Origin of the sequence: Paenibacillus allorhizoplanae (genome assembly GCF_927798215.1) — a bacterium.
In the GTDB taxonomy this organism is placed as follows: Bacteria; Bacillota; Bacilli; order Paenibacillales; family NBRC-103111; genus Paenibacillus_E; species Paenibacillus_E allorhizoplanae.
On sequence record NZ_CAKMMW010000004.1, the window covers coordinates 1 to 115,343 of the forward strand.

Here is a 115,343-nt window from a genome sequence, read left to right on the forward strand (position 1 = left end):
GGTTTGTGGGTTGGGGGTTGGGGGTTGGTTTGGGTTAGGGAAAGGTTTGCTATGCGTTAGTTTGATTTGGATGGTTTTGCTCGGAATGCTGTGTTGAAGATGTTTTGTATGGATGTTCGCATATAAGGTCGATTTACGGTTTGTGTTTCATGGTGACATTTATCATCTTTGGGTTATAATGTTGAATGGAGCTGAAGCAATGTTTGAAGGAGTTTATTCGATATGAGAATTGAGATATTTCAAGATTTAGTCTGTCCTTGGTGCCGCATCGGGAAGAAGAATTTGATGGATGCGCTAGAATAATTTACTGCAGAACCTGTTGAGTTGCATTATCGCGCGTATCAACTTGATCCTTCGACACCCGTCGAAGGTGCAGATTTCGCGACGCTTATGCGTACTAAATTTCGCGCTGATGAGAGCAAACTGCAAGCAATGCTCCAACAAGTGACTCAGGCTGGACAGGCATCGGGTTTACATTTTGATTTTGCGCAAATCACGAAAATGCCAAATACATTAAAAGCGCATCAGCTCATTGCGATCGCACCTGAAGAAGTCAAGCAGCAGCTTGTTGAGGTCTTGTTCAAATCTTATTTTGAGGATGGAAAAGATATTGGTCACATCGATTTTCTTCTTGAAGCCGCTAGTCTGCATGGCATGGATCTGCATCAAACTCGTATCCAACTTGCTGCTAAACAAGGTCTTGAGCAGGTTGAAGATGACATTGCTTTTGCCGTTCAAGCCGGCGTAACAGGGGTCCCCTTTTTCGTAATTAACCGTAAATATGCGTTAACAGGTGCTCAACCCGCAGCAACTTTTCTGCAAGCATTGGAGCAAATTAGTGCAGAGGGTACGTATGAAGCGTGATCTAAAGTTCAATATCACCCGGCATCTCCACGTGGAGAGTCGGGTTTTTATAAACTGATAAATAGGAGTTTTACGAATGACTACTTTACTTAAGACACTTAAGCAGCTGCCTACTCGCGCAATGATTGTGATACTTCCGTTTTTATTGATGTGTATGGTTGAATATTTGGAAAGGGGCACTTACAAGGAGTTCCATCATTGGATGACAACGTATCCTTTAGCCATGGTGCTTGCCTATTTCGTTGTTGGAGCCATGTATTTGTTTCTTATCGCTGTTACTGGTGGTTCTAAGCTGTCGTTTTGGCTCCTTTGTGCCTTTTTGTTGCCACTTGGGGCGATTAGCGGCAGTAAGTTAAAGGCGATTGGCGCACCTTATTATCCATGGGATCTTTATTTTAATAACCAACTTATGGCGTATAGGAAGTTTTTGAGCGAATATTTTACGAATCGTATTGTTGGATATACCTTGTTGTTTATAGTTATTGTGGCTTGTTTGTTTCATCTCATTTTACGCAATCGTAAAATGAAGCTTCACTGGATCGAACGCAGTGTTTACGGTGTAATCGCAGTTGTAATGGCAACTAGTTTGTATGCGGATAAGCCCCTTTCGTTTACAAAACTATATGGGATTTACACGGTCCCCTGGGATCAAACGATTACCTATGATGAAAATGGTTATTTGTTCTCAACTGTTCAAATGCTTAACTTTTTACATGTAGCGAAACCAGATGGATACAGTAAGAACGCAATTACGTCTCTTCTGGACGAAATCCCAGAAAAACCAGCTACAAATGACAAAAAACCAAATATTATTGTTTTGCTAGGAGAGTCCTTTTTTGATCCGACGACGATGAAAAATGTAACTTTTAGCCGCGATCCTATTCCACATTTGCATGAGTTGCAGAAAAAATTCACAAGCGGCAAGATGTTATCTCCTCAATTCGGGGGTAGTACAGCAAATGTTGAATTTGAGGTTTTATCGGGGAACTCCATGCGTTTTTTCGGAAAATCACCTGATAAAATCATTCCCTATATCGAATATATGAATCACGGTGTCGACTCTTTAGCAAGCATTACAACTAGACAAGGATATACGGCAACCGCGATCAATCCATTTTTCAGTTATTTCTTTGATAGCAGAAAAGTGTATAAGCATTTCGGATTTTCCCGATTTATCTCAAGTGAATATTTCCCGAATGATTTCTCAGGACCTAATTATGCGGATCATGCTGTTGTGAACAAAATTATTGAGGAAACAGAAAAAAGTGCTGGACCTGATTTCATTTTTGCTAATACGATGGAAAATCACCATCCTTACCCTCCCGATAAATTTAATAAAAATACGATTCAGGTTACTGGTGATATTTCGGCAGAGTCAAAAAGTATTCTAGAAACTTATGCACAAGGCATTACAGCTACGGATCAGGCTCTGCAATCTTTGGTTGATTATTATTCAAAAAAGTCAGATCCGACGATTATTTTGTTTTTCGGGGACCATTTCCCTTTCTTTGAGGAAGATTATAAAGTATATCGTGATGCCAAATATGTGTTGCCTAATGACCCCGATCTGTATACGAAGACACATTACACACCTTTTGTAATATGGAATAACTTCGTCCCTGCTGACCAAGAGAAACTGAATTTAACTTCTAGTCCTTCATTTTTGGGGCCTATGCTATTGCATTTGGCAGGTATAAAGGGAAGTTATTATACGGATTATTTATATGATTTATCAAAGAAAATACCAGTCATTCCTCCCCAAGACATGTGGTCGACATTTAACATTAAGGAGAGCGATCTCACTGGGTATGAGAAGCTGCAGTATGATAATCTGTTCGGGGGCAGATACGGCTATGAAGCGAAAGGATACAAAGATACGATTGTCCAACCCGCGTATACGTTAGGATATGGTGATCCTATCATTTCAAAAGTCACGGTAGAAGACAAAAAAGTTAAAGTAACAGGTTCGCCATTTTTCTCATCCTGTAATGTATATATTGATGGGCAGGAAGTTAAGTCTAATTTCGATGGAAAAGATACGCTTTATGTTGATATCGCATCTAATCCTGTAATTGAACTAGGTAAGTCGCAACAAGTTGAAGTACGTATATATGATGATAAAAAGATGAAAATCGGTCAATCCAATCTTTATACATTACCATCGTCATGACAAAAGCCCCCTACGAATAGGATGAAGCATATCCTACTCATAGGGGGCTTTTGTGTGATGAGGCGCATTCCACCAGCTCATGTACATTTCTTCACAACGTTAACTACGGAAGAACTAGGGCACCATCATCTTTTGCGACTGTACACGTTCAATGTGAACGGTACTTCTTATGACCAACATGTCCATCAATATCAAGGTATTTCAGGGATTAAATATGGTCATTATCACGCTTTTTATGGCGTTACTGGCCCGCCAATTGCTGTAGCGAACGGAGCTCATATTCATTTGCTCCAAGGTGTTGTGGATCTTAATCTATACAACACTGGAAGACGCGGTGCGCTTGCTAAATCTGCACAAATGGAAGGGATCATTGTAGAGCTCCATCAGCATGCTTATCAAGGTTATTCGTCAATCGGTTTTGGATATGAACCTTGGTAGCTTACTTCGTTTCAATACGAATTGCCCAGTTGAAGGCGAAGGTTGCACCTGGTTCCAAGCTTCGCGCACCTGTGATTTCAGCCGGATATGATTCATTGAACACATTCATGATGCTTGTGTAAGGTTCAAGGGAAACTGCGTTTGACCATGGCGCTGTGAATAGAACGTGAATTGGGAATTTGTCACCCATATCAAAGATAAGTTTCGTGTTACGAGCTTCGTATGCAATTTCGCATATTTGTGACCCAGATGCGATGCTCAGCATCTGTGATCCGCCAGGATATCCTGGCAGCGACGAGACCTTCGCGCCCTCCTGCAAGGCCGCTGAGAGCGCTGTCGGCACAGGCACCCCTGCCGCAAACCCACCAGCGGTAAGCGGCCATTCTGCTGCCGCTGGAATGGTTACCCGCACACGGTCGGCTTCGCCCTCCGCGAACGCGAAGTATGGGTGAAAGCCAAGTGAAAGCGGCATGGCATTGCCGCCTCGGTTGGCGATTTCACCGCTGAGCGACAGCGTACCGTCCTGCAGACGGTACGTAAAGCGGAAGCATGCGGCGTGTGGGAAATACGCCAGCATGTCCGGTGTCTCCGCGATGTCAAACTCCGCGGAGACATAAGCCCCGCCAGCTGCGTCCACGCCGCTGGCAACGACCTTCCACGGCCGCTCGCGCAGCTGGCCGTGGGCGTGATCTGGCTCCCGATTCGCCGGGAGCCGGTATTCGCGGCCACCGAAGGTGAAGGCCGCTTCTTTTACACGCCCCGGCGGGAACAGAATGGGCACGCCGTAGCGCGAGGAATTGACGCGAAGCTCCGACAAATCGTCGGGCTTCGCGATGTAACTGTGGTTCCGCACATCGAAGCGGAACAGGTGTAGACCGACGGCCGGAATAATTTCGGCCACGGCTTCATTCAAGTGGTCGACGAGTTGAAGCGTCGACTCCCCTTCCCATTCACTATGTATAATTTCATACTGGCTCAAAGATGAATCCCCCTTACTACATATTGTCTTTCATAATAGGTTGCGTTGTATGGTTAAAACGATTTCGCGTTTGATAATAGTTATAAATCATTATGATGCCAAGCACAAGAATTATGCTCGTAATTAAGCTTCCTTCTGCCCCAAAAGCTCCTCCAGACAAGTAAATAGTACCTTTCGTTTCTGTCGTAATGAGTGACGACATGGGAATCCCTGAAACATCAAAGCCAAATATACATCCCTGCATGAAATTCCATGCTAAATGCAGCCCTATGGGCATCCATAGACTACCTGTCAACTCACGACACAAACCCATCAAAAGTCCTGCCAAAAGGATATTGATAAAAGGCAGAGCCGTCGTCCACATCCCTGGATTAAAGCTATGCAGCAGGCCGAAAACAATCGTCGACACCCCTACAGCTATTGTCGGCCCTAAGCGATTTTTCACAAGACCTTGTAAATACCCGCGTGCAAACAGCTCTTCATTGATCGCTACGCCAATAAAGAGAAGAAAGCTCCCGCCTATTGCATAACCCTTTGATAAGCTCCATTCCACTTGAACAAAATGGATGCCTCCGAATAGCCATATCACTAAGCTGCTAAGGGTTATCAGCACGGCCCCCCATAGGAAACCTTCTCCAAACCGACGGCCGAACTGAACCGTGTGCAGTCCTAATTTCCAACCCTTTTTCCGCTCAAATAAATAGAAACCTAAACAAACACCACTTATAAAACCTACAATCTGTGCCCATAATGACGCTTTAATAAAAAAGGGATTACTCGTGACAGCCTCCATGCTTACGATAAGATCTGGGTTTAACCTCACGACAAAGACAGCTGCAGCAATAGATAAAATGACCGTAATAACGATGATAAAAATGAGGGTTAGCAGTACTTTCCCCACAATCTGAAGGATTGGAAATGATCTTCTCTTCTTCACTTCGATTTCGGTTCACTCCTTTCGTCTATGAACAATTCGAGAATTTATGCCCAAATCCTCCCATTTCTTAGAAAGGAAACTCTTGTGCAAACGATTACGTCATGCCACAATAAGACTATATATTGACTCGATTGAGGGGGAACACATGCTTTTTGTCCTATTTGCACTTTGGTTCATCGCATCAGGACTACTTATAGTAGATCCCGGTTCACGTACCATGCGCTGGATGAGCGCGGTGGCTTTTACCGGCGGTTCTGGAGCGTTAGCAGCTGTCATATCCGCGGATATCATTCCCTATTTTCAGGTAACATCACCAAATCCATCACTAAGTGCATTCTTTTATCGTGTGATGAGCATCTGCTCCTTACTTTCCTATTATGGCTTACCCTACGCTTTCGCAATGCTATCCTTAGCCTATCATTCCACTTGGCAGAAGCCTCTTCTGCGCACATGGTTACCGCTAGTATTGCTAGTACCGCCACTTGTCTGTTTGATCTTATTGCCAGGGTATACCGAAGAAATGCCCATAGAATTCAGCGTAGTCGCGATCTGGGCCTTCCCATACATCTTCATAGGTGCTTTACTGATTGTACTCAAAAAGGAACATCTCCCGGCCATGAGGCGAACCCATTTGTTCACCTGCCTAGCACTGATTCCACCCATACTTTGTGTTGGTGTGCTCAATTATGTCATGCCCAGCTTCGGTTTTTATCGATTGTGGATCTATCATGTATGGATTTTGGCCTTTGTGGTCCCTTTCTTTGTATTTACGTTTTTCAAATATGGGTTTCTCGGTATCAGGCTGCTCATTGAGCGCCGTAAGCTGGATTCTACGCTCCGCGCCATTACGTCTGGTACGGCCATTCTTAACCATGCCATCAAAAATGATGTAGGAAAAATGCGGTTATTTCTGGAAAAGATGAACCAACATGCAACAGACACAGGGCAAACCGAACTTATACAGGACATTCATGTGGTCATGAACGCCTCTAGACATATTCAGGAAATGATTAGCCGTGTTCATGAGCAAACACAAGAATTGCCCCTGCGCATTTCACAGGTTGACGTCGTTCAGTTGCTGCAAGATGTGCTAGAATCCCTAGAAGTCTATTTAGGAAAGATTCATGTAATTGTTGAGTTGCCTGATCAGCTCGAACTTAAACTTGATCAGATCCAGGTCACAGAAACATTAACAAACATTCTTATGAATGCCATCGAAGCGATGAGCAGCGGTGGAGATCTTTCTATAAAAGCTTTTTCAAACAAGAAAAATATGGTTCTTGAAATTAAAGATACAGGCATGGGCATGGAGAAATCCGTCCTCAAGCAAGCAGTAGAACCTTTTTACACGACAAAAAGTGGTAACCGGAATAACTTTGGTCTCGGCCTAGCTTATTGCTATAGCGTCATGAAAAAACATGGTGGTAGTTTGGAAATTAGCAGTGAACCCGGTAAAGGTACAAGTGTTTATTTGACATTTCCGGGACAGCGTTAGACTTGCGGAGGAGAGGGAATATCGGAATGGATGCAATTCGCATACTCATCGTGGAAGATGATTTAGACTGGCTGCGCGGTCTGACGGATTACTTGAATCGTCAAGGAGATATGACTGTCGTGGAGAGCCGATCTACAGCAGAAGATGCTCAAGCGTTATTTAGTCAGGCCACGCCTTCTGCTGATGTCGTACTTATGGATATTATGCTTCAAAATGAACCCGCGGGCATAAGTCTTGCGGAGCAAGCCTTCTTGTCTTGGGGAGCCAAAGTCATCATGTTAACCTCCATGGAGGAAAAGGATTTCATTTTCCGTTCCTTTCAAGCAGGTGCGATTGATTATCAAATTAAGTCTCGTTTCGAGGAGCTCCCAGGCATTATTCGGGCTGCACATGCGCGCAAGTCCGCTATTAATGCAGCTGTTTCTGAACAAATGCGCGAGGAGTTCCGCAGACTCAAACGGCTGGAGCAGCAATTCAAGATCAAAGAGGTCCGGGATCTCATAACCCCAACGGAGCTTCAAGTTCTTGATATGATCGATCAAGGCCATACGCAGACGGAAATTGCGAACCGTTTCTTCATTTCATTGCGAACAGTTAAAATTCATGTTGGGCATATTTTGAAAAAGCTCGGAAGCCCGAGCAGCAAGGATGCTGCTCAGCAGTTAAGAAATTTAGGGTTTTTCGAGCGAGGTTCTTCACAAAAGGATAATGAAATCAAGAAGGAGAAATCCGATTAGTGGATATCTTTCTTCTTGAATCTTCCGCCTTTGACATCATGGATATTGCCAACTGCAAGAAATGCTTTGGGGTCAAGTCCATCCACGATGGATTTCAACTTGGCTTCTTCCAAACGCGTAATCACACAAAAGATAACCTTCTTGTTATCACCAGAGAATCCGCCTTCACCTTCTAAATAGGTGACCCCGCGTCCTAAGCGGTCCATGATAGCCCCGCCTATCTCTCTAAAGTTGTCACTAATAATCCACACCGACTTCGACTCATCGAACCCTTCAATGGTGACATCAATCATTTTATAAGCAATAAAATAAGCGATTAACGAGTACATGGCACGGTCCCAGGTATAGACAAACCCTGCACTTCCAAGAATGAATAAGTTTAGAAACATAACGATCTCACCGACCGAGAAAGGAATTTTTTTCGAAACGAGAATCGCAACGATTTCTGTCCCATCCAGTGATCCCCCAAAACGAATAACCATCCCCACGCCTATGCCAAGAATAATCCCGCCGAATACCGCGGCTAACAACGGATCATTCGTAAGCTCCTTCACAGGATGAAGCAAGGCCGTACCTGTCGACATGACAAGAATAGCGAAAAGCGTAGATAAAGCAAAGGTTTTACCAATCAATTTATAACCAATGAATAAAAAAGGAATATTTAATAAGAACAGGAACACACCGATCGGCCCTTGTGTTAAATAAGATAAAATGATCGAAATTCCCGTAATGCCTCCATCAATAATTCGATTCGGCACTAAAAAAATTTCTAACCCAACAGACATTAAAACGGCACCAATGAATAAGAACAATCCACGACGAAAAAAAGCACTTTTTGTCATTTTTCGATGTTGAAGCTGCATGACTGCTTCTCTTTTTAGCTGCATTTGTTCTTTGGCCATACGCGAGTCCCCCCTAACTTATCTCCTCTTTTTAAGTATTCTCGATATAGCCACGATTTTCCTGCATTCTATCTATTTTTCATAGAGATACCATCGAATAATGTCGAAAGGCATGGTATAATATCAGGTGTTCAAAGGACTTTTAACTTATATTTGTACAGGAGAATCTATGAAACAACACATTGAACGATTGTTATCGGTAATTCGGCCAAGACTGCCACTTTTACTTCTTGCATTAATCCCAGTTCTGATCATGGAAATCTTGAGCCGCGGGAACTACACTGAAATGTTGTCATGGAGCTTCAAGCATTTTCTAGAGCTACTTTTCAACGAGTGGATCGTAATAAGCCTTCTGTTGTTATTCGTTGCCATCATTGGGCGAACTCGAATCGCATATTGGGTCATTGCCGGTTTCCTCGTTATCTTGGCCCTTATTAGCGGCGTAAAGCTCAAAATACTAGGCGTACCTTTGACGCCATGGGATTTAGTTGTAGCAGGCGAAGCCTCTGATATGGTGAAGTATTTATCCAACATTTTGACATTTAACGTCTTATCTGTCATTCTCCTGTTCCTTGTTGGCAGTTACTTCATCCTCTACCGTACAACCATGTTTATTAAAAAAGTAGCCTTAAAAGAACGAGCAATTCTTGCTGGAATTGGTTTAGTTATGTTTTTAGCTGTCTATACGGATCTGCCACTGCCTGTTCAGAAGTGGTTTGGTATCGAAGCAGCTGTCTGGAATCAAGTGCAGAACACCCAAACAAACGGATATGCGCTTGCTACAGTACTGAATACCAAAGAAATGTTCTCTAATTCCCAAGAAGGTTATGATGATAAAGCCATTGAAGCTATCGTGAATGCATCACCCAAGCCACCTATTAAAGTTGGGGATTCAACAACACCAATTAAACCGAACGTTATTGTCATTTTAAGCGAATCCTTCTGGGATCCCACCCTTATCTCAGGCGCTAAGTTCGACAAAGATCCGATTCCTTTCTTCCATAAGCTACAGAAGTCGGGAACAAGTGGAACGATGCTGTCACCTCAGTATGGCGGCGGAACAGCGAATGTGGAATTCGAGGTTCTTACGGGGAACTCAATGCGTTTCTTACCACAAGGCTCTATTGCCTATAATCAATATATTTCAAATGAAGTCGATTCATTAGCGAGTATTTATGCACGTCAGGGTTATACATCAACAGCTATTAGTCCTTTTTATAACTGGTATTTCAACAGTAATAAAATTTATCAAGACTTCGGATTTTCTAAATATATCCCGATTGAATATTTTAAACCGACGTATTCCGGTCCTTATATTGCAGATAGCGAAGTTGCTGCTAACATTATTCATGCAACTGAGCAAAGCTCAGGCTCGGATTTCGTGTTTGCGAACACGATGGAGAATCACTTTCATTACTTCCCAGGCAAGTTCCCGAAAAACACGTTTAACGTAACAGGCAACTTCTCCGCTTCTTCCGTTGGGATGCTTGAAACGCTTGCTCAAGGTATTAACGGGTCTGACAATATGTTGAAGGAATTAGTGGAATACTACGAGAAAAAAGGCGAGCCTACGATTATTGCATTCTGGGGCGACCACCTGCCAGCACTTGGTGATGATTACGCAACGTATATTGACACGAAATATATTAGCGGTAAAGACGATCCTGATTTCTTGAAAAAGATGTACAGTGTTCCATTGGTCGTATGGAATAATTTCGATACCGAACGTAAAGACAATTTGAATATTAGCCCTTCCTTCTTAGGTCCTTATTTAATCGAATTATCGAAGCAACAAGGCAATTATTATACGAATTTCTTAACGGAATTGGCTAAAAAGTATCCAGTTATCCCACCTAAAGATCATTTTGACGAAATGAATATCAAAGAAGATGATTTGAAGAATTACGAAACTTTGCAGTATGATATTCTATTCGGAGATCGACACGCATACAAAAACTATCAAACACCGATTATTGATCCTAAATATATGCTTGGTTTCGGCCCAATCAGTTTAGATAAGGTAGAAGCTGACTCCCAAGATATTTCAGGTAGGACGAATTTAACACTCACTGTATCTGGTAATAATCTTCCACCTCTAGGTTACGTAACTTTGAACGGAAAAGCGATACCTACGACTTGGAAAGATGAGCATACTTGTACCGCGTTAGTTGAAGGGGCTCTACTCAAAACAGGACTTTGGGACATCCAAGTACAGGTGAAGGACTCCAAAGAAACAATTGTAGGCAAATCGAATTCGGTTTCCATTGATATTGGCGGACGTTAATAAAGCTTGTTGGCAGTCCCTGATTCTCACTTTGAGGATCAGGGGCTTTTGCTTATTAACCTGCTGCTGAAAATAAGTAAGAGCCCATCCCGTGAAGGGATGAGCTCTCGTTACAAACTTTATATACTAAAGATTAATGATTTTGCCAGTCGCTTCGGATTCGAACGCTGCAAGAATTACTTTCAATGCTTGGTAGCCCTCTTCGCCAGAAATACGAGGAGGTTTATTATCTAGAATGCTAGTAACGAACTCGCTGATAACTCCGCTAGATGTTTGTTTCTCATTCGTTGCGACTTGACCTACTTTGTAACGCTCAACTGTACCATTACGAAGCTCAACGATCACTTGATCGTTAGGGTCTGTATCAATTTTGATAACACCATTCTCACACCATAGAACCGTGGAGTTGTCTTGGCCTTTGTAGTAAGTCCAGCTTGCTACTAAGGAACCTGTAGCTCCGCTCTTCATACGAAGCAAGCAAGTAGCATTATCATCGACGTCTGTACCCTCTTTGTGAAGCGTACCAACGAATGCAGCTACCTGAGCAACTTCATCATCAAGCAACCAACGGATAAGATCGGACTTGTGTACGCCTAGATCGCCCATAGCGCCCATAATAGCTTCTTCCTTACGGAAGAACCAGCTTTCACGACCATCAACGCTCCAGCCCTCAGGACCTGGATGACCGAATGATGTACGGAATGTAAGAACTTTTCCAAGTTTACCTGATTCCAAGATTTCTTTCGCTTTCACGTGTGGAGGCATTAGACGTTGGTTGTGACCAACCATCAAGAATACGCCATTTTTCTTCGCAGCTTCAATCATTGCTTCGGATTCAGCAGCCGAAGTAGCCATTGGCTTCTCAACTAGCACATGCGCGCCAGCGTTAGCCGCGGCGATGGAGATTTCGGCGTGAAGGTAATTCGGTGTACAAACGCTAACAGCGTCAACTTTCTCAGCTTTCAACATGTCAACATAGTTACTATAAGCTTTACCACCATGCAATTCAGCGTAGTGTTGTGCTCTTTCAATGATCGGATCAACAAATGCAACTAGCTCAACATTTGAATTGGATGCGTATTCTGGGATATGTCTATGTTTGGAAATGGAACCACAGCCAATGACGGCTACTTTAATTTTACTCATGTGATAAATGCTCCTTCAATTATAAGAATAAATTAGTTATGAACGTTTAAATAATGCTCTTTAACCCAGTTAAAGCTGTTTTCGATACTAGTTAAAGGTGCCTTCTGACAGTTATCTTGTTCCACGACTAGCCACTCTACGCCAGCTTGCTCGGCAGCAACGATAACTTTATCTAGCGGAACATCCCCTAAGCCTAGCTCCAAAGTAACTAGTTTACCATCAGCATCCTTTGTGAAATCTTTGAAATGAACCAAAGGAAGACGTCCAGCATATTTAGCAATGTAAGCTAATGGATCTTGTCCTGCAAATTGCACCCAACATACATCCATTTCGACTTTAATAGCATCGTTATTCGCATACATCGCATCGAAAACGAACTCATCTTCCACTTTGTAATGGAATTCGAAGTCATGATTGTGATAAAGGAATTGCAAGCCTTGTTTTTGCGTCTCAACCGCTAGTGCTTGGCACTCCGCGATTAGGGCTTTCCATTGGTCAACGGATTCGCGCTCTTCTGCACCAACATAAGGGCAAATGGCATATGTAGCACCGATTGTTTTCAAATAATCGATTTCACCTTGGAAATTTTCACGGAATCTTTGCAAGCTGATATGACTTCCGAAAGCTTTCAATCCTAGCTCATCGAGCAAACCTTTAAGCTTATCCGCAGGCATGTCATAATAACCAGCAAACTCAACACCCTCATATCCTAACTTCGCAACATGGCGAAGTGTACCTTCCATATCACGTGCCATATCATCTCTCAATGTGTACAATTGAAGTCCAATTCCTAAACGTCCCATTTGTTCTCCTCTTTTCTCATAGTGAAATCATGAATAGTAATCTTGGCATAAGTATAATCGAAATTAGCCTATTATGACCATTCACGATATAATTAAAACATCTCTTATTTGGCTACGAAAGGCGAAATCACATGAAAGCTGAACTATTAACTTGTGGGTATTCATTTCATATGGACCCGTTTTATAACAGTAATAAATCAGGACTACTTTATTATCTTTTTCGACTACAGACAGAAGGCAGTTGTGAAGCCCTTGTTGATGGCCGTATGGTCCCGATAGAAGCAGGTCATCTGCTTTTGTTTAAACCTGGTGATCCTTACGAGCTGCGAATCGAACAGGCGAAGACGCAACCTGATCAGAAAATCGCCAGCGGCGATTACTACTTATTTTGCAAAGGCGATTGGATTGATGCATGGTGGAAACGTAACAACAAACCTACTTGCATGCGCATTGACCTCGACCCCAGATTAATCTCACTATGGCGGCAATTAAGCCTCGAGAAACGCAGAATGGAAGAAGAGAATCCCGAGCTAAGCAGTTATTTGCTCCAAGCGCTCTGCCTTTATCTTGAACGAGCAGCAACAGAAACGGTGCAAGGTCGCCCTTTCACTGGCACTCGCATGAAACGATTTATTGAGGCACATGCTACGGCAGCGTTCAAAATTGAAGATGTCGCAGATCATGTAGGACTTAGTATCTCCCGAGCTGTCCATTTGTTCAAAGAATATTTTGGTAAAACAATGATCCAATATGCCACTGAAGTACGCCTATCCAGTGCAGTTGAGCGTATGCATGATAGCTCCATGTCCTTAGAACAAATTGCTCTTAGCTGTGGATTTGGTTCTTACCCTTACTTTCATCGTGCATTTAAACAACGTTTCGGTACGTCACCCAAAGCCTATCGACAGAACATGCAGCACACTTAGTTGATTAAATTCACACAATATTCAATTTTTCTAGCTATTGTATGAAACATTTTCAGCCGCTAAATCGTATTATCTATATACGAAAATACATAGCAATCTCTTATTTGTCTTAAAATTGTAAAACTATTTTAAGGTTCTATTAATAATAATCCGATATGCTAGTACTATATCCAATTCTTAGGATGGTGGAACTCATGAAAATGTTTATAACGATTCATAACAAACCTGTACCCGTATACTCCGATGAGAAAAATAAAAAGAAGTTCAATTTACTGAAGTCAGCACTTGAGGCCAAGGTCACCAAAGGTAGAGCAACACTCAAGAAATGTCTGGATTCAATCATTAGCATCGAGATTGTCGGGTGCGAAGCGATTCTTCATTCATTGAATGAACGAGATTCGTTGGCCTTATCACTTTACTAAAAAAAAGCCTGAAATCCACTGATGGATTTCAGGCTTTTTTGCTACAAGTACTTCTGTTCAACGATATTAAGATGATGCTGGGCATGACCTGCGATCACGTAAGCAATAGCACGGGCAGAAATTGCGAACGTATTCGCTGTACCAACACGTGTCCACGCTGTTTCGGTAATGGTAGGCAACAACGCCAATGTAGCTTGTCGCACGGCTTGGAAATCCTTCACCAAATCCGTTAAAGCCACATCGTCGAAAGATGTATTGGCAATAAAAATGTCTTGATCAAAGCCAGGTAAATCCGTCGTGTCTCCACGAGCAATGCGGAGTAGTCGATAGCTCATAATTCGCTCTGTATCCGTAATATGAGCCAGTACTTCCTTCAAACTCCACTTCCCTGGTGCATAGCGAGATAAAGCCTGTTCCTCTGTTAATTGTAAAAATAGGGATCCGAGTGCCTTTTCTTGACTATTCAAAATGGATACATAGTCGCCTTCGGGTACCAGCCCGATATACCCCGTATAGTAGGATGAATATTCGTCATGACTTGGTCGTTGCAGCATGTTAGAATTGTCTCCCTTCACTTAATATGATGGTATGAATCTATCTATCATATCGCAAAGTTCCCGAAAAATGAATCATCTTCCAATGTAAGTTGAGCAAAATCTAGTTCATGTCACCCTCGTCTATTTCGCTGAAACGATGTTCTGAGGTATCTACAAGAGCAGATGAACTCCCATCACACGACAACTCTTCAACCTCTCAACTTCTTCACTTTCATTACCTTCTCCAGTCTCTCCCCTATCTGACTAGGATATTTGAACGAAAATTGTTGTTGCAGATACTACAGAAATTGAATTTCGCCGCAGTGAAACCTCCGAAAAACCCCCATTTCCCAAAAAGGGAAATAGGGGTTTACATCTACTGCTGCTTAGCATTCAGCAGCCAGATTTTGCTCTGGAAGTCGTTATGCAATCCGACGACAGGAATACCGGCGTATAACAGATGATCGCCAGGGAAGAGCCCTTCCGAACCTTCGATTTCATAATCGAAGTCAGGGTTGAGTCCTTTTAAGCGTAACGTCTTCAACGGCGCATACGGTTCTGCAAGCACTCGGATGAACACAACCATGGCTTGTGTCTTGTCCTCGGAGACAATCATCCACGCGGTGTCGTTCCCCTCGAACGGGCTCAACAGGCGATACATATCGCCAAACTGAACAAGCGGTCGAAGTTGTTTGTAGTCGGCAACCTGACGTTTGACGAGCTCTTTCTCTTCTTCTGTGAACTTCGTCAGATCAAGCTCATAGCCGAAGTTACCGGACATGGCTACATGACCGCGGGTTTCCAAGGACGTCATGCGATGAACTTGATGATTAGGTACAGCAGATACATGCGACCCCATGGAACTAACAGGGTACACGATACTGGTGCCATATTGGATTTTCAAACGGCATACGGCATCCGTGTTATCGCTCGTCCATGTTTGCGGCATGTAATACAGAATACCTGGATCAAAACGCCCACCACCGCCGGAGCAGCTTTCAAATAAGATATGCGGGTATTCGGTAGTAATGGCTTCCATTACGCGATACAAGCCGAGCATATAGCGATGTGCTGTCTCCCTTTGACGTTCAGGTGGCAAGGCCGCGGAGCCAATTTCCGTCATATTCCGATTCATATCCCATTTGACATATGTGATAGGCGCACTGCTTAAAATTTTACGCAGCATGTCCATCACGCCATTACAAACCTCTTCGCGTGAAAAATCAAGAATCAGCTGTCCACGACCTTCTGTACGACGACGATCCGGTACATGTAAGCACCAATCTGGATGCTTCCGGTACAAATCACTCTCAGGTGATACCATCTCTGGTTCAAACCATAAACCGAATTCCAAGCCTAGCTTATTCACTCGCTCTACTAAATCTTCAAGTCCACCAGGTAGCTTCGCCTTATCGACAACCCAGTCCCCAAGTGAGGTCGTATCATCATTTCTTTTGCCGAACCAACCATCATCCAATACGAAAAGCTCAATACCAAGCTCTTTTCCGGCACGAGCAATACTTTCAATTTTATCTGCATTAAAATCGAAATACGTCGCTTCCCAGTTGTTGACTAGGACAGGTCGCACACGATCACGGAATTTTCCGCGGCACAGTCGCGTACGGTATAGGCGGTGATAGGCTCTGGACATCTCACCAATCCCCTGACCAGAGTACACCATAACAGCCTCAGGTGTTTGGAACTGTTGTCCTGGCTCTAGCAGCCAACTGAAATCAAAAGGATTGATTCCGATAGAGACTCGTGCTGTAGCAAAAGGATCGACTTCGGCATGCGCTGCGAAATTCCCGCTGTATACGAGGTTAAAACCATACACATCTCCGTAGTCTTCATTCGCATCTTTGGCAAGCAAAGCGATAAACGGGTTATGGGAGTGACTGCTTGATCCACGTCGGCTTTCAACGGTTAATTTACCTGGAGCCAAGGCTCTTCTTTCAATATGACGCTCACGCGCCCAACTACCTGAGAGATGCAACAGATCCCAGTCGGCATGCGGAAAGTCTACATTCAAGCTTAATGCTCGCAAAAGCTTAAGTTCAGCCGTTCCTTCATTAATGAAACGAACAGAACGTGTGATAGCCGCATGATCGGCGAAAATCGTGTACGAAAGAATGGCTCGAAAGCCGGCTACTTTATCAACAAGCTCAATTTCTAGCGTTTCAGCTTCATGATCTGCTTCTACATACGTAGATGGTAAGCCATCAAGTACTGGCTTTCCTTGCACGATACGATGCTTGTCATAGACAAGCTCAGTAATCGTCGAACCATTGGGTTGCGCAACTTGATACGCAGGCTCGCGGAAGTCGCTTGTCCCATAAGCAGGATACTCCTGTGGAAGCGTATCGAAGGAGATCTTTCTATTTTCCTTAACCGGATTCGGGCTAAAAGATGCTCGTTCCTTATATTGAATCACCGTGCCGAGTTGACCAGATCGTATAGAGCGGCCCCAGTACACGTGGGCTGGATAGGAACCATTAATAAGCTGAATCACATAGCTCATATGTTTATTTTGCAAATGAAATATACCTTGTACAGGTTCAAAAGAAATCGTCATTATAAATCCCTCCTATCCTCTATTATCGTGTCCAGAAGGAAACAAAACTATGGAGAAACTACACCTACATATGGAGGAATGTCGTTTTTTCGCAAAAAAAGAACCAAGACCTCTAAACGGTCTCGGCTCTATTTTATCAGCTTAGCTCAATTAACCGTACTTATACGTCATCCCATGGCCGCCCTTCGGATACACCCAATCGATGTTATAAGAAGGACACGCTATGCGACATGTACCACATTCAATACAGTTTTCAAATGCAACAGTTGTGATCTTAAGCTTTTTTTCCCACTCATACACATCGGAAGGACAGAAATAATTGCAGTCCTTCGTCACACAATTCAAGCAGGTTTGTTTGTCTTTAATTACAAGGTGGGATTTATCATCGCATTTGTAACGAATGGTGAACAGTTTATCTGAAATATCACTTTGGCTCATCCGTTCATCGCCCTCCATCCCTTATAGCCCAGCTTCATCAAGTTTACCGTACCGCCAGCGGCATTTTTGATGAGCTTCATGGCCATTCTTTGCTTTTCGGCTTTCGTAATCCCATCCACGAGGAACATATTGTAAGCGGCTTCGTTTACAGCACGTGGCAGTCGATCGAACAATAACTCAGGATCCTGCTCTTTCAAAAATTGATGCATTCCCTTGTACTTCTGCAGATCCTTGTGTACAAAAGATTCTTTGATTTTATTATCGTAGAGATGCATCGTTGGGGCTGTAAAATCCCCGCGTGCTTTCGCTTCAATAATGGCCTCCCCGGCCAATCGGCCCGAGGTCATAGCGAGATTCGTCCCCTCCCTATGGACAAAGTTAATCAACTGCGCGGCATCCCCACAGACACACCAGCCATCACCAGAAAGGGTTGGTATTGAATGGAAGCCCCCTTCTGGAATAAGATGACCGGAATATTCCTTGGTCTCCCCGCCTTGAATCAACTTCCGAATCATCGGATGCTGTTTAACTGCGTCAAGTACAGCGTATGGCTTCACCTTTTTATCCCGCAAATGGTTGACCATTACACCGACCCCTAACGAGATCGTTTCTTTATTCGTGTATAGAAAGCCCATACCCGCCATACCGAGCGAGGTTTCGCCCATAAATTCGATGGTGACACCTTCGTCCCCCTCAAGTCCAAAGCGGTCCTCTATCTTCTCTCGTGGCAGTGCAATAACCTCTTTGACCGCTAAAGACACCTCATCCGGCATCCATTCCTTATGAATCCCCATGGCTTTACCGAGCAAGGAGTTAACACCATCAGCAATGACGACAACGTCCGCATATAAATCGCCATCATCTCGGTCTGTTCGTACGCCAACAACCTTATTACCTTCCCGAATAACGTCCAATGCCACAGTTTCATAAATCGGAATGGCGCCTGCTGCTACAGCTTTTTCAGCGAACCACTGATCGAATTTGACCCGCAGACCCGTGAAGCAATTGTAAGGCTCTTTGTAGGCTTCATTGCGATGGCCGAACGTGACCATGGACTCTTTGCCCATCATCCAGATCCGCTGTTCCACAATATAGCGCTCCATCGGAAAATTCTTCTCTGTCCAAAACTCAGGAACAAGCTCCTCGATTTGCTTCCGATAGAGGACACCGCCAAAAATATTCTTAGCGCCTGGAAACTCGCCTCTTTCGAGCAGTACAACCGATAACCCAGCTCGGGCCATTGTTAACGCTGCAGCCGCTCCGGCGGGACCACCGCCAACGACGATGGCATCGAATTTTTCATTCATTTCGCTTCACTCCTTTCTCGGGCGAAGGTCGCCTCTGACTGCGTCTGTGTAGTGGATATTGAGGCATCAACCACCTGAGGGTGAATGCCGGAAAGCGTACGACGTTTCCTGAATTCCTCTGTAATCGCAGGAACAATTTTGAATAAATCCCCAACAAGACCGTAATGGGCGAATTGGAAAATAGGTGCTTTCTCGTCCTTATTGATCGCAACGACGACATCGGCATGACTCATCCCGACCGTGTGCTGAACAGCGCCGGAGATGCCGATGGCGAAATAGAGCTTCGGCCGTACCGTCGCGCCCGTCTGCCCCACTTGATGCTCATGGCTGATCCAGCCCGCATCAACAGCAGCGCGTGACGCGCCAACGACACCGCCGAGCGCGTCCGCTAGCTCGGCGAGCATCTTGAAAGCATCGGGTCCGCCAAGTCCACGGCCCCCAGCCACGATAATCTCGCAGTCCTCGAGATTGAGCTTCCCTGTTTCGCGCAGGAAGTCAAGCACCTGCGCGTCAATCTCTTCCTCCCGCATCGTGGCTTCCATACGGATGATCTCCCCTTGGCGCTCCGCGTCCTTCGGCAGCGCCTGGAACACGCCGGCGCGCGCTGTCGCCATCTGCGGCCGGTACTGCTTGCAGAGGATGGTGGCCATCATCTTCTCGGAGAAAGCCGGCCGGCTAGCCAGCAATAACCGCGACGGCGGCGGCTCCACGTCGAGCTGTGTCGTGTCGGCCGTCAGCCCCGTCGGCAGATGCGTTGCAATCGCACCTGCTAGGTCGCGACCTGTCGCTGTCGCGCCGAACAGCACGATCTCAGGCTTCGCTTCCTCGATCAGCTTCAGGCAGACCCGGCTGTAAGGCCGGGTCCTGTAGTTGCGAAGCTCCGCGGCTTCGCAAAGGTAAACCCGATCCGCGCCGTAGGCCACGGCTTCATCAGCGAGATGTGCGACATTCTCGCCGATGACGAGCGCCATAAGCGGCGCTTCCAGCTTTGCTGCTAGCTTTTTGCCTTCGCCTAGCAGCTGCCAGGACACCTTTTTCGCGATGCCCTCGCGCTGCTCAACGACGATTAGAACCCCACGATATGCCGACCAGTCCGGCATCGATGGATCAATCTGTTCGATTTCTCTTGCCATCGTGTCATCCTCCGTTCCTAACTTTTAAGCCCATTCTAATAGGCTCTGCATGTCCTTCGTCAATATCTTGTCGGCCAATTGAGCTGCGCCAGTTTCTGGACTATCGAAAGTGATCATTTGCGTATTGACCGCTTTGATCTCGGGTACCCACGTTTTGGCAACTATTGTTGGTGAGCCTTTGAGTCCAATCTTTGCCCGCTCCAAATCTGGAAAATCTGCCGTAGTCCATACTGTAGGCTTATATCTGGCCGCTCGAATCATGCCCGGCAATGATGCTCGTCGCACTTTATTCAGCTCTTTCAATGCGGTGATCAGTACTGGCATGCTTGTCTCAACCACTTCAATGCCATCCTCCAGCAAACGATGAACGCGTACTTTGCGTTTTTCTTCATCGACCTTAACCACTTTATTCACATAGGTAAGTTGTTCCAAATCCAATCGGCAGGCTACGCCTGGGCCAACTTGTCCTGTATCACCATCTAACGTTTGTTTTCCACAAAATACGATATCCACCGGCCCCCACGTTTCCGCAATTTTGCGAATTGTTCTAGCAACAACGTAGGAAGTCGCTAGCGTATCCGCTCCTGCGAACCCGCGATCCGTCACCAACACGGCATCATCAGCGCCTAAAGAAATACATTCTTTAAGTCCTTTTTCAGCGGGTGGCGGTCCCATCGTGACAACTGTAATGCGCGCACCTTGCTCATCTTTAATGCGCAATGCTTCTTCCAAACCATGCATATCATAGAAATTCACAATGCTGGGAACACCTTGACGAATGAGCGTATTATTCTTGGGATCAATGCGAATTTCTCTAGAATCCGGTACTTGTTTAATACAGACGACAATATGCAGCATCTCTGCACCCTCCTATTTCTGCGGGGAAGTGGCTTGCATGTTTTACCACAGGCCTTGGTGGGCCTGTCATCATTGTGAATTTTGTCACGTAAATGTCGATACGTAATCGCTTTCAGAGCAATTAATTGCCTTTCGAACAAACATAAAGATAAGAATCTAACACAGTATATGCGCGAAGGTACGGAACTTGACTAAAGTCTTGAAAAAATTGAGATACATGCTCATGTTCGACAGACTATTTCACTGAAAGGCATTTTCTGTGGTCTCTACAAGTGGCATGAAGGTAATTCAATAACTCGCTAAAGTAAACTTAATAATTATTCTATTTCCGAAAAATCCAGCTCCCCTTTTTACTCGAAAAGTCATAAATCGTTCTTCCAAAGGAAGCTTCTAGCTCCAATTATTTATTGTAGATACCTCAGAAAATGGTTTCTCTCGATAGATTAGTGGGGAACACCGTGGGGTGCGTCTATAGGTTCCCGTGAGATGGGCTAGGTTGAGTGGATTATGTGGGGTCCTTGGGGTCCGTAAGGTCCGTATCCTCCGTGGGGGCCATGGATTGGGTAATTCGGGTGAGTAATTAAGTTAGCTGCTATGTTTTGGATACGATTTTGGTACAGAGAAAAAACTGCCCACTGGCTTTTCAGCCATGTGGACAGTCTTACAGATACCTAGTGATTCAAATTTTAACTACACATTCACCTTCGTGTATCGATTCGCCGGTACAGGGATGCCGAGGTTTCCACGAAGCGTATCTGCTTCATACTCGGTTCTATACAATCCGCGCTCCTGTAGAATTGGCACAACGTGATCAACAAAGTCGTCCAATCCTTTTGGCAATGCAGCGGCGATGATAAAACCATCTGCGGCATTTTCTTCGAACCATGCTTGCACGCGATCTGCCACATATTCAGGAGTACCTGTGAATTCGTTACGAGGCGTAGCTACATTTAAAGCCACTTGGCGCAGCGTAAGGTTCTTCTCTTTGGCAGTTTGCTTAATTTTGTCAGTTCCGCTGCGGAAGCTATTGCTCCCGAAATCACCCAGCTCTGGGAATGGTTCATCTAACGGATATTGAGAGAAATCGTGATGCTCGAAGAATCGGCCTAGATAATCCAGCGCTTTGTCAATGGTGACGAGGTTCGCAACTTCTTGATACTTGCGCTCGGCTTCTTCTTCTGTGAGTCCGATTATCGGGGCAATGCCCGGTAGAATAACTACTTCATCCGGATTACGGCCTTCGGAGGCAGCTCTCTTTTTGATATCCGCATAATAGGCTTTCGCTTCGTCAATCGACTCATGTCCTGCAAAAATCGCATCTGCCACTTTCGCAGCAAACGCTCGGCCATCTTCTGAAGCGCCTGCTTGGAATATGACCGGCTGTCCTTGTCTTGAACGAGCAATATTCAACGGCCCCTGGACAGAGAAATATTCACCTTTGTGGTTCAATGTATGGAGCTTGCTGGGGTCAAAAAACACACCGCTCTCCTTATCACGTACAAAAGCGTCATCTTCCCACGAATCCCATAGCCCGCGTGTCACTTCCAAATATTCATTGGCGATCCGATAGCGCTCGGGATGAGATGGGTGCTCCGTTTTGCTATAGTTTTTAGCTGAACCTTCTAGTGGAGAGGTAACGACGTTCCAACCGGAACGACCGTCACTGATTAGATCAATGGAAGCAAATTGACGGGCCACTGTAAAAGGCTCACTGTATGACGTCGATAACGTCCCCACCAGTCCAATGTGCGAGGTGACCGAGGCTAACGCAGATAGAATGGTAATTGGTTCGAATCGATTTAGGAAATGTGGGATCGATTTCTCCGTAATATATAAGCCATCAGCGATAAATACAAGATCGAATTTACCGGACTCGGCTTTCTGTGCTTGTTGTTTATAAAAGCCAAAATTCACACTGGCATCTGTAATTGCCTCAGGATGTCTCCAGCCTGACACATGACCACCTACGCCATGAATGATGGCGCCTAGTTTGATTTGCTTTTGTTTCGTCATCGTTCTCTCCGTCCTTTCACAATATCGCTGCAGTCTGTATGTGTAACCGATAGCTTTTAACGAGTATTTCACCTTTTTGAATATCCTTGTCATAAGCGCGTTCGAAGCCTAAACGTTCATACAACTTCACAGCCGATTCCATCATATCCGACGTATGCAAATGAAGTGTAGCAGCACCTAACTCCGCAGCGCGTCTTACATTTGCTTTAATCAATGCGGTAGCGATTCCATTGCCTCTAGCACTTGGAGAAACCGCTAGTAAACGAAGAATAGGTGACTCAATCTCAAGCTCTGGCGCGCCGTAAGCGGCTTCGGAGGATTGGAACAACTGAGAGCTACCCACAACTTCATCGTCAATTAGTGCAATAATCCGTGCTATAGGCTTACTACTATCCACAGAAGCGATAATATTTTCCTTATATTGATCCCAGCCTTCTGGAGGCAGTACATCCCGATACTGACCATAGGCATCTTCAAGAACTCTTCGAATCGCGTCACGGTCACCATCATTGGCATCCCGAATGTGAACGACTTTTGCATCCGTCATACTGAATCCCTCCCTAAACGTGCGCTTCCAACGCATTCTTGATTCGTGCAATTTGTGCCAAATGAACCTGCACATGAGCAATAAAGGAGTCAACAACATCTTTGAGTGTGAGTGTTTGTCCTTTGAAATTAACGCCTGTTTTCTGCCAATCATCGGGAGATAATCGGCCAAAAAGCTCATGGTTATACACGAGTAAAGACTGAAATAAAACTAAAATATCGGAAGCTAAACCTTCATTGGCTTTGGCACTGCTGACCCATGGATCTTGATCAAATGCCGGCAATATAGCCGATGCACCCGAAATAATAGCACGGATTCGGAACGAAACGACAATGTTATGGTCGGCCAAATGAGATAGAACCTCCGTTACGCTCCATTTATCCAGCGCTGGCTTCCAAACCAATTGCTCTCCGCTCAGTCCCTGGATAGCTTCCTGAAGTTGTTGATGCGTGTGCAAATAGGCTGATAAATCGGGAATTGTTGTACTCATATGGATACCTCCAATGGGTTGTCGGATGATAGGTTTTTTAAGGCTTTTTGAGCTAAAATAGCAAAATATCGCGCACTAATCGGCAAAGCTCTTTCATCTATATCAAAACCAGGATGATGCCACTCTTGTGGACCTGATGTGCCCATAAATACGAAGACACCGGGAGTTTTCTTCTGATAAAAAGCAAAATCCTCGCCTGCTGGTGACGGCACAGGTGTAATGACATTCAGACCAGCTTGTTCTGCAGCTTCTTTTGCCAACAGCGCTAATTGCTTATCATTGAACACAGATGGTGGTCCTTTGATCCACCGAACAGCTGCCTTCGTCCCATAAGCAGCGGCAACACCATGCACAACCTGCTCCAATCGCTCGATAACAAGTGCGCGGACATTCTCATCAAATGTGCGCAATGTGCCATCCAGAATGGCTTTATCAGGAATCACATTCCAAGCAGTTCCACTATGAATGCGTGTCACACTAATGACCGCACTTTGCAATGAACTAACATTGCGGCTAACGATAGATTGAAGTGCCGTGATGATATGCGCTCCCGTTACAATGGGGTCGATCCCCGCTTCCGGGACAGCCGCATGTGTGCCACGTCCTTCAACTTCGATCACGAATCCGTCCGCCGCCGCCATTAGCGGCCCATCTTTGACCCCTATCGTGCCGACAGGAAGATCGGGTTTGTTATGCATGCCATATATTGCGCGAACTCCTTCAAGTGCGCCGCTGCTTATCACCAGCTCGGCGCCTTGCGCCTTCTCCTCCGCTGGTTGAAAAATGAATCGCACTGTTCCCTTTAGCTCACTCTCGTGTTTTTTGAGCAATATCGCAGCGCCTAGCACTGCAGCTGTATGAAAATCATGACCGCATGCATGCATCTTACCTGCAACCTGCGACGCATAAGGAAGCCCTGTAGCTTCTTGAATCGGAAGGGCATCAATATCAGCACGTATGGCAATAATTGGCCCTTCCTGCAAGCCGCCGACCTCTGCAATAAGCCCCGTTTTCAGCTGGAAATCTGCAATACGAATCCCCGCTTCCGTGAGCCAACCATGAATCGCAGCAGTTGTTTGAATTTCCTCATGCGACAATTCAGGATGCTGATGTAAATGTCGTCGAATATTCACCAACTTCTGTGCCAAATCCGATGACGTCTGCTGGAAAATTGTTGCACTCATTTCACATGCCTCCTTCGGGCCTACACTAACAATTCCGCGAATGCTTCACTCAGCAGTTCAAAGGAACGCAGGCGTTTGGTAAAATCTTTCACAGATGTCGTTACGATAAATTCATCAATATTATATTTCTGCTGTATCTCGATCAGTTTTTGACGTACGGTCTCTTTCGTACCCTTCGTAATTTCCGCTTGCTTCTCTTCAACGGTAAATTTGGCCTGCGTTTGGCGACCATATTCTTCCGCTTGCTCAAGCGTTCCGACAGTTAACGTCTTGCCGTTTTCCAAATGAATTTTGACATTCTTGTATTCGCCTGCAAGCTCAACAGCTTCTTCTTCCGTATCTGCTACGATAAGTGAGAGTGCCAAGAGAAGCTTAGGTTGTGTGCCTTTTTCCTTATTAAAATGTTGATGATAAGCTTCAAATGCCGCTTCTGCAATCGTATGATCACCATTAATGAATTGGGCAAAAACATATGGTAAACCAGCCTCAGCAGCCGATTGCGCGCTCGCTGCACTTGCTCCGAGGATATAAATCTCCACAGGCACACTTGGAATTGGCGAGACTTTCAATCCCTTCAAGGGATGCTCATCATGCAGTTGATTTTTCACAAATTGTTGTAAATCCTCTAACTTCTCCGTCAAGGTAGCTGCTTCTGTAATTCCCTGTTGCAACGCTTTTGTTGAACGAGGCAATCCGCCTGGAGCACGGCCAATGCCGAGATCTACTCTGCCTGGAGCTAGAGAAGCTAATACATTAAAGTTCTCAGCCACCTTATAGGGGCTGTAATGCTGCAGCATGATGCCGCCTGAGCCAATGCGAATGCGCTCTGTTTTGGCCAGTAAATGTGAAATTAAGACTTCGGGTGAAGAACCCGCTACTTGTTCGGAATCGTGATGCTCGGATACCCAGAATCGGTTATAAGAGAGCGACTCCGCCTTCTGTACAAGCTCAATCGTATGTTGAAAAGCGTCATAGGCTGTTTCGCCTGGAAATACGACACTTTGATCTAAAATACTCAATTTAATCCCCATGTTCATACACTCCGTTTCTATAACTGAGTTGATGCTAGATGTTGTAGCTCCATTCAGGCGTAATACGCTTCAGGAATTGTTTCGTCCGCTCTTCTTTGGCATTGCTGAAAATATCCCTCGGTTTGCCTTCCTCCACAATGACACCTTCATCCATAAAAACCACATGATTAGCCACTTCTCGGGCAAAGCCCATTTCATGGGTGACGATAATCATCGTGATACCTTCCTTCGCAATCTTCTGGATCACGTCCAGCACTTCACCAACAAGTTCAGGATCGAGTGCGGATGTCGGTTCATCAAATAAAATGACCTCAGGATTCAGAGCCAGTGCGCGGGCAATTCCTACACGTTGCTGCTGTCCACCAGATAGTTGACTTGGATAGGCATCTAACTTGCTTCCCAACCCCACTTTCTCCAGCACTTTTACGCTAGTCTCTCTTGCCGTGACTTTCGATTGCTTTTGAACAATCACAAGGCCTTCCATAACGTTTTCGAGGACCGTTTTATGCTTGAACAAATTGTAATGCTGGAACACCATCGCTGTTTTTTGCCTGAGTGCATGAATCTCACCTTTGCTGGGGCGCTTGCAATTCACGGTGAAATCACCGATCGTCACTTCACCGAGACTTGGCTTTTCCAAATAGTTCAAGCAACGGAGCAACGTTGTTTTACCTGAACCGCTGGGGCCAAGAATACAGACGACTTCTCCTTTTTGCACGGTAAGGTTGATTCCTTTCAGCACGTCGTTTTTACCAAACGATTTGGTGATATTCGTCAGTTGAATCATGACACGCCACCTCGGTTATACAGATTGATTCGTTTCTCTAGTAAGCCTGTCGCTCGTTCGATCAAAAAGGTGATCCCCCAAAACAGCAAGGCTGCTGCAATGTAAGCTTCGAAAAATTTCCAATTCGTCGTTGCGACAATTTGTGCTTTGGCGTTGATCTCCACTACAGATACGGTAAAGGCCAGTGTAGAACCGTGCAGCATACCAATCAACGTATTGGATAAGTTCGGTAAACTTACAGCTAATGCTTGTGGTAAAATAATGCGACGTAATGCCTGTGTCGTTGTCATCCCGATCGAATAAGCAGCTTCCATTTGCCCTCGATTAATCGACACGATGCCCGACCTGACGACCTCTGAAAGGTAAGCGCCAGCGGTGATCGAGAAGGAGAGAAAGGCAAAGCCGATCATGGGTATAGACACAGAACGGAAGCTCCAACCGAAAGCAACTGCAATCGAGTCAATGATCATCGGCAATCCGAAATAGATAAGCAGCAGATGCATAAGCATCGGTGTACCGCGAACAAACGTCACATAAGCTGTTGCAAAATAATGAATAAAAGGCACGCGGTATAGTCGGATTAACGCTACGGAAGCACCTATTAGAAATCCAAAAAAGACAGAAACTACGGTAATTATCAGTGTAGTAGGCAATGCAGAAAGCAATTGAACAAAAGCCGTCCATATGAATCCAGGGTCGATACTCATGCTTGGAAGCCCCCTTTATCTGGCTGCGAGGACCATACACCTTTGAACCATCGGCGTGATAATGGTTCACGCTCTTCTGTCACAAGCGGTTGCTCGTGTTGGAGCAAGCGTTTCTCGATGTACATAAATAGCTTTTCCAGTCCAAAGCAGATGACGAAATAGATGATGGATAAGGAAATGTACGTTTCCATAAAATGCTGTGTGGCCGCTCCGAGCGTCTGTGCTTTTCCCATCAATTCCATGGCACCAAGCGAGAATGCCAATGAGGTATCTTTCAAGTTGGCAATAAGCAGGTTGGTAAAGTTGGGCAGCGAAATCGCAAGTGCTTGCGGCATAATAATGCGGGTAAAAGCTTGATAGCCCGTCATGCCTACAGAATAGGCGGCTTCTACTTGCCCTTTGTCTACGGCTTTTACCGCTGCACGGATGACCTCAGAAATATAAGCGCCAGAGTGTAAAGCAAATGTGAGAATAACAAATGATAAGACTGGGGCTTTGCTGACATCCACATGGATCGCCTTCAGCAGTTCAGGTAATCCATAATAGATCAGAAATAACTGAATCAGAATCGGTGTTCCGCGAAAAAAGGAAACATAGATCTGTGATAACCTTTGCACAACCGGTATTTGATAAAGCCGGGGCAATGCAATGAGAAATCCAAAGAAGATCCCGAGCACCATCGAACAAACAACTATGAATAAACTGATATGGATATAGTTCAGTAATTTTGGCAGAAAATCAAATACATAGGTGATATCGAATTGGGTAGCCATGATGGTGATCTCACCTTTCATAAAGTCATGACATGCTTGTTTATTTACTATCTTCTTTTTTCGTAAAGTCTCCGCCTAACCACTGTGTACTCAACTTCGACAGCGTGCCATCTGCTTTGACAGCTTTTAAAGCGACGTCAATTTTGTCCGCAAGCTCTTGTCCGTCTTTATCATTTTTACGGAATAAGAATCGTACTTCAGCTTCTTCAATAATCGGTCCAACGACTTTTAATTTACTTTGCGGATCTACGAGTGGAAGCAAGAAATCCGCTCCAAGTGCTCCATCAGCACGTCCTGTTGTTAACTGGGTGACCAAGTCGTTGGCTGCGCCACTCTGATAGACAATTTTGATCGCATTGTCATTGGCTTTGTTATAGTTCTCCAGCAATGTGGCCTCTGCACTTGTAGCCGTCGTTAATGCTTTCTTGCCTTTCAAATCATCGATCGTTTTCACAGTTGTGTTTTCTTTGGCTACGATGACCTTGGTTTTCCAATACGCATAAGGCTCGTTATTGAACAAATATTTCTGCTCACGCTCTTTGTTCTTCTCAATTTCATGTGCAACAAAATCAATTTTGTTCGTTTCCAAGCTAAGCAGCAAGTTGGCGAAGTCCATTGTTTTAAACTCGAACTCATATTCGGGCAACCGCTTATCAATCTCTTTCACTAATTCAATATCGTATCCTGTTAGTTTTCCGTCCTTGTCTAGAAAGGCTACGTTCGGGAATTGTGTCCCTGTGCCAACGATGATTTTCTTTACTTTCACAGGTGCTGCCGTTGCAGCTGCAGCGGCTACTGGCGCTTTTGATGCATCAGCAGCAGCTTTAGTAGAAGCATTTGTTGTCTCGCTTTTCGCACCGCAGCCTGCTGCTACCAAAGCTAATGCTAATGTTGTTACCGTAAGTGTTGTGAAATTTCTCATTGTGAACCCCTCCGAATTTTCCATGTATTTAATTCTTATAATTCCTACTTGTTTTGTATGAATTATAGCTATGCCTTTAATTTATCATCAAGTTGTCGAACTGGATAATAGAGTTTTTCTATATGCATATCGAGAAGTTAAATCGTATCCCGAATCGACTGCGCGATTCCTTTACATAACTCTAAGGCAGAGTTGAAAAATAAGGTGTTCTCACCGTTCAACACAATCATGTTGGTTTGCAGGGAAATACCTGCTATTTCTGGAAACTGAATTGGAAACAGCTTCCCCTCCTTAACTTCCTGTTCAACACATAGACTTGGAAGAAATGCAATACCAACACGGCCAACCACTAATTTCTTCGCCGTCTCCAATGTATCCGTCTGAAATTCAATGTTCGGCGGTTGCTTCATACTCGCAAATAGACGGTGTATTCGCATCCAGTCGAGAGAACCGCATTCAAAGAAAACAAGTGGATATTCTCCTATATCTTCCATACAAATGGCTTCGTTCCCTATAAATGGATGCCCTTCGTAGACATATAGACGAATGGGATCTTCATATGCTTTGGCTGATAGGAGATTCGGGTGACTAATATTTCGTACAAAACCGAAATCAAGCTCTCGATTCAGCACCTTATTAATGATCTCCTCGGACGAAGCCGTAGTCAGCTTATAGTTCACATCTGGATATTTCGTTTTGAGCTTTGGAATAATGGTTGGGATGATATAGTTCGAAACGGATACGGTACAACCTACGCGCAACTCGTTTGGCAGTGTACGTTTCTGCTTCAATTGAATTTTACTTTTCTGAAAAGTTTGCAAGAGCTGCCCAGCATATGGCAGAAATTTCTTCCCATCATCGGTCAACGAAATCTGCTTCCCGATCCGCTCGAACAGTCGACAATCCAGCTCACGCTCTAAGGATTGTATGCGTGCTGTGACGGATGGCTGGGATAAAAAAAGCACTTCCGCCGCTTTGTTAAAACTGCCATAATGAATAACGTAGACGAAGGCTTCGATATTCTCAATGTTCAATGCGAGCACCCCTTTCGTCAATTATGTAATAAAACTTATTATTCCGATTAATTAACTTGGTTTTATATTGGTTTAACTATAGATCAACACCCTTATTGGTGTCAATAACAAAAAAAAGCTGATCTCCCTTTCCTAGCGGGAGCAGCTTTTTTCATGTTTTAAACCTATTTAACTGTTTACAGCAATCGCCCGATTAATTCGCTCGCGCACGTCAAGCATCCATTCCGTACTGCGCGGATAAACGGAGAACGTAAGCGGCTCTGACAATCCTTCTTCAATTAAGGCAATTGTTCTCTCCTTGCCGATCCTCGTCTCGAGCAATTGTAAGGCTCGCAAATCCTGCAGCGCTTCATGGAATACTTCCAACCGAATTGACTCAATTGGCCCCGCTTCACCTGGGTAAACGACAAAGCTGTCTCCTGAAGGGAACGTATGCAAGGCATCTGTCACTTTGAACGGATCCAATTGTTGAATGGAATACTGGGAGTAATAGAAGTTGTATCCCCAATGCAGAAACCCTTGGATGCCAAACTTGTACAACTGCAAGCCAATGATCCTATTCCGTGCGGACGGCATGTTAAAGAAACGGTTCGACACTTCTTTGTACTGTACACAGCAGTAATAGGTCCATAAATCAGGGACACCTGCCTTGAGGAATGGTTCAATATGATCGTTCGATGGGATCGGCTTCTGAACAATCCCTTGATTGTAGAAGGATATCTCCGTCAGCGCATCGATAATCGGGTAATTGGAAGGAAGGAGCTTCTGAACGAGATCGCTAGCTTTTTTGTACGTATCCAAGTTGTCTTGGGTAGGCTCATCCGACACATGAAAATAACTGCAGGACGCGATGCCAAGTCGATGGATGACGCGATCAAGTTCTGGTATGAGCTGCCCGAGGAAATGAGCATAAGACTCCCCGGCGGCATCTGTTTCCCAACCGAAAATCCGCTGCTCTACCCCGCCAATACTAGCCATAATTTTCGGCGTATGTTTAGCCCCCCATTGGGTGAATAGATGCGCGAATTCGAAGTACTCGACACCTTTGCTTTGGCACAGTGCCACCCAACGCTCTAGCTTTGTAAACTCAAACGCATACGTCGTGCTGCCATCGATCATACCTTCATCAACACTTACATCAATTAACTGCACGGTTGGGCGCTCCCCCCCTACTACGGTATCTAGCGGCGGGGTAAAGATCGGCGTCAGAATCATGTTGATTCCATGTTTAACCGCAGTTTCTAGAAACTGCCCTATGCGGGACCAATGCTCCTCACTGAATACAGGAATGTTGTAATGTGTCGCAAGGCAATCCGTATGAAACCATTCCGTATGGATAAGCTTCTGTTTCGGAAGTGTTGCTGCGAGCACGGTGAATTCAAGCACTTCTTCACTTAGCTTCTCCCCCTGTGGCGAAAGGAAGCTTACATGGACGCTATACGTGCCGGCACGAACAGATGAATCTAATTCAACATGGATCCAGACTGATCTCCATTGGCCAGGAAGTGCGGTTACGGTTGAATCCTCAAGTGGATACAAGGGGTCGGGATACAACCCCGGCGTCGTTCGCAGAACGTGCTGATCATGGTTCGCATAGCAAGGCATTTCAGAAGGAACGAGACCTACAGCACGAATTGTAAAAGGTAGCCCCAGTGTCGAATTGACCTCTACACCGATGTTTTTCAATAGTTGATTGGAGGTAAAGGCAATTTGGAAAGCATAGTGCTCTCCTCTCAGTGCCGATGCTTGTTTGTAAGGCGCCTCTTGTGGAGCTTCATCTGCAAATACTTTGGATAACGAGCTTAAGCAAATGGTTTGAAATGTATCTTTGGGGTCCATGTGCATATTCCTCCATCGTTAGAAAATTAATAAGGGGAAATTACTCCCAATTTAAAGTTTGGAATGTCCCGGTTTTTGCAGACTCTTGCGCTTTAATACACATCAGAGCACTCATCAGTCCATCATCAAGCGTCGAGATAGAGCTAGCGGTCTTCTTCATGATTTCTGTAAAATTACGTGCCAACTTCTCATCGCCGCCAAAATGATTACTTCCAGCCCCGATCTCATAAGTCTCCACCCGCGCAGTATGATGCATATGCACTTTGACTATGCCTGTGTAGAAATCAAAATCCACCGTACCTTTGTACCCCATAAAGCGCGCTCCACGTGCTGCAGCACCTTTTCGAATAAAGAAATTTTGCGAATAGGACATATGCATACCGCTTTCATATTGAAACAGTGCGCTTCCGGAATCTTCATTCCCCGTATCTTCGGCATAGCAGCAATACTGCCATGTTGGATCTAGCACTTCCTCTGAATGCACTGTACTCTCCAAGCAGGTGCGATTATCTTCACAATCAACACATTTGAGCCCCGCGGATTTATTTCCTTTGAAAATTTGCTTCGATGTCATCGCACAGACTGTAATCGGCCTTTGCCCAAGTATAGCTTGAATATAGTCAAGGTCGTGTGTTGCTTTTTGGAGAAACAGCCCCCCTGTTTCTACCTCGTTTCGGTACCAGCTTTGAAAATATACACGGCCATACGGCACGTTATTAATCGCTTGGACATGTTCTACCGTACCGATTTTACCTGATTGAATGATCTCCTTAACCAACTCCACAATGGAGGTTACGCGTAATGGGAAGGATACCACGGCAGGCGATTTGGATGCCTCGTAACCTTGTTTCAAACGAAGAAGATCTTCATAGTTAGTAGCTACTGGCTTTTCGATATAAAGAGGTAGATCATGTTGTAACACTTTCAACCCCATTGTTGTATGCAGATTACAGCGAGTGCCAATCATGGCCCCATCTAGCTGCTCCGTCTCCAGCATTTGTTCCGGTGTATCATAGTACTTAATGTGATCCCACCCTTGCTCAAGTAACTTAGCTTTAATCTGATCTTTACGTACATCAACAATCGCTTCAATTCGGCAGTCCGCATCTGCCTTCAATACTTCTTTAATTACATGACTAATTCTAAGTCCATATCCAATTACGCCTATCTTCATGCTAGCTCCCCCTCGAACTTTGCGATACCTTGATTATAAAAGATGAACTGGCGCTTTTCTTTGTCTTGAAAGCCGATTTTTTTGTTATTTCAACTGTGTTATGATAGACACATATACGCATTGCATCGAAAGATCAGGAGTGACACCCATGACGATAAGCGAAACGAACACGCCCGAGTATCAGCGGACACATTTGAAGATGAGTCTGGTCATCCAAAAAGTTATTACGATGCATTACTTCGAGTTTGGAAAGGATTATTCGTTCAATGGAGAGAAGCATGACTTCTGGGAATTTCTCTATGTCGATCGCGGCGAAGTGGAAGTTCATGCGGATGATCAGCGCTATTTACTTAAACAGGGATCCATCATTTTTCATAAACCCAATGAATTTCATAGCTTCTATGCGACCAAAGGTAAAGCTCCCAATTTGATCGTCATGACGTTCGATTGTCATTCGAAAGCTATGCAATTTTTCGAGCAAAAAGTGCTGCATTTAGATGATGAGGAACGTAACTTACTTGCCCAAATCGTACGTGAAGGACAACAAGCCTTCGAATTCCCCTTCGGTCATCCCCTTGTTCGCAGACAGGATTCGCCTGTTGGTAGTGAACAAATGATTCAAAGCTACCTAGAAATTCTGTTGGTGCGTCTGCTAAGGAAATCTGCTCAATCGGAGACTGATACGCCTCTCTCTACCGTCGCAAAGGAGAAGTCAGTCCATGATTTAACTAGCAAAGTCATGAGCTACATGGAGCAGCATATCGATGCTCATCTTACGCTAAACGAAATCAGCCAAGTGTTCTGCGTGGGTAAAACTCAGCTCAAGGAGCTTTTCAAAAAACATACGAACTATACGCTCATGGAGTACTTCGCCAAATTGAAAATCGACCAGGCCAAAATCCTAATTCGCGAAGAAACGTATAATTTCACAGAGATATCCAGGCAATTGGGCTTCAGCTCAGTTCACTATTTCTCCAAAGCATTTAAGAAAGCAACGCTAATGAGTCCATCCGAGTATGCTAGAACGGTCAAATCCCGCATGTAAGGACTTATCTTCCTAAAAGCCAAAAAATCCCGAGAAGCTGCAATTCGCAGTTCCTCGGGATTTCTCTTTGCTCGCCTATGATGATTACTCTTCGTCTTCTTCTTCAACCTCATACGTGCACAGGAACCGCTCTACGCCCGGATATTTCTCACCCAGACTGCGAATGACGAATCCAACGTTGCGATAAAATTGCACAGCCTCTTCATCGGTTTCCACCGTAATACGAACTGGCTGCATGTCATCAATAATTTCAAGCAGCATGCCGCGTCCGAAGCCTTCCCCTCTGCTCTCAGGTTCAACAGCGAGGTGACGAAGTATCATTTCCTGCTTTTCATTCAGCTCGAAGCCGATAATACCGACAGGCAGACCTTCCGACTCATAGGCAAATAACCATGTGTTTTCATTATTTTCATATTGGCTGAGGGCTTCTTGAAGACTGTCTGGATCTGGAAACACGCTGTAGCCAAGTAATTGTTGAATATCACCCTCATGAAGGCGGGATTTCACATTCAGTAACACGTACACTCACTTCTTTCTATATTCGTATAGCTCTAATTTTCTACTAATGGGAGCACGCTGTCAACTTACGTCAAATAGCGCCACTAATACGCTCGATCACTTCGCGCCATTCTTCTGACGAAATGTCTCTAGCAATAAGCCATGATTTCCCTCTCCCAGTCTCATGCTCAAGCACGATCGGTTGCGTGATGTCCACAACATCTGTCACAAAATTATTCGCCTGCCAATCGAAAAGAACTCTAAACAGCTTAGGTACTTCGGTTAAGAAGACATTCGAATCATTTTTACGGAATAAATCAGTTGTAACGACTAACTTACCGCCATTGTGCACATAAGCAATCAATGCCTCTTCCAGCTCCGCTTCGTACATAATATTCAGCGGCAGAATCAGCAGCTCATAGGCCTTAATCTGCCTTGGCGTATACACGACATCCACCTGCTTATTCATCTCAAATAGCGAGCGGTAGACATTGTCCACGACATAATTGGCGTAGGGTAGCCGATCCGAAACGGAGATCTGGTAGCTCCACGAGCTGTCAAAGTGATAGTACAATCCGACGGTGGCCTCGGTTTGAAACTCATCTTCGACTTTCGTCGTAGCTGCCTCCGTATAGCGCTGAATGACGTTGTAATTGTGCGAAGGTTCACCAGTCAAGGTAAGCAGTTCCTTGCCGCCTCTACCCTGCTCCTGCCCCCAGGGAAAGGGCTTCATTTTGAACAGGAAAAACCGCTCACAACCACGCTCCTCTATAATTCGCATATCCCGCTCTAGTTGACCTGCACCCGCGCCGTACTCCATCATCCAGAACGGCTTATTCAGAACGCTGCGGCTTGCATCCGAATAAAAGGCAATTTCATGCGGCTTATCACTGTAAATATCCATCCCGACGACATCTAAAGTTGCGAACATCTCGACCCAGTTGATATTGTCTCCCCAACAAAACATGAACCCATTCGTCGTAATCGGCCGTTCACCGATATGCGGTCGAAGCACGCGCTCCTGCATGCGTGCAAATTGAACCAATCCTTGCGAGGAGAATCTCGCAAATTCCAGCTCCAGACTGGGATGTGGCCACATCATCACATCACTTTGGATCGGCACAGGCAGCGGTATTTGCGCCCAGGTCTGATATTGTTGGGACCAGAACACCGTCCCCCAAGCCTGGTTTAAATGCGCGATCGTCCCGTATTTGTCAGCCAAATATTGCTGAAAGGCTTGTTTCGCGTATTCACTGTAATCATATTTGGTTTCACCGCCAAATTCATTATCCAACTGCCATGCGATAACATTCGGATGTTGTCCATATCGTTCAGCCATCAAGCTAACAATTCGCTTTGAATAGGCCAAATAGTTCGCTGAATAGTATGAGCGATGCTGTCTAGCACCGAAGCCTACAGTTTTACCGCTTTTATGCACAGGCAGCACGTCTGGATATTTTTCAACCAACCAAATCGGCGGACAAGCCGTGGGTGTACAAAGGACAACCCCAATGCCGAATTCAGCTGCAAACTCAATTGACTCGTCCAGCCAAGTCCAGTTATATTGGCCATCTTCCGGTTCCAGTGTTGACCAAGCAAATTCGGCAATCCGAATAGTTGGAATTCCAGCTTCTTGAAGCTTCTTATAATCAATCGGCCATTGCTCCGATTTCTCGTGCTCAGGGTAATAGGCGACTCCTATTTCCATATGTTTATCCCTCCAATATGGCACTGCGATTAGACTCAGGTCCACATAAAATCATGACACCGTTTCCGCCCAGTTGCGTTTCCCCATGAAGCTCCTCCTCGGATAACAGATCATACATAGGGGTAGTGATTTGTACGTGAACGGGTTCTACCGAATGATTGATAACAAACGTATACGCCTGATCCCCTTTGAACCGTGACAGTATCTCAATGCGAGTTGAGTCTGTTACGATGCCATCACCTGACATGGCCAGTTCAGCATCTCGACATATCCTATTGAAAATGTCATCTCGAAGCTTGGCATCTAGTTCCGTACCTATGTAGTAGGCCTTTCCTTTGCCATACTCATTCATTGTCACTGCTGGACAACCTGAGAAATAGTCTTCACTGAAGGTAGCTACTGCTTGTGCGCCATGCAACTCAATGACATCGAACCAAGTCGCCCCGCGATAAACCTCCTCACTTCCAGGCATTTGAATACTGCGGTACTCTTCCTTCCCCAGAACGCCATATTCTTCAACGCTAATCCCGAGCAAATCTGACAACTTTCCAGGAAGTGTTAGCGCTTCAATTCTATTGTGCCAGTCCTTGGCACCAGCACGATAATCCAGCACAACGATGCCGCCAGCATGAACAAATTCATACACTTTGGCCACGAGCTCATCGGTGGTCATAATGAAATTTGGGAGAACAAGAATGCGGTATCCCGAAAAATCAGCTTGGGGTGAAAGAATATCCGTTGCGATCTGATTGTCATACAAAGATTGATAATAACTTGTAAAATGCCCCATGTACGTGTAGTCCATAATATGAGGTTGAATTTCGAACACCCATTCATTATCATACGAGCGGATCATCGCAACCTGAGCTTTATTGGTGGAACCTTCCAATACAGGCCAGATTCTGGCCAGCTCGGCTCCGACCTGTTGCACCTCTCGATACTTTCTGCCTGCTTTACCATCATGCGCCAATATGCCATGCCAATATTGCTCTGCACCAAATAAGCAGCCTCTCCAACGGAAGTACAAGATCCCATCTGCTCCATGAGCAATCGATTGGTACGTCCATCTGCGCAATTCCTGCGGTTTCGGCGTTGGAAACATGATGTTGCCGCCAGGTTGACCGCTTTGGTGCTCCATAACCCAGAAATTCATCTGTTTCAGACCGCGCGTCATATCATGCTGCATCGCCGCAAGCGCTGGATCGACTTCTTTGGTAAACATCAAGTTCGGATAATTATCCCAAGAAACAATATCCAAATCCTCGGATAAATTGAATGCGTCGATTTCATTAAAGGCGCCCATCATATTGTGCGTGATTGTTGCTTGCGGTGCATATTTCCTTATGATATCCGTCTGAAACTTCTGGAACTGGCAAACGGCATCTGAAGCAAATCGACGGTAATCCAGTACCAAGCCAGGATTATGGAGCGGAAACACTGTGTACGCTGGTACGATGACCTGTTCCCACTCATTATAGATTTGACTCCAAAAAACAGTCCCCCAGCACGCATTCATATGGTCAATTTCTTGATATTTGCCCATCAGCCACAGCTGAAATTTGGTTTTGCAATTATCACAATAACAGCGCGTCGTCTCATTACAGCCGAATTCATTATCGATTTGCCAGGCGACAACACGCGGATCGTTGCCGTATCGCTCGGCCATTTTGCCCACAATGGTTGAGATATAAGGTAAATAATTGTCATTGCTATAACAATAATGTCGACGATTCCCATAGCCACGAACATCCCCATACATATCGCGCATATAAAGATCGGGGTGCTGATCCATCAACCACTTCGGGGGAGTTGCTGTTGGTGTGCCAAGAATAACCTGGATGCCCTCCCCAGCCAAAATGCCGATTATACGATCTAGCCAAGTGAAATCGAAGCTACCCTTCCAGCGTTCCATCCGCGACCAAGCGAATTCACCAATCCTGACAATGTTGATTCCCGCTTCTCGCATCATCTTCGCGTCGGTTTCCCACCGCTCCTCCGGCCAATGCTCCGGATAATAACAAACACCGAAATACATCCCTGCTCCTCCTGTCTGCTAAACCGATGCTCTAAATTCCCCAGCACTGACGCCCGTATAGTTTTTGAACCGTTTATAGAACCAGTCCAGCTCACCGAAGCCAACCTCTTGGGCGATTTCATACACTTTTTTATCCGTAAAAAGTAACAGTTCTTTGGCTTTCTCCATCCGCAGCTGTAACATATATTCATTAAAAGAGACATTCGCATTTGCTTTAAACAGCTTCCCTAAATAATGCGGGTTCATATAGACCTGCTGTGCGACACTCCGCAAACTAATCTGTGTGTGAAACTGTTCCTGAACCAGTCTCTTTACGGTATCAAATACTTTATTCGGCTGCTGATCCTTCATCCGATGTAAGAGCTCTAGGACAGCCATACACTTTTCTGCAATGAATTGGTAGAGATCATCACTTGTTTTACTCCGCATGACAAGCTCGTAATCGCCTAATTTATCATCGAACAAGAACGTTTGGTTTGCTCCTGCATCCTTTACGACATGAGAGAGCTGAAGGAGAATCTCTAAGACATTCACTTTAATGGCGTTTGCTGGCAATCGTCCTGATTTGAATACTTCTTTCAATTGTATTAGCGCTTGGCGTACCTGATCGAACTGCAAGGTTTTGATGGCCTCTATCACATTCACTTCCATAGAATGACGCAAATGAGCTTGATCCATATCTTCTGTTATTTTGGCAGGACCGGTTAAAATCGTATTGTGTCCACTCAGGAACTTTCCATCTAAAGCTATTTCTGCAGATGTAAAAGACTCTGCTACTTGTTCCCAAGTCGTTGCCGTATGACCAACACCGATACTGACGGTTTCTTTGGCAAATTGTTGAATAGACGCGCCAAGCTTCTCCGCCAACGAAGTAGGGTCAGCTTCACCTAAAAGGCTTTTCTCTGGATGAAGAATCAACAGCGTATATCGTTCCTCCGACTCTTCAAAAACAAAGCCAGCATCACCGCAGATTTCCTCCATAATGTTGCGAATTGCGAACCGTTTCAGTTCCATCTCTCGGTCAGTCAAGTAGGTATGAAGTGAATGAATAAAGTCCATCTCCACTAACAAGCAGCAGCTAGCGTGCCATTCTTCAGGGATACCCAGCAGTTTCGTCTGATCCTCGAATTCCTGCTTCTTCACTTGGCCATGTACCCACCGTTTGAAAAATTGATCCCTTAGGGCAGATACACCTAAATTCAATTGTTTGCTCGTCTTATATTTGAGATCCAGACTATCTTTGACCTTGGTCAAGACAGCAACTAGATCATCTTCATCTACTGGCTTCAGCAAGTAATCCTGGACACCAAGCTTCAGACCTTGTCTTGCATACGCAAAGTCATCATATCCAGTCAGAATAACCACGGCAGCGTCTGAGAACTTTCGCAGCTCTTGAATGAACGTCAATCCATCCATAATTGGCATGCGAATATCCGTAATGACGAGCGAATAATAATGGGCTTTCATCATGTCTAGTGCCTGCTGGCCATCCTCGGCTTCCCCTTTGATCTCATATCCGTATCGCTGCCAATCGAGTAAATATGTTAAGGATGCGCGAGCGATTGGCTCATCTTCGACAATTAATACATCATACATCGCTATCACCTCTTTGGAATGACTGCTCTGGAAGAATCATGGTTACCTCGGTTCCTTGGCCCGCTTCACTTTCAATAAGCAATCCATACGCTTCCCCATATAAATCCCGCAATCGCCGGTGGACATTCTGTAAGCCGATATGTGCATCACGCGAAAGCGTACTATCTTCTTGCAGCCACCGATGGATTTCATCTAATCGCTCCGCTGATATGCCTAAACCGTCATCTCTAACTGTAAGGTGTATATTGCCATCGATAATTTCGCCTCGAATCCATATCTGGGAACTAGCTTTCTTGAGCTCAATCCCATGCGTGATCGCATTCTCCACGAGTGGCTGCAAGCATAGCTTCGGAATCGTCATCCCCAACATTTCATCGGGAATATGAATATCAAACACGAATTTATCCACATAACGATAGGATTGCAGCTGTAAATATATTTCAATAAACTCAATTTCCTCGGTTAATCGAATCGAATGTCCGCCACTCTTCAGCATCATCCGAAACGACTTTGCCAGAAGTCCTACAACTTGTGCGTTCTCTCGATCACCTGCAATCAGTAACTTCCCGCGAATCGTATTTAAAATATTAAATAGAAAATGCGGCTTAATCTGCGCCTGCAAAGCATACAGCTCAACCTCTTTCGTGCGAAGCGCTTGTTCCTGGCGATCAATCTCCGATTGGTAACGCTCATTGACGAGTTGGCCTAATCGCTTGACCATCACATTAAAGATTTGACCGAGTTGGGCAACTTCATCTTTCCCTTTGACATCAATGAAGCTTTGGAAATTATCCTTGTGAACGCGTCTCATCTTGGTAGACAGCTCCGTGAATCTACGCGTTAGTCCTAAGGAAAATACGAAAATTAACGCTGCTGAGATCACACAAGCAATGATAAACAGCACGAAGGATAACGATTTCAGTTGGTCAATTTTCGGCATAAGCTCCGTAACCGGTATAAGCGTAATAACCTTCATCCCTTTGACGACATTGCGGGAATTCAGCGTTTGGTAAAGAACTTCGTAGGTCTCTTTGCCATCTTTATATTGAAGTTTGCCCTCAGCAGACGCTTGAATTTGTTTAGCAAAAGAAAGCTCATTCAGATGTGTGATCGGGTTCGTATTTGAGCTATCAATGAGGACAACACCATCTGGCATGGTGAAAATAAATCGTTTCCCTTTACTTTCTTCGTGAATGAGCTCATTTAATACACTTACGTTGACCTCAATCGAAACGACGATCGGCGAATTCGGATCTTGCTTATTCAGTCTTTTGCGTAAGCTGAATACGCGTTCCTTAGGAAATTCATTCATATAAGAAGCCGTCCAATAGGCACCAAATGGACTTTGGATTACGGCCTGATACCATTCACTTATTTTCACATCGTTATCAATCAAATGAAAGTTTGCAAAAACAAACGACGGATTGTCTGTATAAATGATAAGATGGGATACATTTTGCGTAATTTTCACCGCAGAGTCCAAAGGCTCATAATTGGCAAAGTATTCATCGTACGCATCCCGCAGATCTGGAAAATGTTTCATCAGCATGGTTTGTAAGGACGTATTTAAATAAAGCGTATTCGCAATATCCTCGTAAGAGCCTAATTTATGATCCAAGTTAACACGGACTTGTGATAGTGACAGGTTGGCATTTTCAATAATATTGTCAAATACGAGATCGCTGCTGCGTTTGACAAGCACATACGTAAGAGAACCGAGCAAAACCAGCATAATGAGTAAATGAGTAATAATGAGCTTGGTGCGGATTTTCATCTCTCTGATCCCCTTGGCGTATCTCAATTAGGTCGGATTTTCTCACCTTCTAACATACATTCTCTATCGTGCAGTTTTCCCCTCTATACCACAGGAAACTCCTTATCTTAAGTGCAAGATAAGGAGTGTTCCACCCTATGACACAACGCTTATTTATTTCCCTAATTGTTTATGATAGCTCGTATTAAAATCAGCCCATAATTTCGTGAAATCAGCTTCATATGCGGCTAATCCATCTTTGACAATCGTATCTTTCATTAACTGCCAATTACTTTCGAACTCCGCAGCATCCTTGGACATCACAACTTTAGGAACCAGTTTACGCCAATCGCCACTAATTTTTTGCCCAGGTACCTTTGTGCTGTCTGGCGGCGTTAGCTGCCATAAATAGCCAGGTACTTTCTCAACAGGCGGCAGGAAGTCCGCCCATACTTTCTTGCCGTATTTCGATAATACTTCCTTCGTCATGGCATCATAGTTCGCAACGACAGAATCTCTAGTCACTGGCGTCGCGTAGTCACCATCACCTAGCTTCGTGCCATTACCCAGTGAGAACCAGTCTCCTGCAGTGCCGCTGCTGACACTCTTAAGTCCCGATTTATACGCATAGTCAGGATCCGCTGCCACTTTGGCAATTTTGTCTTTCGTTTCTTGACGTTTGCCGTTAACTACTTCGTAATCTGAACCCTCAATACCCCAATGTGTCAAAATTTGCCCTTCATCCGAGAACAGATAATCGATGAATTGAATGATGCGCTCAGGGTTTTTGGCGTTCTTCGTGATGACCCACTGACCCGTACCCCCACCTGTTGGTGTGATGGTGTTATTGTGATCCACTGTTCCTTCTTTGAAATAAACCGGAATATGTGCGTAAGCGCGTTCAGGTTTACCCGCAGCACGCAGCGATTTCTCTGTATCGCCAACCACCCATGACGGGGCAAATGCAGCGAGTACGCGACCTTGCGCCATTTTGGCTCGCATACCATCCATGTTCAACGAGAATGTTTCCTTATCCAGGAGACCATTCGTGTACAATTTATTCAGAAATTGATCATAGGTTTTGGCGTCATCTGACAGCGGATTATACGTTACTTTCCCGTCAGCAGCAATACGGAAGTTGCCATGATCCGATAAGCCAGCAGCGAAAGTAATGGGGTTGTTGAATTGTGCATCCATAATCCAATCAGCCATTGCCGCTGAATAGCCAATCGTTTCTTTCCCATCAATTTTCGGATGATTCTTTACATACGTACTGATGATGTCATACAGCTGATCTAATGTTTTAATTGTCGGATAGCCCGCTTCCTTCAACACATCATATTGAATGATAAAGTTCGGCGAGGCATCAGGTGATGCTTCTTTGTTCAAAAGCACGCTGGATATCGAATCGATTTTGCCATCCTCAGACTTCAAAAGATTGAAATACTCGCCATACTTCGCTTTGATATTCGGACCGTATTTATCAATCAAATCGTTTAATGGAATGATCGCGCCGGCGTCCTTGTATTTCTTGATATGCACAGGGTCCAGCGGAATAATATCCGGATAATCGCCGCCAGCTAACCAAATATCCCATTTCTGTTTCTCATCGCCCACGATCAAATCATATTTTAGGGAAACGCCTGTTTTCTCTGTAAGCTTCTTACTGACTGGGTTATCCCACGAGATCTTGTTGTCTGCTGTACTCATGGAGAAGGTAACTGGGGTTACATTTGGCTTCTGTGAGGCTGCGGCGGTTGCCGCTGCTGTGCTTTCCGCTGTTGTTGCCTTTGGCGTTGCAGTTTCCGTATCCGTACTGGAAGACGTACAACCCGAGAATGTAATTGCAGCCATACAACTTACGGAAAGTAATAGGAAATGACGGGCATTTTTCTTTCTAATCATAGGACACCCTCTCACTTTAAAATTGATTATATATCTGCGGAATGTTATTTCCGTCTGATATTACGTTTGGTGCTGCGCCATCTCTTATTCTTTCATCGCAGCGACAGTTATTCCTTTAACGAAGTACTTTTGCAGGAAGGGATATACGAATAGGATCGGTAAAGTAACAACAATGGTTAACGCTGCACGAATCGACTGCGGGCTCAGCTTAGCTACGTTATTAGCCCCCATCTGTGCGGTTGTCGTCGCTGACTGTGAAACCGATTGCAGTAATACCTTCATGAGTTCATATTGCAAAAGACTTAATCCCTGATTACGGCTCGTGTATAAGTAATTATCAAACCAAGAGTTCCAATGCTGTACCCCAATGAACAAGGTAATCGTTGCAATGACAGGTAAGCTGATCGGAATAATAACAAGGAATAACGTTTGAAATTCATTGGCCCCGTCGATTCGCGTAGATTCCACGACTCCCTCCGGCAGTTGCTCGAAATAGCTTCGCATTATGATGACATTATAGACACTTACGAGAATAGGCAGAATGTACACCCAGAAGTGGTTCATTAAACCCAAATTCTTAATCAGTAAATAGGTTGGAATTAGTCCGCCATTCACATACAAGGTGATGACGAAGAATACGTTAAACGATTTGCGGAAGATGAATTCCTTGCGACTAAGAGCGAAAGCAATCATCGCCGTGCAAACCACACCTAATACAGTGCCAACTACCGTTCTCGTTATGGAGATAACGACAGCCATGTATAAATTTTTGTTGCTGAAGACGTATTCGTAATTAAAAGTTGAGAATTTTCGCGGAAACCAAGTGACGCCTCCCTTTATTAAATCCAGCGGTTCATTAAATGAGATCGCCAACAAATGAATAAAGGGGAAAAGCGTACAGAAACCAAGAGCCGCTAGAAATAAATAATTGCATACCGTAAAGACATAATCACTGAAAGCACGGTGCCGAAGCATGAACAACCTCCTAACAAATCAACGACTTGCACCATCTTTTTCTAGAACAAACGACTACCCTCCGCTTTCCCCGCTAAAAAGTTCACCGATACGACCAGAATAATGGCGACGACCGATTTGAACATACTAATGGCAACACCATAAGAGAAATCGCCAATTTCCGTGGAATAGCGAAGCGCATATAAATCAAGAACCTCTGAACGGCCGATGACCACCGGATTACCGAGCAAGTATTGGGCTTCGAATCCACCTTGAATCGTCCATCCTAAGGAGATGATAAGCAACAGGAAGGCTGTAGGCATAATGCCTGGAAGGGACACATATCTCATTTTCTGAAAACGAGTTGCCCCATCCACATCTGCAGCCTCATAATGCTCTGGGTTCAAACTGGCAAGTACCGCTAAGTAGATAATCGTGCTCCAGCCCAGCTCCTTCCACAGGTTGGCAGCGGTTTGAATGTACCAGAACATTCCCTCGTTAGCCATAAAATAGATCGGTGAATCGATGAGCCCAAGTTTCATTAGAAACATATTGACCATACCACTATCTGGTGATAGAAAAGTCAGCATGATGTTTGCAATGACAACCCACGAAACAAAGTGCGGAATGTAGGTAATCGTTTGGATCGTCCTTTTGAATGCGGTTACACGAACTTCGTTTAATAACAAGGCTAGCACGATAGCCCCAACGAAGCCTGTTAGCAAGTTCATAATGGCCATGACCATTGTGTTTCGAAGTACATAATAGAAATCCTTGTCCTGAAAGAGCTGTTTGAAATTGTCCAACCCTACGAACGGACTGTGCCAAACCCCTAACCCCAGCTTATACTTCTGAAATGCCATGATCCAACCCCAGAGTGGACCATAAGCAAAGATTAAGGCCCAGATAATGAAGGGCACTGTCATGATTAATAAATATCGCTGCAAATACAGCGTGCGTCCTAATGACCTCCGATGACCCTGATTGGCTCTCACCGTTGACTGCGGCTTTGTCATGATTTTTCCCATTGCGACCTCCTTCCTTACTTCTTCATTATGCGCCCAGACTGCGAAGCCAACAACCTTACAAACCTCAGATGACTACCTTAGAAATGAGAGTAGTTAACATGATTTTAGATTCAGAGATCGCCTAATAAGCGTGAAAAAGCCGCCCGAAACATTCGGACGGCTTTCTGTGAATAGATTATTATCCTGACAACGGCTCTTTCCGTACAGAACGAATGGCTAATGGCACAGCAAAAGCAACTATGCTTGCTATTAACCCATAAATGAACATCCCATGAATGCCGGTGTAGAAGATGTCTGCTTTCGTTACAATGGAGCCCATTACCGTGACACTGACCGCCGTTCCGATGTTACGTGCAAATAGCTGCAGCGAGGTCGAAATCCCCTTTTGATGGGCCTCAACTAACTGCTGAGCACCGATTGTTGACACCGTAAACAGAAGTCCAAACGAGAGTCCCAGCATGGTAAGCGTGCTGAACACGTAGCCAAATGAGGTGCCTTCTCGAATAAAGAATAGTAGAACGGCTGTGATGACAAGTAAAGCGTTCCCCGTTAACAGCAACGGCTTATAACCGAAGCGTATCACCCATTTCCCACTCGGGATTGCGACAACCATCCAACCGATCGATGTGCCGAGCAGCGCAATTCCGCTTACAAATAGCGAATGCCCTTGATTTTGCAAAAATAAAGGAATAAAACTGGACGTTCCGAAAAGAGCCGCACAGCTGAGAAATGAGCCCCCTATCATCAAAGCCACAGGCTTATTGCGCATCAACGTCATGGGAACAATCGGGGCAGCATGCCCTTTTTCATAGAGGAAAAATGCAACAAGCAGAACCACACCAATAGCACCATAGAGGTATGCATAGGAATGTACAACGGTTATTAGAAGTAAGGATGATATCCCTGCGGCAAATAATAGTGCACCCCAGTAGTCGATTACCGCTTTCTTCGGTTGATACACTTCTTTGTAAGGGAGCAACGCAAGTAAAGCAATGAGACATATCGGAACATTCACGAAGAAAATCCAGCGCCAGTTCAAATAGGTTACAAAAAACGTACCTAACGTAGGAGCTAGAATCGCCGCTAATCCCCACATGCCTGTGAAAAAGGCTTGAACCTTCCCTCGCTGTTCCACAGGGTAAATATCGCCAGCAATAATAGATGGAAATGGCATCATCACACCAGCACCAATCCCTTGAATCGCTCTGAAAATAATGAGCTGCACCATGCTATCTGCTAATCCGCAGAGGACTGAGCCCCCTAGAAATAATAAAATACCCGCGGCATATATCCGTTTGCGCCCAAATAAATCCGATAAACGTCCTGCTAAAGGGGCAAGAACCGTAGATAGTACCATATAAGAGGTAAATGCCCAGGCATATAGGCTGTTTCCACCAATGTCATTCACAATGATCGGCATCGTTGTATTGGCAATTGTCGTGTCCATTGACGCGACTAACATGGCCAGTACGATACTGACCATCACGGTAGTTCGATTACGCATGAATTGTCCTCCCTCAGCTGACTTTGACACATCTGTCCATTGTACCTGATTCCAGAAATGATGAATAGCAAGCGATTTACTCGGGATAGAGACGAGCCTGGAAAATTTCTCTTTACAAATACCTTTTGCGGGACTAAAATTAATCCAATATGTTTAGTGGGTAATGAAAAGAGGACATGACAACATGACTTTGAGTATTATTCTAATGGGTGTAATTGTTGGATTTCTGGTCGGAATGACAGGTGTTGGCGGCGCTTCCTTGCTGACTCCCATATTAATTTTAATTGGCATTCATCCTTCCATTGCTGTAGGAACAGATCTTCTTTATAATTCGATTACGAAGCTTTTCGGTACGGTCCAGCATTGGCGGCAGAAAACAATCGACTTTAAGCTTGTGAAAATGCTTGCTATGGGCAGTATTCCGGGTGTTGTACTTGCTGTCGTGTTCCTGAAATTATTCAATTCTTTCTTCGATAATCAAGAAGTAATTATCAAGCACGCACTCGGCTACGTGTTGATTCTGGTAGCCTTCGCAACGTTGTTTAAAGTATTCTTTGGGCATCGGCTGAAAGAAAATCGTTGGCAGCTCAAAACTTTAGAAGAGAAGCGTTGGTTGACGATTACGATTGGCGCCGTTCTTGGCTTCATTGTTGGACTGACTTCCATTGGTTCTGGTTCCCTATATGCGATTGCCATGCTCTACTTTTTCCGAATGATTCCCGTACAGCTCGTGGGCACGGATATCGCGCATGCCTTTCTACTCTCCTCGACAGCAGGTATTCTACATGCAAGTATGGGGAATGTGAACTATACACTCGTCTTTAATCTTCTGATTGGTTCGATCCCTGGTGTACTCATCGGCAGTATGCTCGCAACGAAAGCACCTACAACTGTACTTCGTACGATTATTGCCACCTTAGTATTAATTAGTGGTCTTAAATTAATTTAAAGTTGAAGCAGAGCCCAGGCTCTGCTTTTTTTGTTTAATGGGAGTCGACTCCCTGTCGGATTCTGCGGTTACCCGGGAAATAGCTGAATTATTTCCTGCTATACCGTGCCTATTTTTCCATACAAATAGGCACTTACCTACACCGTGATACGCCCCTCACTCATACGCTGTGAAGAACAACATGTGATCATAAAGGAGCGCTACTGCACATGCAGCGACTAATGTGTAAAGGGAAGATACATCGTGCGACTGTAACGGAAGCCGATTTGGATTATGTAGGCAGTATTACGATTGATGGACTACTGATGCGCAAGGCGAATATCCATCCTTATGAAATGGTTCAAGTCACTAGTCTGCGCAATGCAACCCGCTGGAAAACGTATGCGATTCCCGCTCCAGAAGGCTGCGGCAAAATCGGATTAAACGGCCCGCCGGCCCACCTCTTCTCTCCCGGAGACCTCGTGATCATTCTCAGCATGGGATTAATGGATGAAGAGGAAATACGCGTGCTCAAACCACAGGTCGTTTTCGTTGATCGTCATAATCAACTACTTCAAGTGGAAGAGCATGATCTCGTCATTCAAAGGCAAGAAGAGAAAGCGAATGAGTAATCTATCCACGAGTAAATGGACGAAATATAAACTACTGCGCAAATCAAAAAAACTTCAAGCGTTTCTGCCTGAAACAGATTGGTTGAGTGAGAGCAGTTTCTGGCGCATGCTGACCAAATATGGTCAAATCATTCTAAAACCGACCGGCAGTTATGGCGGGAATGGCGTTATTCGGGTCAAAACCGTAGGAAGCTCTTCCTATGAAGTCCAAGATGGTGCCAAACGCCGAACGTACACGAAGCTAGATGAGATCAATGCATTTATTAAGAAGAAAGCAAATAAAAACTACATCGTCCAACAACGTATCCGCCTTGCCACCAAGAATGGCCGTCCCTTTGATATGAGAGTGATGGTTCAACGACACACGAAGTCTAGTTGGCAAGTGACAGGGATGCTCGCGAAGGTGGCCGGCAAAGGCTTTATTGTCACGAATATTCGCATGAGCGGTGGCCGTGTAGTTACTGTAGAGAATGCTATCCGTGGCTCAGAGCTTAAGGACATGCAGAGTTCTGAGCTCCTTGCTGAGCTGCATGCCGTTGCACTCCGTTCAGCCGATCAGCTAGGTCCTTCCTATCGTTGGGTCAAAACGATGGGGATCGACATGGCCTTCGATAAGCAAGGACATGTTTGGATTATTGAAGTCAACTTCGCTCCTATGCTCGAGTTATTCTTAAAGCTGCCTAATAAAGCTACCTATCGTACAATCAAATCATTTCATGCACGTAGGAAGCAAACATGATCGCTCCTACTAGAGACGCTGAGGAGGTCCAGATATGAAACAATGGGAGCTGCAATGCTCACGATGTTCTGCAAAACTGCCCTTCCGCTATCAAGACATGAAATGCAAATGCGGCGGCACTTTATTGGTTAACTATGATCTTGAGCACGTTGCACAAACGTTCACGAAAACCTCCCTTGCTCTGCGTTATCCTTCTATGTGGCGATATCACGAACTACTTCCCATTCACGATCCGTCCCATATCGTTTCCTTAGGTGAAGGCTGGACGCCTCTACTGCGATTACCCGACTGGGAGAGTAAGCTATCGCTCAAACGTCTATGGATCAAACGAGAGGAACAAAATCCAACAGGCAGCTTTAAATCACGCGGATTTTCGGTGGCGGTTTCCTTATTGAAACAAGCCGGAGCAACGAAAGCTGCGGTTCCGTCCAACGGGAATGCAGCAAGCGCTTTAGCCGCTTATGCTGGAAGAGCCGGCATTCAAGCGTTTGTTTTCATCCCCATGGACTGTCCCTCTCTCATCGTCGATGAATGCCCGATGTACGGAGCAACGACTGTACTCGTCGATGGCTTTATTCATGATGCTGCCGCGATCATTGAGTCTGGCCGTACCGAGCAAGGCTGGGTGAATGTCGGCACATTGAAAGAACCCGGCCGTGTAGAAGGCAAAAAGACGATGGGGCTTGAACTTGCCGAGCAGTTGGGCTGGACGTTCCCCAATGTGATCATTTATCCCACGGGCGGCGGTTCCGGTATTATTGGCATGTGGAAAGCATTCTTGGAGTTGAAGGCATTAGGCTTCATTGATTGCGACATGCCGAGATTCGTTTGTGTACAAGAGGAAGGCTGTCAGCCAATTGTGGATGGTTTGAATAAATCGTTGGGAGGAACGAGTGTAAGCAACACGGCTTCGCTGCCTGTTGGGGACAGAATTATTCCCAATCCAACAGGGATGCGTGTTCCGAATCCGCCGGATTTGGAACTGTTGCTTTCGATTGTCGAGCAAAGCAGTGGAACGGCCATCGCCGTATCCAAAGAGCAAATTGCCCAAGCCACGCATAGCTTAGGCTCGGAAGGCATTTCCTCTTCTCCCGAAGGCGCGGCTACTTGGGCAGCGATGCTTGCCCTGAGTGACAAAGGCTGGCTTCGCCCCACGGACTCCGTGGTGCTTTTCAACACTTCGCATGCGATGAAGTATGCAAAGCTTGGGACAAGTGCCGCTATTCCCATCATTCGGACGTATGATGACTTTATGCTTTATCAGGACATCTGAACCGAATATCTGCTACGGTGATCGGAGGAAATTTCCTGCTGATGCGCAACTGAGACTGCAATTAGCGACGTCTCAGTTGCGCGTTTCGTCGTTTAGACTAGTTGGCATAGCTTAGACTGCTACTTTCAGCGTCTCAGAGCGAACTTTAGGATGGCTGCAACTGCTACTTTCTGCATAATCGGTAGGCATACGCAAAAAAAAATCGAGCCACCCATTATGGGTGGCTCGCGCTCATTAAGTCGGCCGAAATGCCGTTTTTATTAACTAATTATTAACCTGACCTAAATTATTTTCCTCATACAGTCGATACATCGCCTGAATCAATGGTTCTGCTGGGTCACGATTCAATAAATATAATGTCATTAAATATTGAAGAGGAAGTGCGCACGTGTTATTACCATCTTCGACAGCAACAAAACCAGCTTCTAGTACAGGGCCATGCTCCTCATGAAGCTCTAGATCTACATAGATCTTTTGTTCAGGGAATTCCTCGCGAACGGCTGCCGCACAATAAGGAACAATATGCTTGTCCAACAGTTCTTTGGCTTCATCTTCGGATTGAGGCGGATTCGGAAGAAGGTGGCTCTCTTCGCTTCTCAATAAATCAACGAAGAATGAGGACATCCACAATCCTGCATTTGGATTTGTTTGGAAATTACGCATAATTTCATTCAAGAAAAATCCGCATGCTGTGGACTTTTCGTCTTTTTTAAGTGTAAAAGCAAACATCGGACCGTAGGTTGGGTTATTGCCAATTTGCCCATCGACTTCATACTCAGGGAATTGTTCTTTCACAATTTCTTGGATATGTTGGAACCATGTAATAATGACTTGGGCCTGATCACGTTCTGGATCATGTTCAATCTCTTCGGTTGCTTGTGTTTCGATATCTTTGTCTGTCATTGTCGTTATAGCCTCCTGAATCATTCTTAATGGCACGAATATTTCTATTGTAACGCATTTACGCCAGTTCAGAAAGTATATGTTGTAATTTACATGCCGGCATGCAATCTCAAGAAGCAACTAGCTTCATCATAAGGATGCCAACCATCGCAATTGCTAAACCAGATTGTTCTAGTTTCGAGAATTTATCCTTCAAAATAAATCGCGTGTACAACAGTACGATCAGTACATTTAGCGCGACAACCGCCGAAACCAATCCGGTAATTCCATTCGCAAATCCATGAATAATTAGTATCATTCCCATGACATTCGTAATACCAACACCCATACCAAATAGGAACGTCTTGCGTTCTGTCCAAGTACTTCGCGCTGTTTGCTGCGCAGCGTTCTTCTTATCTTTCCACCACCAGATGGCGAAGCAAATCGTGCCAGTTGCAAACATAAAGAACAAGGTCGGAAATAGCGAAGCATGCACGAGCGTTGTCCATTTACTGGACAAGTCGTTTGCTGCAAATAAGAGGAGCGCGATCAGACCCCAACCCGCACCTTGTAAGTTTTTCAACGTAATATCATTGGAATACCTAACGAATAAAATACCAATGACAATAACAACAAAAGCAAACAGCTGAAGCAAGTTCAGCCGTTCACCCCATAGAACATATGCAAATAGTACAACTACAACCGATGGCAATCCTGTCAAAATAGCAACTAAGGAAGCCTTGCCGACTGCGAAGCCTTTGAACATGCTGGCGTTAGCTCCGAAGGAGAACAACCCCATTTGAATCCCAATAAGCGCCGATATTTCCCATTCCGACTGCCAAACTAGGGCACATGCTAAACTTACGACCGCTCCCATGGCAAAGGTGCCGCAGAGTAGTACATTTCGATTCAGCGATTGCTGACTAGACCAATGATATAAAATTCCTCGCAGCCCAAAACATAGAGCCGCGAGGACGGAAAATAGTAGCCACATGATGTTCGTTACCTCATTCTTTCTTTTCTAAAAATGCTGATTTATTTCTCAGTCAAACGTACTAAGATCGCGTCCCCATTAGCGGATACTTTTACTTCTGCAAACTTGGCAGTCTGTTCATAAGTTCTGCCCGTGCCTTCTGGGATAAAGAAATTCTCGATACCATACTTAATTCCTTCATACCCTTCTCGTTCACCGTTCAAGCGGACTTCATCAGCTGCGAGTTGCTCTCCAGCCTTGTACTCCCTACGGAACTCATACACGGTTGAAGCTCCGCTTGGGCCTAGAACAACAGCTATTTTTCCTTTGGAAGACCGTTCTTCTAAGTTGTCTTGATAGATTGGAGGCTCAGAAATCTTGTAGCGCAGGCGAACATAGTCCCCTTGAATCAAGGAACGCGGGTCCAATGGCTGGAGCTGCAACTTGACCAGCTTCCCATGACTGAGTAAATACTCGCTCTTGCCAATCTGCAATGACATCGCCGCTACTTGAAGTAAAACTAATAAGGCAATGATCCAACGATTCGATCCAAGCCCAAGTTGCGGATGAGCAGCATCGTCTGGTTCGAGTCCTTTCTTTTTCTCAATCCACACTGTGATGCCTATGATCAGAATTCCGATAATCGCGAAACTGATGGATTTATGCAGGAGCTTCCAAGCCAAATCGTAATATTTGTATACGAGGAAAGCGATCCAGAACCCCATCGACCAATCAAATATCCATTTGACATGAAGCTGTCGACTTATCAGAATTGCTGCTAGAACGAGTACGAAGAACAGCACATTCGTAGTGTAATACCACGCTGATTCCGTCATAAAGGTTAGGGAAAACAGTGCTAACAAGAAAGAGGGATAGCTGCTGTAAAGGACGGGCTCACGGTATGTTGATAGACGAATCACTTGGCCGCCAGCGAAAAGCAAGAAGAGCAAGCCCGCAAGTATACTAAGCACGGCAACACCACTATTAATCCAATCAAATAAGACAAAAGCCAAGATAATGATGGAGGCTAGGAAGAAGAGGATCCGTGTAATCAATCCCTGTAAAAATACAAAAGCCACAAGAGTTAAGCCTAGATAGATAAGCAGCATCAACGATTGTTCAGTACCAACTGCAGCGCCAGTGCCCAACATAAGCCCGCTTAGCATAATGGTAAAACGAGCTAATACATTAAACCCTCGTGCCAATAGCATCCCAATCACAGCTAGAAAGCCATATCCGATCAGAATATTAGCAGGCTCATCAAACCCTAACACGACAGTCACGAGCCCAATCAGTGTGAAACTTCCTAACAGAGAGCCAATGATAATGACGGAAATCGTAAGTACACGTACGATCCACTTGGTGAAGTCTCCGTCGCCTTTGGTTTCTGTCGTTGCTTCCACATCTGTTCCCGCTTCACTATTCTCTGCAGATGGCTTCCAAGCGCGTACATAGTTCATAAACATCACATTCGCACCAATAAACACGATCACGAACAACAAACTTACAATAAAGAAGAGTTCATTATGATACTCAATAATCAATTCAACATACTTCGTGGTAATCGCGGCTGATATCCAAAGCCCTGCGAACAGCAGATAGACTTTACTCTGTGTCCGATGTGCATACAGGACGGCTGCTGCCAACGCTGCAATGAGCGGCAAGTTCATCCAAAGCCCATAATTCTCGAACGTATGGGATACGGACATGATGACGAATATACAAAGTGTAGCTTGAAAGGTCACCCATTTGAGGAATGGGGAATGTAATCGGCCCTTCTCAAACAAGACGAACAAGGTACCGTTCACGATCGCAAGACCTAACCAGATAAGGAGTGTAGCTCCCTCGGCTTCGGAAAAACTGCCCCATTTTGGAAAAAAGAACAGTCCATAAGCGAGATGTCCCAATATATAACTCAATACATAATAGGGCTGCCATCTGGTTAGGATCGCATACAGAACAGCTGGCAGAAACCACACTAGAAACAAACTATAACTGTCCGCGTGTGAATTATAGGTTTGACCGATCAACCCGACCCCAACTCCGAAAGAAATACAGCTGGCAAATAAACTTAACTTACTTAAAAACTCTCTCCCCACCTTGCGGGAAAGCCAAACGGATAACCCGTAAAACCCCAATATAAGAACAAATATAGGAATAAATTTCTCTAATCGGTTCAACTTCTCCCAGTTGGAAGCAAAGAAGTAACCAATAGCAGTTAAAAGAGCACTAGCCCCCAGTACATAACCAAGTTGAATCATGATTTTGTTGGATTTCATGCTATTCATCTCCTCTCGTACCATGCTTCTAATTCTACAGGAGATCGCTGATTTGAGAAGTACTATCTATTCCTAGTACCTGATCATTAGCCTATGGAAGAAATACGACCATCCGCTTCATTTTCTTGAGCATGACTTCCTTGTGAATGATGCACGAGTTGTTCATAAATGCCTTGCATTGCAAGCAACTCGGTGTGTGTGCCTTCTTCAACAATTTCCCCATGACTCATCACGATAATACGGTCGGCATGCATAATTGTTGATATCCGATGTGCAATCACGATAGACGTTCTTCCTTCAGCAACAATGTTCAAGGCCGTTTGAATGAGCTGCTCGGTTTGTGAATCTAAATTAGCCGTAGCCTCATCCAGAATAAGAACCTTGGGTTGGAATACGATGATGCGGGCAAAAGAAATCAATTGCCGTTCACCTGCCGACAACCCGCTGCCTCTCTCTGAAATCCGGGAGTCATACCCGTCCTTCATCCGTGAAATGAGCGCATCTGCACCGACCAATTTGCAAGCTTCAATGACCGTCTCTCGTGAAATCGCAGTGTCAAACATCCTTACATTTTCAAAAATACTTCCCGCATATAAATAAGGCTCTTGTTGGACTAAGCCAATCGTTCGATGGAGATCCGTCTGCGAGATGTCCCTAATATCAATGCCATCTAAACGTATGGCGCCCCCCTGCACATCATAAAACCGGCAGAGCAGACTGATCAAGGAGCTTTTGCCCGCACCTGTTGTGCCTACAACCCCAATCATTTCGCCAGGAGCGATATGTAAGTCCAAATCTTCAATGACGGCGGTATCCTTCTGATACCCGAAATGCACACGATCGAACTGAATGTCACCTTGAACATTAACCAACGGAATCAATTCTGAAACCTCTTTGTCCTTGACTTCCGGTTGCGCCGAGAAAATATTCCAAATCCGACTCATGGATACTTGTGTCGATTGAAGTGTATTCCATTGTTGTGTGATGTTATTGATCGGCTGAAAAAACTGTCTAATATACGTAATGAACGCGTAGAGCACACCAAACTCAATCGCTTTATCGAAGACGGCAATACCGCCTACCCAAGTAATAAAAGCAATCGATAAGTTCCCCAAAATGTCAAAAGAGCGGTTAAATAACACACTTGTTCGGATCTCTCTTAGATTCGCTCGGAAATAACCTGTGTTCTTATCCGTAAAACGACTCATCTGCTCCTTCTCTTGATGGAACGCTTGAATAAGGTGCATGCCTGATAAGTTTTCAGCTGTGAACGCCACCATTTGGGATAACTTGGATCGTGATAGCTGATACGTTTTACGCATATATTGACGGAAACCTACCGCGATGAGAACGATGATGGGAATGACGATCATACTGTACAACGTTAGCATCGGATCCAAATGATACATGAGCACGATAATGAAAATCAAAGTCATACTATCACGCACTAAGCTTAGGAGCACTTGAGTGAAGAACTGGTTCAATGTTTCCGTATCACTAGACACATGCGTGATCAGGCTTCCGCTCGGCGTTTTATCATAGTAGGACATCGATTGCCTGAAAATATGTTGAAATAAATCTTTACGGATTTTGGCTACAATGCTTTGACCTGCGAATTGCAGCAAATTATTTTGTAAGTAGCTGAAAAACATGCTAGAGATTGATAATACCCCGTAGAGCAAGCAGATCTTGATCAGTGCACTGAAATCATTTTTCCCGATCATGAGATTATCATCGATCGCAATTTTGACCAAATAAGGCTGAAATAGATCTGCCGCGATGCCTAACAAGGCGCATACGACAACAGCAGCAAACGTAAGCTTGTGTGGTTTGGCGTACACAACTAACGAACGAAAGGAAGCTTTCGATTGACTGAGGTCTTGAGGACGTTTATTCCGCTTGAACATCGTCGTTACCTCCTTCTTGAATAGCATACAGCTCCGCGTATAAACCATCTTGGGCTAGCAGTTGATGATGGGTGCCTCGCTGAACAATTCTTCCTTCATGCAGCACGATGATTTCATCAGTGTGCTTAAGAGCAGAGATCCGATGGGCAATCCAGATCGTCGTTTTATTTGTTCGTTCTTTCCTAATCGCATCAATAATGTGCTTTTCCGTTACCGAATCTACAGCGCTGACACTATCATCTAGAATCATCAAAGGTGAATCTTTAATAATTCCTCTTGCTAAGCTCGTTCGCTGACGCTGGCCACCCGACAAGGTTACCCCGCGTTCACCTAGCTTCGTCTCAAACTTTTCTGGAAATGACACGATGCTGGACAATATTTGTGCTTTATTGGCAGCACGTTCCACTTGTTCTATAGAGGATTCCCGTTTGAAGAAGGCAATATTATCCCGAATCGAAGTACTGAACAAAAAGCCCTCTTGTGGCACGTAAGCGATTTGATTCCGCAGACTTTCAAGTGTCACATCACGGATATCGCTATCTCCAATCCATACGGTTCCTTCCGGTGGATCGTAGATACGCAGCATGATTTTCATCAACGTAGACTTCCCGCTGCCCGTTTTGCCAATAATGCCGATCGATTTCCCTGGTTCAATGGTCAGTGAGATATCATGAAGCACTTCATCCTCATCATCCGGATATGCAAATGACAGATGCTCAATACGAATCTCTTCCTGATCTAGCTGCGTAGGTTGAGCAAGCTCATTCTGCTTAATGTCCGATTCCTTCGCTAGCAGCTCATTGACTCGCTCCAAGGAAGCTCGTGAACGCTGCAGCGCATTAATGACACGCCCAATTTGCTGTAAGGGATTCACCATCATCCGAATATACAACGTTAATTCAACGAAATGACCAATCGTAATACGCCCATGAATCGTCAAATAGCCCCCGAAGGCAATCGCAATAATTAGCGATACCGCACCCAGAAACGGAATTAACGCTTCAAATAAAGAGGAAAGTCGTACTAACCGAAGTTGGTTGTCACGAATCCGATCGACCGTCTCGCTAAATCGGCTAATCATGATCGGTTCTACCGCGAATTTTTTAGCAACACGAATGCCACCAAATTGCTCTTCGGCTGACTCAGTCATCGTTCCTAATGCTTCCTGAACTTGTAAGGAGCGCTGCTTGATGACTGGCTGAAATTTAGCGGATAACACAGGAATTAGTAATAAGGGCACAATACAGATCAGAATGACGTACAACGGAATGGAGCTAAACAACATCGAAACAATAGCGGCTGCTATTAAAATAACGGAGTTCGTAATCTGGTTGATCCCGAGTGAGATGGACTCTCGAATAACTGTCACATCATTCATCACATAGCTTAGCAGCTTACCGACACCATTTTGGGAATAAAAAGTTGCTCCGAGACGGGTAAAATGATCAAATAACCGATTTCTCGTTTCGAACTCGAAGCGTCGACCGCTCCGCATAATCATGTATTGCCCTATCGCGCACAATACGCCAAAGGTCACGCCAATGACAAGCAGCTGCACGCTGTACTGCGCAATTAAACTTTTGCTGAGTCCACCCTTCTGGAGCTGGTCCGTAAACATGCCTAGCAGTTTGGGATAGTACGAGTGCACAATATTCCCTACCGAAATCAAGAGTGCGGCGATGACATACACCAGCCAATTCTTAAGCAAGAAATCAACCAATAACCGTGTCGGCTTCAAAACGACATCACTTCCTATTACAATTTTGACTCGCTTGTAAGTCTTTCTCCATGTATTAAAAACGTCCGATCCACGCATTTCCCAGTATACGCCTATTCAGTTCCACTTCCTATATCAGATATTGACGTTATAATAAGAGAAGTCGTCATAAATTTACATAGACCTATAGGAGGCGCAGGATCATGGACTTTATTTTAGATCGTATCGAAAATAAAATTGAGTTTTTCCAGGCTTATGATTTAAAAACACTTGAAAAGAAAATCAATGATCAAGTCGACAACAACAAGGCGCTAATGCTCGATGTTTTTGCCATCCAGCACAACATCGTATTCGACCCGAATGCAGGGAAAATGCTGTATAGCGCTGTTGTTCATTTCAAAGTGAAATAGCATGACGATGAAGCGCATCATTACAGAATCGGGTGGCCACTTATATTTCGTTCCCGAACTGCCCCTTTATGTAAATCGTGTTCATGAATCCTTCGACATGCAACAGCACACCCATGATTTCATTGAAATCAGCTATGTGGCAGAAGGCAGAGGTTCCCATTATATAGAAAATGTCAGTATGAATGTTACGAAAGGCGACCTCTTCTTCCTGCCTGTTGGCATATCCCATGTTTTTCGTCCCGCATCTACGAATCAGAATAAGCCACTCATCGTGTATAACTGTATTTTCACACAGGCATGGATGAACCAATTGCTTCAGCATGCAGCGATAATGGGCGAGCAAGAAATTCCACTTTTTTTTCAAAAAGCAACCGATCCTCATGGCGGTGTAGAATTCCTCTCATTTCATGAACAAAATGGTGAATTTCAACCGTTGTTTGAACGATTACATTTCGAGTATAAAGCTCGACGAGCTGGTTTTATTACTGTTATGCAATCGTGTGTTGAGCAGCTGTTCGTCTACATGCATCGAGCGAAGTTCGATCCGGATTCTTCGGTTCCTCACAACAGCATGAAAAGCATCGAAAATTTGCTGACTTATATTCGAATGAATTGCAGCGATCCAATCACGTTAGTTGAGGCGGCTGCAAAGCTTTCATTGAGTGAACGCCAGCTCCAACGACAATTGAAAAAGCTCACAGGCATGAGCTACACAACCTATGTGCAGCATGCTCGATTGGAAGCGTGTTGTCAGTATTTACGCGAGTCCTCCGATAAAATCAGCGATATTGCTGCACTTGTTGGATATCAAGATATGAAATTCTTCAATCAGCTTTTCAAAAAAATGATCGGTGTCACTCCAAGACAATATCGCCAGCAGCAAGCTGAGCGCAAAAAACCACTCACATCAATTGAATGAGAGTGGTTTTTTAATTTGTTAAAGATCCATCATGAATTGGAACGTCAAATCATTGAAACCTGGTAATCCTTCATGTCCGAAATCCGGGAAGATTTCTAGCTTTTTGTTTGCAGTGATTTTATTATAAGCAGCAAATTGGGTAGACGGCGGGCATACCGTGTCCATGAGACCTACGGCCATCATCACATCACCTTGAATACGATTTGCTAGGTTTTGAATATCAATGTAACCCAATTTCGTGAAATATTCTTCCTCACGTTTGTGCTGCGGGTCATGACGGCGGAAGAAGTCCTTCAACTCTTGGTAGGCATCTTTCGCCAAATCCATCTCCCATACGCGCTTATAGTCACTGAGGAAAGGATAGACGGGTGCTAATTTCTTAATACGCGGCTCAAGTGCTGCACAAGCAATCGTTAAAGCACCGCCTTGCGAACCACCCATTGCTCCTACACGTGCAGGGTCTACTTCAGGCATACTCATCGCAATGCCAGCAAGCTGTGCGGTATCTAAGAAAATATCTCGGAACAGGAGCTGATCTGGGTGATCATCTAATCCACGAACGATGTGTCCTCTTAGCGTCGTTCCTTTGGTTCCGCCAACATCCTCCGAGAATCCACCTTGACCACGGCAATCCATGGAGAAGAAGGAATAGCCAAGCGCTGCGTAAGACAGTTTATCGTTCCAATCCCCTGAATTACCGGAGTAGCCATGGAACTGAACAATAGCTGGATGCGGTTCAGTCACGTTCTTCGGACGAACATATTTCGCGTAAATGCGAGCACCTTTAACACCTGTGAAATACAGATCAAAGCAGTCTGCATATGGTACTTGGAATTCACTTGGGCGAAGCTCGATTTGGGGATCTACCGCCTTCATTTCAGCGATTGCGCGCTCCCAGTACGTATCAAAATCTTCAGGTCTTGGATTTCGTCCTTCGTACGTGTGTAGCTTTTCTAATGGATAATCAACTGCAGGCATGTGTCCATCCTCATTTCTATGATTTTAAGCGATCGTATACGAAGTGAAATCGATGACTTCACCATCAATACGTTTACTGATTTCCTTCGTTGGATCGCCGCTTAACAACAACGTTTGATTGGACAGGGAAGTATATGTAATCGTGTTATTTTCACCGTATGTAGGTTGCTTGACTTTCATCATTTCTGCAAAATGGTGAACATCGCGAATGCCGAGTGACTCTGCATTTGCTTGATCAACGCATTCGACGACGACTGCATTTGTTCTACCTCGACTAGTTACAAAACAACGATCCTCCAGAACTTCACGATGATATGGTTGCTGGATGTATACGGCCATTAAAGCGTTACCTACCCGTCCAAAAAGTCCGTTAGGTGACTCAACCCACTCACCTAGCGGCAAGCACCCTTTGATGTAGGTAGGCTGGTCTTCTGGTATGGAATAGGTAGCCATAATAACTTGTTTATGAAAAAGCACTTCTGTGTATTCGCTTTGATGACGTAAATCTCCTTCTGGCTGCTCCAAATCTGGATGGAAAAAATAAGCATGATTCACACCTTGCACGTGATCAAGCGGGAACGCAATGTCCCAGCGATGCTGTTCGTTATCGAACTCGCGAATTCGTTCCCACATACCGCCCATTGCAAAGCTTTTTGTGAGGTATACATAACTATGGAGATGATCATTCTCATGCTGACCTTGACCGATTTGTTTAGGAATTTGTCGTTTAATTTCGACGGGTACGGATGACCGATGCAAGGCAGTTTGAATGGTTTGTGCTGGCGCTTCATACGCAAGGAATCCCGCATATTCGGTTCTTGGCATGTGCGCCGGCAGTTTGAAGTCCCCGTATTGCACATAATCGTGAAGTACATTCGTATCCTTGGGCATGTCATGCGGCCAAATCCGCGCGTGCGGACCTGCCCAAGCGCCACCTAAGTAGAACGTCGCGCGTTCACGCCATAAATAATCCAGCATGCGAGCTAGCTCACTCCGAATTGCTGTATCTTGGATCACCTGCGACGCACAGGTGAAAGCCTGCACCCAATGCCAGAACCATGGGAGACCACCGTATTCTGTCATCCCATTAGCCGTGACTCGTTTGAGTGTCAATTGTAGACTTTCGTAACCATCTTGGACTAAAGCAGCATCTTCATAGCGTTGTCCGAAAATCAGCTTCGCAGCCGTATATTTGGCTTCGTGATGACCATAACTTGTTAGCGGTTTCCGATAAAAGTTACTGTCGTAAATATGGCGAAGCGCCTTATCAAATGCTTCACGAAGCGCTTCACTCAACTGCTCTTGATATCGCTGGGCAAAATAAACCATCAAGCTCCCCATGAGCTCAACTGGCAATGTATTCTTAGACGCCTCTTGAGGCGTTGGTCTTAAATTAAGTGGCCAGTGACCATAAGTGCTGCTAGCTGGATCTTGATCTTGAATCTCAAGTAGATGAAGGAAAACACCTTCTGCTTTATCCTTCGCCTCTTTACGATCGCCTTCGAAGGTAATCGAGTGATCCACAGCAGCAGCGAATAGATACGATGCGTAATAGAAATTGTCACGCACGTCCCCTTCGAAAAGAAAACCATTACTCAGAACTGGCTGTTTATAAGCTGCATGCGCTATTTTCGCAATAATTTCGTCTTGGCGTTGCTGTATCGTAGTCAATTTGTCATCTCCTATTGAGGAACATATGAAGCTTATTTGTTTTAATATCTAATTCAAAGGCAAATTCTGCAATTGAAACGTTTCACCTCACCAATTTTATATGTTAATAAATGTAGCGTCAATGCGAATTTGCGGGGATCTGGGATTCCATTTTAACGTTATTTTAACGTTAAACATCACCTGCCCATAAAAAAGAACCTCCGCAATCCTGCGGAGGCCCCCAATTCTGTTCTATCGAATCAGCGAATAAATATCCGTGTACGCATAGCCATGAGCCTCAGCGACGGCTTGATACGTGACATGTCCTTGTGTCACATTAATCCCCTTGGCGATGGCCTTGTTATCGAGCGCTGCACGCGCGAAACCTTTGCCTGCAATTTGTAGTCCATAGCTGGTCGTTACATTCGTCAACGCCAATGTAGAGGTACGCGCCACGGCTCCCGGCATATTGGCTACGGCATAATGGATGACCCCATGCTTCACATAGGTTGGCTGATCATGGGTTGTAATGCGGTCGATCGTCTCGATCGATCCGCCCTGATCAATGGCAACGTCGATGATCACACTGCCTGGACTCATCGTTTTTACCATTTCCTCGGTCACTAGACGAGGTGCGCGAGCACCAGGAATTAGTACCGCGCCAACAACGAGATCTGCACGTCGTACTACTTCAGCGATGTTGTAGGGATTGGACATGATCGTTTTCACACGGCCCTGAAATTGATCATCCAAATGACGAAGCCGGTCGGCATTCAAGTCAATGATCGTCACCTCAGCACCGAGCCCGATGGCCATTTTAGCTGCATTCGCGCCAACAATGCCGCCACCGATTACAGCTACTTTCCCTGGTTCAACGCCAGGGACACCACCAAGCAGAATGCCTTTGCCGCCATGAGCTTTCTCTAGAAAATGAGCACCGATCTGCACAGACATACGTCCAGCCACTTCGCTCATCGGCGTTAGGAGCGGCAAGCTCCCGTTATCGAGTTGGATCGTTTCATAAGCGATGGCCGTTACATTTTGACTAACCAGGGCATGCGTTAATTCCGCTTCAGGAGCAAGATGAAGATACGTGTACAAGATCAAACCATCATGAAAGTAACCATATTCTTCAGGCAGCGGTTCTTTCACTTTGACAACCATCTCCGATGACCATACCTCATCTGCGGTTGCAACGATTGTTGCACCAGCCGCCTCATAATCCTCGTCTGTGAAACCAATGCTGTAACCTGCTAACGTTTCGACCCGTATTTCATGTCCTGCCTGTTTGTATGAAAGCACCGAGCTCGGTGTCATGCCAACGCGAAACTCATTATTTTTAATTTCTTTCGGAACGCCAATAATCATGCCCCATCAACCTCTCTTGAGGACCCCTTCATAATAAGGATCGCTCTCTACTTGTCTCCAAGTATAAGAGAGATTGTGGCGCATGCCATTAGACATTTTGTCAAAAAACTACCACTTTTCTTTTCACAATTTCTTCTCTGGATGAAGGAGCTGATAGGCTCTAATTCCCACTTGCAGCGCCAATCTTTTCTCAGGAAGCATATAATCAGCGCCTAGCAGCTCTTCAATTTTGTCCAATCGATAATAGAGAGATTGTCTCACGATAAAAAGCTGCTGCGCAGCGATTTGCTTCGATCCATCATGGTCGAGATACACTTTAAGTGTTCGCAGCAGCTCACTGCCTTTTAGCGTATCGTGATCAATAATCGGACCGAGGTAGGATCGGATGAATGACGCCAGAACCCCTTTGTCCGCGATATGAAATAATAGCTCAAAAACGCCTAACTCATCATAAAACATAACGTTCTTCTGCTGCAGCGTAACGGTTAATGACAATGCTTGAAGCGCTTCCTGATAGCTGCGATGCGCCTTCAAGAAGCTTTGAATAGGCTGTCCAATACCGATCTTCAACCGAGTCCCCGCGTGATCCTTCATCCCTTGAAGCGACTCAAGCACATGCTGCAAACGCTCCTTCGCTGGCTTCTTAGGAGCCTTATCGAATGCAAGAACAACAAGTCTGTTATGTTTTAACGTAATGATGGGATGAAATAGCTGCCCCTCAAAAATCGATCTAGCCGCAAGCGACAAATGAAGACCCGCAGATTCGATCCCCTCCTCTTCCGCAGTCATACCATCTTCTTGCTCCTGCTCAAATTCGATCAAGAGAACCTGATACGTTAGCGCATTCAGACGTTTAAATTCACCACCGATCAGATCTTTGATCTGCTCCTCCTGATAAATACGCATATGAAGCAGATCATCTACCCACAGTGTTTGGGAATACAATTTCCGTTCTTCCATGTACCGTTTCCGCAACAAATCCTGTGCAATAGACAGAGAGGCTGAGTCTAGAATTAAATAGTCATATTCCTGCGGCTTACGATCAAGCACGAGCATAATGTGGGCCCAGGTTTTGCCCATAGCCCCAACAGGCTGAACGATAACGGATTGCCCCTCTATGTCTTCAAAATACAACCCTGCTCCTGTTTCGTCATACCCGCTTTCTGTACTTCTGCTTGCAAGGAAAGCCAGCCATTGCGCTGACTCCCGTTTGCCAAGCGGCGGAGTGAATTTCGGCCCAGCATCGATTGGCACATAAATAACTTGACCTTTGGTGCTGCTTTGCATTAAAGCGAGTACATGCGTGACACCTTGGGAAGACAACGTCATGCGATGAAATTCACGTGATATTTTCTCCAAATCCTGAAGTGCTTTATGATGCTGATTAATAATATGAGCATGGATATCCTGCGTGATGTCAATAAATCGAACCGCTTCTGGGAAAATAATGAGCGGGAAATCGTGAGCCTCGGCCGCATCCATCCATTCTTGGGGAACTGAACTAATATAGTGTCCCATCTCGATACAAAGACAGGTTACATTTCTGTGGATTAGCTGCTCTAGATAGGTCATGAACGATTTCGTATCGTTCTTAAATGCGGCACCTGTCGTTAGGATCATCTCGCCACCTTGCAGCAATTGTTCAAACTGAATCACCTCGATAATGTGAACCCAGCGTACCAATCGTCCTAAGCCCATTTTGCCAGCCGCGATATAAGCATGTTGAAAGGAGGGGCGTGCTAATATCTCTTCAACGGTTAATTGATAGTTTTGATGCATCTAAACTCACTTCTCTCTACTCGTTCTCGATCTAATCTTCTCTAAAAGTTATCCACAATCTTTGTGATAGAGTATTTGTGGATATAACATGCATACGTTCATTTCGTTTCATTTTCAGTGTACACGAAAATCTAATAAGATTCATATCCCTACGCCAACATCTGATTGCTCCCTTCAAACATGAAAACGCCGCCAGCTCTAAGAACAATGAGCTAGCGGCGTATGAGCTGCGTGTACAATCAACTTTTCCTACTTACAGTGTTATCGAATTTCTGATCCGAAGCACATCTTCATTCGCTTGACAGACCAATTCCGCGAATTCTTCATACGGCTCGTCTGCAAGATCTAGCAGCCCATAATTCCCAATCAAGCCTTGCGGATTCCCATAGTCGTACATGGCGAACCAATGCGTTCCCACAACGAAGGGCAACCTGGCCGCTTCTTCCACAAAGTTCCGATACGTTTCTCCCCTCCGGGACTGATTCCTAACAAGGACATTACGGGCTCCGTTCGTATTGATCAGAAATCCCGCTTCCCTACCCGCACAGAAGCTGAATTCAGTTATCATAAATGGCAAGCCAGTTCTATCGTGAATGTGACTCATCCAACGTTCAGGCAGGTCGAAGCTATAAAAGTTCAACGTGATGACATCTGCATAGTCTTTCATCACATCAAAAACAATCTCTGGTGTACTCGTTCCAACCATCCGGTCACCCAGGTTAAGCCGATTTGGATCATATCGCTTGAGTGCAGCCGATGTCGTTTGGTAATAAACCTCTGCAATCCGACGAAGGAAACCCATTTTATCCGCTTCCAGCGCTTCAGGATGATCCGCTCGGTAAACCGCAATATGCGCCAAATCTTCGAAATCCATATATTCGGCACCCCATGTCTCATTCAAACTCTCAATCGAGCTATGGTGTTTCCTCAACATCTCGATCCAAGCCAACTTGCCGTAACCCCTTGCCGGCTGTTCCAAATAGTCGTCAACTAGGCTCGTATCATTAGCACCGTTGCCGGGGTCATTGTTGCCCCATTTGCCCCCGTGTCCCCACCAATGTATTTCATTATCGGTATAATACCCAATAACACCTGGATCGTTCAATAGGGCCTCACCACGCCCGCTCATAAAGCAATCCAGACATGCACGTTCCACAGAAGCATAGAATTTGGGGTCGAAAACATCAGGGAAGCCTGTCCCCCAATCCGTATTCACCTTCGGCGCAAATCTGGACATGCGGATTTCAACTGTTTTCGGTGTGCCGTTTCCCCAATAGAAGGGTTCGTGCCAAGCGCCTAATGTGTTGAAGCCGAATTGTTCAACCTGGCTTAGCTTTTCCGCAGCCCATTTGGGAAACCATTCACGATTCCCGCCATATTTGTGTACCAGATCCGTTTTCAGCCAATGTGCCTGATCCACGATCTGATTATGCACGCCATTTACACCAACGGAATAAAAGGGTGTGTTCTGCGGCGAAATAAAAGCCCAATTCCTATTAGATTGCTCAACTTTATAGTATTGACTCATGCTACTCCTCCTAAGAGCTAATGAATAAGAACGCTTTATTCTCAGTTTAGGGGAATCGATTCTCCGTCACAATGAGGGCATGGCACGATATAGATCGGAATAGTCGGAAACTGAATCTGACTTACCGCTCCATTCGTTTTTTGAATTCAGCGGGAGTTAAGCCAAACTGTTCTTTAAATACCTGAGAAAAGTGAACACTGTTGTCGTATCCTACATCGTGTGCAATCTCATAAATTCGCTTATCGGTGCCTAGCAGCAATTCTCTCGCTTTCCCCATCCGTATTTGAATCAAATAGTTCCAAACCGTCGTTCCGGTTTCCTGTTTGAATAAATGGGCAAAATGATTCCTGCTTATCGCAACCTGATCCGCAATTTCCTGCAGATTCAGCTTATCTGCGTAATGGTCGTTTATGAATGCTTTTACCTCTTCTATCGCCCTGCGGGACGGTTGGTCCTTAACGGCTTGTGTGACTGCAAAAATCCGTTGTGCCCCTTCCTCCAGACGGCGAACCGCACACAAGCGGAAATAGCTGCGAACTTTATCCTGCAGAATCGTCTTTTCCCAAAGGCCCAAATCTTTGCCCTCTTGCAGCTCAATCTTGACCTTTTCTTTCTTCAGCTCTTCCACAATCATTTCCAACCATGCCATGGAAAGAGGATTTAACAAATAGAATCGGTCTCCTGCCAGACTCTCCAACATATCCAAGGTATCCACGACTAAGAGCGGAAGCATCTCGAGTTGAACGGTCTGGATCTGCAGTACCCATCGCTGCAGCATGTCCTGATGATGAGGAATCGATCGCATGAACAGCATGGCAGCTTCCGCTCGCCGCTGCGAGGCCACTTCACCGATTGCTCGGGCAAGAGCTCCATTCAGCTGCTCCTGGTCCACAGGCTTGATAATATAATCGATGGCTCCGAGTTGCATGCTTGTTTTGGCAAATTCAAATTCGTCATAGCTCGAAACAACCACAGAAATCATCCACGGATATCTCTCGTTGACCTTCGCAATCAGATCCAGCCCGCCCATCAGCGGCATTTTGACATCCGTCACGCAGATATCCGCGTAATGTTCCTCCAACCATTCCAGAGCCTTCACACCGTTGGCTGCCAGGCCAGAAACAACTGTTTCCTCGCTGAATTGCTCGATTTTGCTTGTTAAACTCGACCGAATAAGGTGCTCGTCATCTGCGATAAGTACACGGAACATTTCGGCTATCGCTCCTTTTGGCTGTTCAATCTATAGGGAATTCTTACGGTAACCTTAACACCTCCAAGACGGCTTCCTTTACTTATTTCGACACCTACACCATTCATCTGGTAAAAGGCTTGCAAACGGAAATGAACGTTTAAGAGACCGACATTCGTGAGCGAGGCGTATTCTTCTTGCGATGGCGTCACCAGAAGCAGTCGAGTACGGAAAGCTTCCAGCCGCTCTTCGTCGTAGTTTTTTCCATTATCTTCAAAAACAATAGAGACGAAGTCACCGTCCCGCTGCGCAGATACCTCCAAACGTGTCAGCTCACCTGTGGTTTCAATGCCGTGCTTGATGGCATTTTCCGCAATAGGCTGTAGAATGACTTTTAAACAAAGCACCTCACGGCAGTCCTCCGGTATGTGAATCTGGTAGCTGACTTCCTCTCCAAAACGGATTCGGCTTATATTCATATAGTGATTGACATGAGCAATCTCATCTTCCAGCTTCACAAGCATATCCTGGTAGTTGGATGTGTATCTGAGCATGCGGGATAACGAAATGGAGGTCTTCTCGATGTCAGTATGTCCAGCTAAATGAGCCATGGAATTAATAGACTCTAGTGAATTATATAAAAAATGAGAGCGAATCTGGGACTGCATCGCAGAGAATACGGCTCGTTGCTGCATCACCTGTGTCTCCGTCAACTGTAGGATCGAGTCTTCGAGCTCATTCAACATTCTGTTAAAGGAATGGCTTAAATCCGATACTTCGTCCGAACCTTCAATATGAATGCGATCACTGAAATTCCCATACTGAGCCCGCTTCATATGGGACCTGAGCTTGGACAAACGACTTGTAATCGAAGTGGCTACCAAAGTGACAAGAATGATCGCAAGAAGGATACCCGTCGATGCGATCCCGATCGTTACGTTGCGAACCCTGTTGATACTGGACGTGATATCTTGATTAGATAGAATCGCGACCGTTTTCCAACCGGTGTAAGGGATCGTATCGAATACAAGCAGCTGTTGCGTTTCTTTTCGAAGATACGTACCGCTTTGCGCAGTCAATTGTTCGGTAATATCGGGTTCCAGAACGCTGCCCACTTGCGATTGATTCTGGTGAACCAAGATGGTTCCATCTGGTTTGGCAATAAGTCCTATACCTTTATCTCCAAGCTCCATCTGGTTGAGAATGGTTTGCACCGGCTCCAGTGAGATATCCATCTTCAGGAACCCTTTGGCATCAGGCTCGCCAAATTGGCCAGCCATCGACAAGATAAGTACTTGCTCCGGATTACTGTTATAATTCACATATGCGGTACTTTGAACGACACGATGATGAACCTTCTCGAGCCGACCAACTTCACTCAGCCATGGCTCGTTTGCCATCGAATAATCCTTGGATAGCCCTGAAGTGAGCGCGTAATTAAACTCACCGCCTTTATCCGATAACATGGATATGGACATGATCTCAGGCTGGCGCACAAGAAAAGACCGCAAGTAATTACGCTCCAAAGAATGAAAACCGGAAATGAGCTCGAAGCGATCCGTTGGATCAACTTTGAGCCACTCTGTGAACTCATTGCTTGTGCCAAGAACCAGGAGTCCACGCTCATATTCCATGTACTGTCGGTTCAGATTGAGATTGGCTTGACGCAAGATCTGCTCGCTGAAATGAGAAACGTCCTGCCGAATGGTTCGAGACGTATCGTAATAGCTGAAAAACCCGATCATCGACACCATTGACACAATGATAACGATGAGCAGGCTAACCAGCTTCCATTTTAAGGATGCATGTATTTTCTTCCACACTTCTGCATCTACACCCCCATACAAGCAAAATAAACGACTGCTCCGTCCTTCAAGGACGGGAGCGTTTATAGAGAAAAATAGCCAAATTATGATGTAAAACTTATAAATTCATATATTTTGAAGAAGAACAACCCTCTTCCGGGAAACCCGGTCGAGGGTTGCTTTCCAAACCCAATGACCTATTTTTTCCTATTTTTATTGTACCAGTCTGTACGCTCCTTGACCATCTGATCGCCGCCTTGCTTGCGCCAGGTTTTAACGAATTCATCAAAGTGTTCAACAGGTGCTTTGCCAAGTACAATTTTGCTGCCTTCTTCAAGGAACATCGTATCAATGTTGTACGTGTTTTTGGCAGCCGGCATACCTACAGCCTCATTCTTGAAGCCTTCTTTATCGCCAACAGCCCATGCAGCCTTCAACTTGGCGAAAGCAGCAGGATTGCTTAGTTTGGCTTCCTCTACCGCAGGATTCGTACCATGAATCTTGAAGATCACGTTAAATGCTTTATTTTTCTCCATCTTCGCTGTATCAACTACGATCTTGCCGTTTTCCTTTTTATACGAATCTCCTTCTTGCCCCAAATCGGTGAACATCTGGCCATCTTCACTCATCAGCCAATCAAAATATTTGATAACGGCTTCCGGATTTTTGGTACTCTTCATGATAATGTACGTTTTGGCTACTGGGCTCCAGCGGGTTCCGAGAGGGCCATCATAACCTGTACCTCGTGGAGTAGGAATGGCTACGACATTCGGTTTATCGTTCGGAATCGTTTTGTCTAAATCAGCTTGCCATTGCCATGCCAGTTGTTGCGTGTGCGACCACATGCCGACCAAACCGGATTTGATTTTCTGTTCCCAAACCGTTCTGGAATTGGTCAGAAATTCCGAATCCATTACTTTTTCGTCCACCATCGATTTGATAAATCCAAGCGATTGCTTCATATTGGGATGAATATTCTGGATGATCACTTCGTTGTTGTAAAAGACTTCCGTGTAGGAGTTGTTGACGCCCCACATGCCGAAGATATTGTCGCCCCAAGTGAATTTCTCCCGCATGGAGAATGGGATTTCATCCTTCTTGCCGTTTCCGTTCGGATCTTTATCCCGGAATGCCTTCAGAACAGTCATCAGCTCATCGGAAGTTTTGGGAGCTTGCAGTCCTAGCTTATCCAACCAGTCTTGACGCACGTAAAGCGTTGAATTCGAATTACTGGAAGGCTGCGGAATGGCCAGAATTTTCCCGTTTACAGATACAGCATCCCATGCAGCTTGGGGAATATTCTTTTTCAAGTTTGGACCAAATTTATCGATCAGATCGTTCAGTTCGAGAACCTTGCCTGCGGCAATCAGGTCAGCTTCAGGGCCTGACCAGGATTGATAGACATCTGGGAAATCACCGGATGCAAATTTCAGCTTAAGCTGGTCTTCATACTGCGAATGGGGTAGGGATACCAAGTCCACGTCCGTGTTCGTCTTCTTCTCCATGAAGACAATGTTGGGATCATTCGCATCCAATGGAGGAAGTGACTGATCGGAAGCAAACATCCGGATTTTAACTGGTGCCGCTGGTGTTGCGGTAGGTGCTTGCGTTGCCTCTACAGTTTTGGTTGCTTCAGGCGTACTGACCGTATTGTCTTCCCCGTTTCCGCAACCTGAAGCTATTAGCGAGAAAGCGGACAATATAAATGCTGTTTGCATAAACCCTTTTCTCATATAAACCTTCCTCTCAGAACTTGTTTATGAATCAAAGCGTGTTACTCTTTGATCGAACCGATGAGTGCGCCCTTAATAAAGTGCTTCTGGATGAAAGGGTAAACCAAAAGAATTGGAACTGTCGCGACTAGAATCGTTGCCATCTGCAGACCTTGCGGTGAAAGGACGACGTTGGATTCAACAAGGGAAGCCATTTCCTCGTTCATGTTAAACTGTGCAATCAAATTGTAAAGATACAGCTGCAACGGTCTCTGTTTGAAATCATTGATGTACAGCAGAGCGGCAAAGTAATTATTCCAATGACTGACGGCATAAAAGAGAATCAAAGTCACCATGATTGGCGTTGATAAAGGAACTGCAATTCGCCACAAAATGGAGAACTCCTTCATACCATCTACACGGGCAGCCTCGAACAGTTCCTCTGGCAGCGACCGAAAGAAGGTCAGACATATGAACATATTGAAGGCCGAAATCGCACCAGGAATAATTAACGCCCATACCGTGTTCAGCAAGTGAAGATTTTTTACAATCAAGTACGTGGGAATCATTGGCGCTTGGAAGATCATCGTGAAGACAATCAGCAGCAGAATGATATTTTTCCCTTTAAGTCCCTGCTTAGCGAGCGGATATGCGGTTACGACTGTCATGAACATGTTGACCGCCGTTCCGACAACGACGATGAATAGGGTGATGCCAAATGATCTCCAAAACACTTTATTTTCCATCACAACTTGATAATTCGTAACATTTAGACCTTTGGGCCAAAAAGTAACTTCCCCCCGGATTAGCGCCTCCGGCGAACTAAGCGAGCTTGCAATGATATTGAGGAAGGGCAGCATAACAGCAGCGCACGCAATTAGCAGTACGATGTAGTTAAACGCATCGAAGACTTTTTCTCCGAATGTGAGACGATAGCGCATTGCTTGTTCCCCCTCTCTTAGAATAGACGCTCGCCAGTCGTACTGCGGCTGATCCGGTTAGCAGCAATCAATAGTGCGAACCCGACAATTGACTTAAACAATCCAATCGCGGTAGTCATGCTGTATTCACCTTTGAGAATGCCTTCCCGATAAGCGTACGTATCGATAATGTCCCCAACCTCATATGTAATTGGACTCAGGAAGACATAGATTTGCTCGACGCCCAGATCGAGGGTATGCCCGATTTTCAATAGCAGAAGCAGCATGATCGCCGGCATCATACCGGGAAGCGTTACATGCAAGAGCTGCCTCCAGCGACTTGCTCCATCGATTCGAGCTGCTTCGTACAACGAAGGATTGATTCCCGCAATTGCCGCTAAGAAAACAATTGCGCTCCAACCCGCTTCTTTCCACATGCCGGAGCTGACAACAATCGTACGAAACCAACTCGGCTCTTGCAGGAAAAAGATCGGCTCGTAACCAAATGCCTTTACCATATGATTAATAAGTCCGATCTGGGGGGACAGCAGCATGTAACCGAAGCCCGCAATGATGATCCACGATAGAAAATGAGGCAAATAAACGATGGTCTGTATAGTTCGGCGCATCGCCATGCTTCTGATCTCATTCAATAGAATGGCAAGTATGATCGGAGCAGGAAAAGCAAAGATCAGTTGATAAAAGCTAATGGCCAACGTGTTCCATAACAACCGTCGGAAATGTACAAACTCGAAAAACTGCTGAAACCATTTGAAGCCTACCCAATCGCTTTGCAAGAAGCCGCCATACAAGTTGTACTCTTGAAACGCTATAATGCTTCCTAATAAAGGAACATACTTGAATACTAAAAAGTATAAAATTCCTGGTGCCAACATCGCATAAAACGGCCAAAAACGCCTCATATAACGAAATGTTGGGATTCCGGCAAGTCGCGTGTGCTTGTTCTGAAGCGCCGCATCCTTCGCACTTGTCGGTGCAGTACTCATGAAGTTCGCCTCCCTCTTTACTGAGATGTATCTTGGTCTCTTCTTACTTAAATTGTAAGTGAAGCGTTTACACCAAACAATAAGGGGATCAACCGAAAAGCATAGGAATCGTCTTGGGTTGTCGAACGATTATCTATTATTCTTATTAGGTTGTTTCGTCTTCATCCAGACGGTACACTTGTAAATTCGCATATTCAGCGATCAAAGGAGCCATCTGACGTAAACCGATCTTGCCGCTGCCCAGAACGTGACCAAATTCTGTGCCATCGTCCTCCCACTCCAATATAGGCAGTTCGTTTATTGCAAAACGGACCTTCGCTCCCTGCTTCCGAAGTACCATATGATAGGGCGATATACAATCCTCCACATTAGGAATCGGATCCGCGCCTTGAGCTACTAAATGAAAACCATAGCTTTTGCGCAAATTGCATGTATGAAAGCCTCTTTCATCTGGGTACCTACGCCGGAAATAAGAAATATGCAACGTGTTGATGTCTCCGTGCGTGTAATGTGCATATTGACCAGACCGTTCGTTCAAATTGGTCGCGAACAAATCTTCCCCGTACTTTCCAGCTGCAGCAAAAAACATCATACTCAGACCAGGCTCCTTAATTGGCCAAAAATCCCACTCCACCTGAATGTCTCCAGGAAATTCTTCAGGGCACCAGAACACATAATTGGCCATTTGTTCCAAGCTTTCGTCGAGCGCGTTCTCCATCCGCAGCCTGCCGTTAGGAAATGTGATTTTGGCCTTGCCTTCCAACTTGAAGTCCTGAATATCCTCAATCGATGCCAGCTTATTTTCGTAGATTAGCGTCCGCTTTTCTTGAGACATTGTCTCTATTCCCCCTACCTGACTTTTTCTTTCTAAAATTTAGAAGTTCCTTTATCTCTATTCTATCGCCAGCGCCTGTACCCAACAAGGAGGAGATCATCCGAAATGCATAGGGTTAACAGGATTCTCACACCAATCAAGCCGTCCTGCTTACGCAGAACGGCTTGATTATACATAGGGATAACCTATCCCGATTCACTATGGCAGAAGACCCGTTCCCTGATAAGGCGATGTCGCATCCAGCCTGAAATCCTCCTTCATCGGTGTCAGAAGACTCCATGTAGCAGGATTTGTAGCCGGATTCTTGCCCGTGTGGGTCCCTGCTTCCACATTTTTGTACAGATTACCTGTTGGGAAATCATACACATAATCTCCGTAATTGAAATAAATCGGGACAGCGTATAAATCCGAATAGTCATCCCATCTTTCTACTAGGCTCCAATCAAAGGTAGAAGAGAACGGCGCCACATCCTTGAATTTAATCGGAGCTAAGCTTGCATTAGTCGTATTACCCGTTGCGGTAATATTGCCTAATGTCCCGTTATTTCCAGCTATGCTGTCAATGAAAACTTGCCCGCCATCTCGTGTATTGTTCGTGAAGACCATCGGATTGTGCGTATTGTCCGAAACATAGAACATTTTGTTCGAATTCACATGTCCACCAGGAATTTCATCATAGTGGAAATTGATTTGCCGAATCACATTATTTTCAAACCTGAATTTCGATGCATAATTGGAAGGCGTATCATGGATATAGGCAAATATATCCCTACTATGGGAGAAGTAATTGTCATGCATCACAACTTCATCTGTAGGATCTGGTGTCTCCCCTGGAGCTGCAGAAAATCTTAATGTAAATAAGGTGCTGGCGGTGCCGATAAATACGTTGTTATAGATCTCAGCACTGCCCGTTCTTTGACCATACTGGAAGGTACCGTCCTGCCATTGCTGGAACGGATCTTTCCAATCAAGAGCGTTCATGACGACAACGTTATTATAAACCTTGACGCCATCTCCCATATTGGTCAATTGTATACCTTCCGTACCGGACCTTAAGACTCGATTATTAAAGATTTCCAGATTGGTGAAGATATGCTGTTTGCTGATATCACTGCTGGTATTTCCGATGTACATCCCTTCCGATTCCGAATCGTGGATGTACATATCATGGATTTTTACGCCATCCATGGTCGCCGTCGGAACACCGTCCGTTTTAATCAATAGACCAGCGAATCCGGCATGGGCAACCTCTATATGCGTAAGCTCGAAGTTTGTGGCGTTCTTGCTTACACTGATGCCATTGGAATCGTTGCGGCCCACTTCAATTCCATATTTGCCTGCGGAAGTCAAGTAATTTCCATTCTGATGCCCTTGGAAATTGACATGACCTGTTTTAAGCACACTGTCATATTTGCCTGTTAAAATCCAATGTTTACCGCCTTCGATGGACAACGTATACGAATAGGTGCCGCTGACTTTTACCTGACCGCCATAGTTTGTAATAATCAGAGGATTACTGGCCGTCCTTTGCGGTAGATTCCCAAGTTTAATGTATTGATAATTCCCGGCAGGGATGTAGAGCCGTTCAAGTGTCAGCCAATTGACATTTGGGAAAGAGGCTTGCAAGTCAATGTAGTAGATGGTAGTAGCCCCTTGAACGGGCAATATCAATTGGCTGTATTGTGAGATGGCCAGATCGAATGTGCCAAATATACCGGATCCATCCTGCGCAGTTGCCTTTACCGTTACGTTCCCATCTGATACCGCTGTCAGCAAGCCGCTTGAAGTAATCGTAGCGCTTCCGGTTCCGTTCACAACCGACCAAGTGATGTTGGCATTCGTTGCATCGAAAGGCTGCACAACAGCCGACATCTGCAGTGTACTGCCCGTTAATAGGCTGGTGGCTCCCCCCGCTCCTGTTAAGGTTATTCCACTTACAGCACGATAGGGTGAGTCTTGAATCCCGTTGCCATTCTCGTCAATCCAGCCAACGAACGCATATTCACTGGCCCTATTCGTCATCGCAAGAGGACTGCGTGCTAACAAATACCTGGCCTTCGGCACCACAGGGTTGCTGGTGACATCTTTGTCCTTCACCCATGCTGTCGTTGCTCCGGTTGACAGATTTTGCGCACTGTTGAAGTTGATTCGCGTTTCCGTGAAACCACTGTTATTCACCATGTCAATGTCATCATCCCACCAAAGTGACGCATAAGGTGTCTGATTTCCTGAACTAGACGCTCTGTATTGGGTCCATGTTGACGTTAATCTCACCTTGCTCCAATCCGCTCCAAAGTCCATATAGCCCACCCTGTCGGCATAGGCTGGCGCATCATCCGCTGTTACGCCTCCCGTCGGTTGACCTGTTAGAGAATCGAGACTTGGCTGACCATCAAAAGCGTTGTCCAGAGGATAAAACTGGCTTCCACTCGCCTGTCCGGCCACAGTAGGCGTAATGATTTTATAGGACTCCTCAACGAGATATCCCACGATTGCATATTCGCTCGCTCGGTTTGTCATGTTGATTGGAGAGCGAAGCATCAAATACCGTCCCGATGGCGAAACCGGGCTGAGGCTTACGTCATTGTCCTGTATCCAAGGTGTTGTAGTGCCTGTGTTGGGGAGATCCTGTACACTGTTGAAGTTAAGATGAGTTTCCGTTAATCCACTGTCATTGGTCATGTCGATATCGTTGTCCCACCACAGCTCAGTATAGGGGGTCATATCACCGACACTTGATGCCCTATACTTCGTCCAGGTAGATGTGATTCGTACATTTGCCCAATTCGGGCCGAGATCCACATATCCGACCCGGCTCGTGGAATAGGCTGGCGCATTGTTCGGTCCTGCACCGCCGACTGGCACCCCGGCACCATCGAGCGCAGCATCCGTACTGTCAAAAGCATTCTCTAACGGAAAGAATGTACTTCCCGTCGCCGCTCCGGCAGCGGAAGGTTGAATCAACTGCAACGCTCCATTTGCCATTGCAGTGCTTCCCGTGAGCCAAAACGCTAGCAACATCAGGTTGACAATCAACGTACTCGTGAGCATTTTTTTCATCACTACTTACCTCCTCATAGAAATCTATACATAACCGCATTAGCGGACTATGTCAAACGATTCGAGTCTGGTTTTCATGCAGGTGATGAGCGAAGACGAATACACGGGACGGTTCAGTTACCTATGGTATTTTGAAGAAACGCCAAATCCGCGAGAATGACGTCTGCGAACGCTGCGTTAATATGTTTGCCTTTTTGCGAGCTTACTGCATTAGTCATGGATTGGATGCTGTTTTCGAATTTCTTAGCATTGCCTTGATCTCGCTGAATATTTTTCACGTGAGACATCAAGCTGTTGCGGATACCGTCATTGCTAATCCATTCGTTAACACTTCCGTATTCCAGCAATTCCTCCAGATGATTCGCATCCATTCGAATGACAAGCTCTAATTCCACTACAGTTTGGTTACCAGCCCTATCTAAAGCCGTAACAACGATTGGGTACGTGCCGACCCCCAACTCGTAAGCGTTTAAAGCGATCGTGGTCCCCACTGGCTCCCCATTGAAAATCACTTTAAGCGAGTGTAAGCCACTTCCTCCGTTATCGTTAGCCTTAATGTCTACAGCAACTGATTCGGTCTGCAAGAACGACAGCTGCTCCAATGATTCGATGACTGGCGGCGTGGAATCTTGCGTCTCCGTACCTCCTTCTAACAGACCTATGCCCTGATACGGAGAGGCTGGGTCGAGTCTGAAGTCTTCCTTCATCCGCGTCAAGAGCCTCCAGGTAGATGGATTCGTCGTAGGATTTTTGCCCGTGTGGGTTCCCGGCTCAATGCTTTCGTACAATTCACCGGTTGGGAAATAATAAACATAATCGCCATAATTGAAATAGATCGGCTCTTTATACAAATCCGAGTAATCGTCCCATCTCTCCACCTTACTCCAGTCAAAATCGACAGGGAACGTCACGTCTCTGAAAAGAATTGGTGCCGCATCAGCTAACGTGCTATTGTCTGTTGCCGATATGTTGCTTGTAGTCCCGTTATTTCCTCCAATTGCATCAATGAATACTTGCTCGCCATCAAGAGTATTGTTACGGAAAATCATCGAATTGTGTGTATTGTCTTGAACATAAAGCAGTTTGTTCGCATTTACTTGTTCGCTAGGTAACTCATCATATTGGTAATTGAATTGCTGGACGATATTGTTCTCGAACCGGAATTTCGACGCGTAGTTGGAAGGCGTATTATGAACATAGGCAAGGATATCTCGTCCATAGGAGAAGTAATTGTTGCGGAACACGACTTCATCAGTCGGATCAAGTAGCTCTCCGGGTGCTGCCGATAATCTTAGCGTGAAAAGGTTGCTGGCACCTCCTATAAACACATTGTCAGAGATTTCTGCGCTTCCAATGCGTTGACTATACTGGAAGACCCCGTCCTGCCAGAGCTGGAATGGATCTTTCCAATCCAGAGAGCTCATCACGACTACATTGTTATGAACTTTGATGCCATCCCCCATATTGGATAACTGAATGCCTTCCGTTCCTGACCGTAGGACCCTGTTGTTATAGATCTCCAGATTGGTAAAAATATGCTGCTTGCTGAGATCGCTGCTGGTATTGCCGATATACATCCCTTCAGACTCCGCATCATGGATGTACATATCATGGATTTTGACACCGTCCATCGTTGCTGTCGGTACACCATCCGTCTTAATTAACAGTCCAGCAAAACCGGCATGAGCAACTTCCATATACGAAAGTTCGAAGTTTGTAGCACCGTTGCCTACACCAATCCCATTGGACGTATTTCGGCCGACTTCTATACCGTATTTGCCAGCGGAATCGGCATAATTGCCGTCCTTATGTCCCTGATAGTGGACATCTCCGGTTTTTAATTCTTCGTTATATTCCCCAGTCAAAATCCAGTTTGCACCGCCTTCGATGGACAAGGTATAGGCGTGTGTACCGCTAACCGCTACTTTACCGCCATAGTTGGTAATAATCAGAGGATTATCGGCGCTACGTTTGGGGAGGTTGCCCAATTTGATATATTGATAGTCCCCCGAGGGTATGTACAAACGCTCAAGTGTTTGCCAATTCACATTTTTGAAAGAGGCTTGCAGGTCCTTGTAATAGATGTTGGTATTTCCTTGATCAGGCAAGATCAACTGGCTGTACTTGGAAATGACGATCTCTTTAATTCCTGTCACGCCTGATCCATCTAGTGCCGTTGCCTTTACCGTCACCGTACCTTCCGATCCTGCAGTAAGAAGTCCATTCGCGTCAATGGTTGCACTTCCGGTTCCATTCTGGACGGACCACACATAGGATTTGTCGGTTGCGGTAAAAGGCTGTACGACAGCCGACATCTGCAGTACAGCGTTCGTCAACATGCTAGTTGCCCCGCCTGTACCCGATACGGTAATTCCGGTTACAGCGCGGAATGGCGCCTCCTGAACTCCGTTGCCGTTGGCATCGATCCAACCAATCATTGCGTATTCACTAGCTCTATTGGTCATCGTAGCAGGACCACGGAGTAGCAAATATCTAGCCTTTGGCGAAACAGGGTTATCGCTGACATCACTGTCCATGAACCATGGTGTCGTGGAGCCCGTTGAAAGACCTTTTGCGCTATTGAAGTTGAGGCGGTTTTCCTTGTAAACGCTGTCAATTACCGTGTTGATATCATTATCCCACCAGAGTTCCGCGTAGGGGGACTGATCGCCCGAGCTGGACGCTCTGTATTTGGTCCATGTCGACGTAATCCTAACCTTGCTCCAATCTGCTCCGAAGTCCAAGTAACCAACCCTGCCTCCGTTATAAGCGGGGGCATCCGCAGTTCCTACGCCCCCAATAGGAAGGCCGGAATTCTCATCTAGATCCGGTTGACCGTCAAAGGCTCTATCCAGCGGAAAAAATTGACTTCCTGCTGCTGCACCTGCCGAGACCGGCCGAACAATTTGCAGTCCTTCTGTCCCCGTAAGGCTTTGTAGCGGTTCGCTTTCCATGGCTTGGATACCTGTAGGTACCATCGATAAACTCAACATCATGCACATCCATAAACAGCTAAGCCTCCTCATACTTACCTCCTTATCGTGATACAAGTTATACATAACCGCGTTAGCGTGTCATGCCATACAGAACAGGGAGATTACTAATACGAGTGGGGATAACTCATTCCAGCTCATTCCCCCAAAGCTTGCCCGAGCCTTTGGACTTTCTCCACGCATCCCGCCAGCGGTGAACGTCGCTCGCCGTGATTACTGGCATATTTTGACGCAATGATCTCTGCGGAATCGCTGGAAAAGCTTTATGCGGCTCACTTTGGTACCAATAGGCAACACTGGCGATGTCTAATGTCAGCACGTTAGCATGCCCATGCTCAATGCTGGAGCGGAGTGACTTGCGGAAATGAATGGAATCCTCTAACAAAAAACGGTAACAATGCGTACGCCCCATAAAACCTAGCTTATCCGGTATTCGCGCGTATCCGAAGTAAGGATGGGTATACAACTCGTTCGGGCACCAAGAGGAATTGAAGAAATCCTCCGTGCCTGTGCCATGCAACGATCCCGGCCATGGTTCACCATCTACCATAAACATGTCGTCGCCTTCTCCATACCACATCGGTCCTGGACTATCGACATAGTAATTAACGCCGACAAAATGTCCACGTCCCTCAATTTCTGCAAACAAATAATTGCCTTCATCCGTTTGATTTTTCGGCGGTTCACCCATAAGTCCCCACTCGTTCTCTTGCTCACCTGACGGTTCGGTTATTTCCCGATTCCACCAGGCGTGAAACCGTCCTGCATCATCTGGTATAGAAGCATGCTCCTCATAATCAATGTAATAATAAAAAGAGGGGACCTCGAACTCCGAGTCGTTCTCGAGTGTGATTTTCGCACCTTGGGAGAACGGCATCGGGAAGTAACAATTCAGTCCCCTTCCTCCTGCTGGAGCCGCAGCCATCGGAAGGGAGGCAAATAAATAATGCTCGCCCCAGCCCTGTCCGAAGAAATCGCCGATTGGACTTTGTACGCTTGGCTCCGATTCGCCGTCCCAGTACATGCGCAAAATTAGGTTGCGATTGTACATGGGATCCTTCGCATTGATCGTTATCCAAATATGTTTGATAATCCCCGCATTGTGCAGCTCAGCAAGAACTGCCGTGTCTCCAGGCTTAATTTTAATATAATCGTCATTTCCTCCCGATCGGTCGTAGCTCGAAACCCGAAGTGTTCGGCAATTCTGAAATCGATACAATCCATCCAATAAGCCCATTAAGATCTCTCCTCGGTTTAGTGGTCGTAGGGAAGTTGGCCTTCGCTTCATAATTCTTATTGTATGGTTCGCCTATACATCAAACAATGAGGCAATCCCCCGATTTGCATAGACATCGAACGGTACTTACTCATTCAATGAGAAAAAGCACGTACCCATCCCATCGGGATGTGTACGTGCTTTGAAATGACTAGTCTACTCCTATAATGCTTTATCTATTGCAACCGTCTGACTCGACCAAACTTGCTGTGAGGTCCACGGTACATCCGCACCTTGCCAGAACGTATCATTCGCTGCCAAGCCAAGCGGTAAAAATACTGCAGAGCATAAGTATAAGCTTCCTGTTGAGATGTACGGCTCGCCAAGCTCTGGCTGATGTCCGCAAAGTCCAATCCGCAACCAACCGCCTTCATCGAAGGTGTTTGGTGCTTCAATCAATCTGCGGATGACAGCTGTTAAAGCTCCGCGTACTTGAGCCGGTTGGACGCCAACAGGCAACTCTCGCCGCTGTGCTGTCTGCGCCAGCGATTGGAAAGCTCCGAAGCGATAAGCTAACGAACGCCCAATCGCTGGGAATGTACCTTCTGGAGAAATCATACGCTCCTGAACGGCTGCATACCGCTGCGCACGCTTCAGGACATTCTCACGCATTTTTCCCCAATCGTCATAATACGTATGCACATGCTCAATGATATCCACCATCATCGGCTGAATAACGAAGCTGTTGTAGTAATCCGCATGATAATCCACGCCATCACCATACAAGCCATCACCTAGATACCACTGTTCATGTTGTTTTAACGCAAAATCAACACGCATATGATCCCAGTCTTCGCCCATAACACCAAGCGCGGTTTCCGTCATCGCTGCGAAAAGCAGCCAGTTATTGAAGCCTGGCTTGCGCGTCCGTGAAGTTTTCATCGCGGCAGCGAGATTCTTTTGAACGCGAGAGTCCAAGCTATGCCATAGCGTATTCGGTGCACGCAAAATGGCATGCGCCAAGAATGCGGTATCTACGATTGGCTGCATTCCCTGAGCGAAGTTCAAGAAATCCGGAGATTCCGGATCCGTTGCCGCATCCATTGCTTCTCGTACGAGATTACCGTACGCCTGACGAAGCTGTTCCTCCTCGGCATCTAACGCTGGTGTCTCTAACCAAGGTGCCATCCCGACGAGCGTACGACCGAACGCTTCGAGATGCGTGAACGCGCGTTGCTCTTCTTTTTTACATTCAACTGGCATTGTGGCTCGAAGTTGTCTACTTGCTAGCGCCCTAAGGACAGGCTCAGCGATGCGAAGCATCGTCTGAACCCAATAAGCGCGATCTGTTGCCACGACCGATTGTGAATTACTCATACCAATACCCCTTGAATCCTTTTTCTAGACGAAGCAAGGCCTCTAAATAATAGTAGTCTCCCCAAATGACATAATCATCCGGTGCAGCTCCGCCGCGAACACTATACGAACCGCGCTCAAGGAATCCTTGCGCATCTGGTTTGCCAATCGTAGCGTATGATTTCACTAGTCCAGCCATCGAACGTTGCACGCCATTTTCCAAATACGCACGATCCGGATCATCTGCTGCCAAATGCTCAAGAATCTCTAACGCCCCTGCAGAAGCAATCGCAGAAGCAGAACTATCCCGCTTCGTTTCGGCATTTACTGGTGCATTGAAATCCCAATATACAACGTCATCTTCTGGCAAACGCTCGAAGAAATAACGCGCTAAGCGTTTGGCTGTCTCTAAATAGAGCGGATTTTTCGTGTAGTGGTACGAAAGCGCAAACCCGTAAATCCCCCACGCTTGTCCTCTTGTCCAAGTCGATCCATCTTGATAACCTTGATGCGTTCCACCACGCAGCGGTTCGCCTGTTTCTTGATCGAAGTAGAAAGTGTGGTAAGAGGAATCATCACCGCGCACCAAGTAGCGGCGTGATAAATCCGCATGGATGATCGCTACTTCTTTATATTTCGTATCTCCGGTCTGTTCATATGCCCAGTAAAGCAACGGAAGGTTTAACAGGCAATCGATAATGATCCGTCCGCCATTATGCGCGTCACCCTCAGGTCCCCAAGCTTGAATGTACTGGCCTTTTGGTCTCCAACGCTTCATCAATACATCAGCAGCTTGCAAGGTAAGCTGTTTCGCATTCTCATCTTTCTCAAGAATCCACTGCGCCTTCGAAGAAAGGGAATATAGGAAGCCAATATCATGATGATCTAATCCAACATGATTCTCAAGTCTTTGTTTAAAGCTCGCTACCGTTTTCTGTGCAGCCTCTTGGAATACTTTGTCACCGCTATACTGGTAGCTCAGCCACAATATCCCTGACCAGAAACCATCCGTCCAATCGGTATTCGGATTCAAATGATAAATATCGTTCTCACTGACATGAGGGAACTGATCCCCGAAACGCTCAATATTCACTTTCGTCTTCTGCAAAGCATCCTCAATAGCTTGTTTCCACATGTTAGAATCACTCCGTATCCCTTGTTATAGGTTGCTCAGTACCTGCTTCAACTTCACGAGCGTGTTAAACGTTTAACACTCATATTTAGATTAAATTGAAACGTTTAACCTGTCAAGTAAAATTAACGGCTTTGACGTCCTTTTGGACAAGAAAGTTGATCCAAAAATAGTGCTGTTGGTTGAAGTGAATCCGTGAGAAGCATTATTTTTAAAAATAGGCTTAACCCACTAAAAAAAAATAGAACCAACGTCAATTTTCTTACGTAATACTATTCATGCATGACATTCTTTCAGGGTTAGGGAGGTTTCTTGCTTATGACAATGACATTAGCTTTTCACCAAAACACTTCAATACGGGACGCTATCTCTGAGATCATCTGGTATCTAAGAAAGAAACGTAGAATTTAATCCTAGCACCATGCCCTAAAAAACATAGAAGAAGAACAAAGCCTATGGCTTTCCGTTAACGGAGAGACATAGGCTTTGTTCTATTTGAATTTCTATAAGGCTGCGCCTTTTCCACCATCAATATTCACAGAGGTCCCCGTTACATAGGAAGCTGCATCCGATGCTAAAAAGGTTATCACATTCGCCGCTTCCTCCGCATTACCAATACGGCCTAATGGAATATCATGCCGCGGGTCACTTGCGAATTCCTCCCAAGTAAGCTCTGGAGCCCGCTTTTTCCAAACCTTCTCGATTTGGTCACTTCGGATGGTTCCAATACACACGGTATTGACTCGAATCTGTGCCGATCCCAAATCTTTGCTCATCGCATTCGTTAAAGCCAATCCAGCCGCTCTGCTGACCGATGTTGGAAGCGATGAGGCAGGAGGCGTCTTAGCCGCGGATGTCGTAATATTCACAATCGAGCCACCGCCTGCTTCTCGCATATGTGGAATCGCAAATTGCGAGCAATGAATCGCCCCGAATAATTTCAATTCCAAATCTTGGCGCCATACAGCTGAACCTACTTGTTCAAATGGTGCCGCTGCGGAAGTCCCCGCATTATTCACAAGAATATGTAAACCGCCGAAACGTTGAACCGTTTCTTCTATTGCTCTCTGACAATCAGCTTCCGACGTCACATCCGCCACAATCGTAAGAACCTCACCTTCGGTTAGATTAGCAATTTGGACCGCAGCTTCTTGAAGCTGCTCTACATTACGCGCAAGAATAGCCACCTTCGCCCCTTCGCGGGATAAAGAAATCGCGGTAGCAAGTCCGATCCCTTTACTTCCTCCCGTGATTAAGGCCACCTTATTTTGCAAGCCTAATTGCATATGGTTCGCTTCCTTTCCCTCAATAACAGAATAATAGCAATCTATAGATAAGCATACGCCATCACAGCGCCATTTTTCAAATCTCATCTGAAATAATAGCAAAAAAAACCATCAGGACTTATCATCCTCATGGTTTTCCATTATTTCCATTTCTATTGGTTTAAATAAACAGCTTTGCCCGTACGAGCGGACTCATAAATGGCTTCAAGAATTTGCGATACTACGTAAGCTTGCTCAGGCGTAACAACCGGATCAATATCTTGATCAATCGCATTGATCCAAGTACGCATTTCTACATCAGCAGCGCTTTCGCTTTTACCATCGTAGAAAGCAACTCCGCCTGCTTTCAAATCAACCTCGGTTGTGTAAAGACGGCTGTGCTTCTCACCATTGATGCGAAGGCCGCCTTTCATATCCGCTCCACCTTCAGTACCGCTTAACGAACACTTCGCTTCGTCTACTTCAAGTGTGTTTAACGCCCAGCTGGATTCAAGAATAATAGTTGCACCATTCTCCATCACGATCATCCCGAAAGCGGAATCTTCTACCGTAAACTTGCTAGGATCCCAAGGTCCCCAAGCGTTAGCAGCGTTTTCTTTATGGGACAATTCATGATAGGACGTACCTAATACAACCTTCGGCTTATAGTTGTCCATCATCCAAAGTGTAAGATCAAGGGCATGCGTACCGATATCGATTAACGGACCGCCACCTTGCTTCTCTTCGTCAAGGAATACACCCCATGTCGGTACAGCACGACGACGAATGGCATGTGCTTTAGCAAAATAAATGTGACCAAGCTCACCATCAGCACATACGTTTTTCAAATGCTGACTATCCGGACGGAAACGGTTGTTATAACCAATGGTCAGCTTTTTGCCAGTGCGTTTCGCTGTTTCAACCATGCGCTTCGCATCTTCTGCTGTTTTCGCCATCGGCTTCTCACACATAACATGCTTGCCAGCTTCAAGAGCAGCAATTGAAATTTCCGCATGTGAAATATTCGGTGTTAAGACATGTACGATATCAATCGTGGCATCTTGCAATACTTCTCTATAATCTTCGCAAACGAGCGCGCCTTCAATCCCATATTTCGCTGCAGCTGTTGCTGCACTCTCTTGGACGATGTCACAAAATGCGACTAATTCAACATTAGACAGCTTGCTCAAACTAGGCAAATGCTTGCCATTTGCAATTCCACCGCAACCAATAATACCAATACGATACTTACGTGACATGTGAAGACCTCCAGTAGGTTTTTTCCTTGCATACAAATATATGATATCTAGACAACTCTCTTAAATGTAGCACATGAAAACGCTTATTTTTAGTCTAACATTCGGACAAATCTCACTCAGAAATTACGACACAAAAATAGCCAGGAGAATAGTTCCCCTGACTTTTAAGACTACCTAACTACCACCTGCCCGCTTCTGAGCTTCCTCCAAATAACTTCGATACAGCCCCTCATTTGGTTGCTCCTGTGTTAAATTCTCGTAGTAGCGAGCAACTTTTTGGAAATAGTAGCCATGCACATCACTTGTTGGCACAAGCCGGTAAGGATCCCAGCGATACGTTTCTACCCGGTACGCTTGACCTTGCTCCTTCGTCCATAAGGCAATTTCACACAAGCCATCTGGGCCATTCCGCGTCGGCATATCTTCGATTTCCAGATGTGAATAGGTCGTACCAGGTGGAATTACGCGCTGAAAACCTGTTTGCGTCCATTGAATAATATCCAGTTCTGCTATGGGTTCATCTGCCCGCTCCCAACCAATAAGGACATCCCAGCCTTCTTTGCGTGAAACAGGCGCTGCAGCAAAGTCCTTCACAGCAAGATCTCTTCCTGTTGATGCCGACCCGATCGGAAACCAATTGCCTGAGTACTCTTTCAAGGAAAACAAATATTGATGGTCTAAATATCTATATAGGGCTGTGATTTCTGGAAACCCATCACCATCCACATCGGCGTATAGAATCGCCGCGGGATCTCCCTCCTGCTTCAGCACGACAATCTCGGCCTCCTCAGGTATACAACTGCGGACGACGGAAAGAAAATCAATTGAAGACAAGCTCATGTTATCCCTCTTTTCGCATCTTCTCAACACAAGTATATGCAGAGGGGAACTTGGCACATGTCTAGCATGTTGTTCCTAGGTTCCGTTGTTCTTGCGAATTAGGCGCTCCCTCGCTGCTCCTCATGTAACTGGTGAACGCATTGGATAAAACGCACAGTCTGTGTCTCTGCTCTCATCACGACTGAGTGGGTTTGCGCACGACCGCCCCAGCCATATTTGACACCATGTAAGAAATCGCCTGATGTGACCCCTGTTGCCGCGAATATAATATCGGAATCGCCCACAAGGTCCCGCATGCTTAACACTTTCGATGGATCCGAAATCCCCATGGCTAGGCAACGCTGGTGTTCTTCTTCATTCTCAGGCAGCAAACGCCCTTGCAGTTCGCCCCCCATACAGCGCAAAGCAGCTGCTGCAAGGACACCTTCGGGTGCTCCCCCTGAACCCACATGCAGGTCAATCCCCGTTTCCGGGAATGCCACTGCCATCGCACCTGCTACATCACCGTCACTGAGCAAATATATTTTGACTCCGAGTTTACGCAAGATCATAATGTGTTCGGCATGTCGATTGCGATCCAGAATAGAGACCGTCAGCTCTGAAATTTCCTTATGCAAAATGCTTGCCGCTTTCTGAATGGTCACCTCTAGCGGATCTTCGAGACTCAGCTTGCCAGCCAAGCGTGGACCAACCGCCAGCTTCGCCATATACATATCAGGGGCATGGAGGAGATTGCCTTTTTCTGCGATAGCCACAACAGATAGGGCATTATTCCGACCGCTTGCCACAATATCTGTTCCCTCTAATGGATCAACAGCCACATCAAATTCAGGTCCTACGCCACTGCCAACCTCTTCCCCAATGTAAAGCATTGGCGCTTCATCCATTTCCCCTTCACCGATAACAACCGTCCCCCGAAAAGGAACAGCACTAAAGTATTCCCGCATCGCGGAAGTTGCGGCTCCATCCGCATCATGCTTATTCCCTTTCCCTGTCCAGCTAGATGATGCAATGGCTGCTGCCTCTGTTACCCGCACGATTTCCAATGATAAGTCTCTGTGCATAAGCGATCCACCCTCTCGAAATTGGTTTGATTTGTTGTCTGATGCATTATGATCTTTCCGCCAAAATTAAGCCCGCTGTTTCCTCAATTGCTTTCTCGCTCACATCAATAATCGAACAACCCAATTCACGATAAAGTTTCATGGCAAAAGCTAATTCTTCCTCTATGCGCTCTTTCGTCGCATATTTAGCACCGAAAGGGAGACCAACGGCTTTCAGTCGTTCTGAACGAATACCAATCAGCTTATCCACACTCATTGTCAGTCCGACAAGCTTCTTCGGGTCTAGCTCAAATAATAAACTAGGCGGTTTAACCTCTGGAACTAAAGGATAATTCGACACCTTAAATCCTTTGTGTGCCAAATATATGCTAAGCGGTGTCTTGGATGTACGCGATGGTCCCAGCAGGACGATATGGGCTTGTTTCATTGTGCTAGGATCTTTGCCATCATCACTATTGACTGTAAATTCTACCGCTTCCACACGCTGATAATACTGTTCATCCAACTGGTAGAGCAGCCCGACTTTACGCTTAGGCGAATCCTTAAACGTGTCAATAAAGGCCTGCATCATAGGGCCCATAATATCGATGGCATTCACGCTCAATCGGATAGCTTCTTGCCGCATCATTTCTCTTAGTTCAGGCAATACAAGCGTGTAGGCGATAAACCCCTTTAGTCGTGAGGCTTCTTCTACGATCGTTCGTACTTCATCTTCCGTCCGAATGGAACCATGACGCTTAACGACAACCTGACTTGCATTAAACTGCCGAATCGTTGCTTGGACAACCGTATTTGCTGTTTCTCCTACCGAATCCGAACATACGAAAATGGTATGCAGCTTCTCTCCCATGTAAATTCCCCCTGATTTACTTACCTAGCGCTACATCCAGCAGCAATTTGGTCATTGTTGTTTTCGTAATTCGGCCTACAACTTCCAGTCCTTCCCGGCCCTCAATTGCCTTAACGACGGGTAAGCTGTCCACTTCATGATGAATCATCTTCCGAGCTGCTTCCAGCACGCTATCTTCAGGTTTCACCGTAATAATGTTCGGTTGTCTGGTCATCACCAACGAAACTGGCATTGCCGTTGCCGTTGCATGTCCTAATGTGACCTTGAGTAAATCTTTTCGTGAAACCACGCCCGCTAGTACACCCTCCTGATTAACAATCATCAAACTCCCCACATTCTCGAGAAAAAGGGCAACAACTGCATCACTAACGGTTACTGTTTCCCGAAGCAAAAAGGGAATGCCCATTACGTCCTTCACCTTCATGGACTCAATCAACTTGCTTGGTGCATGGACGTCGTGTGCTGCTGTTCCTAGAAAATAGCCCACCTTTGGTTTGGCATCGATATGACTTAACATGACTAAGACCGCTAAATCCGAGCGAATGGTCGGTCGACTAACCCCCAGCAGCTCAGCGATACGTTCTCCAGTAATTGGCGCATATTTGCCGACGAGATCAATTATTTCTAACTGGCGAGCCGTAAGTTCGATGATGTTTCCCTCCTAAAGCAATGAAATATCGTTATATAGTATGTTCTATTTGTTATATATTGTACATTATATATCAATTCTCTGAAATATAAAGATGTTTATTGCCTATAAAAGAAATTTTTATCACCTATTTCCTATTAGACATAAAAAAGAGAGTTCCCCAAAAGCCATATGTATGGCCGAGACACTCCCTCAAAGTCTATATTTTATAAGAAAAAAGCGATTCCCAGGACACCTGCCCCAACAATAACAACAAATGGATGCACCTTATATTTTACAATCGCCATGAAAGCGCCGCCTGCAATGAGAAGTGTTGCTACCTGCTTCCACGAAACACCTGTCTCTACCGATCCGAAAGATGATTGACCAAAATGCAGCGCAGCATAGACGATAAAACCTGTCACAACAGGCTTGAGACCGTAGAAGGATGATTTGAACCACGGATGTGAGTGCCAACGAAATAAGAAGGCCGCCGCGAGGATGATGACCACCAGTGACGGCAGTACCATGCCTAACGTCGCAAGAATGGCCCCAGGGATCCCCGCGGTCTCATAGCCAATTAACGTGGCGCTATTCGTTGCAATAGGACCAGGACTCGTGCCAGACAAGGCAATGACATGCTGAAATTCATCCAGTGTCAGCCATTGATGCCGTTCAACCTCAAGCTGGATGACAGGAATCATGGCATAGCCGCCGCCAAAGGATACGAGACCAATTTTGAGAAATGCGAGAAATAATTGGAGTAGCATCTAAGAATCACCTCATCCTCTAGATCCCATCCGCCATAAACCATTCAGCGGAGTTGTTCTCAACGTTCTTAGATGTTGTTGTATCTGTATGAGGTGGAGGATTTGTCATGCCCCATTTATTCTTAAGATACGTTATGACGAGACCGACCAGTACGCCGAGTGTGATCAACACGAGAGGTGATACCTGAACGAGGAGCATGACAATCACAGTTCCTACTGCTATAAGGAGGGTAAGCCGATCGAAGATCGATGATTTTGCCATTTTGTACGCTGCAGCCGCAATAAGACCTATAATCGCAGCATGGATCCCCTCCATGAGGGCTTGCATTTTCGGGTAATGCTCAAGCCAAGTATATATCACACTTAGCAAGAGGACGATCAGAAAGGTCGGTAGCGTAATCCCTACGACGGCCGCGATGGCTCCAGCAATTCCTGCGAGACGATAACCGACCAACGCAGATACATTGACACCGACTCCACCGGGGGCTGCACCGGAGATGGCCAGAAGCTCTGACATTTCCGCGTCTGACATCCAATTCTTCAAGAAGACGACCTCTCTTTGTATGGCAGGAAGCATGGCATAGCCACCTCCAAATGTAAGCGGGCTAATTCGAAGAAATGTCCAAAATAGGCGAATCAACTTGCTGAATATGTTCCCTGTCATTTTGATCTCCCCTTCCGCTTAATTCTATTTTGAATTAAAGTAAAGGAGAAATCCAATCAATTATCGTAATACGCTTTCGAATATATGCTTATAATCTGGGACTTCCACCCAATCAGCCGCTATTATTTCAAACAGTTTGATTCATTTTGACAAAAAGGGGCGAACTTGCTTCTTCATGGCCCTATTCGTCAAATACACACCTAACACAATGAAGAAGGCTCCCAACAGATGATATAGCTGCAAGGATTCCCCCGTAAAGGTGGTTGCAAAGATCGCGCTAAACAAGGGTATGAAGTTGAGAAATCCTGCGCAACGCTGGGGTCCGGCTATCTCTATGGCTTTATTCCAGCTCAAGAAAGCTACGATAGACGCGAAGATTCCCACATATAGTAATCCGCTAACCAAGCCAGGACTCCAGGACACATCAGGTGATTGGATAATCCACTCTATGGACGCACTTGGAATCAATACCACAAGCGCAACGGTTACTTGCACCAGTAAAAATGGGCTTGCTGAAAAGCGGCCAGCCATTTTTTTCATACCTACCGAATATAAAGCCCAGCATAAGACGGCGATCAACATGTACATATCACCTTGATTAACGGACAATCGGAGGAGCGCAGACAAATCCCCTTGACTTATAATCCAACATACACCTAGGATGGATACGCCAATTCCAGGTAATGCCCACCAGGCAAGTCTTTCTTTCATAACAGCCCAAGTGATGAGAACAACGAAAATAGGTGTCGCTGAATTCATTAATGAGGCATTAATTGAGCCTGTGTATTGGACAGCTACATACGTAAGTGAGTTAAATCCCGCTACTCCTGTTAGGGAGAGGAATACAACCATTTTCCAATTCGCTAGAAATTCATGTTTGAGTCGCCAGACTGCTTTGCCAAAAAAGGGCAGTAAACACAAGAACGCAATACTCCATCGAACCATTGCTAACGTGATGGGAGGAATATGCAATACGAGTGACTTACCCGCCACAAAGTTACCTCCCCAAATGCAGGTTGCCAGTATTAATAAAAGGTACGGGGATCGTTTCAACATAGCATATGTATCTCCTTTTAAGTTGACGTTATGTATTTCTAAAAGAGGACGGCATCTACAAACTTGAAATGCCTCTTGGAAAAAGATACATACTAAAGCATAGCGTTGGCAAGCATTAATATTTAAAAGCAAACAAAAGTCTCCGTTTTTCTCGGAGACTTCAGGTGAAATCAAGTGAAATTGTGTGACTAGTGTATGAATAGTATGAATCAACTGATGTTACATCTCATCCTCCAGAAATTGAACCTCACAGAAGCAGCCGAGTGGGATCATTTCGTGCAAGCAGCGCAGCATGTGTTCCTTCTCTTTCTCCTCCATTCGCCTAAGCGCATCAAAGTCAAAATGAATGATGCTGTTAATGACGTCATAATGCTTAAATCGCAACCGTCCATACGGAAATTGCCGATTGATCGCAGCTAGAATCCCATATTGATTTAAATTCGAGCGCAGCGCCGTTTGCGTAATATCCGCAGGTACTTCTTGCAACAGCGGCACTTTATCTGCACGGACTGCACAATAGGCTTTTACTTGAAAAACGACATACGGGTACAAGTAAGCGTTTGCATAATTCTCTACATAGAGCGCATCTTGCTTAGAAAGTTGCAAATCTTCTGTCCATGCATAAATAGTCGCCTTGTATTTATCTGAAGTGTGAATTCGGATGTACCTTAAATGGGGAAAGCGAGTTTTCACTAACTTTTCCGATAAAAGCCGTGTTCCCACCAAGATCACCTCTTTCAATCCTGTCATTGTGTTAGTAGTATATGCATGAAAATAAAAACAGCTATCCTTTAACTTTGAAAAGTCAGCTGACTTTATCTCCTCGTTTACTCATCTATATTCTATAGCTTGGCCTAATATGATGCAGCGACAGCAAAAGCCGTCCCCTGAGGTCAAATGACCACAAGGGACGGCTTCTTATACTGCACGACTTACAAGCCTTTCGCTTTCAAGAAAGCTTGCCATTGCTTCGTTGTTTCCGCATCAATCTTGTCTTGACCAGCTGCTTTCAGCTTATCGATGTATTTCTGCAGTTGATCCGCAGGATCTACTGCACCCGTTTCAAGAGCTACTTGGAACTCGTTATCTACGGCGGTCACGTTAGCAACCTCAGATTTGATCGTGTCTCGATTCACATCAAAGCCGTAGGAAGCCGGCACCATGGCGCTTTCGTTTAATTTTATCGTTTTGTCCCATACATCTGGTGTCTGTGCACCTTTCAAGAACGCGTTGAATTGGTTCCCGAACACCCAATCCACATTTGGCGCATAGCCGGAATCCTTGATTGGTTCAATATATTTGTCATCTTTTTTCGTATAGTGCTTGCCTTCCAACCCATTGGAAATCAGATTATACAGTACTTTATCCGTGTTAAGAAGGTTAATGAACATGAGCGCGCGTTCTGGGTTTTTGGAGGTTTTACTAATCACCTGCATCGCACTAGCAACACCTGTAAAGTAGGAGTCAGAGATCGGCACATACACAACAGCGTTGCCGCCATTATTCGCCATTTCATCCACTTCGCCGCCTGGCTTCGTAGTAAACTCAAGGCTTACGGCCACTTTCCCCTTCTTCTTGAGATCTGTAATGTTTTTCAACAACGGTGCATCCTCGTTGATATAGCCAGCTAAAGACCATTTATGCATCGTCGTGAAGAAGTCCTTCTTATTTTGCAGCTGTTGTATTTTCGTGATGGACGTGTATGTTTTGTCATCCTTCTTGTAAGCAACCGCAAGACCATCTGCGGCGACCAGATTCGGGTCTGTATAGAGGCCCCATGAATTCTGAGCCATCCCGAACGGAATAACATCCTTTTCATTGTCCTTGATCGATTTCAGGAAAGGCTCGAGGTCTTTATACGTCTTAATTGAATTAACATCCAATTTATATTTATCCACGAATTGCTTTTGAATGACGAGACTCTTCGTCTTGGCTGCGATTTGATAAACCGGGAAGCCGTACACTTTACCATCCGTCGCTTTCATATCCGGCCAGAATTTATCGGGAATGTTCTTCCGTGCTGCAGCAGCATTTTTACTGATCATCGCATCAGTCAGCTCCAAGAGAGCACCTTTATCGATGTTCGGCTGATAGCTGAGCAGCCAATATTTCGATCCCCAGGCCACATCGAAGGCTTCACCAGAAGCCATAATGGTGTTTAATTTCGGATCATACTCATCAAAAGAAAGCGGCTTAAGATCTACGGTTGCATTGATTTTGCTCTTCACATACTTATTGACTTCCTCATTCACGAGAGCCTGATCCTTACCTGGCGGATTACTTGGATAATAAAACGTCAATTTGACTTCAGGCAGAGTGCTTGGTGCAGGTGTTGCAGGCGTCGCGCTTGTCGTTGTTGCTGGTGTTGTTGCTGCCGGTGATGACGTTTCACTTGCCGTGTCGGTCTTACATCCAGCTAACACGGACAAACTCAGAAGCATAATGGCTGCACTGCTCAGGTACATTTTTTTTCCTTTTATCAACCTTCACACCTCCATATGAAGTACCCCTAGTATCATCAGAACATCAAACATTCCTTACAAACGCCACCCTCACCTCCTCTCAGTTTTTGAGTGAACCTACCGTAATTCCTTTCACAAAGTACTTCTGGAAAAAAGGAAACATAATCATCATTGGACCGCCAGCAACCAAAGCCATCGCCATCCGCACAGATAAAGTAGGGAAGTTCGCAAATTGTAATTTACTCGCTGCCTCAGCTAGAGGCGAATTCGCCAGAAATTCAATTTGCGATAGAATGCGAACGAGCAGCAATTGAAGCGGCACATATTTGTTATCATCGATGAACAACAAAGCATTAAACCAATCATTCCAATAGGCAAAAGAAATGAATAAACCGAGTGTCGCTAACGCCGGTGTGGAAAGCGGCATAATAATACGATAAAAAATGCGAAGCTCACTAGAGCCGTCGATCTTGGCGGATTCGATAATTTCCATCGAAATTTTATCGAGGAAGCTTTTCATAATGATAATATTGAAAGGATTCATGAGCAGTGGAATGATGAGTGCTAAAATTGAATTTTTCAAATGCAAGTATTGTGTCATGAGGATATAGAACGGGATGGTGCCCCCATTGAACAACAAGGTGAAGAAAATATAAAACGTAAGCGGTCGGTGATAGCGAAAGTCGCGTCGTGACATTGGATATGCCGTCAACGTCGTTAATAACAGGGATAACACGGTTCCAATAATGGTGATTCCGATCGTAACCCCATACGATCTCAGCCAAATGTCAGGAGACTTGAAGACAATTCGGTAAGCTTCTAAGCTGAGTTCTTTGGGAATAAAACGATAACCGAATTGGATCAGACTATTCTCGGACGACAATGACACTGCAATCACGAGTACAAAAGGGATGATCATCAACACACATATCACGGCGAAAAACGCATGGATAACCCAGATGGATGCCGGTTTCACTGGTTTAGCTACGACAAGCTCCATAAAGCTCTTAGTCACCTCCCCCATTAGAATAAGGCGTTCTCTTTATCGATTCGGCGTACCGCTGCATTAGCTGACACAATGGTAATTAACCCCACAACCGATTGTAGAAAGCCAACAGCAGCCCCAGAATTAATGTCACCAAGCTTCGCTAAGGCACGATACACATACGTATCTATGACATCTGTCGTCGCCAAATTAGCGCCAACACCATTCGGCACAAAATAATGCAATCCGAAATCCCCACGGAAAATATTGCCTAAGCCAAGAATAAACACAATGATAATCAACGGCTTCATAAGCGGTAGTGTAATGCGAAAAATCATTTGAACGCGTGATGCGCCATCTAATTTAGCTGCTTCGTAATATTCGGTGTTTATGCCAACAATTCCGGCGTAGTAGATCAATGTGGAGAAGCCGACACTTTTCCATACAGCGACCACAGGGAGAATGAATAGCCAAGGTGTCGTCTCAAAGTACCATTTGTGCGGAGAGAGCCCGATCGTGCTCAGAAAACTATTGAGATAACCACTTTTATGCTCCAGGAAGCCGTAAGTAATGTAACCGACCAGTACTAATGAAATGAAATACGGAAGAAAAAGCGTGGTTTGATACACTTTCACCATACGTCCGCTTACCTCATATAACAGAATAGAAAGGACTAGCGCAGCAAGCGTTCCGAGTGCGATATAGGTCATGTTGTATAAAAGGGTGTTCCGAATAATACGCCAGGCGTCCTGCGATTTGAAAATAAATTCGAAATTTTTGAAGCCGACCCATTTGCTCCCTAGAATCCCTTGATCATACCTGAAATACTTGAAGGCTAAGATCAGTCCAATCATGGGCAAATACTTAATGACCAGTTCAAACAAAATGCCAGGCATCGCAAGCAAAAGCAGCTCTCGATTTTTCCGCAGGTGTTTGAATTCCTGGAATAGCTTTCGTTTTTTGTTGGGATGCGATTTCGTCATTGTGCTCCTCCTTCCCTATTCGTATCTTGCCACAAGATGAAGCGTTTACATAGCGTACGATGTTCGAAAACATGTAGAAAGCATGTGTACAATGTTCGAATTACTCTCTTTTTCCCATTTAAAAACTAAAAACCACCCTTCCATACACCAATTGGTGGAAGAAGTGGCGGTTAATTGAACACGTTCCCCTATTATGAAATGGATTTCTTCATGCGATATTCCTTGGGTGTGCTTCCGAATTTGGCTTTGAACAATCGGAAAAAGTAACTCGGATTGGCATAACCGCATTTTTCCATAATATCTAAGACTGAATGATCCCCGTTTTCTAGAAGATGCTTGGCGTGTTGCAAACGAACTTCATTGATATACTCTGTTAGTGTAATTTGATAGCTATCCTTGAACAATTTCCCCAAGTACGCGGATGACAGTTTGACTGTGGCGGAGATTGTTTGTTGGCTCAGGTTAATATCCGCATACCTCTGATGGATGAGTTCTTTGACCGTTTCCAAGATCATATCATTCCGTTCCACATTAGACGGCTTCTGACCCTCACAAACTTGTGAACATAAGGCTAATAAAGCTACGTACATTTCTTCTAACGTTTCCTTCTCCTGCGGAATGTGATGAATATAATCCACATTGAAGCTCATCTTCATTACGCGATTTTCCATAATTTCAACGACGGTATACTTGATCACCCATGTTAAATTCGTTACAGCGCGATGAATATCATGATAATGAAAGGTGGCAAAAAGGGAGAATGCTTTCTCCAGCTCGATACCCGCTTCTGTCATTAATCCTTTCTTCAAGCTCTCGGATAGTTTCCGTTCGATGGCTTCTGGGATCGACACACGCTTATTCGCATTGTTCTCCTTGACCATTTCACTTGTAATTATGGACTTGTAGCCGAAAATTAGCGTATATAAGCTATTCTGTAAGGCTTGTGTATAGCCAGATGACAGCTGCGTCAATTGCGAGATGGGATCACTAAGTCCACACGACAGGCTCAGATCGTAATATTTCTCAATTGTATGCTGGATGTCCTGAAGGATCGGAAGAATCCTATCTGTTTTCGACGTGGCAGGCTCGTCAATCAGGGATACAATAAGAATAATATGATCCCCCCATACCTCCACTGCTTCACAAGGATACGCTTTGGACATCATTTCCTGCGCGATATTCGTGATGGCAAAGCTATGCATTTTCTTCAAAGCAACGGCTGTATGATTCGCATACGCCTGAAAATGATCCAAGCGAAGCACACAGACAATGATTTCGGCGGGATAGGCAATATTCAGTTGATGCTTGTCAATCAAACTAATCATATCGTGATGTGAGAACATTTGACCGTCTGTCATAAATTTACGGATGTAATATTTATTAACGATGTGTTCCGAGCTGATTTCTTGCAGGGTATGAGACAATTTCAAATAGTTCTCGCTCATGGCGTGCAGCTCATCCCCCTCGGTTCGCCTCGTGGGTTCACCCCGTGGATGCTGAAACCGAATCCGATGCAGCATATCTTCAATCGGATGATACAATTTATAAGACAACCAGACCGATAGGCCGATAGCAATCAAGAGGAGAACGCCGGAGACTACTAAAGACTTCACACGTGTCCGCGTAACTTCTGCCATCAATTGGTCATACGATTGTACATACAGAATCGTCCAATTCGGAATCGGATCTGCCATATAGGTAATCATGCTTTTCTCACCTTCCACATCGCCAATAACGAATCCGGAAGGTTCATCTGTTAGAGTCTTATGATTCTGAATATAAGTATGAATGGTATCCTGTGTTGCTTTACTGCCGTACGCATCTATATTGTGAGAGGAATATAAGCGACCTTCTTGGTCTGCCATCAGAATATCACCTTGCGAACGGCTGCCTGTATCGTTCATTTTCTTCAAGCTGTCGAAAACCCAATCGGACTTAATATACAGAACAATAGCGGATTCACCACGTGAAAAAGGCTTCAAGGATTCCGTTACGACGAACGCGAATGCATCTATTTGACCATCCTCGCGGTCGAGACTGACTGGAATGAGCCGGGATGTTTCGTGCTGGTGAGCAGGATCGAGCAACCAATCCGAAATTTTCTTTTTGGTCACTCCGCCGTCCAATAAGAAATTGGTGGTCGTGCCGTATATCTCATTCTGAGAATGATTATAGACGACCATGGAATGTAAGAAGGAGGAACTGTCCATGATACTGGACATGCGTTGGTAGCCTTGGATTAAATCCATTTTGGGTAAAGTTTCATCGAACATCAGAGGAATGAGCAAGTTATCTTTTAAGACAAAGTAAGATAAGTGTGTAATGATTTCGTTCATATAGGAGAAATTGTACTGCATTTGCGTGAGAATTTTGAGATTCGAGTCTTCCTGAATCCGTTTCATTGATTTTTCCAACAGATACGTATTGGCAAATGAGGAAGCTAATAGGACAACAACCATCGATAACATGATCGAGCTTAGTACGCGCTGCAAATATTTTTTGGATTTATAAAAGCCAAATCCTTTCATAAGTACCAAGCCCCCCTCTCATTATGACGAATTTACTGTGGCCCTATTTGTTTATCATCGATGTCAACCCAACCAAGCAAATAGGCGGGTGACGTGATCTCAAGGCGAATCTCTCCATCTGGCAACTGTCTCACTTGCGGATCTGCGATGAGCGAATGGGCATCAAATTTCCCACCAATTAAGGAGCGCCATGCCTGCCAGTCATAAACTTCCCGCCCTAACAAATCTGCTCCTGACGATGGCAAGGGTAGTTTCCCTGCTACCTGACAAACGCCCTGAAACCGATCCGACCAATAGAGATTATAATTCGCTTCCGCGAACTTATCTTCCCGCCAATTGACGAAATAGTAGAGGTAACCTGAATTATAAATAATGTTCCCTTTCACCGTAACCTCTTTATTGTCTTCGCCTGCCATCTCTTGTGTGCCAATAGCAGCTATCGCATCTGGATTGGATACAAGCAAATTGCCTTGAATGAGGTTGCCAATGCCTTTGGAGAAAATGAGCATCCATAGCTTTCCTTCCCCTGTACTGTAGAGACCCGTCAGTACATTCTGGGTAACCGTGAAGTAGTCCGAAGCATCATCCAAATAAATGCCAAACCCGAAAGAAAAGTGAATCCCACTGTCGTGTAAGCGGTTCCCATGAATCGCATTCCCCGTCCCAACACCCCAAGATTCAATCATACCGCCATCCTGACTGTCGATCATGACATTTGAAATATCGTTATACGCAATGTAATTATTGCGCGAATGAAGGAAATCCCAGTGATTCTCCCAAGTCACGGGTATTCCGTAAATGTTTGCTGGCATAACCTTGTGACGCAAGCCTTTCAAGGAGATACCGTAGCGCGGCATATGCGATATTCGATTATGAGTGATTTCGTTATCTCCACTTTGATACAACAGAATTCCGCAGCCATGCCCGATCAGCTCACCACCATACCGAATCACGTTATTCGTTATCCGATGCTCTTTATTCGTATAAGAAGCTTCTGCGGAAATAAATGAGCCTTGAAGCGGTGAATAGCCTGAGGCGCATATCCCCATATACCCCAAATGCTCGATAATATTGCCATGTATCCGAATGTTTCGCGTTTGATGATCCAAGAAAATTCCGCAGCTTCCGGAGTTGATGAGTTGACAATGTGAGAGTTCAATATCCGTAGCATACTGCATGTAAACCAATCCTTCACGGTGCTCATCCCGCTCTACATTACTCAAACCCTCGTCTTCTTGAATCATTTGATAATCCGACCAGAAGTCCGTGCAGGAGAATTGGAGTCCGTGAAAATGAAGATATTGAATAGGCTCATCTTGATCTTTGCCTTTCAACTCAATTAGCCTTGTGACTGTTGGCGCGATAATCTCTTGGTGCAGCGGAGAACCTTTTCTCGGCTTGTAGTAGAGCCATCCGCCCTTTTCAGCAAAGTGGAATTGACCAGGTGCTTGAAGAAAATCGAGTGAGCCTTGCATAAAATAACGTGAGCCTTCGCCTATTTCCCAAATGGAAGGTTGCTGAAAGGACACAAATCTAGCCTTAGCGTCATGAGATTTCACGGATCGCAACTCGGAAAACCAGTTCCATTCCCCTTTCCCTGGCCAGACGAAAACTTGTGCTTGCGTAAGGTCACTCCCTTCTGGGATATCCCCCTCCTGATAGTAAATGCCTTCTCGGCAAGCCGCTTCAGCCTCACCATCTACTTGAAAGTACCCTGTTGCTGGTAAACGTGCTTTAGCTATGCGTTCTCCATTCGCATATAGCGTGTGGAAGCTGATCCCTGTCCCTACCCACGCCCGCCACATGTCTGCGCTATAAGGCTCCCAGTTTGTAATTGGTCTTCCACCTATGATCTTGACTTCCTCACCAGGTACATTGCAATAGCTTACCCGATAGCCATTGCTGCCTGAATCTCGCTCATCCAATTTCCATGTATCTCCTAAATAATAGGTACCACCGAACACAAAAACGATGACATCGTGGTTCATCCCTTTGTGGATGATATTCCGAACTGTCATCTGAGCTTTGGTTATCGTTAAGAATGGCGCTTCTTTACTTCCATCGTGATCATCGTTTCCGGTTGTCGCTACAAAGAATTGGGTTGATAATAGCATGAGCTTACTCCTTTACACATCATAATAACCTTATTTATGACTAGGAGCTTGTCGGTATACCACTTTCATTCACTAGGAGCCTGGTTTAAAAGATAAGCCCTTCGCAGCCAGCTCTACCCGAATCAAATCTCTCGCTTTGGGACCCATGCCATGCAGCTTCATAAGCTCTGTCTCCGTGATTTGGGTGAAATCGTGGAGCTTCGTGATACCTGCCCCTGCTAAAGCTCGCCTCGCTGGAGCTGCTACGCCTCTGGGGAGTACCAACTGGTCTTCCTCTTGTTTATTCGTTGACATCATCTATACCTCCTTCTTTCGTCCAGCCAAAAAAGTACGAATAACTTGCTCCGCCTTCTGCGTTAAAAGCTCAGGTGTGCGACTCATCGCCTCCTGAAGTGTCATCGGACCGTTCACAATGCTGTGAATACTTGTCATGCCATATTCATATAGCTTCTCAGTTCCCTGCCCGACGGATCCAGATAAAACAATGACCGGCACGCCAAGCTTCGAAGCAGCCTGCGCTATCCCCATCGGTGCCTTGCCGGAAGCGGTCTGGGCGTCCGTCTGCCCTTCGCCGGTGATGACAAGCTCAGCATCCTGCAGATGCTCATTTAACTTGGTCATCTCGATGACCACGTCGATCCCTCGCTTCGTGCTTGCAGGGAAGAACGCTTGAAACGCACCGCCAAGTCCGCCCGCGGCGCCAGCGCCAGGCAGATGATGCACAGCAATTCCTGTATGCGCTGCCATCAAATCTGCAAAGTTGGTGAGCGCTGCATCAAGGGCTTCCACCATTTCCGGTGTTGCACCTTTCTGCGGTCCAAAGACATAGGATGCCCCTTGCGGACCAACGAATGGATTCGTAACATCCGAAGCAATGGTAAACTGCGATTCATGGATGATTCGCTCATCCCACTTTGAGGCATCAATCTGTGTAAGGTGAGACAGGGCTTGTCCCCCTGCTCCAATCTCACGCCCATCCGCGTCTAGGAGTCGTAAGCCCAACGCTTGGAGCATGCCACTCCCACCATCGTTCGTGGCACTGCCGCCGAGCGCAAGAATGAAGGAACGATAGCCATGATCGAGTGCATGGCGTATTAATTGACCAGTGCCATAGGTTGTCGCCAGCATCGGATTCCGGTGCTCCTCGGGAATTAGCACAAGTCCGGAAGCTGACGCCATTTCAATCACACACGTTATGCCGTCTCCTAGTACGCCATACGATGCCATTACTTCATTTTGAAGCGGCCCTCGCACTGGAACAGAGATCTTATGTCCGTGCGTCGCCTGTACTAGGCTATCTACGGTCCCTTCGCCTCCGTCTGCCATAGGGATGAGGACGGTTTCTGCTGCCGGCATAGCCCGCAAAATCCCGTCTCTTATCGCTTTGGCCACTTCTTCTGAACTAAGGCTGCCCTTAAATGAATCAGGTGCAATCACGATTTTCATTAGCCAACCTCCAGGTCGAACAGCACAATCTTATTTATTTATTAATTTATACAACGCTTGTGTACCACTTTCCTCTTCGCCCATTGCGGCTAATTGTTCATAGAGAGATTTGGCAAGCGTCAAACCGGGAAGCTCTACTTTCATGTCTTCGGCCGATTGCAAAGCAATCTTCATATCCTTAATAAAATGTTTCACATAAAAACCTGGCGCAAAATTGTCTGCAATCATTCGTGGCCCCAAATTACTTAACGACCAGCTGCCCGCGGCACCTGTTTCAATGCTTTGCAGCACTGTCGTTGGATTAAGCCCCGCTTTCTTCGCATAGACAAGCGCTTCAACAACACCCATCATGTTACTTGCTATCGCAATTTGATTACACATCTTCGTGTGTTGCCCCGCTCCTGCTTCACCTTGATGAACAATATTCGTGCCGATCTTTTGGAAAATAGGCAGCATCTGCTCGAACACATCGCGATCACCACCGACCATAATGGACAATCGCGCTTCTCTTGCCCCAATATCTCCACCGGAGACAGGCGCATCCAAGGAGAATAGCTGACGCGTCAGCGCTTCCTCATAAATCCGTTTGGCAAGGGACGGGCTTGATGTCGTCAAATCAATTAGGAAGCTACCCGGCTCTGCCAGGGCAAGAATGCCATTGTGCCCAAAATAGATGTCTTCCACATCGCTTGGAAATCCAACCATCGTCATAATAACCTGACACTTCTGCGCTAATGCGCCTGGCGTGTCCTGCCAATTCGCCCCCTTTTCCAATAGCTCCTGTGCCTTTGCTTTCGTGCGTGTATACACATGAACCTCATATCCCGCATGAATCAAATGTCCTGCCATGCTTTTCCCCATCACACCTGTGCCAATGAGTCCTATGATTGGTTTTGCCGTATGTGCTGTCATCTATATGTCCACCTTTCCCAGGTACCTAGTAGTAGTCGCTTTTATCTCCATTTAAACTTATCACCCTCTTCCCTTCTGGTCAAACGTGATACGCCAACAGTTTTTGTGCGCTAGCTTGCGACGGGTGACGGCGCTACTGCCTTTGCGCACAATATTTGTGCGCTAGCATGTGACAGCGCTACCAGCTACCACTTTCGAATCCATTCAAGAATGAGCCCCGCGCCTCACCCCCAATACACAAGGGAGCTGCTTCGCCTACTCCAAAACAAAAAGCCGTTCCAGGGATAACCACCCTTGGAACGGCTTTTCTCAATAACTAGATACCTTGGAAAGTGAACGCATACGCATACGTTCGGTTCGCGAATAACGTAAACTCGGGATGTGTTCTAGCTCCCCAGCTATCGTCACCGCCAACGCCCATCTGCTTGTAATTCACACGAACTACAACTTTATCACTCGCAGGTAGTTTATAAGGGTGATCGTGCGCCTCCAACTCGGATGGTGAGTACGGCAAAGCATTAAGCTCAACTGTTGGCAAGCCCGCGATGCGGATTCCGCGCCCACTCGAATTCGTTAAGGTCGCCCAACGAACATCGGTCTTATTGCCGCATTCCTGTGGACGCAAGTATGGAACGAATTGCTCTACGACAGTTCCGTTATGAAGCGCAAGCTTTGCGCCTACGTTACGATCCCAGTGATTTTCGTGCGGCCCGCGGCCGTACCAGGTTAAATTCTCGAACGCAGCGCCTAGTTCGAACATGACGCCAACTTCAGGAATTTCTGGCAATTTGTCACCCGGTGTTAATTGCATGCCAACTTCAACTTCCCCGCTTGCCGACACGGTGTAAACAAGCTGAACTTCAGAAGCAGGCGTTGTCGCCAATTCATAACGTACACGAACCTCAGCACGTCCTGCATCCAATGATTTCGCGTTCAGTGAAAGGAGTTTGCGCCCGCTGCCCGCTTCTTGCCATGGTGCACAACGAATGTGGTGCTGGTTCCCACGATCGTTATCCGTATAAGCACGCCAGAAGTTAGGAACTGGACCCGTTTGGAATAACTCAACTCCGTCAAACAAATAGGAAGTGATATCGCCAGTTCCTGCGTCAACTTGGAGTGCAAAACGCTCCCCTTGCAAGCTGATACGATCTGCTGTAGACACGACTTGAACAGCAGTCTCCGTAGAGAGAGCAGCCGCTGATTCTTTTTCCGATTCCCAGTTGCGCGCATGGATCGCCGCATTCACCGTAGGAAGAATAAATTGCTCCCATGCGATTTCATGTCCCTTAGCTCCCCATAACGTATCGTCACGCAGTACCAAACTCAGTGTTAACACGAATTCATCGTTCGGGAAAAGACGCTCAACACTATCAAGTTTCAGCTCAATCGTTGTCGTTTCACCTGGCGCAACCGCATAGGATCCAGTGAACTGTTGGCTTTCTACAACACCATTGCGTGCAATCGTCCAAGTCCAATCATATTCATTCAAGTTCGTGAACAAGAATTGATTCGTTACCTTGATTTGCCCCTTAGCCGCATCAACCGCTTCGAACTTCACATTCTGGTAACACTTCTTCACTTCGTGCAGCTTCGGTGACACTGAACGATCAGCGAAGATCAAGCCATTGCCACAGAAGTTGCCATCATTAGGCGCGTCACCAAAATCGCCGCCATACGCTTGATACGTGACGCCATCCGGCGTCGTTGTGCGAATGGATTGATCGATCCAATCCCAAATGAATCCACCTTGTAAGACAGGGTATTGATCAAACAGCTCCCAATATTTAAATAGGTTACCGCAAGAGTTACCCATCGCATGACTATACTCACAAAGGATAAACGGCTTTTTCGGATGGTTTTTGGCGTATTCTTCAATCTTTTCAATTTTGGAATACATTTGACTTTCCATATCCGACGCTCTTTCTGACTCGCGCCACCAGAACACGCCTTCATAGTGAACAACCCGAGAAGGATCGGCTTCACGAAGGAAATCATGCATTTTGAAGAAATTATCCCCACCAAAGGACTCATTCCCCAGTGACCAGATGACGATCGATGGATGATTTTTGTCTCGCTGCATCATGGAGTTGGCACGGTCAAGTACGGCCCCTGTCCACTCAGGTCGACTTCCTGGCACCGTTTCACCTAATTCGAATTGCGGGTAGCTCCAGGAACCGTGGGTCTCCAAATTGGTTTCATCAATCACATATAGACCATATTGATCACAAAGCTCATACCATAGCGGATTATTCGGGTAATGGGAAGTCCGCACAGCGTTGATATTATATTGTTTCATGAGCAAAATATCCGCAAGCATACTTTCCGCATCGACGGAACGTCCGCGATCACGGTCAAATTCATGGCGATTCACACCTTTAAACACAATGACTTCGCCGTTGATTTTCATCAAACCATCTTCAATCTCAAACTTGCGGAAACCAACTTTACAGCTTTCTGTCTCGAGGAGTGTCCCCTCTTCATTCCATAAACGAAGAACGAGCGTGTATAGATATGGATTCTCAGCACTCCATTTGGCAGGTCGATCCAGATGAGCCGATAATTCAACGGCTTGTTTCGCAGTGTCGCTCGTTTGAATACCTACACGAAACGGCTCTTCCCATAGAGCTTGCTGCTCACCATCGTAAAGCATCGCTTCCACATGATGTACGCCTTGGCTCTTTCCATCATAGTTAGTGATCGTCGCTTGAATGTGCAGTTCAGCATCCTCGCAAGCTGCGTCGAGATTCGTATTTACTTTGAAATCAGCAATATGTGCTGTAGGTGTCGAGTAGAGATATACATCACGGAAAATTCCGCTCAAACGCCAGAAATCCTGATCTTCTAACCAGCTTGCATCGCTCCAACGATACACTTCTACCGCGAGCTTGTTCTCACCCTCGATCAAATAAGGAGTGATATCAAAATCCGCCGGTGTAAACGAATCTTGGCTAAAGCCAACCAAATCCCCATTCACCCATACATAAAAGGCCGACTCCACACCCTGAAAGCTCAGATACACTGGCTGCCCGTTCCATCCCTCTGAGATCGAAAAGCTGCGCACATAAGAACCAACTGGATTATACTTTACCGGGGCAAATGGAGGCTTAAGATCCTCATGTCCAACCCACGGATAGATAATATTTGTGTACTGCGGGAAATCAAAGCCTTGGAGTTGCCAATGTGACGGCACGGGCATATCCACCCAATTGTTGGTGTCAAAGTCCGTTTTGTAGAAATCCTGTGGACGTCCTTCTGCATTTTCGGCAAAATGGAATTTCCAGGTACCATTTAAGTTTTGATAAAATTGCGATGCTTCGCGTACGCCAGCCAGCGCTTCTGCTTCCGTATGATAAGGCATGAGGGTCGCATGTGCTTCCAAGCGATTCAATTGATATATTTGCGGATTATTATTCCATTCGGGGTAACCGTTTTCAGGAGCTGTGTATACAAATTTATTCGCCATGGATGATATTCCTCACTTTACGTTATTGGATAACAATTTAGCTTACCACCTTATTGTACAAGACAATTATTTCTTTTAAAATATAAGAAACAACGCGTGATATATTAAAAAATGAAAGAGATGGTTGTTCCATGGCGATTGATTATAGAAAGTTTTTTGTCATTACCGAAACCGACCGTAAGCTCCCTCTTATTCTCGAGACGATCGGATATGAGCGCGAACAGCAATTCTATGAACGCGAAGAAGGCTACCCTTGTTTTCATTGGCTGCAAACGATCTCCGGCAGTGGCGAAATTATTCTAGACAGCGGCCCCGTCAAGCTGAATGAACGGCAAGGCATGCTGCTCGCTAGCGGCGTCCCTCATGCCTACCATGTGCCAGATACACCATGGTCGACTTGGTATTTAACCTTCGATGGTGCATTAGCTGCCTCTATTGTGCACGCCTTGGAAATCCCGCTTACTACCCCAATTAGCTGGGGGATCGATACGCCTTTAGCTAGTATTCATGAGTATTACTACCATAAATATCGCGATAGTCACGACTTTACCGGCACTAACGGATCTTTGGAAATCTATCAATTCCTAACGTTGCTGAAGAAGCACGGCATTATCAACAAGAGCGCCTCGTTCTCGCAAAGTCATGAGCGGCTTCTGCCGCTGCTGCTCGAGCTAGAGCATAGCTTCGGCGCTGCTCATGTCGGACTAAGCTGGATGTCGACTCAGCTCGGTGTCTCTGCCCAGCATGTGAATACGTTATTTCGCCGCGCATTCGGACTCTCTCCGTATCAATACCTGCTCCAGCTGCGCTTGCAGAAGTCCAAAGAATTGCTGATCGCGCAGCCTGATCTGACCGTGAAGCAAATCGCAGAGACCACGGGCTTCCTCGACGCATCGCATTTCATTTCAACCTTCCGCAAAGCCGTTGGGCAAACGCCGGATGTATTCAGGCATCCTTATTTGAAGTAAGGTGAGATAACATGTCCAAGTGTAGTCACTTCCCACCACCACGACACCAAATAGCTGGAAAACCTCCAACTAATTTCCAGTATTCTCCCTATATTTGGAAAATAGATGGAAATTGTACAGCTATTCCTCTGGATTCTTCCCTATTTGAAGCAAAAGCCTGAAATTATCTGTACCTCTTACAGGTATTTATATTTATTCGATGATTCCCATGAAATTAGATGTATCTTTTCCAGTTTTTGTGTCCGAGGGCTTATCTTGTCAGTGGCAGTCCTCGATTCGGTTGGTGGAGCTGGTGGAGTTACTGTGGTTTACGGAGATCGTAGTGTTGTTAAGATCGTACGAATCTACCACCTCAAACAAAAAAACCGCCTCGGCGGTTTTAGAAATCAATGGCTTATGAAAATTAGTGATTTGGAACAAATTCACTATGCGCTTCGAGCAACTTTTGGACGAAAATCTCAAAGTCTAGTAAATTCGACGAAAATTTGAAATCGGTTACACCCGTGTTGAAATCAATAACAGTTAGAGCAACGCGATTAAGGGGGTACTCGGGAATGGGTTCAGAGGCAAGTGAAATATTTTTGAAAGGGTAGATGGATGTTTCACCGTAGAAACGAAGCACTGTTAAATGATCATCTCGTAACTCCAACGAAATCTGCTGTTCCGAATCCGTGAAACTCTTCAATGTACTCATCATAAATCAATCCTCCTCTTGTCCTTTATTTTACTCTTATTTTGGAAGATTAAGAAGCCCAATTTGTAAATATATGTTGGTAATTCTAGTGTCGATAGAAGTTACTAGATGCCAAAAACCTCGCCAACGGCGAGGTTTCCATGCCTATTTATACTTTTGAATAAAAGCTATCGCGCTTGCAATATCTTTCTCTGGCTGAGCACCAACTTCACGCTCGATGGTCAGGTAGCCCTTGTAGCCAATTTCTTGCAACGCCTGGAAGTAACGTCCGAAATCTACATGACCTTCGCCTAATGCCAACTCGCGGTACGTATCTCCAGATGTCGCCGCCTCCGCGATACTCTCGTGTGTCATCGGTTTAAATCCTAGTGAACCGTACACTTCACGCGGATCAACTTGACGTAGTCGAACGCCGTCCTTCACATGCGTATGAACGATATAATCCTTCAACGTGTAGACACCTTGAACTGGATCATCACCCGTTACCATCACCATATTTGCGGGGTCGAAGTTAACGGAGACACCTTTGGTAGATAGGTTATCTAGGAAGCTCTTCAAATGTGCCGACGTTTCCGGCCCTGTTTCGACTGCAAAATAAGCACCTAAGCTGCTCGCATATACACCCAGCTCTTCACAAGCTTGCAGCATCGTTTGATAGATAGGATCGTTCCGATCCTCGGGTACAACACCGATATGTGTTGTCACAACGTTCGAACCGAGTTCAACAGCAAGATCAAGAACGCGCTTGGATTTCTCAATTTTCGCGGCATTCACAGACTGATCTTGGAAACCATGTCCACCTAGATCGCCGCAAAGGGCTGATATTTGAAGATCTAATGACGCGATGTAGTCACGTAACTCCTTACGTGCTCCCGGCGTTAGGTTCGCAGGATCCATCTCTCCAGAAACCGCATAAATTTGGACGCCGTCTGCGCCTAATTCTTTCGATTTCTTTAATCCGTCCCGTAGTCCAAGACGCAAACTATCTACCATAATACCGATTGGATTGATTATCATGACTTCAAACACTCCTTATCGCGAGCTTAGCGTTAGTTTATTTCGTCCCAAATTCTACGAATATTTTGTAATCCGATCAATGTGCCTCGCTTACACTCTTCCATCCCCTCAAATTCCAGGGAGATGTATCCATCGTAGCCTGAGCTTTTGACCACACGCAGAATTTCAGGAATATTCAAATCACCTTGAGCCACAATCGCTCCGCGCAAATAGGTGCCGTAGGAAGACTTGAACCAGCCTTCTCCTGGATTCTGATTGGAGGGACGAATGTAGAAATCCTTCACATGGACAATAGAAGCATAAGGAAGATTATTCGTCACAGCGGCAACAGAATCCTCGTCCACACAAACAAAATTACCTACATCCAATGTTGTCCGGAAATTGGCACGATCAACAGCATGAATCAGGGCTTGAACACGTTCACTATGCTGCACGAAGAAACCGTGATTCTCAACGCTGGTCACAATTCCAAATTGGTTAGCATAGTCAGCAATTTGACGACATGCTTCTGCTAAGCGATCCAAATTGGCGTTGAAATTACGAATGGAGAGATCCTCACTTCGAGCAACGTCATGCCGCATTTTGGTAACACCTAATCTGGCAGCAAGATCTACCTCGCCCTTCACTCGCTCGATTTCCTGCTGATACTCTTCTTCCGTCTCAGTAAGGAAATTTGCGCCGATGGCATAATTGGAAATATCAATACCTCGAGCCTGAGCTTTCTCACGAATCGCATCCGCAAGCGCAAAGTTACCCGGTAAATCATACCCCAATGGCACGATCTCGACATGTTCACCTCCCTGATCCGCAATCCAATCGATGACGTCCATAATCGACATTTCGCCAGACTTTAATGCCTGATACAGGCTATATGTGCTAACACCTAACTTCATATGTGCTCCTCCTATGCTCCGATTCGTACGGGCTATAATCTGATTTCTTGACCCTTCGCTGCAGATTCATAAATACCGCATAGGATTTTCATTATTTCAAGGCCATCCTCAACCGGACTAATCGGTGTTTCGCCAGTTTGGCAGCAAGATACGAAATGATTAATTTCATTTTGAAAAGCGCCGTTAATATCGATCGATTTGTTATTGATTTGAGGCGTCACATTCGTAATCGTATCCAAAATCTCCGTAACGAACACGATTTCAGGTTCAAGCTCAACGCCGCCTTTGTCACCATACAATTTGACAGCGATTTCATCCTTCTTAGCATGCAGTGTGAAACTAACATCCACCATGAGGGAAGCCCCATTTTCAAAACGAATTAATACATTCGCCAAATCCTCAACCGTGTTGCGTTCCGCATCATAATCAGCTGCTTTATAGAAAGATAAGTTCTTCACATTCTTCCGATTGCCCAGTTTGTTATACGTATGTCCACTCACCGCAACTGGTTTCGGCTTACCCATCAAGTACCAACATACATCAATCACGTGTACGCCTATATCGATTAGCGGCCCGCCACCCGAGCGCTCAACATCCGAGAACCAACCGCCTGGATTCCCTAATCGACGTAGGCAAGAAGCTTTGGCATAATAGATCTCACCTAATTGACCATTATCTATAAAATGCTTCACAAGCTGAGCATTCGTATCATATCTTCGCACAAATCCAACTTGTAGAATCTTTCCTGTTTCACGAACCGCGTCTTGAATGCGTTGCGCTTCTTCTACCGTTTTGCATAGCGGCTTCTCTACCAAAACATGCTTGCCAGCATGAAGAGCAGCAATACTAATCTCAGCGTGTGTATTGTTCCATGTACAAATACTGACCGCATCAATCTCCGGGTTGGCCAAAAGCTCATTATAGTCGGTATAAATGTTTGCAATGTCATATTTCTCCGCTTTCGCCGCTGCTCGTTCACGATTAAGGTCACAGACGGCAACAATGACAGCATCCTCGGATTTCGTATATGAAGCAAAGTGCAAATCTGAAATTGAACCTGCACCGATAACACCAATTCTCAATTTGTTTATGCTCATTGCACATTCCAGCCTCCTTTAAATAACTACTACTTAAAGTTAACATGCTTTGGACATAGCGAGAATACCTAAGATAAGCAGCTCCATGGACTATATGTTCAAAATCACCCGAAAGATTCGCCTCTGTTCGCTTATGGGATTAACAAAATTTTGCCTACACTCTGTCTACTCTCAAGTAATCGATGCGCCTCAGCGCCATCCTTCAGGGAGAACGTCGTCAGCATATCCATGTTCAGGTTTCCCTCACGCAGTGCTCCAAACAAATCATGAGCCCGCTTAATCCGATTATCCAAGCTCGTCACGTGGTTCCAGAGGTCGCCGCCAGTTAATGTTTTGGAGGTATCCATCAGCATTCTTGGATCCACAGGTTCGGGATCGCCGCCAGCCATGCCATAGAATACAACAGTGCCCTTGATTCGGACAGCGGCAAAGCTATCCATTAAGGTGGAGCCTACCGAATCATAAGCTACTTGTACACCGTTCTTTCCATTTGACCACTGTAACACTTCCTGAACCCAGTCCGTGGAATAGAGGATAACCTCATCGGCTCCTGCGTCTAGCGCGACTTGCTTTTTGGCTTCGGATGAGGTGAGTCCGATCACCTTTGCACCTTTCCTTTTGCACAATTGGATCAAAAGCTGACCCACACCGCCTGCAGCGGCATGGATCAGAACTTCATCCCCAGCCTGGACACGATAGCTGTCGTTCACCAAGTAATGCGCTGTCATGCCTTGCAGAAGTAGGCCCGCCGCATGTTCAAACGAGATGTCCACTGGCAGCGGAATCGCCCGATCGACAGGAACAGCGACTAGCTCCGCATTTGCAAAGGGCACGTCAGCAAAAGCGATCCGATCACCGATTTGAATATGCTGGATGTGTTTAGGCACGCTTTCGACGATCCCAGCCCCTTCATAACCGAGAATATACGGCGGCTTCCCAGCCAAATGATAATTCCCTTTGCGACGATAGACGTCCGCGAAATTAAGACCTATCGCTTTCGTCCTTACCAGAATTTGATCCCCATGTATCATAGGGTCTGGCATCTCTTTATATTGGAGAACTTCGGGACCCCCGAATTGTTCGAAAATTAATGCTTTCATAAGCAACCTCCCACGCTTAATTAACCGTTGTTATTTTAACATATCGGATTGCAGATCCAAAAAAAGTGCCTCCAACCGCTCTTCAGCGAATGGAGACACTTGGATATTAATGTGTTATAAAAGCGTTGTGAGTAGGCAGTTCCGTATACGGCACGGGTTTATTGATGTAATAGCCTTGAATACCCCAGCACTGCATGTCGGCTAGCATATAGAAATGATCACTCGTTTCAATGCCTTCCGCAACAACGAGTAAATTCAATGCTTTTGCCATGGCAAGAATAGCCGCGATCAATGGCACATTGCCTTCTGCGATGAAAATACGGTCGATCTTCAGCTTGTCAATCGGCAGCTGCGTTAGCATACTTAGCGATGAATACCCCGTTCCGAAGTCATCCAATGCGATGGTGAAGCCTGCATTTCGCAACTTACCCAGAATGAGTTGTACTTCTTGCAGCGAATGCAATGTCGTACTTTCTGTAATTTCAAGTTCCATGGCGGTTGGGTTCACACCCTCCTCCTGCAAAATTTGCAAGACTTGGGCAACAAAATTCATTTCATTGAGTTGGATGCGAGAGATATTGACCGATATTTTGAACAAAGGACCGTACATATCTTTCAACTGATGCCAATCCTTGCAAGCTTGACGAATTACCCAATAGCCGATAGGCACGATTAGCCCTGTTTTCTCCGCAATCGGAATAAAGTCTCCTGGCTGTATATAACTGCCATTCTCGCTATGCCATCTGAGGAGCGCTTCCGCACCAATCGCCATACCTGAGGCTGGATTATAAATAAGCTGATAATGCAAATGAAGTTCGTCCTTATCCATCGCTTGCGAAAGGGCTAACTCATGGATGAAATTTTCAACATGATCGTATCTAGAAGAGGCTTCATATAAATGATAGCGCTTACGACCCATTCCTTTCGCTGTGTACAAAGCAATATCAGCTTGCTTTAGCAGATCTTGAATCGTTTCATCCTGCTTTCGCTTGGCAATCCCGATACTCACACTCACTTTCACTGCATGTTCATCTACGCGGAAAGGTTCATGGAAAAGCCCGCTCAACTGCTCCGCTGTCTCTTCTATTAGAGTGGAAGGTATGGAATCCACGACTACGAATTCATCACCACCTAAGCGAACAAGTGAATAACGGCTATCACCAAATACTTCAATCAGCCGACAAGCAACTTCAACAAGTACCGAGTCTCCAGCCTGATGGCCGAAGGTATCATTTATATTTTTGAAATTGTCCAAGTCCATTAAATAAATCGTTGGCGGCTCCACCACATGCTCAAGTAAATATCTACGATTGAACAGGTTAGAGAGATCATCTTGATAGGCATAATTGTACAGAATATTCTCATGCTGTTTGCGCTCTGTAATATCACGTGTCACTGAAAAAATAAAACTAGCATTCCCATGTTCGTCCAAAATAGGTGTTAAAATGCTCTCGCCGCTTAGATTCCCGTTAGGTAATATAACGCCATCCTCGTATCGAATCGTCCGACGTTCATCAACTACTCTGGCATATTTATTATATAAGTAATCTGCCATTTGGCTCGAATTCGATTCGAAAAAAGTTGTTCCCATTTGATCCATCGTGATTCCACTAAATTTCGTTGC

94 protein-coding genes (1 of these 94 running past the window's edge) are annotated in these 115,343 nt (G+C 45.4%); 16 read left to right on the forward strand and 78 right to left on the reverse strand.

All coding sequences use genetic code 11. The features are described 5' to 3' along the window. Positions 1 to 324: 324 nt before the first annotated feature. From L6I86_RS08855 to L6I86_RS08865, 3 genes are all read left to right on the forward strand, one after another. Positions 325 to 864, forward strand: a complete 540-nt coding sequence (locus L6I86_RS08855) for a DsbA family oxidoreductase (RefSeq protein WP_236286371.1) — start codon at positions 325 to 327, stop codon at positions 862 to 864. 76 nt (positions 865 to 940) lie between these two features. Beyond that, positions 941 to 3,034 (forward strand): LTA synthase family protein, encoded by a 2,094-nt coding sequence (locus tag L6I86_RS08860; protein WP_236286373.1) that lies wholly within the window; start codon positions 941 to 943, stop codon positions 3,032 to 3,034. Positions 3,035 to 3,091: 57 nt separating this feature from the next. Then, the gene (locus tag L6I86_RS08865) at positions 3,092 to 3,472 is read left to right on the forward strand and encodes a YmaF family protein (protein ID WP_236286375.1); all 381 of its coding nucleotides are present in this window, start codon (positions 3,092 to 3,094) and stop codon (positions 3,470 to 3,472) included. Between the two features lies 1 nt (position 3,473). Here L6I86_RS08865 and L6I86_RS08870 read toward each other — a convergent pair whose 3' ends face one another. Together L6I86_RS08870 and L6I86_RS08875 are read right to left on the reverse strand one after the other, a co-directional pair. Next, positions 3,474 to 4,373, reverse strand: coding sequence for an aldose 1-epimerase (locus L6I86_RS08870; RefSeq protein ID WP_276574834.1), 900 nt, complete (start codon positions 4,371 to 4,373; stop codon positions 3,474 to 3,476). Positions 4,374 to 4,467: 94 nt separating this feature from the next. After that, positions 4,468 to 5,388 carry a CPBP family intramembrane glutamic endopeptidase gene (locus L6I86_RS08875; RefSeq protein ID WP_236286377.1) on the reverse strand — a complete coding sequence of 307 codons (921 nt, stop codon included), beginning with the start codon at positions 5,386 to 5,388 and terminating at the stop codon, positions 4,468 to 4,470. 145 nt (positions 5,389 to 5,533) lie between these two features. Here L6I86_RS08875 and L6I86_RS08880 point away from each other — a divergent pair, with 145 nt between their 5' ends. Then, positions 5,534 to 6,883 (forward strand): sensor histidine kinase, encoded by a 1,350-nt coding sequence (locus tag L6I86_RS08880; RefSeq protein WP_236286381.1) that lies wholly within the window; start codon positions 5,534 to 5,536, stop codon positions 6,881 to 6,883. Between the two features lie 26 nt (positions 6,884 to 6,909). Further along, on the forward strand, positions 6,910 to 7,620 hold the full coding sequence (locus L6I86_RS08885) for a response regulator transcription factor (RefSeq protein ID WP_236286383.1): 711 nt from the start codon (positions 6,910 to 6,912) through the stop codon (positions 7,618 to 7,620). Here the strand turns inward: L6I86_RS08885 and L6I86_RS08890 are convergent. Continuing rightward, a complete protein-coding gene (locus tag L6I86_RS08890; RefSeq protein ID WP_420851868.1) occupies positions 7,617 to 8,462 on the reverse strand; it encodes a YitT family protein in 846 nt (281 codons plus the stop codon). The genes L6I86_RS08885 and L6I86_RS08890 overlap by 4 nt on opposite strands. A 229-nt stretch (positions 8,463 to 8,691) precedes the next feature. Here L6I86_RS08890 and L6I86_RS08895 point away from each other — a divergent pair, with 229 nt between their 5' ends. Continuing rightward, positions 8,692 to 10,806 carry an LTA synthase family protein gene (locus L6I86_RS08895; protein ID WP_236286392.1) on the forward strand — a complete coding sequence of 705 codons (2,115 nt, stop codon included), beginning with the start codon at positions 8,692 to 8,694 and terminating at the stop codon, positions 10,804 to 10,806. A 126-nt stretch (positions 10,807 to 10,932) separates the two neighbouring features. Here L6I86_RS08895 and L6I86_RS08900 read toward each other — a convergent pair whose 3' ends face one another. Both L6I86_RS08900 and L6I86_RS08905 read right to left on the reverse strand, forming a co-directional pair. After that, positions 10,933 to 11,952: a Gfo/Idh/MocA family protein gene (locus L6I86_RS08900; RefSeq protein ID WP_236286394.1), complete on the reverse strand. Its 1,020-nt coding sequence runs from the start codon at positions 11,950 to 11,952 to the stop codon at positions 10,933 to 10,935. Positions 11,953 to 11,984: 32 nt separating this feature from the next. Next, positions 11,985 to 12,755 (reverse strand): sugar phosphate isomerase/epimerase family protein, encoded by a 771-nt coding sequence (locus L6I86_RS08905; protein ID WP_056614805.1) that lies wholly within the window; start codon positions 12,753 to 12,755, stop codon positions 11,985 to 11,987. Positions 12,756 to 12,886: 131 nt separating this feature from the next. Between L6I86_RS08905 and L6I86_RS08910 the strand changes: the two genes are divergently transcribed. Together L6I86_RS08910 and L6I86_RS08915 are read left to right on the forward strand one after the other, a co-directional pair. Further along, positions 12,887 to 13,681, forward strand: a complete 795-nt coding sequence (locus L6I86_RS08910) for an AraC family transcriptional regulator (RefSeq protein WP_236286396.1) — start codon at positions 12,887 to 12,889, stop codon at positions 13,679 to 13,681. A 194-nt stretch (positions 13,682 to 13,875) separates the two neighbouring features. Continuing rightward, positions 13,876 to 14,103 carry a hypothetical protein gene (locus L6I86_RS08915; RefSeq protein ID WP_028554145.1) on the forward strand — a complete coding sequence of 76 codons (228 nt, stop codon included), beginning with the start codon at positions 13,876 to 13,878 and terminating at the stop codon, positions 14,101 to 14,103. Between the two features lie 41 nt (positions 14,104 to 14,144). On the opposite strand, the gene L6I86_RS08920 is transcribed toward L6I86_RS08915, so the two are convergent. The 18 genes from L6I86_RS08920 to L6I86_RS09005 form a co-directional block, all read right to left on the reverse strand. Next, positions 14,145 to 14,657, reverse strand: coding sequence for a DinB family protein (locus L6I86_RS08920; protein WP_236286398.1), 513 nt, complete (start codon positions 14,655 to 14,657; stop codon positions 14,145 to 14,147). A 358-nt stretch (positions 14,658 to 15,015) separates the two neighbouring features. Continuing rightward, positions 15,016 to 17,211, reverse strand: coding sequence for an alpha-galactosidase (locus L6I86_RS08925; RefSeq protein WP_236286400.1), 2,196 nt, complete (start codon positions 17,209 to 17,211; stop codon positions 15,016 to 15,018). Positions 17,212 to 17,361: 150 nt separating this feature from the next. After that, positions 17,362 to 17,649 carry a ferredoxin family protein gene (locus tag L6I86_RS08930; protein WP_028554142.1) on the reverse strand — a complete coding sequence of 96 codons (288 nt, stop codon included), beginning with the start codon at positions 17,647 to 17,649 and terminating at the stop codon, positions 17,362 to 17,364. Continuing rightward, on the reverse strand, positions 17,646 to 18,956 hold the full coding sequence (locus L6I86_RS08935) for an FAD-dependent oxidoreductase (RefSeq protein ID WP_056614817.1): 1,311 nt from the start codon (positions 18,954 to 18,956) through the stop codon (positions 17,646 to 17,648). Before L6I86_RS08935 ends, L6I86_RS08930 begins: the two co-directional genes overlap by 4 nt. Beyond that, entirely contained in the window at positions 18,953 to 20,089 is a 1,137-nt protein-coding gene (locus L6I86_RS08940) for an electron transfer flavoprotein subunit alpha/FixB family protein (protein ID WP_236286402.1), read from the reverse strand. The genes L6I86_RS08935 and L6I86_RS08940 overlap by 4 nt, the downstream gene beginning before the upstream one ends. Before the next feature lie 24 nt (positions 20,090 to 20,113). Continuing rightward, the gene (locus tag L6I86_RS08945) at positions 20,114 to 20,947 is read right to left on the reverse strand and encodes an electron transfer flavoprotein subunit beta/FixA family protein (RefSeq protein ID WP_236286404.1); all 834 of its coding nucleotides are present in this window, start codon (positions 20,945 to 20,947) and stop codon (positions 20,114 to 20,116) included. 690 nt (positions 20,948 to 21,637) lie between these two features. Next, positions 21,638 to 22,960 (reverse strand): LLM class flavin-dependent oxidoreductase, encoded by a 1,323-nt coding sequence (locus L6I86_RS08950; protein ID WP_056614824.1) that lies wholly within the window; start codon positions 22,958 to 22,960, stop codon positions 21,638 to 21,640. Positions 22,961 to 22,976: 16 nt separating this feature from the next. Continuing rightward, positions 22,977 to 23,507: a GNAT family N-acetyltransferase gene (locus L6I86_RS08955; protein ID WP_236286406.1), complete on the reverse strand. Its 531-nt coding sequence runs from the start codon at positions 23,505 to 23,507 to the stop codon at positions 22,977 to 22,979. A 13-nt stretch (positions 23,508 to 23,520) separates the two neighbouring features. After that, positions 23,521 to 23,997 (reverse strand): DinB family protein, encoded by a 477-nt coding sequence (locus L6I86_RS08960; protein WP_236286408.1) that lies wholly within the window; start codon positions 23,995 to 23,997, stop codon positions 23,521 to 23,523. Next, complete coding sequence (locus L6I86_RS08965) at positions 23,994 to 25,181, reverse strand: M20 peptidase aminoacylase family protein (protein WP_236286410.1); 1,188 nt, start codon at positions 25,179 to 25,181, stop codon at positions 23,994 to 23,996. Before L6I86_RS08965 ends, L6I86_RS08960 begins: the two co-directional genes overlap by 4 nt. Positions 25,182 to 25,201: 20 nt before the next feature. Continuing rightward, positions 25,202 to 26,212, reverse strand: a complete 1,011-nt coding sequence (locus L6I86_RS08970; protein ID WP_236286412.1) for an LLM class flavin-dependent oxidoreductase — start codon at positions 26,210 to 26,212, stop codon at positions 25,202 to 25,204. Between the two features lie 34 nt (positions 26,213 to 26,246). Next, complete coding sequence (locus L6I86_RS08975; protein WP_056614840.1) at positions 26,247 to 26,999, reverse strand: amino acid ABC transporter ATP-binding protein; 753 nt, start codon at positions 26,997 to 26,999, stop codon at positions 26,247 to 26,249. After that, positions 26,996 to 27,706, reverse strand: a complete 711-nt coding sequence (locus tag L6I86_RS08980; protein WP_236286414.1) for an amino acid ABC transporter permease — start codon at positions 27,704 to 27,706, stop codon at positions 26,996 to 26,998. Before L6I86_RS08980 ends, L6I86_RS08975 begins: the two co-directional genes overlap by 4 nt. Then, the gene (locus L6I86_RS08985; RefSeq protein WP_236286918.1) at positions 27,703 to 28,479 is read right to left on the reverse strand and encodes an amino acid ABC transporter permease; all 777 of its coding nucleotides are present in this window, start codon (positions 28,477 to 28,479) and stop codon (positions 27,703 to 27,705) included. The genes L6I86_RS08980 and L6I86_RS08985 overlap by 4 nt, the downstream gene beginning before the upstream one ends. A gap of 40 nt (positions 28,480 to 28,519) precedes the next feature. Next, positions 28,520 to 29,401: a transporter substrate-binding domain-containing protein gene (locus tag L6I86_RS08990; protein ID WP_236286416.1), complete on the reverse strand. Its 882-nt coding sequence runs from the start codon at positions 29,399 to 29,401 to the stop codon at positions 28,520 to 28,522. A 137-nt stretch (positions 29,402 to 29,538) separates the two neighbouring features. Then, a complete protein-coding gene (locus L6I86_RS08995; protein WP_236286418.1) occupies positions 29,539 to 30,435 on the reverse strand; it encodes a LysR family transcriptional regulator in 897 nt (298 codons plus the stop codon). Positions 30,436 to 30,603: 168 nt separating this feature from the next. Then, positions 30,604 to 32,274 carry a DUF4091 domain-containing protein gene (locus L6I86_RS09000; RefSeq protein ID WP_236286419.1) on the reverse strand — a complete coding sequence of 557 codons (1,671 nt, stop codon included), beginning with the start codon at positions 32,272 to 32,274 and terminating at the stop codon, positions 30,604 to 30,606. Positions 32,275 to 32,314: 40 nt separating this feature from the next. Then, positions 32,315 to 33,448, reverse strand: coding sequence for a Gfo/Idh/MocA family protein (locus L6I86_RS09005; protein ID WP_236286421.1), 1,134 nt, complete (start codon positions 33,446 to 33,448; stop codon positions 32,315 to 32,317). Positions 33,449 to 33,596: 148 nt separating this feature from the next. Between L6I86_RS09005 and L6I86_RS09010 the strand changes: the two genes are divergently transcribed. Further along, entirely contained in the window at positions 33,597 to 34,493 is an 897-nt protein-coding gene (locus tag L6I86_RS09010) for an AraC family transcriptional regulator (RefSeq protein WP_236286423.1), read from the forward strand. Positions 34,494 to 34,577: 84 nt separating this feature from the next. Here the strand turns inward: L6I86_RS09010 and L6I86_RS09015 are convergent, their stop codons facing one another. The 9 genes from L6I86_RS09015 to L6I86_RS09055 all read right to left on the reverse strand — a co-directional run bounded on the left by L6I86_RS09015 (position 34,578) and on the right by L6I86_RS09055 (position 47,474). After that, the gene (locus L6I86_RS09015) at positions 34,578 to 35,012 is read right to left on the reverse strand and encodes a GNAT family N-acetyltransferase (RefSeq protein ID WP_236286424.1); all 435 of its coding nucleotides are present in this window, start codon (positions 35,010 to 35,012) and stop codon (positions 34,578 to 34,580) included. A 70-nt stretch (positions 35,013 to 35,082) separates the two neighbouring features. Further along, the gene (locus tag L6I86_RS09020) at positions 35,083 to 36,699 is read right to left on the reverse strand and encodes a beta-galactosidase (RefSeq protein ID WP_236286425.1); all 1,617 of its coding nucleotides are present in this window, start codon (positions 36,697 to 36,699) and stop codon (positions 35,083 to 35,085) included. A gap of 4 nt (positions 36,700 to 36,703) precedes the next feature. Next, positions 36,704 to 38,734: a beta-galactosidase gene (locus L6I86_RS09025; RefSeq protein WP_236286426.1), complete on the reverse strand. Its 2,031-nt coding sequence runs from the start codon at positions 38,732 to 38,734 to the stop codon at positions 36,704 to 36,706. Positions 38,735 to 38,752: 18 nt separating this feature from the next. Next, positions 38,753 to 40,330 (reverse strand): response regulator, encoded by a 1,578-nt coding sequence (locus tag L6I86_RS09030; protein ID WP_236286427.1) that lies wholly within the window; start codon positions 40,328 to 40,330, stop codon positions 38,753 to 38,755. Next, positions 40,323 to 42,104, reverse strand: a complete 1,782-nt coding sequence (locus L6I86_RS09035; protein WP_236286428.1) for a sensor histidine kinase — start codon at positions 42,102 to 42,104, stop codon at positions 40,323 to 40,325. The genes L6I86_RS09030 and L6I86_RS09035 overlap by 8 nt, the downstream gene beginning before the upstream one ends. A gap of 153 nt (positions 42,105 to 42,257) precedes the next feature. Next, positions 42,258 to 43,988, reverse strand: coding sequence for an extracellular solute-binding protein (locus tag L6I86_RS09040; protein ID WP_236286429.1), 1,731 nt, complete (start codon positions 43,986 to 43,988; stop codon positions 42,258 to 42,260). Between the two features lie 84 nt (positions 43,989 to 44,072). Further along, positions 44,073 to 44,963: a carbohydrate ABC transporter permease gene (locus L6I86_RS09045; protein WP_236286430.1), complete on the reverse strand. Its 891-nt coding sequence runs from the start codon at positions 44,961 to 44,963 to the stop codon at positions 44,073 to 44,075. Positions 44,964 to 45,004: 41 nt separating this feature from the next. Continuing rightward, complete coding sequence (locus tag L6I86_RS09050) at positions 45,005 to 45,970, reverse strand: ABC transporter permease (RefSeq protein WP_236286431.1); 966 nt, start codon at positions 45,968 to 45,970, stop codon at positions 45,005 to 45,007. A gap of 178 nt (positions 45,971 to 46,148) precedes the next feature. Continuing rightward, a complete protein-coding gene (locus tag L6I86_RS09055; RefSeq protein ID WP_236286432.1) occupies positions 46,149 to 47,474 on the reverse strand; it encodes an MFS transporter in 1,326 nt (441 codons plus the stop codon). Between the two features lie 184 nt (positions 47,475 to 47,658). Between L6I86_RS09055 and L6I86_RS09060 the strand changes: the two genes are divergently transcribed. From L6I86_RS09060 to L6I86_RS09075, 4 genes are all read left to right on the forward strand, one after another. Then, a complete protein-coding gene (locus L6I86_RS09060; protein ID WP_236286434.1) occupies positions 47,659 to 48,423 on the forward strand; it encodes a sulfite exporter TauE/SafE family protein in 765 nt (254 codons plus the stop codon). A gap of 209 nt (positions 48,424 to 48,632) precedes the next feature. After that, entirely contained in the window at positions 48,633 to 49,034 is a 402-nt protein-coding gene (panD, locus tag L6I86_RS09065; protein WP_236286436.1) for an aspartate 1-decarboxylase, read from the forward strand. After that, on the forward strand, positions 49,027 to 49,773 hold the full coding sequence (locus tag L6I86_RS09070; protein ID WP_236286438.1) for a YheC/YheD family protein: 747 nt from the start codon (positions 49,027 to 49,029) through the stop codon (positions 49,771 to 49,773). The genes panD and L6I86_RS09070 overlap by 8 nt, the downstream gene beginning before the upstream one ends. A gap of 34 nt (positions 49,774 to 49,807) precedes the next feature. Next, a complete protein-coding gene (locus L6I86_RS09075) occupies positions 49,808 to 51,046 on the forward strand; it encodes a threonine synthase (RefSeq protein ID WP_236286440.1) in 1,239 nt (412 codons plus the stop codon). A gap of 264 nt (positions 51,047 to 51,310) precedes the next feature. Here L6I86_RS09075 and L6I86_RS09080 read toward each other — a convergent pair whose 3' ends face one another. The 5 genes from L6I86_RS09080 to L6I86_RS09100 all read right to left on the reverse strand — a co-directional run bounded on the left by L6I86_RS09080 (position 51,311) and on the right by L6I86_RS09100 (position 58,825). Beyond that, positions 51,311 to 51,949 (reverse strand): hypothetical protein, encoded by a 639-nt coding sequence (locus L6I86_RS09080; RefSeq protein ID WP_171631711.1) that lies wholly within the window; start codon positions 51,947 to 51,949, stop codon positions 51,311 to 51,313. A 109-nt stretch (positions 51,950 to 52,058) separates the two neighbouring features. Further along, positions 52,059 to 52,922 carry a DMT family transporter gene (locus tag L6I86_RS09085; protein WP_236286442.1) on the reverse strand — a complete coding sequence of 288 codons (864 nt, stop codon included), beginning with the start codon at positions 52,920 to 52,922 and terminating at the stop codon, positions 52,059 to 52,061. 41 nt (positions 52,923 to 52,963) lie between these two features. After that, positions 52,964 to 55,204 (reverse strand): GDYXXLXY domain-containing protein, encoded by a 2,241-nt coding sequence (locus L6I86_RS09090; RefSeq protein WP_338113374.1) that lies wholly within the window; start codon positions 55,202 to 55,204, stop codon positions 52,964 to 52,966. Between the two features lie 62 nt (positions 55,205 to 55,266). Further along, positions 55,267 to 57,087 (reverse strand): ABC transporter ATP-binding protein, encoded by a 1,821-nt coding sequence (locus L6I86_RS09095; protein WP_236286446.1) that lies wholly within the window; start codon positions 57,085 to 57,087, stop codon positions 55,267 to 55,269. After that, entirely contained in the window at positions 57,071 to 58,825 is a 1,755-nt protein-coding gene (locus L6I86_RS09100; RefSeq protein WP_236286448.1) for an ABC transporter ATP-binding protein, read from the reverse strand. Before L6I86_RS09100 ends, L6I86_RS09095 begins: the two co-directional genes overlap by 17 nt. A gap of 182 nt (positions 58,826 to 59,007) precedes the next feature. On the opposite strand from L6I86_RS09100, the gene L6I86_RS09105 reads away from it, so the two are divergent. Together L6I86_RS09105 and L6I86_RS09110 are read left to right on the forward strand one after the other, a co-directional pair. Then, complete coding sequence (locus L6I86_RS09105; RefSeq protein WP_236286450.1) at positions 59,008 to 59,214, forward strand: YrzA family protein; 207 nt, start codon at positions 59,008 to 59,010, stop codon at positions 59,212 to 59,214. 1 nt (position 59,215) lies between these two features. Further along, the gene (locus L6I86_RS09110; protein ID WP_236286452.1) at positions 59,216 to 60,133 is read left to right on the forward strand and encodes an AraC family transcriptional regulator; all 918 of its coding nucleotides are present in this window, start codon (positions 59,216 to 59,218) and stop codon (positions 60,131 to 60,133) included. Positions 60,134 to 60,151: 18 nt separating this feature from the next. On the opposite strand, the gene L6I86_RS09115 is transcribed toward L6I86_RS09110, so the two are convergent. The 35 genes from L6I86_RS09115 to lacZ all read right to left on the reverse strand — a co-directional run bounded on the left by L6I86_RS09115 (position 60,152) and on the right by lacZ (position 107,950). Further along, the gene (locus tag L6I86_RS09115) at positions 60,152 to 61,111 is read right to left on the reverse strand and encodes an acetylxylan esterase (RefSeq protein ID WP_236286454.1); all 960 of its coding nucleotides are present in this window, start codon (positions 61,109 to 61,111) and stop codon (positions 60,152 to 60,154) included. A 24-nt stretch (positions 61,112 to 61,135) separates the two neighbouring features. Continuing rightward, positions 61,136 to 62,782, reverse strand: coding sequence for a M48 family metallopeptidase (locus L6I86_RS09120; protein WP_236286456.1), 1,647 nt, complete (start codon positions 62,780 to 62,782; stop codon positions 61,136 to 61,138). 231 nt (positions 62,783 to 63,013) lie between these two features. Beyond that, the gene (gene ald / locus L6I86_RS09125; RefSeq protein WP_236286458.1) at positions 63,014 to 64,129 is read right to left on the reverse strand and encodes an alanine dehydrogenase; all 1,116 of its coding nucleotides are present in this window, start codon (positions 64,127 to 64,129) and stop codon (positions 63,014 to 63,016) included. Positions 64,130 to 64,252: 123 nt separating this feature from the next. Next, complete coding sequence (locus tag L6I86_RS09130; protein WP_236286460.1) at positions 64,253 to 65,908, reverse strand: PucR family transcriptional regulator; 1,656 nt, start codon at positions 65,906 to 65,908, stop codon at positions 64,253 to 64,255. A gap of 253 nt (positions 65,909 to 66,161) precedes the next feature. Further along, positions 66,162 to 67,436 (reverse strand): hypothetical protein, encoded by a 1,275-nt coding sequence (locus L6I86_RS09135; RefSeq protein ID WP_236286462.1) that lies wholly within the window; start codon positions 67,434 to 67,436, stop codon positions 66,162 to 66,164. A gap of 121 nt (positions 67,437 to 67,557) precedes the next feature. Continuing rightward, the gene (locus L6I86_RS09140) at positions 67,558 to 68,646 is read right to left on the reverse strand and encodes a helix-turn-helix domain-containing protein (RefSeq protein ID WP_236286464.1); all 1,089 of its coding nucleotides are present in this window, start codon (positions 68,644 to 68,646) and stop codon (positions 67,558 to 67,560) included. Between the two features lie 5 nt (positions 68,647 to 68,651). Beyond that, positions 68,652 to 70,448 (reverse strand): cache domain-containing sensor histidine kinase, encoded by a 1,797-nt coding sequence (locus tag L6I86_RS09145; RefSeq protein WP_236286467.1) that lies wholly within the window; start codon positions 70,446 to 70,448, stop codon positions 68,652 to 68,654. A 179-nt stretch (positions 70,449 to 70,627) separates the two neighbouring features. Further along, the gene (locus tag L6I86_RS09150; RefSeq protein ID WP_236286469.1) at positions 70,628 to 72,163 is read right to left on the reverse strand and encodes an extracellular solute-binding protein; all 1,536 of its coding nucleotides are present in this window, start codon (positions 72,161 to 72,163) and stop codon (positions 70,628 to 70,630) included. Positions 72,164 to 72,204: 41 nt separating this feature from the next. Continuing rightward, a complete protein-coding gene (locus L6I86_RS09155) occupies positions 72,205 to 73,083 on the reverse strand; it encodes a carbohydrate ABC transporter permease (RefSeq protein ID WP_236286471.1) in 879 nt (292 codons plus the stop codon). Between the two features lie 17 nt (positions 73,084 to 73,100). Further along, complete coding sequence (locus L6I86_RS09160) at positions 73,101 to 74,069, reverse strand: ABC transporter permease (RefSeq protein WP_236286473.1); 969 nt, start codon at positions 74,067 to 74,069, stop codon at positions 73,101 to 73,103. 145 nt (positions 74,070 to 74,214) lie between these two features. Continuing rightward, positions 74,215 to 74,904, reverse strand: coding sequence for a DUF1961 family protein (locus L6I86_RS09165; RefSeq protein WP_236286475.1), 690 nt, complete (start codon positions 74,902 to 74,904; stop codon positions 74,215 to 74,217). 198 nt (positions 74,905 to 75,102) lie between these two features. Continuing rightward, on the reverse strand, positions 75,103 to 77,964 hold the full coding sequence (locus tag L6I86_RS09170) for an Ig-like domain-containing protein (RefSeq protein WP_236286477.1): 2,862 nt from the start codon (positions 77,962 to 77,964) through the stop codon (positions 75,103 to 75,105). Between the two features lie 113 nt (positions 77,965 to 78,077). Further along, positions 78,078 to 80,960 carry an Ig-like domain-containing protein gene (locus L6I86_RS09175; protein ID WP_236286478.1) on the reverse strand — a complete coding sequence of 961 codons (2,883 nt, stop codon included), beginning with the start codon at positions 80,958 to 80,960 and terminating at the stop codon, positions 78,078 to 78,080. A gap of 124 nt (positions 80,961 to 81,084) precedes the next feature. Then, a complete protein-coding gene (locus tag L6I86_RS09180) occupies positions 81,085 to 82,194 on the reverse strand; it encodes a glycoside hydrolase family 172 protein (protein WP_236286480.1) in 1,110 nt (369 codons plus the stop codon). Positions 82,195 to 82,395: 201 nt separating this feature from the next. Then, on the reverse strand, positions 82,396 to 83,550 hold the full coding sequence (locus L6I86_RS09185; RefSeq protein WP_236286482.1) for a DUF2264 domain-containing protein: 1,155 nt from the start codon (positions 83,548 to 83,550) through the stop codon (positions 82,396 to 82,398). Next, on the reverse strand, positions 83,543 to 84,664 hold the full coding sequence (locus L6I86_RS09190; RefSeq protein ID WP_236286484.1) for a glycoside hydrolase family 88 protein: 1,122 nt from the start codon (positions 84,662 to 84,664) through the stop codon (positions 83,543 to 83,545). Before L6I86_RS09190 ends, L6I86_RS09185 begins: the two co-directional genes overlap by 8 nt. 500 nt (positions 84,665 to 85,164) lie before the next feature. Continuing rightward, a complete protein-coding gene (locus tag L6I86_RS09195) occupies positions 85,165 to 85,947 on the reverse strand; it encodes an SDR family NAD(P)-dependent oxidoreductase (protein ID WP_236286486.1) in 783 nt (260 codons plus the stop codon). A gap of 152 nt (positions 85,948 to 86,099) precedes the next feature. Next, positions 86,100 to 87,185 (reverse strand): Gfo/Idh/MocA family protein, encoded by a 1,086-nt coding sequence (locus L6I86_RS09200; RefSeq protein ID WP_236286488.1) that lies wholly within the window; start codon positions 87,183 to 87,185, stop codon positions 86,100 to 86,102. A gap of 174 nt (positions 87,186 to 87,359) precedes the next feature. Continuing rightward, a complete protein-coding gene (locus L6I86_RS09205; protein ID WP_236286490.1) occupies positions 87,360 to 88,025 on the reverse strand; it encodes a hypothetical protein in 666 nt (221 codons plus the stop codon). A gap of 98 nt (positions 88,026 to 88,123) precedes the next feature. After that, positions 88,124 to 89,089 carry a class II fructose-bisphosphatase gene (gene glpX / locus L6I86_RS09210; protein ID WP_056614942.1) on the reverse strand — a complete coding sequence of 322 codons (966 nt, stop codon included), beginning with the start codon at positions 89,087 to 89,089 and terminating at the stop codon, positions 88,124 to 88,126. A 46-nt stretch (positions 89,090 to 89,135) separates the two neighbouring features. Then, entirely contained in the window at positions 89,136 to 89,939 is an 804-nt protein-coding gene (locus tag L6I86_RS09215; RefSeq protein WP_236286492.1) for a pyruvate, water dikinase regulatory protein, read from the reverse strand. Between the two features lie 16 nt (positions 89,940 to 89,955). Beyond that, entirely contained in the window at positions 89,956 to 90,591 is a 636-nt protein-coding gene (locus L6I86_RS09220) for a helix-turn-helix transcriptional regulator (RefSeq protein WP_236286920.1), read from the reverse strand. Between the two features lie 203 nt (positions 90,592 to 90,794). Beyond that, entirely contained in the window at positions 90,795 to 91,337 is a 543-nt protein-coding gene (locus L6I86_RS09225; RefSeq protein WP_236286494.1) for a chromate transporter, read from the reverse strand. Positions 91,338 to 91,356: 19 nt separating this feature from the next. Further along, positions 91,357 to 92,001 carry a chromate transporter gene (locus L6I86_RS09230; protein WP_236286496.1) on the reverse strand — a complete coding sequence of 215 codons (645 nt, stop codon included), beginning with the start codon at positions 91,999 to 92,001 and terminating at the stop codon, positions 91,357 to 91,359. 141 nt (positions 92,002 to 92,142) lie between these two features. Then, complete coding sequence (locus L6I86_RS09235) at positions 92,143 to 93,057, reverse strand: DMT family transporter (RefSeq protein WP_276574824.1); 915 nt, start codon at positions 93,055 to 93,057, stop codon at positions 92,143 to 92,145. Between the two features lie 219 nt (positions 93,058 to 93,276). Next, positions 93,277 to 93,780 (reverse strand): hypothetical protein, encoded by a 504-nt coding sequence (locus L6I86_RS09240; RefSeq protein WP_236286500.1) that lies wholly within the window; start codon positions 93,778 to 93,780, stop codon positions 93,277 to 93,279. A gap of 209 nt (positions 93,781 to 93,989) precedes the next feature. Next, positions 93,990 to 95,540: an ABC transporter substrate-binding protein gene (locus L6I86_RS09245; RefSeq protein ID WP_236286502.1), complete on the reverse strand. Its 1,551-nt coding sequence runs from the start codon at positions 95,538 to 95,540 to the stop codon at positions 93,990 to 93,992. Positions 95,541 to 95,619: 79 nt separating this feature from the next. Further along, entirely contained in the window at positions 95,620 to 96,519 is a 900-nt protein-coding gene (locus L6I86_RS09250; RefSeq protein ID WP_236286504.1) for a carbohydrate ABC transporter permease, read from the reverse strand. 23 nt (positions 96,520 to 96,542) lie between these two features. Then, on the reverse strand, positions 96,543 to 97,487 hold the full coding sequence (locus L6I86_RS09255) for an ABC transporter permease (RefSeq protein WP_236286506.1): 945 nt from the start codon (positions 97,485 to 97,487) through the stop codon (positions 96,543 to 96,545). A gap of 191 nt (positions 97,488 to 97,678) precedes the next feature. Next, entirely contained in the window at positions 97,679 to 100,015 is a 2,337-nt protein-coding gene (locus tag L6I86_RS09260; protein WP_236286508.1) for an AraC family transcriptional regulator, read from the reverse strand. Between the two features lie 32 nt (positions 100,016 to 100,047). After that, positions 100,048 to 102,129 (reverse strand): right-handed parallel beta-helix repeat-containing protein, encoded by a 2,082-nt coding sequence (locus L6I86_RS09265; protein ID WP_236286510.1) that lies wholly within the window; start codon positions 102,127 to 102,129, stop codon positions 100,048 to 100,050. Between the two features lie 72 nt (positions 102,130 to 102,201). Continuing rightward, positions 102,202 to 102,423: a helix-hairpin-helix domain-containing protein gene (locus L6I86_RS09270; protein WP_236286512.1), complete on the reverse strand. Its 222-nt coding sequence runs from the start codon at positions 102,421 to 102,423 to the stop codon at positions 102,202 to 102,204. 3 nt (positions 102,424 to 102,426) lie between these two features. Continuing rightward, positions 102,427 to 103,575, reverse strand: a complete 1,149-nt coding sequence (locus L6I86_RS09275; RefSeq protein WP_236286513.1) for a glycerate kinase — start codon at positions 103,573 to 103,575, stop codon at positions 102,427 to 102,429. A gap of 30 nt (positions 103,576 to 103,605) precedes the next feature. Continuing rightward, complete coding sequence (locus L6I86_RS09280; protein WP_236286515.1) at positions 103,606 to 104,487, reverse strand: NAD(P)-dependent oxidoreductase; 882 nt, start codon at positions 104,485 to 104,487, stop codon at positions 103,606 to 103,608. 316 nt (positions 104,488 to 104,803) lie between these two features. Then, entirely contained in the window at positions 104,804 to 107,950 is a 3,147-nt protein-coding gene (lacZ, locus tag L6I86_RS09285) for a beta-galactosidase, LacZ type (RefSeq protein WP_236286517.1), read from the reverse strand. A 131-nt stretch (positions 107,951 to 108,081) separates the two neighbouring features. Here lacZ and L6I86_RS09290 point away from each other — a divergent pair, with 131 nt between their 5' ends. Next, positions 108,082 to 108,918 carry an AraC family transcriptional regulator gene (locus L6I86_RS09290; protein ID WP_236286519.1) on the forward strand — a complete coding sequence of 279 codons (837 nt, stop codon included), beginning with the start codon at positions 108,082 to 108,084 and terminating at the stop codon, positions 108,916 to 108,918. 403 nt (positions 108,919 to 109,321) lie between these two features. On the opposite strand, the gene L6I86_RS09295 is transcribed toward L6I86_RS09290, so the two are convergent. The 6 genes from L6I86_RS09295 to L6I86_RS09320 all read right to left on the reverse strand — a co-directional run. After that, on the reverse strand, positions 109,322 to 109,612 hold the full coding sequence (locus tag L6I86_RS09295) for a hypothetical protein (protein WP_236286521.1): 291 nt from the start codon (positions 109,610 to 109,612) through the stop codon (positions 109,322 to 109,324). Positions 109,613 to 109,756: 144 nt separating this feature from the next. Further along, a complete protein-coding gene (locus L6I86_RS09300) occupies positions 109,757 to 110,629 on the reverse strand; it encodes a sugar phosphate isomerase/epimerase family protein (protein WP_236286523.1) in 873 nt (290 codons plus the stop codon). Between the two features lie 32 nt (positions 110,630 to 110,661). After that, positions 110,662 to 111,522, reverse strand: coding sequence for a sugar phosphate isomerase/epimerase family protein (locus L6I86_RS09305; protein WP_236286524.1), 861 nt, complete (start codon positions 111,520 to 111,522; stop codon positions 110,662 to 110,664). 32 nt (positions 111,523 to 111,554) lie between these two features. Then, positions 111,555 to 112,619, reverse strand: a complete 1,065-nt coding sequence (locus tag L6I86_RS09310; protein ID WP_420851861.1) for a Gfo/Idh/MocA family protein — start codon at positions 112,617 to 112,619, stop codon at positions 111,555 to 111,557. A gap of 131 nt (positions 112,620 to 112,750) precedes the next feature. Further along, positions 112,751 to 113,719, reverse strand: coding sequence for a quinone oxidoreductase family protein (locus L6I86_RS09315; RefSeq protein WP_236286526.1), 969 nt, complete (start codon positions 113,717 to 113,719; stop codon positions 112,751 to 112,753). A gap of 106 nt (positions 113,720 to 113,825) precedes the next feature. Then, on the reverse strand, positions 113,826 to 115,343 hold the 3' portion of the coding sequence (locus tag L6I86_RS09320) for a putative bifunctional diguanylate cyclase/phosphodiesterase (RefSeq protein ID WP_236286528.1). 129 nt of this gene lie beyond the right edge of the window; the window shows 1,518 of its 1,647 coding nt (coding positions 130–1,647); the start codon falls outside the window, past its right edge; the stop codon is at positions 113,826 to 113,828.

Bases quoted from the DNA above. Each gene is read 5' to 3' on its own strand.
- L6I86_RS09260 (WP_236286508.1), bottom strand. From the start codon at position 100,015: ATGAAAGGATTTGGCTTTTATAAATCCAAAAAATATTTGCAGCGCGTA.
- L6I86_RS09290 (WP_236286519.1), top strand. From the start codon at position 108,082: ATGGCGATTGATTATAGAAAGTTTTTTGTCATTACCGAAACCGACCGT.
- L6I86_RS09075 (WP_236286440.1), top strand. From the start codon at position 49,808: ATGAAACAATGGGAGCTGCAATGCTCACGATGTTCTGCAAAACTGCCC.
- L6I86_RS09000 (WP_236286419.1), bottom strand. From the start codon at position 32,274: ATGGACCCCAAAGATACATTTCAAACCATTTGCTTAAGCTCGTTATCC.
- L6I86_RS08990 (WP_236286416.1), bottom strand. From the start codon at position 29,401: ATGAGAAATTTCACAACACTTACGGTAACAACATTAGCATTAGCTTTG.
- L6I86_RS09020 (WP_236286425.1), bottom strand. From the start codon at position 36,699: ATGGAAATAGGAGTCGCCTATTACCCTGAGCACGAGAAATCGGAGCAA.
- L6I86_RS09070 (WP_236286438.1), top strand. From the start codon at position 49,027: ATGAGTAATCTATCCACGAGTAAATGGACGAAATATAAACTACTGCGC.
- L6I86_RS08920 (WP_236286398.1), bottom strand. From the start codon at position 14,657: ATGCTGCAACGACCAAGTCATGACGAATATTCATCCTACTATACGGGG.
- L6I86_RS09300 (WP_236286523.1), bottom strand. From the start codon at position 110,629: ATGATAATCAATCCAATCGGTATTATGGTAGATAGTTTGCGTCTTGGA.
- L6I86_RS09315 (WP_236286526.1), bottom strand. From the start codon at position 113,719: ATGAAAGCATTAATTTTCGAACAATTCGGGGGTCCCGAAGTTCTCCAA.
- L6I86_RS09045 (WP_236286430.1), bottom strand. From the start codon at position 44,963: ATGCTTCGGCACCGTGCTTTCAGTGATTATGTCTTTACGGTATGCAAT.
- L6I86_RS09050 (WP_236286431.1), bottom strand. From the start codon at position 45,970: ATGGGAAAAATCATGACAAAGCCGCAGTCAACGGTGAGAGCCAATCAG.
- L6I86_RS08935 (WP_056614817.1), bottom strand. From the start codon at position 18,956: ATGAATGAAAAATTCGATGCCATCGTCGTTGGCGGTGGTCCCGCCGGA.
- L6I86_RS09160 (WP_236286473.1), bottom strand. From the start codon at position 74,069: ATGAGTACTGCACCGACAAGTGCGAAGGATGCGGCGCTTCAGAACAAG.
- L6I86_RS08975 (WP_056614840.1), bottom strand. From the start codon at position 26,999: ATGATTCAACTGACGAATATCACCAAATCGTTTGGTAAAAACGACGTG.
- L6I86_RS08960 (WP_236286408.1), bottom strand. From the start codon at position 23,997: ATGAGTACAACAATTCCCGATTTATCAGCCTATTTGCACACGCATCAA.
- L6I86_RS09005 (WP_236286421.1), bottom strand. From the start codon at position 33,448: ATGAAGATAGGCGTAATTGGATATGGACTTAGAATTAGTCATGTAATT.
- L6I86_RS09030 (WP_236286427.1), bottom strand. From the start codon at position 40,330: ATGTATGATGTATTAATTGTCGAAGATGAGCCAATCGCTCGCGCATCC.
- L6I86_RS09135 (WP_236286462.1), bottom strand. From the start codon at position 67,436: ATGAGTCAATACTATAAAGTTGAGCAATCTAATAGGAATTGGGCTTTT.
- L6I86_RS08955 (WP_236286406.1), bottom strand. From the start codon at position 23,507: ATGACGGATGCAAAAGTCGTTCACATTCGGGATGCCAATGATGGTGAC.
- L6I86_RS09305 (WP_236286524.1), bottom strand. From the start codon at position 111,522: ATGAAGTTAGGTGTTAGCACATATAGCCTGTATCAGGCATTAAAGTCT.
- L6I86_RS09085 (WP_236286442.1), bottom strand. From the start codon at position 52,922: ATGTGGCTACTATTTTCCGTCCTCGCGGCTCTATGTTTTGGGCTGCGA.
- L6I86_RS09040 (WP_236286429.1), bottom strand. From the start codon at position 43,988: ATGATTAGAAAGAAAAATGCCCGTCATTTCCTATTACTTTCCGTAAGT.
- L6I86_RS08890 (WP_420851868.1), bottom strand. From the start codon at position 8,462: ATGACAAAAAGTGCTTTTTTTCGTCGTGGATTGTTCTTATTCATTGGT.
- L6I86_RS09175 (WP_236286478.1), bottom strand. From the start codon at position 80,960: ATGATGTTGAGTTTATCGATGGTACCTACAGGTATCCAAGCCATGGAA.
- L6I86_RS08970 (WP_236286412.1), bottom strand. From the start codon at position 26,212: ATGGGGATTAAATTGAGTATTTTAGATCAAAGTGTCGTATTTCCAGGC.
- L6I86_RS08915 (WP_028554145.1), top strand. From the start codon at position 13,876: ATGAAAATGTTTATAACGATTCATAACAAACCTGTACCCGTATACTCC.
- L6I86_RS08865 (WP_236286375.1), top strand. From the start codon at position 3,092: ATGAGGCGCATTCCACCAGCTCATGTACATTTCTTCACAACGTTAACT.
- L6I86_RS09105 (WP_236286450.1), top strand. From the start codon at position 59,008: ATGGACTTTATTTTAGATCGTATCGAAAATAAAATTGAGTTTTTCCAG.
- L6I86_RS08925 (WP_236286400.1), bottom strand. From the start codon at position 17,211: ATGACGATTTCTTTTGAACCTGTACAAGGTATATTTCATTTGCAAAAT.
- L6I86_RS08950 (WP_056614824.1), bottom strand. From the start codon at position 22,960: ATGACGAAACAAAAGCAAATCAAACTAGGCGCCATCATTCATGGCGTA.
- L6I86_RS09215 (WP_236286492.1), bottom strand. From the start codon at position 89,939: ATGGGAGAGAAGCTGCATACCATTTTCGTATGTTCGGATTCGGTAGGA.
- L6I86_RS09155 (WP_236286471.1), bottom strand. From the start codon at position 73,083: ATGCGCTATCGTCTCACATTCGGAGAAAAAGTCTTCGATGCGTTTAAC.
- L6I86_RS09010 (WP_236286423.1), top strand. From the start codon at position 33,597: ATGACGATAAGCGAAACGAACACGCCCGAGTATCAGCGGACACATTTG.
- L6I86_RS09165 (WP_236286475.1), bottom strand. From the start codon at position 74,904: ATGTCTCAAGAAAAGCGGACGCTAATCTACGAAAATAAGCTGGCATCG.
- L6I86_RS08895 (WP_236286392.1), top strand. From the start codon at position 8,692: ATGAAACAACACATTGAACGATTGTTATCGGTAATTCGGCCAAGACTG.
- L6I86_RS09295 (WP_236286521.1), bottom strand. From the start codon at position 109,612: ATGAGTACATTGAAGAGTTTCACGGATTCGGAACAGCAGATTTCGTTG.
- L6I86_RS09150 (WP_236286469.1), bottom strand. From the start codon at position 72,163: ATGAGAAAAGGGTTTATGCAAACAGCATTTATATTGTCCGCTTTCTCG.
- L6I86_RS09255 (WP_236286506.1), bottom strand. From the start codon at position 97,487: ATGACGAAATCGCATCCCAACAAAAAACGAAAGCTATTCCAGGAATTC.
- L6I86_RS09170 (WP_236286477.1), bottom strand. From the start codon at position 77,964: ATGAAAAAAATGCTCACGAGTACGTTGATTGTCAACCTGATGTTGCTA.
- L6I86_RS08945 (WP_236286404.1), bottom strand. From the start codon at position 20,947: ATGCTGCATATTGTCGTCTGTATTAAACAAGTACCGGATTCTAGAGAA.
- L6I86_RS08965 (WP_236286410.1), bottom strand. From the start codon at position 25,181: ATGAGTGCAACAATTTTCCAGCAGACGTCATCGGATTTGGCACAGAAG.
- L6I86_RS09035 (WP_236286428.1), bottom strand. From the start codon at position 42,104: ATGAAAATCCGCACCAAGCTCATTATTACTCATTTACTCATTATGCTG.
- L6I86_RS09090 (WP_338113374.1), bottom strand. From the start codon at position 55,204: ATGGTACGAGAGGAGATGAATAGCATGAAATCCAACAAAATCATGATT.
- L6I86_RS09275 (WP_236286513.1), bottom strand. From the start codon at position 103,575: ATGAAAATCGTGATTGCACCTGATTCATTTAAGGGCAGCCTTAGTTCA.
- L6I86_RS09060 (WP_236286434.1), top strand. From the start codon at position 47,659: ATGACTTTGAGTATTATTCTAATGGGTGTAATTGTTGGATTTCTGGTC.
- L6I86_RS08980 (WP_236286414.1), bottom strand. From the start codon at position 27,706: ATGAGTATCGACCCTGGATTCATATGGACGGCTTTTGTTCAATTGCTT.
- L6I86_RS08880 (WP_236286381.1), top strand. From the start codon at position 5,534: ATGCTTTTTGTCCTATTTGCACTTTGGTTCATCGCATCAGGACTACTT.
- L6I86_RS09225 (WP_236286494.1), bottom strand. From the start codon at position 91,337: ATGCTACTCCAATTATTTCTCGCATTTCTCAAAATTGGTCTCGTATCC.
- L6I86_RS09130 (WP_236286460.1), bottom strand. From the start codon at position 65,908: ATGCATCAAAACTATCAATTAACCGTTGAAGAGATATTAGCACGCCCC.
- L6I86_RS09055 (WP_236286432.1), bottom strand. From the start codon at position 47,474: ATGCGTAATCGAACTACCGTGATGGTCAGTATCGTACTGGCCATGTTA.
- L6I86_RS08885 (WP_236286383.1), top strand. From the start codon at position 6,910: ATGGATGCAATTCGCATACTCATCGTGGAAGATGATTTAGACTGGCTG.
- L6I86_RS08905 (WP_056614805.1), bottom strand. From the start codon at position 12,755: ATGGGACGTTTAGGAATTGGACTTCAATTGTACACATTGAGAGATGAT.
- L6I86_RS08930 (WP_028554142.1), bottom strand. From the start codon at position 17,649: ATGAGCCAAAGTGATATTTCAGATAAACTGTTCACCATTCGTTACAAA.
- L6I86_RS09195 (WP_236286486.1), bottom strand. From the start codon at position 85,947: ATGCAATTAGGCTTGCAAAATAAGGTGGCCTTAATCACGGGAGGAAGT.
- glpX (WP_056614942.1), bottom strand. From the start codon at position 89,089: ATGCACAGAGACTTATCATTGGAAATCGTGCGGGTAACAGAGGCAGCA.
- L6I86_RS08940 (WP_236286402.1), bottom strand. From the start codon at position 20,089: ATGGCAAGAGAAATCGAACAGATTGATCCATCGATGCCGGACTGGTCG.
- L6I86_RS09115 (WP_236286454.1), bottom strand. From the start codon at position 61,111: ATGCCTGCAGTTGATTATCCATTAGAAAAGCTACACACGTACGAAGGA.
- L6I86_RS09235 (WP_276574824.1), bottom strand. From the start codon at position 93,057: ATGTTGAAACGATCCCCGTACCTTTTATTAATACTGGCAACCTGCATT.
- L6I86_RS09265 (WP_236286510.1), bottom strand. From the start codon at position 102,129: ATGCTATTATCAACCCAATTCTTTGTAGCGACAACCGGAAACGATGAT.
- lacZ (WP_236286517.1), bottom strand. From the start codon at position 107,950: ATGGCGAATAAATTTGTATACACAGCTCCTGAAAACGGTTACCCCGAA.
- L6I86_RS09200 (WP_236286488.1), bottom strand. From the start codon at position 87,185: ATGTCACGTAAGTATCGTATTGGTATTATTGGTTGCGGTGGAATTGCA.
- ald (WP_236286458.1), bottom strand. From the start codon at position 64,129: ATGATTATTGGCGTTCCGAAAGAAATTAAAAATAATGAGTTTCGCGTT.
- L6I86_RS08860 (WP_236286373.1), top strand. From the start codon at position 941: ATGACTACTTTACTTAAGACACTTAAGCAGCTGCCTACTCGCGCAATG.
- L6I86_RS09280 (WP_236286515.1), bottom strand. From the start codon at position 104,487: ATGACAGCACATACGGCAAAACCAATCATAGGACTCATTGGCACAGGT.
- L6I86_RS09095 (WP_236286446.1), bottom strand. From the start codon at position 57,087: ATGTTCAAGCGGAATAAACGTCCTCAAGACCTCAGTCAATCGAAAGCT.
- L6I86_RS08900 (WP_236286394.1), bottom strand. From the start codon at position 11,952: ATGAGTAAAATTAAAGTAGCCGTCATTGGCTGTGGTTCCATTTCCAAA.
- L6I86_RS08985 (WP_236286918.1), bottom strand. From the start codon at position 28,479: ATGGCTACCCAATTCGATATCACCTATGTATTTGATTTTCTGCCAAAA.
- panD (WP_236286436.1), top strand. From the start codon at position 48,633: ATGCAGCGACTAATGTGTAAAGGGAAGATACATCGTGCGACTGTAACG.
- L6I86_RS09080 (WP_171631711.1), bottom strand. From the start codon at position 51,949: ATGACAGACAAAGATATCGAAACACAAGCAACCGAAGAGATTGAACAT.
- L6I86_RS09205 (WP_236286490.1), bottom strand. From the start codon at position 88,025: ATGAGCTTGTCTTCAATTGATTTTCTTTCCGTCGTCCGCAGTTGTATA.
- L6I86_RS09230 (WP_236286496.1), bottom strand. From the start codon at position 92,001: ATGACAGGGAACATATTCAGCAAGTTGATTCGCCTATTTTGGACATTT.
- L6I86_RS09185 (WP_236286482.1), bottom strand. From the start codon at position 83,550: ATGAGTAATTCACAATCGGTCGTGGCAACAGATCGCGCTTATTGGGTT.
- L6I86_RS09250 (WP_236286504.1), bottom strand. From the start codon at position 96,519: ATGGAGCTTGTCGTAGCTAAACCAGTGAAACCGGCATCCATCTGGGTT.
- L6I86_RS09140 (WP_236286464.1), bottom strand. From the start codon at position 68,646: ATGTTCCGTGTACTTATCGCAGATGACGAGCACCTTATTCGGTCGAGT.
- L6I86_RS08910 (WP_236286396.1), top strand. From the start codon at position 12,887: ATGAAAGCTGAACTATTAACTTGTGGGTATTCATTTCATATGGACCCG.
- L6I86_RS09025 (WP_236286426.1), bottom strand. From the start codon at position 38,734: ATGTATTTCGGTGTTTGTTATTATCCGGAGCATTGGCCGGAGGAGCGG.
- L6I86_RS09110 (WP_236286452.1), top strand. From the start codon at position 59,216: ATGACGATGAAGCGCATCATTACAGAATCGGGTGGCCACTTATATTTC.
- L6I86_RS09310 (WP_420851861.1), bottom strand. From the start codon at position 112,619: ATGAGCATAAACAAATTGAGAATTGGTGTTATCGGTGCAGGTTCAATT.
- L6I86_RS09180 (WP_236286480.1), bottom strand. From the start codon at position 82,194: ATGGGCTTATTGGATGGATTGTATCGATTTCAGAATTGCCGAACACTT.
- L6I86_RS09190 (WP_236286484.1), bottom strand. From the start codon at position 84,664: ATGTGGAAACAAGCTATTGAGGATGCTTTGCAGAAGACGAAAGTGAAT.
- L6I86_RS09270 (WP_236286512.1), bottom strand. From the start codon at position 102,423: ATGTCAACGAATAAACAAGAGGAAGACCAGTTGGTACTCCCCAGAGGC.